This is a genomic window from Pseudarthrobacter sp. alpha12b, from assembly GCF_054130495.1.
Genome location: NZ_CP196746.1, coordinates 4,147,784 through 4,258,661 on the forward strand (window position 1 = coordinate 4,147,784; position 110,878 = coordinate 4,258,661).

General features: G+C 66.4%; 106 protein-coding genes, 1 tRNA gene, 1 other RNA gene, 2 pseudogenes and 1 riboswitch (2 of these 111 cut by a window edge). Of the genes and pseudogenes, 55 read left to right on the forward strand and 55 right to left on the reverse strand.

Translation table 11 applies throughout. The features are described from left to right. From ACTAQI_RS19195 to ACTAQI_RS19220, 6 genes are all read left to right on the forward strand, one after another. Positions 1–1,085 carry the 3' portion of a glycoside hydrolase family 68 protein gene (locus ACTAQI_RS19195; RefSeq protein ID WP_457948000.1) on the forward strand. 505 nt of this gene lie to the left of the window's left edge, so 1,085 of the gene's 1,590 nt are visible here — the last part of the coding sequence; its start codon lies off the left edge, out of view; the stop codon is at positions 1,083–1,085. A 223-nt stretch (positions 1,086–1,308) separates the two neighbouring features. Continuing rightward, complete coding sequence (locus tag ACTAQI_RS19200) at positions 1,309–1,758, forward strand: Asp23/Gls24 family envelope stress response protein (protein ID WP_457948001.1); 450 nt, start codon at positions 1,309–1,311, stop codon at positions 1,756–1,758. After that, the gene (locus ACTAQI_RS19205) at positions 1,755–1,946 is read left to right on the forward strand and encodes a hypothetical protein (protein WP_457948002.1); all 192 of its coding nucleotides are present in this window, start codon (positions 1,755–1,757) and stop codon (positions 1,944–1,946) included. Before ACTAQI_RS19200 ends, ACTAQI_RS19205 begins: the two co-directional genes overlap by 4 nt. Next, positions 1,943–2,323 (forward strand): hypothetical protein, encoded by a 381-nt coding sequence (locus ACTAQI_RS19210; RefSeq protein ID WP_457948003.1) that lies wholly within the window; start codon positions 1,943–1,945, stop codon positions 2,321–2,323. Before ACTAQI_RS19205 ends, ACTAQI_RS19210 begins: the two co-directional genes overlap by 4 nt. Next, positions 2,320–2,958: a hypothetical protein gene (locus ACTAQI_RS19215; protein ID WP_457948004.1), complete on the forward strand. Its 639-nt coding sequence runs from the start codon at positions 2,320–2,322 to the stop codon at positions 2,956–2,958. Before ACTAQI_RS19210 ends, ACTAQI_RS19215 begins: the two co-directional genes overlap by 4 nt. Further along, complete coding sequence (locus tag ACTAQI_RS19220) at positions 2,955–3,566, forward strand: hypothetical protein (protein WP_457948005.1); 612 nt, start codon at positions 2,955–2,957, stop codon at positions 3,564–3,566. Before ACTAQI_RS19215 ends, ACTAQI_RS19220 begins: the two co-directional genes overlap by 4 nt. 65 nt (positions 3,567–3,631) lie before the next feature. Here the strand turns inward: ACTAQI_RS19220 and ACTAQI_RS19225 are convergent, their stop codons facing one another. Then, complete coding sequence (locus tag ACTAQI_RS19225) at positions 3,632–5,446, reverse strand: glycoside hydrolase family 13 protein (protein ID WP_457948006.1); 1,815 nt, start codon at positions 5,444–5,446, stop codon at positions 3,632–3,634. 140 nt (positions 5,447–5,586) lie between these two features. On the opposite strand from ACTAQI_RS19225, the gene ACTAQI_RS19230 reads away from it, so the two are divergent. The 5 genes from ACTAQI_RS19230 (at position 5,587) to ACTAQI_RS19250 (ending at position 10,253) form a co-directional block, all read left to right on the forward strand. Beyond that, complete coding sequence (locus ACTAQI_RS19230) at positions 5,587–6,876, forward strand: ABC transporter substrate-binding protein (RefSeq protein ID WP_457948007.1); 1,290 nt, start codon at positions 5,587–5,589, stop codon at positions 6,874–6,876. A 7-nt stretch (positions 6,877–6,883) separates the two neighbouring features. Then, entirely contained in the window at positions 6,884–7,921 is a 1,038-nt protein-coding gene (locus tag ACTAQI_RS19235; RefSeq protein ID WP_457948008.1) for a carbohydrate ABC transporter permease, read from the forward strand. Further along, positions 7,918–8,817, forward strand: coding sequence for a carbohydrate ABC transporter permease (locus ACTAQI_RS19240; protein ID WP_457948009.1), 900 nt, complete (start codon positions 7,918–7,920; stop codon positions 8,815–8,817). The genes ACTAQI_RS19235 and ACTAQI_RS19240 overlap by 4 nt, the downstream gene beginning before the upstream one ends. Further along, a complete protein-coding gene (locus tag ACTAQI_RS19245) occupies positions 8,814–9,062 on the forward strand; it encodes a hypothetical protein (RefSeq protein ID WP_457948010.1) in 249 nt (82 codons plus the stop codon). The genes ACTAQI_RS19240 and ACTAQI_RS19245 overlap by 4 nt, the downstream gene beginning before the upstream one ends. Positions 9,063–9,200: 138 nt before the next feature. Then, positions 9,201–10,253 (forward strand): LacI family DNA-binding transcriptional regulator, encoded by a 1,053-nt coding sequence (locus tag ACTAQI_RS19250; RefSeq protein ID WP_457948011.1) that lies wholly within the window; start codon positions 9,201–9,203, stop codon positions 10,251–10,253. Positions 10,254–10,271: 18 nt separating this feature from the next. Here ACTAQI_RS19250 and ACTAQI_RS19255 read toward each other — a convergent pair whose 3' ends face one another. After that, entirely contained in the window at positions 10,272–11,162 is an 891-nt protein-coding gene (locus ACTAQI_RS19255; protein ID WP_457948012.1) for a hypothetical protein, read from the reverse strand. A gap of 34 nt (positions 11,163–11,196) precedes the next feature. Next, positions 11,197–12,003 carry an exodeoxyribonuclease III gene (locus ACTAQI_RS19260; protein ID WP_457948013.1) on the reverse strand — a complete coding sequence of 269 codons (807 nt, stop codon included), beginning with the start codon at positions 12,001–12,003 and terminating at the stop codon, positions 11,197–11,199. Positions 12,004–12,163: 160 nt separating this feature from the next. Here ACTAQI_RS19260 and ACTAQI_RS19265 point away from each other — a divergent pair, with 160 nt between their 5' ends. The 5 genes and pseudogenes from ACTAQI_RS19265 (at position 12,164) to ACTAQI_RS19285 (ending at position 17,510) form a co-directional block, all read left to right on the forward strand. Further along, a complete protein-coding gene (locus tag ACTAQI_RS19265; RefSeq protein WP_457948014.1) occupies positions 12,164–13,288 on the forward strand; it encodes an enoyl-CoA hydratase/isomerase family protein in 1,125 nt (374 codons plus the stop codon). Continuing rightward, complete coding sequence (mmsB, locus tag ACTAQI_RS19270; protein WP_457948015.1) at positions 13,281–14,306, forward strand: 3-hydroxyisobutyrate dehydrogenase; 1,026 nt, start codon at positions 13,281–13,283, stop codon at positions 14,304–14,306. Before ACTAQI_RS19265 ends, mmsB begins: the two co-directional genes overlap by 8 nt. After that, positions 14,303–15,079 carry an enoyl-CoA hydratase gene (locus ACTAQI_RS19275; protein WP_457948016.1) on the forward strand — a complete coding sequence of 259 codons (777 nt, stop codon included), beginning with the start codon at positions 14,303–14,305 and terminating at the stop codon, positions 15,077–15,079. Before mmsB ends, ACTAQI_RS19275 begins: the two co-directional genes overlap by 4 nt. Positions 15,080–15,197: 118 nt before the next feature. After that, positions 15,198–15,851, forward strand: a complete 654-nt coding sequence (locus ACTAQI_RS19280) for a DedA family protein (RefSeq protein ID WP_457948017.1) — start codon at positions 15,198–15,200, stop codon at positions 15,849–15,851. A 100-nt stretch (positions 15,852–15,951) separates the two neighbouring features. Further along, positions 15,952–17,510: pseudogene (locus ACTAQI_RS19285) on the forward strand (IS1182 family transposase). Positions 17,511–17,697: 187 nt separating this feature from the next. Here ACTAQI_RS19285 and ACTAQI_RS19290 read toward each other — a convergent pair. From ACTAQI_RS19290 to ACTAQI_RS19310, 5 genes are all read right to left on the reverse strand, one after another. Then, positions 17,698–18,483: a MerR family transcriptional regulator gene (locus tag ACTAQI_RS19290; protein ID WP_457948018.1), complete on the reverse strand. Its 786-nt coding sequence runs from the start codon at positions 18,481–18,483 to the stop codon at positions 17,698–17,700. Between the two features lie 56 nt (positions 18,484–18,539). Further along, complete coding sequence (locus ACTAQI_RS19295; protein ID WP_457948019.1) at positions 18,540–18,875, reverse strand: hypothetical protein; 336 nt, start codon at positions 18,873–18,875, stop codon at positions 18,540–18,542. A 150-nt stretch (positions 18,876–19,025) separates the two neighbouring features. Continuing rightward, positions 19,026–19,229, reverse strand: coding sequence for a cold-shock protein (locus ACTAQI_RS19300; protein ID WP_013599688.1), 204 nt, complete (start codon positions 19,227–19,229; stop codon positions 19,026–19,028). A gap of 131 nt (positions 19,230–19,360) precedes the next feature. Further along, the gene (locus ACTAQI_RS19305) at positions 19,361–19,987 is read right to left on the reverse strand and encodes a response regulator (protein ID WP_457948020.1); all 627 of its coding nucleotides are present in this window, start codon (positions 19,985–19,987) and stop codon (positions 19,361–19,363) included. After that, complete coding sequence (locus tag ACTAQI_RS19310) at positions 19,984–21,216, reverse strand: sensor histidine kinase (RefSeq protein WP_457948021.1); 1,233 nt, start codon at positions 21,214–21,216, stop codon at positions 19,984–19,986. The genes ACTAQI_RS19305 and ACTAQI_RS19310 overlap by 4 nt, the downstream gene beginning before the upstream one ends. Before the next feature lie 196 nt (positions 21,217–21,412). Here ACTAQI_RS19310 and ACTAQI_RS19315 point away from each other — a divergent pair, with 196 nt between their 5' ends. Together ACTAQI_RS19315 and ACTAQI_RS19320 are read left to right on the forward strand one after the other, a co-directional pair. Beyond that, on the forward strand, positions 21,413–21,991 hold the full coding sequence (locus tag ACTAQI_RS19315; RefSeq protein WP_457948022.1) for a GlcG/HbpS family heme-binding protein: 579 nt from the start codon (positions 21,413–21,415) through the stop codon (positions 21,989–21,991). 23 nt (positions 21,992–22,014) lie between these two features. Beyond that, the gene (locus tag ACTAQI_RS19320) at positions 22,015–22,749 is read left to right on the forward strand and encodes an ankyrin repeat domain-containing protein (protein WP_457948023.1); all 735 of its coding nucleotides are present in this window, start codon (positions 22,015–22,017) and stop codon (positions 22,747–22,749) included. A gap of 122 nt (positions 22,750–22,871) precedes the next feature. Here ACTAQI_RS19320 and ACTAQI_RS19325 read toward each other — a convergent pair whose 3' ends face one another. Genes ACTAQI_RS19325 through ACTAQI_RS19340 form a run of 4 tightly spaced genes read right to left on the reverse strand, consistent with a single transcriptional unit; the run spans position 22,872 to position 26,977 of the window. Then, complete coding sequence (locus ACTAQI_RS19325) at positions 22,872–24,056, reverse strand: acetyl-CoA acetyltransferase (protein WP_457948024.1); 1,185 nt, start codon at positions 24,054–24,056, stop codon at positions 22,872–22,874. Beyond that, a complete protein-coding gene (locus tag ACTAQI_RS19330; protein ID WP_457948025.1) occupies positions 24,053–24,742 on the reverse strand; it encodes a CoA transferase subunit B in 690 nt (229 codons plus the stop codon). Before ACTAQI_RS19330 ends, ACTAQI_RS19325 begins: the two co-directional genes overlap by 4 nt. Before the next feature lie 29 nt (positions 24,743–24,771). Next, positions 24,772–26,229, reverse strand: coding sequence for a short-chain fatty acid transporter (locus tag ACTAQI_RS19335; protein ID WP_457948026.1), 1,458 nt, complete (start codon positions 26,227–26,229; stop codon positions 24,772–24,774). Between the two features lie 31 nt (positions 26,230–26,260). Next, entirely contained in the window at positions 26,261–26,977 is a 717-nt protein-coding gene (locus ACTAQI_RS19340) for a CoA transferase subunit A (protein WP_457948027.1), read from the reverse strand. 165 nt (positions 26,978–27,142) lie between these two features. On the opposite strand from ACTAQI_RS19340, the gene ACTAQI_RS19345 reads away from it, so the two are divergent. After that, positions 27,143–27,934 carry an IclR family transcriptional regulator gene (locus ACTAQI_RS19345; protein WP_457948028.1) on the forward strand — a complete coding sequence of 264 codons (792 nt, stop codon included), beginning with the start codon at positions 27,143–27,145 and terminating at the stop codon, positions 27,932–27,934. Positions 27,935–28,039: 105 nt separating this feature from the next. Here the strand turns inward: ACTAQI_RS19345 and nadE are convergent, their stop codons facing one another. Then, the gene (nadE, locus tag ACTAQI_RS19350) at positions 28,040–28,894 is read right to left on the reverse strand and encodes an ammonia-dependent NAD(+) synthetase (RefSeq protein WP_457948029.1); all 855 of its coding nucleotides are present in this window, start codon (positions 28,892–28,894) and stop codon (positions 28,040–28,042) included. 75 nt (positions 28,895–28,969) lie between these two features. On the opposite strand from nadE, the gene pyrE reads away from it, so the two are divergent. The 4 genes from pyrE to ACTAQI_RS19370 all read left to right on the forward strand — a co-directional run bounded on the left by pyrE (position 28,970) and on the right by ACTAQI_RS19370 (position 33,562). Beyond that, the gene (gene pyrE, locus ACTAQI_RS19355; protein ID WP_457948030.1) at positions 28,970–30,862 is read left to right on the forward strand and encodes an orotate phosphoribosyltransferase; all 1,893 of its coding nucleotides are present in this window, start codon (positions 28,970–28,972) and stop codon (positions 30,860–30,862) included. Positions 30,863–31,005: 143 nt separating this feature from the next. After that, positions 31,006–31,752 carry a GAF and ANTAR domain-containing protein gene (locus ACTAQI_RS19360; protein WP_457948031.1) on the forward strand — a complete coding sequence of 249 codons (747 nt, stop codon included), beginning with the start codon at positions 31,006–31,008 and terminating at the stop codon, positions 31,750–31,752. Positions 31,753–31,831: 79 nt separating this feature from the next. Beyond that, positions 31,832–32,452: a hypothetical protein gene (locus ACTAQI_RS19365; protein ID WP_457948032.1), complete on the forward strand. Its 621-nt coding sequence runs from the start codon at positions 31,832–31,834 to the stop codon at positions 32,450–32,452. A gap of 69 nt (positions 32,453–32,521) precedes the next feature. Further along, positions 32,522–33,562: an alpha/beta hydrolase gene (locus ACTAQI_RS19370; RefSeq protein ID WP_457948033.1), complete on the forward strand. Its 1,041-nt coding sequence runs from the start codon at positions 32,522–32,524 to the stop codon at positions 33,560–33,562. On the opposite strand, the gene ACTAQI_RS19375 is transcribed toward ACTAQI_RS19370, so the two are convergent. Further along, positions 33,559–34,389 carry an HAD-IIA family hydrolase gene (locus tag ACTAQI_RS19375; RefSeq protein ID WP_457948034.1) on the reverse strand — a complete coding sequence of 277 codons (831 nt, stop codon included), beginning with the start codon at positions 34,387–34,389 and terminating at the stop codon, positions 33,559–33,561. The genes ACTAQI_RS19370 and ACTAQI_RS19375 overlap by 4 nt on opposite strands. 70 nt (positions 34,390–34,459) lie before the next feature. Here ACTAQI_RS19375 and ACTAQI_RS19380 point away from each other — a divergent pair, with 70 nt between their 5' ends. From ACTAQI_RS19380 to ACTAQI_RS19390, 3 genes are all read left to right on the forward strand, one after another. Then, positions 34,460–35,116 (forward strand): TrmH family RNA methyltransferase, encoded by a 657-nt coding sequence (locus ACTAQI_RS19380; protein ID WP_457948035.1) that lies wholly within the window; start codon positions 34,460–34,462, stop codon positions 35,114–35,116. Between the two features lie 122 nt (positions 35,117–35,238). Beyond that, positions 35,239–36,258 carry a class II fructose-bisphosphate aldolase gene (gene fbaA / locus ACTAQI_RS19385; protein ID WP_457948036.1) on the forward strand — a complete coding sequence of 340 codons (1,020 nt, stop codon included), beginning with the start codon at positions 35,239–35,241 and terminating at the stop codon, positions 36,256–36,258. Next, positions 36,259–36,681 (forward strand): DUF3151 domain-containing protein, encoded by a 423-nt coding sequence (locus ACTAQI_RS19390; protein ID WP_457948037.1) that lies wholly within the window; start codon positions 36,259–36,261, stop codon positions 36,679–36,681. 85 nt (positions 36,682–36,766) lie between these two features. On the opposite strand, the gene ACTAQI_RS19395 is transcribed toward ACTAQI_RS19390, so the two are convergent. Continuing rightward, positions 36,767–37,396, reverse strand: a complete 630-nt coding sequence (locus tag ACTAQI_RS19395; RefSeq protein ID WP_457948038.1) for a uracil-DNA glycosylase — start codon at positions 37,394–37,396, stop codon at positions 36,767–36,769. Between the two features lie 204 nt (positions 37,397–37,600). Further along, positions 37,601–38,809, reverse strand: coding sequence for a cobalamin-independent methionine synthase II family protein (locus ACTAQI_RS19400; protein ID WP_457948039.1), 1,209 nt, complete (start codon positions 38,807–38,809; stop codon positions 37,601–37,603). A 13-nt stretch (positions 38,810–38,822) separates the two neighbouring features. Further along, a riboswitch (SAM riboswitch) is annotated at positions 38,823–38,927 on the reverse strand. Positions 38,928–39,118: 191 nt separating this feature from the next. Between ACTAQI_RS19400 and ACTAQI_RS19405 the strand changes: the two are divergent. The 5 genes and pseudogenes from ACTAQI_RS19405 (at position 39,119) to ACTAQI_RS19425 (ending at position 44,147) form a co-directional block, all read left to right on the forward strand. Beyond that, a pseudogene (locus ACTAQI_RS19405) lies at positions 39,119–40,208 on the forward strand (M14 family zinc carboxypeptidase). A gap of 235 nt (positions 40,209–40,443) precedes the next feature. Further along, on the forward strand, positions 40,444–41,733 hold the full coding sequence (locus ACTAQI_RS19410; RefSeq protein WP_056392225.1) for an adenylosuccinate synthase: 1,290 nt from the start codon (positions 40,444–40,446) through the stop codon (positions 41,731–41,733). Between the two features lie 255 nt (positions 41,734–41,988). Then, entirely contained in the window at positions 41,989–42,360 is a 372-nt protein-coding gene (locus tag ACTAQI_RS19415; RefSeq protein ID WP_457948040.1) for a YegP family protein, read from the forward strand. 294 nt (positions 42,361–42,654) lie between these two features. Then, positions 42,655–43,206, forward strand: coding sequence for an RNA polymerase sigma factor (locus ACTAQI_RS19420; RefSeq protein WP_457948041.1), 552 nt, complete (start codon positions 42,655–42,657; stop codon positions 43,204–43,206). Continuing rightward, positions 43,203–44,147, forward strand: a complete 945-nt coding sequence (locus tag ACTAQI_RS19425) for a hypothetical protein (RefSeq protein WP_457948042.1) — start codon at positions 43,203–43,205, stop codon at positions 44,145–44,147. Before ACTAQI_RS19420 ends, ACTAQI_RS19425 begins: the two co-directional genes overlap by 4 nt. 61 nt (positions 44,148–44,208) lie before the next feature. Here the strand turns inward: ACTAQI_RS19425 and ACTAQI_RS19430 are convergent, their stop codons facing one another. The 7 genes from ACTAQI_RS19430 to ACTAQI_RS19460 all read right to left on the reverse strand — a co-directional run bounded on the left by ACTAQI_RS19430 (position 44,209) and on the right by ACTAQI_RS19460 (position 52,079). Next, complete coding sequence (locus ACTAQI_RS19430) at positions 44,209–44,703, reverse strand: CoA-binding protein (protein WP_457948043.1); 495 nt, start codon at positions 44,701–44,703, stop codon at positions 44,209–44,211. Continuing rightward, on the reverse strand, positions 44,700–46,052 hold the full coding sequence (locus tag ACTAQI_RS19435; RefSeq protein ID WP_457948044.1) for an O-acetylhomoserine aminocarboxypropyltransferase/cysteine synthase family protein: 1,353 nt from the start codon (positions 46,050–46,052) through the stop codon (positions 44,700–44,702). The genes ACTAQI_RS19430 and ACTAQI_RS19435 overlap by 4 nt, the downstream gene beginning before the upstream one ends. Further along, positions 46,052–47,242, reverse strand: a complete 1,191-nt coding sequence (gene sfnG, locus ACTAQI_RS19440) for a dimethylsulfone monooxygenase SfnG (protein WP_457948045.1) — start codon at positions 47,240–47,242, stop codon at positions 46,052–46,054. Before sfnG ends, ACTAQI_RS19435 begins: the two co-directional genes overlap by 1 nt. After that, positions 47,239–49,191, reverse strand: a complete 1,953-nt coding sequence (acs, locus tag ACTAQI_RS19445; RefSeq protein ID WP_457948046.1) for an acetate--CoA ligase — start codon at positions 49,189–49,191, stop codon at positions 47,239–47,241. The genes sfnG and acs overlap by 4 nt, the downstream gene beginning before the upstream one ends. Next, positions 49,182–50,084, reverse strand: a complete 903-nt coding sequence (locus ACTAQI_RS19450; protein ID WP_457948048.1) for an ABC transporter permease — start codon at positions 50,082–50,084, stop codon at positions 49,182–49,184. Before ACTAQI_RS19450 ends, acs begins: the two co-directional genes overlap by 10 nt. After that, a complete protein-coding gene (locus ACTAQI_RS19455) occupies positions 50,084–51,133 on the reverse strand; it encodes an aliphatic sulfonate ABC transporter substrate-binding protein (protein ID WP_457948050.1) in 1,050 nt (349 codons plus the stop codon). Before ACTAQI_RS19455 ends, ACTAQI_RS19450 begins: the two co-directional genes overlap by 1 nt. Positions 51,134–51,263: 130 nt before the next feature. Further along, complete coding sequence (locus tag ACTAQI_RS19460; protein ID WP_457948051.1) at positions 51,264–52,079, reverse strand: ABC transporter ATP-binding protein; 816 nt, start codon at positions 52,077–52,079, stop codon at positions 51,264–51,266. Positions 52,080–52,396: 317 nt separating this feature from the next. Between ACTAQI_RS19460 and ACTAQI_RS19465 the strand changes: the two genes are divergently transcribed. After that, the gene (locus tag ACTAQI_RS19465; RefSeq protein WP_457948053.1) at positions 52,397–52,822 is read left to right on the forward strand and encodes a CoA-binding protein; all 426 of its coding nucleotides are present in this window, start codon (positions 52,397–52,399) and stop codon (positions 52,820–52,822) included. Positions 52,823–52,829: 7 nt separating this feature from the next. Here ACTAQI_RS19465 and ACTAQI_RS19470 read toward each other — a convergent pair whose 3' ends face one another. Further along, positions 52,830–53,870: an isopenicillin N synthase family dioxygenase gene (locus ACTAQI_RS19470; protein WP_457948055.1), complete on the reverse strand. Its 1,041-nt coding sequence runs from the start codon at positions 53,868–53,870 to the stop codon at positions 52,830–52,832. A gap of 45 nt (positions 53,871–53,915) precedes the next feature. Between ACTAQI_RS19470 and ACTAQI_RS19475 the strand changes: the two genes are divergently transcribed. The 5 genes from ACTAQI_RS19475 to ACTAQI_RS19495 all read left to right on the forward strand — a co-directional run bounded on the left by ACTAQI_RS19475 (position 53,916) and on the right by ACTAQI_RS19495 (position 56,664). Further along, entirely contained in the window at positions 53,916–54,332 is a 417-nt protein-coding gene (locus ACTAQI_RS19475) for an MmcQ/YjbR family DNA-binding protein (RefSeq protein ID WP_457948057.1), read from the forward strand. Then, positions 54,322–54,870 carry a DUF1990 family protein gene (locus ACTAQI_RS19480; protein ID WP_457948059.1) on the forward strand — a complete coding sequence of 183 codons (549 nt, stop codon included), beginning with the start codon at positions 54,322–54,324 and terminating at the stop codon, positions 54,868–54,870. The genes ACTAQI_RS19475 and ACTAQI_RS19480 overlap by 11 nt, the downstream gene beginning before the upstream one ends. Further along, the gene (locus tag ACTAQI_RS19485) at positions 54,867–55,184 is read left to right on the forward strand and encodes a putative quinol monooxygenase (RefSeq protein WP_457948061.1); all 318 of its coding nucleotides are present in this window, start codon (positions 54,867–54,869) and stop codon (positions 55,182–55,184) included. Before ACTAQI_RS19480 ends, ACTAQI_RS19485 begins: the two co-directional genes overlap by 4 nt. Positions 55,185–55,258: 74 nt before the next feature. Next, positions 55,259–55,552: a DUF503 domain-containing protein gene (locus tag ACTAQI_RS19490; RefSeq protein WP_457948062.1), complete on the forward strand. Its 294-nt coding sequence runs from the start codon at positions 55,259–55,261 to the stop codon at positions 55,550–55,552. A gap of 170 nt (positions 55,553–55,722) precedes the next feature. Next, positions 55,723–56,664, forward strand: coding sequence for a hypothetical protein (locus ACTAQI_RS19495; protein WP_457948064.1), 942 nt, complete (start codon positions 55,723–55,725; stop codon positions 56,662–56,664). Between the two features lie 87 nt (positions 56,665–56,751). On the opposite strand, the gene purL is transcribed toward ACTAQI_RS19495, so the two are convergent. From purL to purS, 3 genes are read right to left on the reverse strand one after another with little or no spacing between them, the layout of a single operon-like run. Then, the gene (gene purL / locus ACTAQI_RS19500) at positions 56,752–59,061 is read right to left on the reverse strand and encodes a phosphoribosylformylglycinamidine synthase subunit PurL (protein WP_457948065.1); all 2,310 of its coding nucleotides are present in this window, start codon (positions 59,059–59,061) and stop codon (positions 56,752–56,754) included. After that, a complete protein-coding gene (gene purQ, locus ACTAQI_RS19505; RefSeq protein WP_457948067.1) occupies positions 59,058–59,831 on the reverse strand; it encodes a phosphoribosylformylglycinamidine synthase subunit PurQ in 774 nt (257 codons plus the stop codon). The genes purL and purQ overlap by 4 nt, the downstream gene beginning before the upstream one ends. A 1-nt stretch (position 59,832) precedes the next feature. Then, positions 59,833–60,084, reverse strand: coding sequence for a phosphoribosylformylglycinamidine synthase subunit PurS (gene purS / locus ACTAQI_RS19510; RefSeq protein WP_045730009.1), 252 nt, complete (start codon positions 60,082–60,084; stop codon positions 59,833–59,835). Between the two features lie 269 nt (positions 60,085–60,353). Between purS and ACTAQI_RS19515 the strand changes: the two genes are divergently transcribed. Together ACTAQI_RS19515 and ACTAQI_RS19520 are read left to right on the forward strand one after the other, a co-directional pair. Next, positions 60,354–60,539, forward strand: coding sequence for a hypothetical protein (locus ACTAQI_RS19515; RefSeq protein WP_159633506.1), 186 nt, complete (start codon positions 60,354–60,356; stop codon positions 60,537–60,539). Between the two features lie 268 nt (positions 60,540–60,807). Then, positions 60,808–63,912 (forward strand): S8 family serine peptidase, encoded by a 3,105-nt coding sequence (locus tag ACTAQI_RS19520; RefSeq protein ID WP_457951112.1) that lies wholly within the window; start codon positions 60,808–60,810, stop codon positions 63,910–63,912. Positions 63,913–64,026: 114 nt separating this feature from the next. Here ACTAQI_RS19520 and ACTAQI_RS19525 read toward each other — a convergent pair whose 3' ends face one another. From ACTAQI_RS19525 to ACTAQI_RS19540, 4 genes are all read right to left on the reverse strand, one after another. Further along, the gene (locus ACTAQI_RS19525; protein WP_457948069.1) at positions 64,027–64,359 is read right to left on the reverse strand and encodes a serine protease inhibitor; all 333 of its coding nucleotides are present in this window, start codon (positions 64,357–64,359) and stop codon (positions 64,027–64,029) included. Further along, positions 64,356–65,279 carry a 3-methyladenine DNA glycosylase gene (locus ACTAQI_RS19530; protein ID WP_457948071.1) on the reverse strand — a complete coding sequence of 308 codons (924 nt, stop codon included), beginning with the start codon at positions 65,277–65,279 and terminating at the stop codon, positions 64,356–64,358. Before ACTAQI_RS19530 ends, ACTAQI_RS19525 begins: the two co-directional genes overlap by 4 nt. Continuing rightward, a complete protein-coding gene (locus ACTAQI_RS19535) occupies positions 65,266–65,838 on the reverse strand; it encodes an SSI family serine proteinase inhibitor (RefSeq protein WP_457948072.1) in 573 nt (190 codons plus the stop codon). The genes ACTAQI_RS19530 and ACTAQI_RS19535 overlap by 14 nt, the downstream gene beginning before the upstream one ends. A gap of 87 nt (positions 65,839–65,925) precedes the next feature. After that, on the reverse strand, positions 65,926–66,399 hold the full coding sequence (locus ACTAQI_RS19540) for a MarR family winged helix-turn-helix transcriptional regulator (RefSeq protein ID WP_457948074.1): 474 nt from the start codon (positions 66,397–66,399) through the stop codon (positions 65,926–65,928). Between the two features lie 77 nt (positions 66,400–66,476). On the opposite strand from ACTAQI_RS19540, the gene ACTAQI_RS19545 reads away from it, so the two are divergent. Both ACTAQI_RS19545 and ACTAQI_RS19550 read left to right on the forward strand, forming a co-directional pair. Next, positions 66,477–66,719 carry a hypothetical protein gene (locus ACTAQI_RS19545; RefSeq protein ID WP_457948075.1) on the forward strand — a complete coding sequence of 81 codons (243 nt, stop codon included), beginning with the start codon at positions 66,477–66,479 and terminating at the stop codon, positions 66,717–66,719. A 115-nt stretch (positions 66,720–66,834) separates the two neighbouring features. Further along, positions 66,835–67,050, forward strand: coding sequence for a hypothetical protein (locus ACTAQI_RS19550; RefSeq protein WP_457948077.1), 216 nt, complete (start codon positions 66,835–66,837; stop codon positions 67,048–67,050). Between the two features lie 83 nt (positions 67,051–67,133). Here the strand turns inward: ACTAQI_RS19550 and ACTAQI_RS19555 are convergent, their stop codons facing one another. The 4 genes from ACTAQI_RS19555 to ffs form a co-directional block, all read right to left on the reverse strand. Further along, positions 67,134–68,492 (reverse strand): aspartate kinase, encoded by a 1,359-nt coding sequence (locus ACTAQI_RS19555; RefSeq protein WP_457948079.1) that lies wholly within the window; start codon positions 68,490–68,492, stop codon positions 67,134–67,136. Between the two features lie 208 nt (positions 68,493–68,700). Next, positions 68,701–69,300 carry a recombination mediator RecR gene (recR, locus tag ACTAQI_RS19560; protein ID WP_141158226.1) on the reverse strand — a complete coding sequence of 200 codons (600 nt, stop codon included), beginning with the start codon at positions 69,298–69,300 and terminating at the stop codon, positions 68,701–68,703. Between the two features lie 77 nt (positions 69,301–69,377). Beyond that, positions 69,378–72,908 carry a DNA polymerase III subunit gamma and tau gene (locus tag ACTAQI_RS19565; protein ID WP_457948081.1) on the reverse strand — a complete coding sequence of 1,177 codons (3,531 nt, stop codon included), beginning with the start codon at positions 72,906–72,908 and terminating at the stop codon, positions 69,378–69,380. A 51-nt stretch (positions 72,909–72,959) separates the two neighbouring features. After that, positions 72,960–73,056, reverse strand: an RNA gene (gene ffs, locus ACTAQI_RS19570) — signal recognition particle sRNA small type. Between the two features lie 395 nt (positions 73,057–73,451). Here ffs and ACTAQI_RS19575 point away from each other — a divergent pair. Further along, positions 73,452–73,536 (forward strand) — tRNA-Ser (locus ACTAQI_RS19575). Between the two features lie 76 nt (positions 73,537–73,612). Here the strand turns inward: ACTAQI_RS19575 and ACTAQI_RS19580 are convergent. Then, positions 73,613–74,548: an oxygenase MpaB family protein gene (locus tag ACTAQI_RS19580; protein WP_457948082.1), complete on the reverse strand. Its 936-nt coding sequence runs from the start codon at positions 74,546–74,548 to the stop codon at positions 73,613–73,615. 185 nt (positions 74,549–74,733) lie between these two features. On the opposite strand from ACTAQI_RS19580, the gene ACTAQI_RS19585 reads away from it, so the two are divergent. The 3 genes from ACTAQI_RS19585 (at position 74,734) to ACTAQI_RS19595 (ending at position 78,052) form a co-directional block, all read left to right on the forward strand. After that, entirely contained in the window at positions 74,734–76,398 is a 1,665-nt protein-coding gene (locus ACTAQI_RS19585; RefSeq protein WP_457948084.1) for a M23 family metallopeptidase, read from the forward strand. Between the two features lie 52 nt (positions 76,399–76,450). Then, positions 76,451–76,963, forward strand: a complete 513-nt coding sequence (locus ACTAQI_RS19590; RefSeq protein ID WP_457948086.1) for a glutathione peroxidase — start codon at positions 76,451–76,453, stop codon at positions 76,961–76,963. A gap of 159 nt (positions 76,964–77,122) precedes the next feature. Continuing rightward, the gene (locus tag ACTAQI_RS19595) at positions 77,123–78,052 is read left to right on the forward strand and encodes a phosphodiesterase (protein WP_457948088.1); all 930 of its coding nucleotides are present in this window, start codon (positions 77,123–77,125) and stop codon (positions 78,050–78,052) included. Between the two features lie 91 nt (positions 78,053–78,143). Here ACTAQI_RS19595 and ACTAQI_RS19600 read toward each other — a convergent pair whose 3' ends face one another. Both ACTAQI_RS19600 and ACTAQI_RS19605 read right to left on the reverse strand, forming a co-directional pair. Then, the gene (locus tag ACTAQI_RS19600; protein ID WP_457948090.1) at positions 78,144–79,781 is read right to left on the reverse strand and encodes a stealth family protein; all 1,638 of its coding nucleotides are present in this window, start codon (positions 79,779–79,781) and stop codon (positions 78,144–78,146) included. Positions 79,782–79,863: 82 nt separating this feature from the next. Next, the gene (locus tag ACTAQI_RS19605) at positions 79,864–80,793 is read right to left on the reverse strand and encodes a hypothetical protein (RefSeq protein ID WP_457948091.1); all 930 of its coding nucleotides are present in this window, start codon (positions 80,791–80,793) and stop codon (positions 79,864–79,866) included. 146 nt (positions 80,794–80,939) lie between these two features. Between ACTAQI_RS19605 and ACTAQI_RS19610 the strand changes: the two genes are divergently transcribed. Further along, on the forward strand, positions 80,940–81,239 hold the full coding sequence (locus ACTAQI_RS19610; protein WP_026264985.1) for a type II toxin-antitoxin system VapB family antitoxin: 300 nt from the start codon (positions 80,940–80,942) through the stop codon (positions 81,237–81,239). Continuing rightward, complete coding sequence (locus ACTAQI_RS19615; protein ID WP_457948092.1) at positions 81,232–81,906, forward strand: LytR C-terminal domain-containing protein; 675 nt, start codon at positions 81,232–81,234, stop codon at positions 81,904–81,906. Before ACTAQI_RS19610 ends, ACTAQI_RS19615 begins: the two co-directional genes overlap by 8 nt. 16 nt (positions 81,907–81,922) lie before the next feature. Here the strand turns inward: ACTAQI_RS19615 and ACTAQI_RS19620 are convergent, their stop codons facing one another. Together ACTAQI_RS19620 and ACTAQI_RS19625 are read right to left on the reverse strand one after the other, a co-directional pair. Then, positions 81,923–82,573 (reverse strand): TetR/AcrR family transcriptional regulator, encoded by a 651-nt coding sequence (locus ACTAQI_RS19620; protein WP_457948093.1) that lies wholly within the window; start codon positions 82,571–82,573, stop codon positions 81,923–81,925. 35 nt (positions 82,574–82,608) lie between these two features. Then, the gene (locus ACTAQI_RS19625; protein ID WP_457948094.1) at positions 82,609–83,313 is read right to left on the reverse strand and encodes a DsbA family oxidoreductase; all 705 of its coding nucleotides are present in this window, start codon (positions 83,311–83,313) and stop codon (positions 82,609–82,611) included. Positions 83,314–83,533: 220 nt separating this feature from the next. Between ACTAQI_RS19625 and ACTAQI_RS19630 the strand changes: the two genes are divergently transcribed. Continuing rightward, positions 83,534–84,595 (forward strand): glycosyltransferase family 4 protein, encoded by a 1,062-nt coding sequence (locus ACTAQI_RS19630; protein ID WP_457948095.1) that lies wholly within the window; start codon positions 83,534–83,536, stop codon positions 84,593–84,595. Positions 84,596–84,657: 62 nt separating this feature from the next. Continuing rightward, positions 84,658–86,826: an amylo-alpha-1,6-glucosidase gene (locus tag ACTAQI_RS19635; RefSeq protein WP_457948096.1), complete on the forward strand. Its 2,169-nt coding sequence runs from the start codon at positions 84,658–84,660 to the stop codon at positions 86,824–86,826. Positions 86,827–86,869: 43 nt separating this feature from the next. Here the strand turns inward: ACTAQI_RS19635 and ACTAQI_RS19640 are convergent, their stop codons facing one another. Continuing rightward, positions 86,870–87,403 carry an N-acetyltransferase family protein gene (locus ACTAQI_RS19640; protein ID WP_457948098.1) on the reverse strand — a complete coding sequence of 178 codons (534 nt, stop codon included), beginning with the start codon at positions 87,401–87,403 and terminating at the stop codon, positions 86,870–86,872. Between the two features lie 15 nt (positions 87,404–87,418). Next, complete coding sequence (locus tag ACTAQI_RS19645) at positions 87,419–88,378, reverse strand: D-2-hydroxyacid dehydrogenase family protein (RefSeq protein WP_457948099.1); 960 nt, start codon at positions 88,376–88,378, stop codon at positions 87,419–87,421. Positions 88,379–88,521: 143 nt separating this feature from the next. Here ACTAQI_RS19645 and ACTAQI_RS19650 point away from each other — a divergent pair, with 143 nt between their 5' ends. Continuing rightward, positions 88,522–89,718: an MFS transporter gene (locus ACTAQI_RS19650; protein ID WP_457948101.1), complete on the forward strand. Its 1,197-nt coding sequence runs from the start codon at positions 88,522–88,524 to the stop codon at positions 89,716–89,718. Positions 89,719–89,892: 174 nt separating this feature from the next. On the opposite strand, the gene aceB is transcribed toward ACTAQI_RS19650, so the two are convergent. Together aceB and aceA are read right to left on the reverse strand one after the other, a co-directional pair. Beyond that, entirely contained in the window at positions 89,893–91,545 is a 1,653-nt protein-coding gene (gene aceB / locus ACTAQI_RS19655; protein WP_457948102.1) for a malate synthase A, read from the reverse strand. A 225-nt stretch (positions 91,546–91,770) separates the two neighbouring features. Next, positions 91,771–93,087 carry an isocitrate lyase gene (gene aceA / locus ACTAQI_RS19660; protein WP_457948104.1) on the reverse strand — a complete coding sequence of 439 codons (1,317 nt, stop codon included), beginning with the start codon at positions 93,085–93,087 and terminating at the stop codon, positions 91,771–91,773. Positions 93,088–93,237: 150 nt separating this feature from the next. Here aceA and ACTAQI_RS19665 point away from each other — a divergent pair, with 150 nt between their 5' ends. After that, positions 93,238–94,749 carry a helix-turn-helix domain-containing protein gene (locus ACTAQI_RS19665; protein ID WP_457948106.1) on the forward strand — a complete coding sequence of 504 codons (1,512 nt, stop codon included), beginning with the start codon at positions 93,238–93,240 and terminating at the stop codon, positions 94,747–94,749. 268 nt (positions 94,750–95,017) lie between these two features. Here the strand turns inward: ACTAQI_RS19665 and ACTAQI_RS19670 are convergent, their stop codons facing one another. Genes ACTAQI_RS19670 through ACTAQI_RS19680 form a run of 3 tightly spaced genes read right to left on the reverse strand, consistent with a single transcriptional unit; the run spans position 95,018 to position 98,128 of the window. Next, positions 95,018–96,019 (reverse strand): TAXI family TRAP transporter solute-binding subunit, encoded by a 1,002-nt coding sequence (locus ACTAQI_RS19670; RefSeq protein WP_457948108.1) that lies wholly within the window; start codon positions 96,017–96,019, stop codon positions 95,018–95,020. After that, positions 96,012–97,460, reverse strand: coding sequence for a sensor histidine kinase (locus ACTAQI_RS19675; protein WP_457948109.1), 1,449 nt, complete (start codon positions 97,458–97,460; stop codon positions 96,012–96,014). The genes ACTAQI_RS19670 and ACTAQI_RS19675 overlap by 8 nt, the downstream gene beginning before the upstream one ends. Next, complete coding sequence (locus ACTAQI_RS19680) at positions 97,457–98,128, reverse strand: response regulator transcription factor (protein WP_457948110.1); 672 nt, start codon at positions 98,126–98,128, stop codon at positions 97,457–97,459. Before ACTAQI_RS19680 ends, ACTAQI_RS19675 begins: the two co-directional genes overlap by 4 nt. A gap of 231 nt (positions 98,129–98,359) precedes the next feature. Between ACTAQI_RS19680 and ACTAQI_RS19685 the strand changes: the two genes are divergently transcribed. The 3 genes from ACTAQI_RS19685 (at position 98,360) to ACTAQI_RS19695 (ending at position 102,952) form a co-directional block, all read left to right on the forward strand. Beyond that, a complete protein-coding gene (locus ACTAQI_RS19685) occupies positions 98,360–99,751 on the forward strand; it encodes an MFS transporter (protein ID WP_457948112.1) in 1,392 nt (463 codons plus the stop codon). 164 nt (positions 99,752–99,915) lie between these two features. Then, complete coding sequence (locus ACTAQI_RS19690) at positions 99,916–101,664, forward strand: pyruvate dehydrogenase (protein ID WP_457948113.1); 1,749 nt, start codon at positions 99,916–99,918, stop codon at positions 101,662–101,664. A 91-nt stretch (positions 101,665–101,755) separates the two neighbouring features. Beyond that, complete coding sequence (locus ACTAQI_RS19695; RefSeq protein ID WP_457947022.1) at positions 101,756–102,952, forward strand: IS30 family transposase; 1,197 nt, start codon at positions 101,756–101,758, stop codon at positions 102,950–102,952. A gap of 102 nt (positions 102,953–103,054) precedes the next feature. Here ACTAQI_RS19695 and ACTAQI_RS19700 read toward each other — a convergent pair whose 3' ends face one another. From ACTAQI_RS19700 to ACTAQI_RS19735, 8 genes are all read right to left on the reverse strand, one after another. Next, positions 103,055–103,912 (reverse strand): hydroxymethylpyrimidine/phosphomethylpyrimidine kinase, encoded by an 858-nt coding sequence (locus tag ACTAQI_RS19700; RefSeq protein ID WP_457948114.1) that lies wholly within the window; start codon positions 103,910–103,912, stop codon positions 103,055–103,057. Positions 103,913–104,026: 114 nt separating this feature from the next. Further along, positions 104,027–104,878 carry a type IV toxin-antitoxin system AbiEi family antitoxin domain-containing protein gene (locus tag ACTAQI_RS19705; RefSeq protein ID WP_457948115.1) on the reverse strand — a complete coding sequence of 284 codons (852 nt, stop codon included), beginning with the start codon at positions 104,876–104,878 and terminating at the stop codon, positions 104,027–104,029. Between the two features lie 167 nt (positions 104,879–105,045). Continuing rightward, positions 105,046–105,795: a dienelactone hydrolase family protein gene (locus tag ACTAQI_RS19710; protein WP_457948116.1), complete on the reverse strand. Its 750-nt coding sequence runs from the start codon at positions 105,793–105,795 to the stop codon at positions 105,046–105,048. Between the two features lie 34 nt (positions 105,796–105,829). Further along, positions 105,830–107,116 (reverse strand): tRNA guanosine(34) transglycosylase Tgt, encoded by a 1,287-nt coding sequence (gene tgt, locus ACTAQI_RS19715; RefSeq protein ID WP_457948118.1) that lies wholly within the window; start codon positions 107,114–107,116, stop codon positions 105,830–105,832. Between the two features lie 68 nt (positions 107,117–107,184). After that, positions 107,185–107,913 (reverse strand): SRPBCC family protein, encoded by a 729-nt coding sequence (locus ACTAQI_RS19720; RefSeq protein ID WP_457948120.1) that lies wholly within the window; start codon positions 107,911–107,913, stop codon positions 107,185–107,187. A gap of 72 nt (positions 107,914–107,985) precedes the next feature. After that, complete coding sequence (locus tag ACTAQI_RS19725) at positions 107,986–109,017, reverse strand: DUF6707 family protein (protein ID WP_457948121.1); 1,032 nt, start codon at positions 109,015–109,017, stop codon at positions 107,986–107,988. Between the two features lie 88 nt (positions 109,018–109,105). Continuing rightward, positions 109,106–109,645 (reverse strand): NUDIX hydrolase family protein, encoded by a 540-nt coding sequence (locus tag ACTAQI_RS19730; protein ID WP_457948123.1) that lies wholly within the window; start codon positions 109,643–109,645, stop codon positions 109,106–109,108. 9 nt (positions 109,646–109,654) lie between these two features. Further along, entirely contained in the window at positions 109,655–110,428 is a 774-nt protein-coding gene (locus ACTAQI_RS19735; RefSeq protein WP_457951113.1) for a VOC family protein, read from the reverse strand. A gap of 111 nt (positions 110,429–110,539) precedes the next feature. On the opposite strand from ACTAQI_RS19735, the gene ACTAQI_RS19740 reads away from it, so the two are divergent. After that, on the forward strand, positions 110,540–110,878 hold the 5' portion of the coding sequence (locus ACTAQI_RS19740; RefSeq protein WP_457948125.1) for a YdeI/OmpD-associated family protein. 264 nt of this gene lie beyond the right edge of the window; only the first 339 of its 603 coding nucleotides appear in the window; it begins with the start codon at positions 110,540–110,542; the stop codon falls past the right edge of the window.

Genomic DNA, 110,878 nt, shown 5'->3' on the forward strand with positions numbered 1-110,878 from the left:
GCAAGACCAACGCGGATCCGGCCAAGGACAAGTGGAACTACGGCGGGCATCTGTTCCTGGACAACACCTCCATCGGCAACACCGAGTGGTCCGGTTCCACCCGCCTGATGCAGGGCAACCACGTCAACGTCTTCTACACGGCCACCACCTTCTACGATGTGGCCGAGCGGAACGCCGGCGGCGGCGGCATCGCCCCGGACGCGGTCATCGCCAAGGCGCTGGGAAACATCCACGCCGACCAGAACGGCGTCACGTTCGACGGGTTCCAGCACACCAAGCTGCTCGAACCGGACGGAAAGATGTACCAGAACAAGGCACAGAACGCCGGCTTTGCGTTCCGCGACCCCTACACTTTCGTGGACCCGGCACACCCCGGGAAGACATACATGGTGTTCGAAGGCAACACCGCCGGAAACCGCGGTGACTACCAGTGCAAGGGCGAGGACATGGGCTACCGGCCGGGCGATCCCCACGCAGAGAGCGTCGCAGACGTCCAAAACAGCGGCGCCTACTACCAAACAGCTAACGTGGGGCTGGCGGTGGCGGACAACAAGGACCTGACCAAGTGGTCCTTCCTCCCGCCCATCCTTTCCGGGAACTGCGTGAATGACCAGACGGAGCGCCCGCAGATCTTCATCCAGAATGAAAATGGCAAGAACAAGTACTACCTGTTCACCATCAGCCACCAGTTCACCTACGCGGCCGGCATGCGCGGTCCCGACGGCGTCTACGGCTTCGTGGGCGACGGCATCCGTTCGGACTACCAGCCAATGAACAACAGCGGCCTGGCCCTGGGTTCGCCCACGGACCTGAATCTTCCGTCCGAGTCCCCGGAGGCGCCCACGCCGAACCAGAACGGCCGGCAGTTCCAGGCGTATTCGCACTACGTGCAGCCCGGCGGGCTGGTTCAGTCCTTTATCGACAACGTCAATGGAGTCCGTGGCGGCTCCCTGTCGCCGACGGTAAAGATCAACTTCCGCAACGGCGTCTCCCAGGTGGACAGGAACTTTGGCCGGAACGGCCTGGGCCCGTTCGGCTACCTGCCCACCAATGTAAGGGTTGGCGGCGAGGGCCTCTACAAGTAGGCCGCTGCACGTCGGGCGCTGCACGTAAACCGCTGCACGTAGGCCGCAGTGCCGCTGCGGCTTCGAGGGCACGTGATCCAGGCGGGGAGTCCTTCGGGGCTTCCCGCCTGATTCCTTTTAACCTGGCCCGAACCCCTCTTTCTTTGCGGGCGGCCCGCAGAGTTTCCAGCGCATGTGTCGCAGGCTGGGGATAGGGTGGAACCAACAGAAGGGGGAGTGCCTGATGGAATACCAGAACCCACAACCCGTGGTGCCAAGCCGTCCTGCCGCAAGCCCGGCTCCCGGTCCGGGCCGGACAGTAATCTCCGAGACCGCCGTGGCGAAGGTGGCGGGAATCGCCGCGCGGTCGGTTCCCGGCGTCTACTCTTTGGGGTCGGGCCCGTCGCGCGCCCTGGGCGCCATCCGCGACGCCGTGGGAAGTTCCGACCATGCCGCCGGCGTCCACGCAGAAGTGGGCGAAACACAGGTAGCCGTGGACATCACCCTGGTGGCCAGCTACGGAACACCCCTGCATGCGCTGGCCAACGATGTCCGCGCTGCCGTTTACCACGCGGTTGAGGAACTGGTGGGGCTGCAGGTTATCGAGGTAAACGTCGAGATCACGGACGTCTACGTGCCGCCACCGGTCAAGACAACCGCGCCGGTTGCTCCCGAACGGGAGGCGCTGCTGTGAACCTCACCGTGGCAGGCACGGCCATGGGCGCCTTCGTGGCCTTCATGTCACTGCAGTTCGGCCTTTGGGGCTTCCTCATCGCACTTCTTTTCATGGCCATCGGAGCTCTCCTGGGCCGTGCCGCCGAAGGGAAACTGGACCTGCGCGGCGTTTTCGATGCCATCACCGGCCGGCGCTCTTCCTCATGAGCTCACCCGCGCCCGTTGTGCGTGGGCAGGCGCTCAGCGGCCATAACCGGATCAGCACCCAGGCCTTGACCAGCCTCGCCAAGGCAGCTGCTGCGCAGGCGCTGGGCGTCGACGCCCAGGACGTTCGGGCGGACTGGGCGGACGACGACGGCCTGCTGGCTTTGTCTCTCGTCGCTCCTATCAGCATTCCGCCTTTACAGTCCGTGGTCCTCGATCCTGCAAGAGTCGACACCGCCGGCGGATCCATCTGGGACCGCACCGTGCGGGCCAAGGAAAGCATCCTGGCAAGGGTCTCGGAACTGAGCGGTTCGCAGTTGAGCCGGGTGGACATCCGTGTTAGCGGGGCAAGGATCAGTACAGGAGGGCGGGTGCGGTGAGCAGCAGCGTGGAAAGCCGCCAGGCCAACAGCGGATCCAGGAGAAGCAACGGCCCGGACATGCGCAGGGTGGTGTACCGCGAGACCCATTCCCCGCGGGCCGTGGTGTCGGTTGCGGCCGCCACCCTGGTCCTGGTGCTGGCCGGCTACGGCGTCCTCGAATCGGGGGTGCACGCCGTGGGGCAGCCGGCGTGGCTGATTGAGCCGCAGGTTGCTGCCCAGCGGATCGTGGACCTTCCCGCCGGCATCCCCTCGCTGCTGCTGGCGGCGATCGGCGCCGTGCTGGCCATGCTGGGACTGGTCTTCCTCCTTAACGGGATCCTCCCGGGAAAGCGTGCGCGCCATCTGCTGGCCGGCGCACCCGGAGAGGGGCTGCCGGCTGTGGTGGTGGATGACGAGGTGATCGCCTCCTCGCTCGCACGCCGCGCGCGGTTGGCCGCTAACGTCACGCCCGATCAAGTCATGGTGGTCGTCTCCCAGCGGCAGGTGCTGGTGACTGTCCGTCCCACCTCCGGGGTGCCCGTGGACCCGGACAGGGTCCTGGAGGCCGTGCGGGATGAGCTGGACCAGATGCTGCTGGAGCCGGCGCCTGCTCCCCGCGTCAATGTGACACCGTCAGGGGTGATCGGAGCATGAACAGCACTCCGGCGCTGCTCAACCGCATCCTGCTCACGGTGCTGGGCCTGATCCTGCTCGGGGCCGGGATCCTGTTGGTGCTGCTGGCAACCGTTCCTCCAGTGGGCTCCTGGTGGCATTCCTGGTCCGCCTGGGCCTGGGGCGGCATCAACCAGGTGTTCGACTCCACGCGGTTCCCTGGCCGGCCGGAAAGCTGGTTGTGGATCGTGGTGGCTCTGGCGCTGCTGGCCCTGATGGGGCTCATGGTTGCCTGGATTGCCCAGCAGGGCAAGGGCCGGTCAAACCTGCTGGCCGCCGAATATGATCCCGGCGAAATCCCCGGTGACGTCCGGATCGGCGGCGGGGTAGCAGAGCAGGCGCTCCGGCAGGCCCTCGAGGGACGGCCGGACCTCGCCGGTGCCGCGGTCACCACCTATGACGTCAAAGGATCGCCGGCGCTGAAGGTCCGGCTCCTGCCGCGCCAAGGGGTGGCTCCGCACCTGCTCGCAGCTGAGGTTTCCGGACTTCTGGATGCCCTGGTATCCGTTGTGGGCAAGGAGATTCCCGTCCTCATCCACATTGGGGCCGGGGCGCGGACGCGCTTTGGCCGGGCCGAGCGCGTCCGCTGACCTGCCTTCCGCGCCGGCATCCCGGGCCCTGCCGTTACTGGCCGCTGTCAGGGCGACGGCCGCTGCTACGGTGTCAGGCCGCGCATAAGGTACACCGTGCTGTCCACGGGAACCTCCCGCATGCTGGTCCACTCATCGGCTGGTTCGGGACCGCTGGACAGCACCACGGCATAGCCGTCCGGCACGGGGGCGGAGGCGAAGCCCATGTTGGCCAGGACCACCACATCTCCGTTCCGGAAGGCCAGCAGTCCGCTGTCCGGCGCGTGTTCGTCAGTCCATTCCACGCTGCCGCTGCCCAGTTGCTGTGCCGACCTGAGGGCCAGCGCGGCCCGGTAAAGCTCAAGGGTGGAGCCCTCATCACCGTCCTGCTGGTCCGCGGCCAAGGGGCCGAAGCTTTCCGGCTGGGGGAGCCATGGGCCGGTTGCCTGGGCGGCCAGTGCTCCGGAGAACCCGAACCCGGGCTGGTCCGCCGCCCATGGCAGCGGGACCCGGCAGCCGTCACGGCCGATTTCGGCACCATGGGTCCGGAAAAATGTAGGGTCCTGCCTGGCTGAGTCAGGAAGTGTGGTGTGTTCCGGAAGGCCCAGTTCCTCGCCCTGGTAGAGGTAGGCGGAGCCAGGGAGCGCCAGCGCAACCAGCGTGGCGGCACGGGCGCGCGCAAGGCCCAGTGCCGCGTCTGGCTGTTCGTCGCCGGAGCCAATGCCCTTGGGGAACGTGGTTGGATCTTTGAGCCCAAAGCGGGTGGCATGCCGAACGGTGTCGTGGTTGCTGAGCACCCAGGTACACGGAGCCCGCACTGATGCTGCCGCTGCCAGGGATGCGTCGATGGCGTCAGCCATGCGTTCGGCATCCCACCCCGCCAGCAGGAAATCAAAGTTGAAGGCCTGCTGCATTTCATCCGGCCGGACATAGCGGGCCAAACGCTCGGCCGGTTCCACCCAGGCCTCAGCCACCATCATCCGGTCCCCGCCATATTCGGCCAGGAGCCGGTTCCAGTCACGGTAGATGGCGTGAACCCCGTCCTGGTCGAAGAAGGGCGACGGCGGATACATGGGGGACACTGCCCGGTGCGGTTCCTCGGCATCGGTGTGGGCGTGCGGAGCATCGCCCGGCAGGTGGCTCTCCCGGCGCGGAACTGAAGTTCCTTCCACCATCGCAGCCACGCCCTCCCAGTCCGGAAGTCCTGCCTCCTTCACCAGGCCGTGGGCAACATCCACCCGGAAGCCGTCCGCGCCGCGGTCCAGCCAGAAGCGCAACACAGAACGCATTTCCTCCTGGACTTCCGGGTTGTCCCAGTTCAGGTCCGGCTGCTTGGTGTCGAACAGGTGCAGGTACCACTGGCCGGGCGACCCGTCGGCCTCGGTCACGCGGCTCCAGGCCGGGCCGCCGAACACGGATTTCCAGTTGTTGGGAGCCCGCCGTCCGTCGCCGGAGCCCGGCACCTCGTCCTTGCCTTCCCTGAACATGTAGCGGTCCCGTTCCGGGCTTCCCGGGCCTGCCGCCAGCGCCTCCCGGAACCACACGTGTTCGTCCGAGGTGTGGTTGGGCACCAGGTCCACGATGACCTTCAGGCCGCGGCGGTGAGCTTCCTGCAACATTGCATCGAAGTCCGCCAGGGAACCGAAGAGGGGGTCCACCTGGCGGTAGTCCGCCACGTCATAGCCGCCGTCGGCCTGCGGCGACTTATAGAACGGTGACAGCCAGATGGCGTCCACTCCAAGCCGCTCAAGGTAGGGAAGCCGGCCGGTGACGCCGTGCAGATCGCCCATCCCGTCACCGTTGCCGTCAGCAAAGGACCGGGGGTAGATCTGGTAGACCACGGCGTCAGCCCACCATGCAGAGGGGGTTGGACGCGGCACGGGAACGGATGGATCGGGCATTTGGTTCCCCTCTGATAACTTTTTGATGTAAACGCTTGCATTGCAGACAGCAACCTTACTAGTGTGATGGTCACCACATCAACCTCACCTAGCAAGCGCACTGCCGACTTACTTGTCACTCAGCGAGGAGCTTCAAGCTAATGAAAACCCCGAGATTCCTGCTTCCGGCTGCCACTGCCGGCATTCTGGCCCTTACGTTGTCCGCCTGCGGCGGCGGAGGTGGAGGGGGCACCACCGGCGGGGGAGGCAGCGACGCTGACGCCAACCTCGATGCCCGCGGCCCCATCACTTTCGTGCAGGGCAAGGACAACAACAATGTCATCCGGCCCCTCATCGAAAAGTGGAATGCCACTCACAAGGATGAGCAGGTCACGTTCAAAGAACAGACCGACCAGGCAGACCAGCAGCACGACGACCTTGTCCAGCACTTCCAGGCCAAGCAGTCTGACTACGATGTGGCTGACGTGGACGTTGTCTGGACCGCGGAGTTCGCCGCCAAGGGCTGGCTGCAGCCGCTGAAGGACAAGATGGCGATCGACACCAGCGCCATGCTGCCGGCCACGGTGAACAGCGCCACCTACAAAGGCACCCTTTATGCTGCCCCGCGGACCTCGGACGGCGGCATCCTGTGGTACCGCAAGGACCTGGTCCCCAGCCCGCCCAAGACCTGGGACGAGATGATGGGCATGTGCTCCATCGCCAAGGCGAACAACATCGGCTGCTACGCAGGGCAGTTCAGTAAGTACGAAGGCCTTACCGTTAACGCCTCCGAAGCCATCAACTCGGCCGGAGGTTCCGTCCTCAACAAGGACGGTAAGCCCAGCCTGAACACCGCGGAAGCCAAGGCAGGCCTGGAGAACCTTGCCAAGGCCTACGCCGATGGCAACATTCCGAAGGAAGCCATCACCTACAAGGAAGAGGACAGCCGCCAGGCGTTCCAGAGCGGCAAGCTCCTGTTCCTGCGGAACTGGCCCTACATTTACAACCTGATGAGCACGGAAGGTTCCTCCGCCGTCAAGGACAAGTTCGGCATGGCCGCGCTGCCCGGTAAGAGCGGCCCCGGTGCATCGTCGCTGGGCGGCCACAACACGGCCGTCAGCGTCTACTCCAAGCACAAAGCCACCGCGCTGGATTTCGTGAAATTCCTGACTTCTCCGGAGACCGAGAAGTTCTACGCGACCCAGGGTTCCCTGGCCCCGGTGCTTGGTTCGCTGTACACGGACCAGGAACTGGTTGCCAAGCTGCCCTACCTGCCGGTCCTGAAGACGTCCATCGAAAACGCCGTGCCGCGTCCGGTAACGCCTTTCTACCCGGCTGTCACCAAGGCAATCCAGGAGAACGCCTACTCCGCCATCAAGGGAGAAAAGACCGTGGAAACCGCACTTTCTGACATGCAGAAGTCCATCGAATCCGCCGGTGCGGGATCGTAGTTCTGCCATGGCAACCGAACTAGGCCCGACGCCGGTCAAGTCACCGGCGTCGGGCGGTACCCCCGTCCATCACGCGCCCAAGGGCGTGGGGGAGGACAATAGGATAGCCAGCCAGGGACGCTGGGCATCCTGGCTCCTCGCCCCCACCATCATCGCCCTGGGCGTGGTGATCGTTTACCCGATCATCAGCGCCATCGTCATGTCGTTCCAGAAGGATGCCGGCCTGGATCCCGCCACCGGCCTCTTCACTGCAGGCGGCTCGGCTGGAATCCAAAACTACGTCGACTGGCTGGCGCAGCAGTGTTCGTCGCCGGACGGCGGAACCGTCGCCTGCCCGCCGGGCACGCTGGGTGGCCAGTTCTGGACCGCCACCGCCACCACGTTTTTCTTCACGATCGTGACTGTAACGCTGGAGACAGTCCTGGGCTTCTGGATGGCCATGATCATGGCGCGCACGTTCCGGGGCCGCAGCCTGGTCCGCGCCGCCGTGCTGGTGCCCTGGGCCATCCCCACTGCCGTAACGGCCAAGCTGTGGTTCTTCATCTTCGCCTTCGAGGGCATCGCCAACAAGCTGTTCAACACCACCATCCTGTGGACAGGCAGTGAGTGGCCGGCCAAGTGGGCAGTGATCATTGCGGACGTTTGGAAGACCACACCGTTCATGGCTTTGCTGATCCTCGCCGGCCTGCAAATGATTCCGGCGGAAGTCTACGAAGCCGCAAAGGTGGACGGCACCACTGCCTGGCAGCGGTTCCGCCTGATCACCCTGCCGCTTGTCAAGCCGGCGCTCATGGTGGCCATCCTCTTCCGCACCCTGGACGCACTGCGCATGTTCGACCTGCCGTACATCCTGACCGGCGGTGCGAACAACACCACCACCTTGTCCATCCTGGTGATCAACCAGATCAGGCAAGGCTTCAACTCGGCGGCCGCACTGTCCACCATCACGTTCATCATCATCTTCCTCGTCGCCTTCATCTTTGTCCGCTTCCTTGGGGCAAATGTGGTTGAACAGAGCGGCGCCTCAGGGAAGGGGAAGAAATGACAACGGCAACAGCAGACGCCACAGCCCTCCGGGCACGCCAGGACAAGGGCCGCAAAGCTGCCCAGAACCGGGAAAAGTGGGCCCAGGGCAGGACCTACATCAGTGCAGTCATCGTACTGATCTGGTGCCTGGCGCCGGCGTACTGGATGGTGGTCACCGCGTTCCGCGAGGTCGGGTTCACCTACGACACGTCCATCCTTCCCACCCACGTAACCCTGGACAACTTCAAGACAGCGTTCGACACGTCGTTCGGCAACAGGTTCGGCCAGGCCCTGCTCAACAGTGTGTTCATCGGCGGCGTGGTCACCGCCGTCTCGCTGCTGATCGGCGTGTTCGCCGCCTACGCCCTTGCCCGGCTGACCTTCAAAGGCAAGTTCCTGGTGCTCGGCTTCATCCTGGGAGCTTCCATGTTCCCCGGCGTTGCACTGATCACCCCGCTCTTCCAGCTGTTCACCAACATCGGCTGGATGGGCAGCTACCAGGCGCTGATCATCCCGAACATCTCCTTCGTGCTCCCGCTGACGGTCTACACCATGACGTCGTTCTTCCGGGAGATGCCGTGGGAGCTCGAGGAATCAGCCCGCGTGGACGGCTGCACCCAGGGACAGGCCTTCCGCAAGGTCATCATGCCCCTGGCTGCACCGGCGATCTTCACCACGGCCATCCTGGCCTTCATTTCCTCGTGGAATGAGTTCCTGATCGCCAGCCAGCTGTCCAGCGACGCAACCCAGCCGGTGACGGTGGCCATCGCCAACTTCGCCGGTGCCCAGCCCAACCAGATCCCGTACACGGCCATCATGGCCGCGGGCACCATCGTCACCATCCCGCTGGTGATCCTGGTGCTGGTGTTCCAGCGCAAGATTGTCGCAGGCCTCACGGCTGGTGCAGTCAAGTGACACACAACGGTTCCCGCCCCCGGACACCGGGGGCGGGAAACCGCAGCCGGCTGGTCCGGTCGGGCGAGGACTTCGACATCATCATCGGCTTCCTCGCATTTTGGGCCCTGGTCCTCCTGGTAGTCACCGTGTGGATGGAAGTCACGGCCCAACCGGCCCTTGGCTGGGCGCTGGGCCTGCTGGCAACACTGCTGGCGCTGTATGGAATGGTTCGCCTGCGCCGAAAGCTGCCGGCCCGCAGGTAGGCGCGCGGAGGGCGGCGGCGCCGCTGTCATCTTTGCGCGGGTTATCGCTGCCTGTCCGCGGAGTGGGAAAATACATGGCCGGGGGTAAACGCAGGGCTATTCGGCCCTACGCCGAAAAGGAGTCAAAGAGGGGACGCGGTGGCACGGACAACGGAAAGGTCCCAGCGGGGCGGCCATAACGGCGTCAGCATCGAGGACGTGGCGGCCGCCGCCGGAGTTTCAACAGCCACCGTCTCCCGCGCCGTGCGGGGACTGCCACGGGTTTCGCCGGCCACCCGGGAAAAGATCCTGGAGGTGGCCGGGAACCTGGGCTACGTCGCTTCCTCCTCCGCCTCCGGCCTGGCCACGGGCCGGACCAAGACCATCGGCGTCCTGGCCCCGTTCGTGAGCCGCTGGTTCTTCTCCAAGGCCATCGAGGGTGCCGACCGCGAGCTGCACGCCCGGCACTACAACCTCTCCCTCTTCAACCTCGGCGGCCACGGCAGCAACCGTGAACGGCTCTTCAGCAAGACCATGGTCTACAAGCAGATCGACGCCTTGCTGGTCCTGTGTATGGCGCTCAGCCACGAAGAGATCGAACACCTGCAGAAGATCGACATCCCGCTGGTTGTGGTGGGGGGCCACGTGGAGGAATGCCCGTACATCGGCATCGACGATTACGCCGCCGCCTCAACCGCGGTCCGGCACCTGATTGACCTGGGCCACCGGGACATCGCCCTGCTGCATGGCGATGATGAAACCGACCTGAACTTCGACGTCCCCCGGGTACGCATCCTGGCGTTCAAGGATGTCATGGCCGCCGCCGGCCTGCCCACCCGGCCGGAATGGGACGAATGGGGGGACTTTACGGTCCGCAGCGGCCAGGAGGCCTTCCGCCGCCTGTGGTCCAGGCCCGGGCAGAAGCCCACAGCCATCTTTTGCGCCTCGGATGAAATGGCCATGGGCGTCATCTTCGAAGCCAACCGCGTGGGCGTCAGCGTTCCCGGCGAACTGTCCGTGGTGGGCATCGACAACCACGACTTTGCCGATGCCATGGGGCTCACCACGGTGGGGCAGCGCCCTGACGAGCAGGCCGAAATGGCCACCAAGATGCTGCTGGATGAACTGGACGGCGAGGCCGGATCGGTCCGCTCCGCCGTTGCGCCCCACGAACTGATCATCCGGCGCACCACCGCCCCACCCAAGAGCTGAAACCGCCCCAGGACGGGCTCAGGACGCGCGGGCCAGCTGACGGATGGGAATCCAGCGCGAGGCAAGCCGGCGGTAGGCCGCGGCGGCACCGGTCATGTCACCTTCCGCCAGGCACTCGATGCCCAGCCTGATGTCCATAGGCGATTCGTCCGGGTACACCTTGTCCGCCACCGCGCCGTAGTCCAGTTCCACCATGGAGTCCACGTGGAACAGCTCAAGCCACTCCGTCAGCTGCGCCAGATCATCGAGCATGTCCAGGTCCGGGGCGGCGAGTGCCAGATTGGCCACGGCGTACCTGGCCCGCTCCAGGGCCTCGGTGATGGGCGTCCAAACGCGCACGGTGAGGATCCGGCCGGCGGCTTCCACCACGTCCTTGCGGTCGGACTCCATGAACAGCGAGAACCAGCTGAACGGGATGCCCCAGGTGGATGCACGGGTGTGGACGCGGATGGATCCGTCCCGCGCTTTCACCAGGTCGATCCGTTCCTGGTGCCGGTCCCGTTGCTCCTCCGGGATCAGCAGCTCTGCCAGCGGGCCATGGATTCCCTCCATCAGGGCGTTGGCGGCCAGCCCGGCGCGCAGGACAAGCTGGCTGGGGCAGTACAGGAGGACCGGCTCGGCGCCGGCGCCAGCACCGTCGTCGGCCGTTCCGCCTTCCGGCACCGGCACCGCGGTGACGCGCACCAGGTCGGTGCGTCCGGTGGGGAACGGGTCACCGCCGGAGCGGGTGATCCGTCCCAGCGAGGCCAGCAGTTCAGCGTTTTCGACGGCGGCACGCGAGACAGCCCGTGCGCCTGCCGCCTGGATGGCCGGGCGTTGTTCCTCCGGAAAGGCCTCCAGGGGTTCGTAGACGCGCAGGGTGGAGGAAAAAGGCAGGCCGGCCTGGCCCCGGTAGAGGTTGCCCGTCATTACGGTCTCCTTGAATGGGTCCAGGGTGCAGTCATCAGTCCGCCAGTTCCACCAGCACGGGAGCGTGGTCCGAGGCGCCCTTGCCCTTGCGTTCCTCGCGGTCGATCGCGGCGCCGGTGACGCGCGCGGCCAGGGCGGGGGAGGCCAGGACGAAGTCGATCCGCATGCCTTCCTTCTTGGGGAAGCGCAGCTGGGTGTAGTCCCAGTAGGTGTAAACGCCGGGGCCGGGGGTGTAGGGGCGCACCACATCGGTGTAGCCGGCCGCCTCGAACGCGTGGAACGCCTCCCGCTCCGGCGGGCTGACGTGCGTGGACCGGTTGGCGATGAACAGGTCGATGTCCCAAACGTCGTCGTCGAAAGGCGCGATGTTCCAGTCGCCCATCAATGCCACCTGCGCCTGCGGGTTGTCCGTGACCAGGGCCTGGGCGTGCGTTTTGAGGCTTTCCAGCCACTTGAGCTTGTAGGGCATGTGTTCGTCGTCCAGGGAGCGGCCGTTGGGGACGTAAAGGCTCCAGACGCGGACGCCGCCGCAGGTGGCAGCCATGGCCCGGGCTTCCTGGACGGGATCCTTGCCGGCCTTGCCGAACGAGGGCTGGTCCAGGAACGTCCGTTCCACGTCCTCAAGTCCTACCCGGGAGGCGATGGCCACGCCGTTCCACTGGTTTACCCCGAAGTGGGCCACCTCGTAGCCCATCCGTTCAAAGAGTTCCCACGGAAAGTTCTCGTCCTTGCACTTGGTCTCCTGGATGGCCAGGACGTCGCAGTCGCTGCGCTGGAGCCAGGCTTCAACGCGGTCGGCGCGGGCACGGAGCGAATTCACATTCCAGGTAGCTATCTTCACGGTTCCTAACTTACCTTGGCAGCCGCGCGGCAGGTAAAGCCCTCCAGGGCTCCCTGCCCGCCGGTGGGCACGGTTGGTCCCGGGCCTCAGGCGGCGGGTATATTCGCACCAGAATGACCTGGATCACACGTCCGGCCACCATGCGAAGGAGCACCAGGCGATGACCGCAGCTACGGGCAACACAACGGACAGCACGGCAGGGGGCGGAGCCGCGGAAGTACTTTTTGAGCGCCGCGGCAGGCTAGGCGTCATCACCCTCAACCGGCCCCGGGCGGTCAACGCGCTCACCGCGGGCATGGTGGACCTGCTCCTGCGCCAGCTCACCGCGTGGGCAGGGGACGACGCCGTAGCCACCGTCCTGGTGCAGGGCGCCGGGGAGCGGGGCCTGTGCGCGGGCGGAGACATCGTGGCCATCTACCGGGACATGCTGCATGGCGGCAGCCGGACCGCCGATTTCTGGCAGACCGAGTACCGCGTGAACTCGCTCATCGCGCGGTACCCCAAGCCGTATGTTGCCCTTATGGACGGCCTGGTCCTTGGCGGCGGGGTGGGCATCTCGGCGCACGGGAGTGTCCGCGTGGTCACCGAGCGGACCCGGATGGGCATGCCGGAGACCACCATTGGCTTTGCGCCGGACGTCGGCGGGACCTTCCTGCTTTCGCATGCACCAGGCGAAACGGGAACCCATGCGGCCCTGACAGGAGCACACTTGGGAGCGGGGGATGCCCTGTTCCTGGGCCTTGCCGACTATTACGTCCCGTCGCACTCATTGCCCGGCCTCGTGGCCGCGCTGGAGGACGAAAGCCCGGAAGACGCCGTCGCCCGTCATGCCGGGCAGCCACCGGAGTCGGTCCTGGCCGGGCAACGGGACTGGATTGATGCCTGCTACGCCATGGCCGACGCCGGGGAAATCGTCACCCGGCTCCGGGCCTGGACCGGTCCCGGGCAGGAAGATTCCCGTGAGGCCGCCGGCACGATCGAAGCCAAATCGCCCACCTCGGTCAAGGTCACCCTGGCGGCCCTGCGCCGTGCCGCCAGCCTGACCCTTGATGAAACGCTGGCCCAGGAGTACCGGGCAGGACTCCGCTTCCTGGCCGGACCTGATTTCCGCGAAGGAATCCGCGCCCAGGTGGTGGACAAGGACAGGAACCCGCAGTGGAAACCGGCCACCCTGGCCGAGGTGCTGCCAGGGCAGGTGGACAGGTTCTTTCAGCCGCTGGACGGCGGGGAACTGGACCTGCAGCCACGGCAGGACCTGGAAATGACGGAGGCGGACCATGCCTGAAAAGGGCAGGGTGGCCTTCCTGGGCCTCGGACATATGGGCGGTCCCATGGCCCTGAACCTGGTGCGTGCCGGTTATGAGGTGGCCGGGTTCGACGTGGTGCCCGAAGCCCTGGAAGCGGCCCGGGCACAGGGCGTGCCGGCGGCGGCCAGCGCGGTGGATGCCGTGACCGGCGCCGACGTCGTTCTGACCATGTTCCCCAGCGGCCGGCACGTCCTGGACGCCTACCGGGGTGCTGAAGATCTACGGCCTGGGGAACCCGGGCTGCTGGCTGCGGCGCCGCCCGGGACCGTGTTCCTGGACTGCTCCACCATCAACGTCGACGAGGCCCGGGAAGCCGCCCGACTGGCCATCGAAGCAGGCCACCGCTCCGTTGACGCCCCCGTTTCCGGCGGCGTTGTGGGGGCCGAGGCCGGCACCTTGACCTTCATGGCAGGCGGTGACGTGGCGGACTTCCAGGCCGTGCGGCCGCTCCTCGAGGTCATGGGCAAGCGCGTGGTGCACTGTGGCGGCCACGGAGCCGGGCAGGCCGCCAAAATCTGCAACAACCTTATCCTTGGCGTCTCCATGATTGCGGTCAGCGAGGCTTTCGTCCTTGGCGAAAAGCTGGGCCTGACGGACCAGGCCCTGTTCGACGTCGCGTCCGCCGCCTCAGGGCAGTGCTGGGCGCTGACCACCAACTGCCCGGTGCCCGGTCCGGTTCCCAGCAGCCCCGCCAACAGGGACTACCAACCGGGTTTTTCCTCCGCCCTCATGGCCAAGGACCTCAACCTGGCCCTCAACGCGCTCCACAGCACCGGGGTGGCGGGACAGATGGGGGCGCTCGCCGCCCGGATCTACGATAGGTTTGCCGCGGAGGGCGGGGCGGGCCGCGACTTCTCGGCCATCATCACGGATATCCGCGGCGCATCGGAGCATCACGCCGGGGACGGGGACAGGCCCGCAGGGGAGGCCGCCGGCACGGAGTTGCCGGGCCGGCGCCGGACCACAACAGCACACGACGACGGGAGTCCCGAATGACCGAGTACGCCAACATCCTGGTGGAGCAGCAGGGCAGGGTAGGGGTGGTGACCCTCAACAGGCCCTCTGCGCTGAACGCGCTCAACAGGGCCACCATGGAAGAGCTGGTGGCCGCCGTGACCGCCATGGACTCCGATCCCGGCGTAGGCGCGGTGGTGATCACAGGCTCCGGCAAGGCGTTCGCGGCGGGAGCCGACATCAAGGAGATGGCTGACCAAGGCTACATGGACATGTACGCGGCGGACTGGTTCCGGGGCTGGGAGGACCTCACCCGCCTGCGGATCCCCACCATTGCCGCGGTATCCGGTTTTGCCCTGGGTGGCGGCTGCGAACTGGCCATGATGTGCGACCTGATCATCGCAGGGGACAATGCCAAGTTCGGGCAACCGGAAATCAACCTTGCCGTGCTCCCGGGCATGGGCGGCTCGCAGCGCCTCACCCGGGCTGTGGGCAAGGCCAAGGCCATGGACATGATCCTCACCGGCAGGTTCATCGACGCGGAGGAAGCGGACAGGTGCGGGCTGGTGTCCCGGGTGGTTCCGGCAGCCGATGTTGTGTCCGAGGCACTCAAGGTGGCGGCGTTGATCGCGGCCAAGTCAAAGCCTGCGGCGATGGCGGCGAAGGAAGCCGTGAACGCTGCTTTCGAAACCGGGCTGGCCCAGGGGGTGGTGTTCGAACGGCGGCTGTTCCACTCCCTGTTCGCCACCGAGGACCAGAAGGAAGGCATGGCGGCGTTCACCGAGAAGCGCCAGCCGGAATTCAAGCACCGGTAGCCCGGGCATACGCGGCCCTGCCCGGTGCAGCCTGCACGGCGTGCATCCGGCCGCCCCCGTAAGGTAGACAGCACGGGCCGGCACGCGGCCATGGCATGCAGCGGAACGGGACAGGCGTATGTGGACATTCATGGCCGGTGCAGCCGCCCCCACTGAGGGACTTACGGGAATAGTGGGCTTTGCGGCGAGGGCCATCGACACCCTCGGCGAGTGGGGCGTAGGCGGCTTCACGCTTGCCGAAACGGTGGTGCCTCCCATCCCCAGCGAGGTGATCCTGCCCTTGGCGGGCTACCTCGCCAAACAGGGCTCCCTGAACCTCTTCCTCGTCTTCGCCACCAGTACCCTGGGCGCATACCTGGGGGCACTGCTGCTCTATTCGCTGGGTGCAAAACTGGGGCTGGAACGGTCCATCCGGTGGTTGTCCAAACTGCCCTTGGTTGACCGCGAAGACTTCGAACACGCGGCAGGCTGGTTCCGCCGTCACGGCAGGTCATCCATCTTCTTTGGCCGCCTCTTGCCCGGCGTCCGCAGCCTCATTTCGCTTCCGGCCGGGGCAGCGGCCATGCCTCTGGCCACCTTCAGCCTCTTCACGCTTGCCGGGAGCGGGCTGTGGAATGGCGCCCTCATCGGCCTGGGTTACCTCCTGGGCACCCAGTACCGGCTCATCGAGGAGTACTCCCGGTTCCTGAACTACGCTGTGTACGGTGCGCTGGCTGTTGCCGTGGTGCTGTTGGTTATCCGGCGGACCAAACGAGCCAAGGCCAAGCGCTGAGACCAGCCCGCAGTCTTATGCCCTAGGAGACTGCTGAACTAATCGGCGGATGTGGGGCGCGTCGACTGGACTGGTGGGTCTGGTGGTTAAGACTGGTCTTATGCAGGGACGCGAGGACGCGCAACGCGGGTATTTGGATGTGGAGGCGCTGGCCGGTGAGTTGTTGGCTCCGGGCAGTGTTTTCGCTTTTCTGGCCAAACATCGGGGGCGCCTGTTCCCGGATTCGATGATGGAGGACCTCTTCCCGTCGCGGCGGGGACGTCCTTCGGTTCCGGCGCCGGTCATCGGCTCGGTCCTGGTGCTGCAGGCATTGCAGGGGTTATCGGACAGGGAAACCGCCGAGGCGCTGACCTTCGATCTGAGGTGGAAGGCAGCGTGCGGGTACGGGCTGACCGATACCGCGTTCCATCCGAGCACGCTGACGTACTGGCGAAGGCGGCTGGCCGCCTCGTCGGATCCGCACCGGATCATGGAAGCCATCGCAAAGTCGTCGCGGAAACCGGGGCTTTGACGGGTAAGCGCCGGCGGGCGGTGGATTCAACGGTCCTGGACGACGCGGTCGCCAGGCAGGACACGATCACGCAGCTGATCGCCGCGGTCCGCCGTTTCGGCCGGGACATCCCGGGCGGACAAGAACTCGTGACCGCCCGCGCGACGGGGTATGACTACATCCGCACGGGTAAGCCGGACATCGCCTGGGATGACCAGGACGCCAAGGACGGGCTGATCTCCGCGCTGGTCACGGACGCCCTGGCGTTGCTGGCCGCGGTCGATCCCGAAACGCTGGACGGTAAGGCTGCTGATGCGTATGCGCTGCTGGCCCTGGTCGCCGGGCAGGACGTGGAACCGGCCGAGGATTCGGACGGGACCGACGGGCGGTGGCGGATCGCCCGGAAGGTCGCCCCGGACCGGATGATCTCCACCGTTGACCCGGACGCCCGGCACGCGCACAAGACCCAGTCCAGGCAGCAGGACGGATACAAGGCCCACATCGTGATCGAACCCGACACCGGGCTGATCACCGCCGCGGAACTGACCAAGGCCTCCGGCCCGGAAAACAGCGACGGGGCCGTCGGGGCCCGGCTGATCGGCATGGATTCCACGATCGCCGGCACCAGCGTGGACGTCCTGGCCGACTCGGCCTACGGCACGGGGGACATGCTCGCCGCTCTGGCCGGCACCGGCCACACCCCGGTGATCAAACCATGGCCACTGCGCCCTGCGATTGAGGGCGGGTTCACCCTTGATGATTTCACCGTCGATGAAGCAGCGGGCACCATGACCTGCCCGCACGGTCTCACCCGCAAGATCACCACCAAACGACGGGTCACGTTCGGCGCCGCCTGCACAGGCTGCCCCCTCCGGCACCGATGCACCGCCTCACCGCGAGGACGCAAAATCGTTCTCCACGAACATGACGCGCTGCAACGGCAACACCGGCAACGCGCCAAGAACCCGGCCTTCCAGGACGACTACCGCACCCACCGGCCCATGGTCGAGCGGTCCATCGCCTGGCTCACCCGCGGCAACCGACGCGTTCCCCATCGCGGCATCAACCGGAACAACGCCTGGCTCCAGCTACGGATCGCCGGACTGAACCTCCGCCGCCTCCTGAAGCTCGGACTCACCAGCGAACAGGGGTCCTGGGCCATCGCTTGAACCGGAAACCAGGACCAGGCCTTTCACAGCCAGCCAAAACAACACCCACTATCCGGCCACAGGCACCAAAAGCCCGGAACCACCCCAAAACACTTCAACCCCAGAAACCCCAACCCACAAAAGGAAGGGCTGGCCCGACAGCGAACGCCACGGACCAGCCCTACAAAGCACTTAGTTCAGCAGTCTCCTAGAGGTACGTCTCCGCGAAACGGTGCAGCGCGGCCCGGACGAAGCGCGCCCCCTCCACCCCGCCGTAATTGGCGGCAAAGCGTGGGTCTTCCACGTACATGTCTGCCAGGCCTGTGACGTAGTCCCGGATATCCCCGCCGCCTTCGGCTGCCGGTGTTCCGGGGATGGACTTCAGCCACGCCACGTGCCGGCCTGCCAGCTCCTTGGCTTCCGGCCCGTCTGCAGCAACTCCGGAGCGGGCCGCAGCCATCCAGTCCTTGCCAAGGTTTCCCATCCTGGACTTCCATTCCCGCTTTTCGCCCGCATCCATGCCGCGCCACCACGCGTCTGACTTTGCGTAGGCGTCCTTGCCCCAGCGGTCCACAACCTCGTCCCTGTACTGGGTGTGGTCGAAGCCCTCGAACATGTTCTCTGCCATCAGCTGGCCTCCTGCCTTCACTGTTTCGATTGTTTGGCGCACGGACTCGGCCTGCAGGGCCAGTCGTCGCTGCTCCTGGCCGAGCCATTCGAGATGTCGGTTGAGCGCCGCGACGGGATCCACGTGCCGGTGGAAGACCTCCGCGATGGCCGGCAGTCCCAGGCCCAGTTCCCGCAGCAAAAGGATGCGCTGCAGCTGGAGGAGGGCGGCGCCGTCGTAATAGCGGTAACCGTTCTGGCCCACCCGGCTGGGCTTCAGCAGGCCGATGCCGTCGTAGTGCCGGAGCGTGCGGCTGGTGGTGCCGGCGATCCTGGCGACGTCCTGGATGGACCAGTCCCGGCTGCAGGTCTTGAGGAAATCTTCCATGTTCCGAGCCTAGGGTTTGACGTTGCGTCAAGGTCAACGTGAAGGGTGCGGGAATGTCACCCGGGCCGCCGGTCCCGGGGCTCCCGGTGCCTGGCCTGCGCCACCAGCCGCGTGAACGCGAAAACAAAGATGGCCTCGATGAGCAGCATGAGGCCCAGCAGCAGCCACTGCTGCCGGCTGATGAAGACGATGCATCCGGTCAGGGCCAGGATGGTTCCCAACGCCAGTGCGTAGACTGCGAAACCGACGGCGACCCGGGCGCTGCGTACCCCGGTGCGGAAGCCGAAGCCGTGCGGCTCCCCGCCGGGTTGGCCCGGCACGCGGTCCGGCGCCGCGGGTCCGAGGGCGTCAAACTCGTCCCAAGGATCCCTGTCCTGGTCCTGTCCGGTCATGGATCAATTATCCCAAAAGGAGAACTGAGGTGCGCTGACCCATCAAATCAGCGGCCCCCAAAGCGGCTGCGCACGAAACAGCGGCCCCTCCACCTGGGGTGGAGGGGCCGCTGGATGGGGTCCCGGCAGTTGCCGGAGGCCGCCGAAGACTTAGAGCGGGCGGATGTTCTCTGCCTGCGGACCCTTGGGGCCCTGGGTCACATCGAATTCGACCTTCTGGTTCTCGTCCAGGGAGCGGTATCCGCTGGAGGCGATTGCCGAGTAGTGGGCGAAAACGTCAGCGGACCCGTCATCGGGGGCAATGAAGCCAAAACCCTTTTCGGCGTTGAACCATTTAACTGTGCCTGTTGCCATGGCTGCATTCCTTCATGTGACTCTGATTCTCTCTCCGGGGATCATCCCGGAGTGTGCGGAGAACGTCCCCCGCAGTCCCCAACGTACGGGGCGCAGGGCCATGGTGCAAGGGTATTGGCCATAAAGGGCAGTTACCGCATCCCCTCGCGCCGGATTGCGGTGGCAATCGCGGCCGCCCGGGTGTCCACTCCGAGCTTGGCGTAGATGTGCGCCAGGTGGGTTTTGACGGTGGCCTCGGAGATGAAGAGCCGCCGCCCGAGTTCGCGGTTACTCAGGCCCTCGGTGAGCAGACTGAGCAGTTCGGCCTCCCGTGGCGTGAGCACCTCGTCCGGGTTGCGCAACTGCTGGAACAACCGCGAGGCCACCGGCGGGCTCATCACGCTCCTGCCCTGCACCGCGCCCCGGATGGCCGCAAAAATTTCCTCCGGGGCGGCATCCTTCAAGAGGTAGCCCATGGCCCCGGAGTCCACTGCCCGGACAATATCGGCATCCGAGTCGTAGGTAGTGAAAACCAGGATCGCCTGACTGCTGTTGAGGTCCCGGATCCGCCTGATGGCTTCGATTACATCCATGCCCGGGCCCATGGCAAGGTCCATCACCACCACCGCCGGGGAGTGCGCGCGCACCAGCTCCAACGCCTCGCTGCCCGATGATGCCTCGGCTACGACATCCATGTCAGGCTGGGTTCCCAGCAATGCGCGCAGGCCGCTCCGAACCACCAGGTGGTCGTCCACCAGCAGGACCGTAATGCTGCTCATTTACCGCCCTCCAACGGCAGTTGCGCGGCAACGATGGTTCCTTCACCGGGAGCGCTTTGCACCGAGAAAGCGCCACCCAGCTGCTCCACCCGCTGCCGCATTGCCCGCAGGCCGTACCCTCCGGCGCTCGACGGCGGAGCTGCCGCCGCAGGGTCAAAACCGGCGCCGTCGTCGTAAATGTCCAAGATGACGGCATCGGGCAGGAAGCCCACCGTCAGGGCGGCAACTGTTGCTGAAGCATGCAGCGCGATGTTGGAGGCTGCGCTCTGCACCACCCGCAGCAGGGCGTGCCGGACGTCCGGCGGGACCCGCCCCGGCCTGCCCGTCACCGTGAGGGTGGCTCCCGGCACGTACTGCCGGGCGGCAAGCAGCAGCGCCTCCGGCAACGGGGTCGATTCCAGTCCGGGGGAGGCAAGCTCGTGGACCAGGCTCCGGGTTTCCGCCAGGTTGGTGCGCAGCAGGCTGGTGGCCTGGTGAAGATCCTCCTGCGCTGCCGCGCCTGGCCATGCACGGGCCGCGGCTTCCAGCAGGAGCAGGCTGCTGGCGAGCCCCTGGGTGACGGTGTCGTGGATTTCACGGGATACCCGCTCCCGTTCGGCGATGGTGCCGGCACGGCGTTCACTCGCCGCCAGCTGGCCCTGGGCGAGCGAAACCTCCGCGTGCAGGCGGCGCTGCTCCTCGGCGTCGTGCTGTATCCGGTCGTAGATAAGCGTCAGCATCACGCCTACTGCCACAGGTCCCAGCAGCATGGCTACGTCTGTGCCGTTGCCCAGCCGAAACAGTCCGGCCGCGGTTGCCAGGGTGATGGCACCCGCCAGGACGTAGGACGCGGCACCGCGCAGCACACTCCTGCACAGGAAGAAAAGGGCGAAGGAACACCACGCGAAGCTCGGTGCTGCCACCACCAGGACCGCCCAGACTGCCACCAGCGCAACCATCCACGGGGCAGGGTGCCGGTCCGGCAGCGGGAGCAGGGCCACGACGGCGTAGACCAGGCAGGCGGCGGCGGCGAGTCCCAGGACCACAAGGTTGTCCGCCGGGGAGTGCCTCATGACGTACCGCACCACCGATGCCACCAGGAGCACTGCGAAGCCGAGATGGACTGCGGCCTCGATGCTGCCCAGGCGTTCCTTGGACGTGGGCGGCGCCGGACGGAACCCGGTGGTGTCGCCGTCGGTGGCAACGGCGGCCGCGGGGCCCGTGGTTGGGGTGGTATCTCTGCCAGGCATGCGGGGTCCGGATCTCATGGTGGGATTCACTGCCTTCCATGCTAGGGCTCCAGGGCCGTCCGGTCCCTCAGCCTTTTGGCTGATACGGCTGGCCTTTCGGGCCAGCCAGGGACAGACAAACGCCCGATGCCGCGCCAACCGCGGCCCTGAAGGATGGAAACCGGCAACAAAGACCACCCAACGCAAGGAATGCATCATGAAGAAGTCCCACAAAGTACTCGCCGCCGCAGCAGCCGGAGCAATCCTGGTGACGGCCGGAGCCACCGCAGCCGCCAACGCCGGTACTGGCCGTGTCAGCGGCCCTGAAACACCCGCCGTCGTCCCTGCCGTTGATGTCCAGCCGGCGCCGGAGACGGTGGTGCAGCAGAACCGCATCTCTGCCACAGCCTCCGCCCAGGCTGTCTCAGCGGCGCTGGCCAAGTGCCAGGCGGACAAACTGCCGTTCGTCACCGTTGCACTCGTTGACCGCTTTGGCACTGTCCAGGCACTGCTGCGGGGAGACAACGCCGCTGCCCACACCATTGAGGCCGCCAAGCAAAAGGCCTACACGGCCGCGGCTTTCGGCACCCCCACCAGCGAGCTGGCCAAGCGCGTCAATGGCAACGGCCCCTCGATCGCGGACCTGCCGGGCACCCTGTTCCTGGCGGGCGGTGTCCCGCTGAAGGTCAACGGCGTTTCCGTGGCCGGCATCGGTGTGGGCGGGGCACCCGATGGCGCCTTGGATGAAGCCTGCGCCACCGCCGGTGCCGAGGCCATTGCGGGCACTGGGAAATAATCGCGGGGAAATAGGCTTTGGGAATGAAGCACAGCCGCACCGCAGCGTCGGCCAGAGCGCTGGCCACTGCAGCTCTGGTCATCGCCACGGGAATGCTCCTGGCTGCGTGCCAGGCCAGCCCGGGGGATCCGCAGCAGGTGGAGGGTGGAGCGCCTGTTCCGTCGCTTAGCCAGGGAACGGGCCCGGGAGGGGAGACTTCACGCCAGCCTCTGCCCTCCCCATCAAGCTCCGCAATCCCGCCGCCGGCACCGTCACGCGAGGCGCAGGCGCAGCTCGACCAGGACTTGATTGCGGCCGCGAAAGCCAACAATGCGCCCTTGGTGGCCCAACTCATCAGCCGCGGAGGGGACGTCAACGCCAAGGACTCCATCCAGGATTCGGCGTTCCTGTTCGCGGGCGCCGAGGGCTTCAATGAGGTGCTGCAGCTGACACTCGCGGCCGGGGCGGACGTGGCCGCAACCAACCGCTACGGCGGCACCGCCCTGATCCCCGCCAGCGAGCACGGGCACGTGGAGACGGTAAGGATGCTCATTGCAGCCGGTGTCCCCATCAACCACGTGAACAACCTGGGGTGGACCGCCATGCAGGAGGCGGTGCTGCTCAACAACGGCGGCCCCCGTCAACAGGAGGTGGTGCGGCTCCTCCTGGCCGCCGGTGCGGACCCGGCCATCCGCGATCCTGCAGGGCGGACGGCCCTGCAGAACGCGGAGCGGCTCGGTTTCAAGGAGCTCGCGGCCCTGATCCGCGGCGCTGCTTAACCTATCCGGGCACCATCGGCCGTCGTGGGGCACTTTGGCACGGACACGCCGTCGTTATTGCCCAGAAGGGCCGCTGGCGGCGTCAAAGTGCCCCAGGACGGCGGCCCCCGGCGGGCGGGCACTCAGACGGCTTCGAGCACGCTGACATAGTTCGCGATGCCCACGCCGCCCATGTTCTGCACAGCCGCACGGCGGGCGCCGGCGAGCTGCATGTCCCCGGCAGTGCCTGTGAGCTGCATTGCGGCGATGACGTGCTGCGACACCCCGGTGGCCCCCACCGGGTGGCCCTTGGCTTTGAGGCCGCCCGAGATGTTGATGGGAAGCTTGCCGTCCTTGAAGACCCAGCCTTCCTTCACCGCGCGGGCGCCCTGGCCCGGTTCGGTCAGCCCGATCGCTTCGTACATGAGCAGCTCGGCGATGGTGAAGCAGTCATGCACCTCGGCGAAGTCCAGGTCCTCCAGTCCGACGCCGGCCATCGCCATGGCGCGCTGCCAGGAGGCGCGGGTTGCGGCGAAAGCGGTGGGGTCCCGGCGCTCGGTGGGGAAGAAATCGTTGGCCTGGCCGAAGCCTGCGAGCCGGACCGGGGCCGTGGCGCCGCCGGTGGGGGCGACGCTGAGCACCACCGCGGCTGCACCGTCGGACACGGGGGAGCAGTCGGTGCGGCGAAGCGGGTCTGCCACCATGGGGTTCTTGTCCGAGACGGTCTGGCAGAACTCCTCGCCGAGGTCCTTCCGGAGCTGGGCGTACGGGTTGTCGACGCCGTTGCGGTGGTTCTTGGCTGCGATGGTGCCCAGCACGTCGGAGACCGGACCGTAGCGCTTCTCGTAGTGCTTGGCGACCTCGGCGAAGAGGCCCGTGAAGCCGGTGGTGGAGGGCTTGCCGGCCATGTCGTAGTCCGCGCCGAGCAGTGCCGCGCCCACGACGTCTGCGCCGGCGTGGGTCATTTTCTCGGCACCGATGACCAGGACCGTCTTGGCGGTGCCGGCCAGCAGCGACTTGGTGCCCTGCTGGAACGCGGCCGAACCGGACGCGCACGCGTTCTCAACGCGGGTGGAGGGCACGTTGGCGAGCTGTTCGGAAACCTGGAGCGCCAGTGATGACGGGAAGGCCAGCGGCATCATGCCCGAGTTGAACTGGCCTACGTATATTTCATCGATCTGTCCGGGCTCTATCCCGGCATTGCCGATCGCCTCGGTAGCCACCTTGACGATCAGGGACTCGAGGGTCTCCTCCGTCAGCTTGCCGAACCGGCTGTGGCCCCAGCCGGTGAGCAGGACGTCCTTGCCAAACTGGTCTTTGAGGCTCATGCCGTGGCTCCTTCGAGTGTGGTGGTTGTTGCCAGGGAGGGAGCGGCGTCGAACTCCGCTTCCGTTTTCTCCCGGATGTCCTCTTCGGTGACCCCCGGCGCCAGCCGGGTGAGCGTAAGCCGCCGCCCGCCGTCGTCCGTCTTGTAAAGGTCAAAGACAGCCAGGTCACTGATGATCCTGTCCACGCAGCCCAGGCCCGTGAGCGGCAGGGTGCACTCGCGGACGATCTTGGCGGCGCCGTCCTTGGCGTTGTGCTCGGTGAGGACCACAACGCGCGGCGTTCCGGCCACGAGGTCCATGGCGCCGCCCATGCCCTTGACCATCTTGCCCGGGATGGTCCAGTTGGCCAGGTCGCCCTTGCCGGAGACCTGCATGGCGCCGAGGATGGCCACCTTGACGTGTCCGCCGCGGATCATGCCGAAAGAGGTGGCCGAGTCGAAGATGCTGCCGCCGGGCAGCACCGTGACGGTCTGCTTGCCGGCGTTGATCAGGTCCGCGTCCTCCTCGCCCTCGTAGGGGAACGGGCCCATGCCCAGCAGGCCGTTCTCGCTCTGCAGGACCACCCGCACGCCCTCGGGCAGGTTGTTGGCCACCAGCGTGGGGATGCCGATCCCCAGGTTCACGTAGTCGCCGTCGTTCAATTCCTCGGCCGCGATCGCAGCCATTTCATCCCTGGTCCATCCCATGGGTTTTCTCCTTGATCTTTCAGCTGTACTCAGTTGGGTATCACCGGCGGCACGAACTCGAACGTCATTCCCAGCAGCCACGCGAGCAGCAGGACCACCGGCAGGTGGAACAGGAACTGCTGGAACGTGAAGCCCACCAGGTCCCGGGCACGCAGTCCCAGCACCGCCAGCAGCGGGAGCATGAAGAACGGGTTGACGAGGTTGGGCAGGGCCTCGGCCATGTTGTAGATCTGCACGGTCCAGCCAAGGTTCATGTTCACGTCCGTGGCGGACTGCATGACGTAGGGTGCCTCGACCAGCCACTTTCCACCGCCGGAGGGAACGAACATGCCCAGGATGGCCGTGTAGACGGCGATGATCACCGCGAAGGCTCCGTTGCCGCCGATGCTGGTGAAGAAGTGTGCAAGGTGTTCTGACACCGAGAGGCCCCCGGCGCCTGTGGCCTTGGTCAGGATGGCGGCCATCGCGGCATACAGCGGAAACTGCACCAGGATTCCTGCCGTGGCGGGCACGGCCTTGGTGACTGATTGAAGGAACTTACGGGGCGTCCCGTGCAGCACCAGCCCCAGCATCAGGAAGACCAGCAGGTACCCGTTAAGCGAGCTCACAACGCTCAGGATGGGCAGCGTCAGCAGCTGGGACACCAACCAGCCCAACGTCAGTACCCCAGCCAGGATGGGGAGGACCCTGCTGTATTCGAGCCACTCGCCCGGCCGGGACTTTTCGGCCGGCGGTTCGGGCTGGTCGTCAAGGTCGACGCCGAGATCGGCTGCGGTTTTGACGGCGCCGCCGGTGGGGGCGGAGAAGTGCGCGATGACGGTGGTCAGCAGCATGAGGATGAGCAGGGTCAGCAGCGACTGCCAGGTGAAGATGGTGGTCCCGAAATCCAGGACGCCGGTGATCTTCAGCAGCGCCGGCGGAATGGAGGCTTTGGTGGCCTGCAGCTGGGCAGCGGAGGAGGACATCCCCAACGCCCAGACTGCCCCCAGTCCCATGAAGGCGGCTGCGCCGAGGGCCCGGTAGTCGACGTGCAGGTCCGTCCGGCGGGCCACGGCCCGTGCCAGGAGTCCGCCAAAGATCAGGCTCAAGCCCCAATTCACGAATGACACCGACATGGACAGGACAGCCACGAAGCTGACGGCAGCGCGCGCGGAGTTCGGCACCTGGGCCAGCCGGTCGATCAGCCGGGCCACTGGGGGTGAGGTTGCCACAACGTAGCCGGTCAGCACCACCATGGCCATCTGCAGCGTGAAGGCTGTGAGGTCCCAGAAGCCGTTGCCGAAGGAATCGACCACAGCCTTGGGTGAGGCGCCGATGGCCAGCGCCGCGACGGCCACCAGCAGCACGCCCGCCAGGGCAAAGATGTAGGCGTCCGGGAACCACTTCTGCGTCCAGCCGGCCAGCTTTTCAGCCATCAGGGCAAGACCCTTCTGGCGGACGTCCTGGTGGTTGAACTGCGTGGTGGTCATGACGTTGTTTCTCTCCATTGAGTGATGTTCTTCCGGTGTTGGCCGGCGGTCAGGCCGGGACGAGGCCGGTGCGCTGCCGGACGGTGCGCTGTTCGATGTCCTTGACCCGGTCCGTTGCCTGCACCAGCCGCTGGACAAAGACGCCGGGGGTGACAATGTGGTTGGGGTCCAGGTGCCCGGGCTCCACGATGACTTCCGCCTCGGCGACGGTCAGGATCCCTGCTGTGGCCACCACGGGGTTGAAGTTCCGGGCCGTGTAGCGGTAGATGAGGTTGCCGTCCGTGTCTCCGGTGTGGGCGTGGACCAGTGCGACGTCGGCCCGGATGGCACGTTCCTGGACGTACGTTTCGCCGTCGAACACCTCGTGCGGCTTGCCTTCGGCAACCAGGGTGCCCACGCCGGTCTTGGTGTAAAAGGCCGGGATGCCGGCGCCGCCGGCGCGGAGCCGCTCCGCCAGGGTGCCCTGCGGGGTGAACTCCACCTCCAGCCTGCCGGCGAGGTACTGTTCCGCGAACAGCTTGTTTTCGCCCACGTAGGAGGCGATCACCTTGCGGACCTGGCCCGCCTCGATCAGGATGCCCAGCCCTTTGCCGTCCACGCCCATGTTGTTGGAGACCACGGTGAGGTCCCGCACGCCGGAATCGCGGACGGCTTCGATCAGGTCGGCTGGGATGCCGCTTAAGCCAAACCCGCCAACGGCAAGGGTGATGCCGTCCTGCAGGACCCCTTCCAGGGCCGTGGCGGCAGAAGCCTGGAGTTTCTTCATGACGTCTCCTCGTTGAGCGCGGCGGTGGTCCACTTAGTGGACACCTGGGATCTGACTTTGGAGACTACGGGCGCCCGCGGAAACGTGTCAAGAATCACCCCTGAGTGCCCTACAGTATGGACAGTAGGGTGCAAAGCATCCATATTGTGGACAAAAGGGGAAGTTATGGCATCGACGCCGGTGCAGGGCGCCCAGGTGGTGGCACGGATCGCCGGGCTGCTGCGGCTGGTGGGCCGCAGCGCAGAGGGCATGCCGCTCGCGGTCCTGGTCCGGGAATCGGGCCTCACCCGTCCCACGGCCCACCGGCTCCTGACATCGCTTGCCGCGGAAGGCTTGCTGGACCACGACCCCGTTACGGGCAACTGGGTCCTGGGCCCTGAGATCCTGCTGATGGGATCGGTCGCCTCGGCCCGGTTCCCCATGGAGGACATCGCCCGGCCCAGCCTTCGCCGGTTGGCCCAGGCCACGGGGGAGAGCGCCTTCTTCTCCATCCGCCGCGGCGCCGAGACGGTCTGCCTGCTGCGTGAGGAGGGGAGCTTCCCCGTCCGGTCCTTTGTCCTGCACGAGGGCGTCCGGTTCCCGCTGGGCGTCGCGTCAGCCGGGACAGCCATCCTGGCCTTCCTGCCAAAAAGCGAGCAGGACGAATTACTCAGCCACTGGAGCGGACATGCGGGCGCCTTCGCCGCGAACCACACTCCTGACCGGGTGCGGGAGAACCTGGCCCGCACCCGGTTGGCTGGCTACTCGGTGAACCCCGGACTGGTCCTGGAGGGGAGCTGGGGGATGGGCGCTGCCGTGTTCGACCGTTCAGGAAGGCCCGCCTGGGCGTTGTCGCTGACCGGCATCGAGCCGCGTTTCAAGCCCGAACGGCAGGAGGAGCTGGGCGGTCTGCTGATGGCGGAGGCCCACCGCATCACGCAGCAGCTGGGGGGCGGCGGCGGGCGGCGGACCCGCTGAGTCTCCACTGCTTTGGCCGCCACCAACGACGGCGGGCCGCCCGTTTCGGGTGCGGGCCGCCGTCGTGCACCCCAAAGGTGGGGAAATCCAGCGCCGGGAGCCCGGCTACAGTCCCGCGCGGGGTTCCTCCGGGCCCTCGTGCTTCCACCAGGTGTCAAAGATGGTCACCGGCACGGTGCGCTTGTGGCGGGTCCGGAGGTACTTCTGCTCGATCGATTCGGCAACGGCATCCGGAACGTCGCGGCCTTCAAGGTAGTCGTCGATCTGGTCGTAGCTGAGGCCGAGTTCGTCCTCATCAGTGCGGCCCGGCCGGTCATCCAGGAGGTCGGCGGTGGGCACTTTCTCCCAGACCCGCGCGGGTGCTCCAAGCTCAGCCAGCAGGGCTCGGTTCTGCCGCTTGTTGAGGCCGAACAGGGGCAGGATGTCCGCCCCGCCGTCGCCGTACTTGGTGAAGAACCCGGTCACGGACTCGGCGCCGTGGTCCGTGCCGACCACCAGGTAGTTGTGTTCACCGGCTAGCGCATACTGGGCGATCATACGGGTGCGTGCCTTGGTGTTTCCCTTGTGGAAGTCGGAGATCTCCGAGCCCACGGTCTTTTCGAACTCGTCTTCAAAACCGTCCACCGCAGCCGAGATGTTGAACGTCCACTCCGTTTTGGCCTTGATGAAGTCCAGCGCCGCCTGGGCGTCTTCCTCATCATGCTGCACGCCGTACGGGAGGCGGACAGCCACAAAGTTGGCCTCCACGCCCTCGGCCTCGAGCTCATCCACTGCCAGCTGGGCAAGCTTTCCGGCGAGGGAGGAATCCAGGCCGCCGGAAATGCCCAGGACAAAGCCCTTGGTATGGGTTGCCTTCAGGTATTCCTTGAGGAAAGTGACACGTTTGCGCACCTCCCCTGCGGGATCGATCCGGGGCTGAACGCCCATTTCTTCAATGATCTTGGCCTGGAGTTCGCGCATGTGGTCCAGCCTAGCCAGCGCAGTCAACAACCCTCAACTGTTCCAGGCGGGCCCTGCGCGGCGTAGCTTGATTGCATGGAGCAGACGGGATGTGCCGTGGTGGGCGGGGGCCCGGCGGGAATCATGCTGGGCCTGCTGCTGGCCCGGGCCGGAGTGCACGTGGCGGTCCTGGAGAAGCACCGTGACTTCCTGCGGGACTTCCGCGGCGACACCGTGCATGCCTCCACCATCCGGCTGATCGACGAACTCGGTTTGGGAGCCGGATTCCGCCGCCTGCCGCAAAGCCGGCTGGACAATGTCGCCGTCCCGGTCCCCGGCGCCGGGCTGGTCACCCTGGCGGCTTTCAACTCCCTGAAGCCCCCGTACAACTACGTGGCGATGATGCCCCAGTGGGATTTCCTTGATTTCCTCGCCTCGGCTGCCGCCGCGGAACCGACGTTCACCCTGCTCATGGAGAGTGAAGCCACCGGCTTGGAGTTCGACGGCGGACGCGTCACGGGTGTGCGCTACCGGGCCACCGGGAACGGCGCTGCGGGCGCTGAACAGGTGCTGCACGCCGACGTTGTGGTGGCTGCCGACGGCAGGAATTCGGTGCTGCGACAGGCAGCCGGAATGCGGGCCAGGGAGTACCCGGTGCCGTTCGACACCTGGTGGTTCAAACTCCCGCGCCGCGCCTCCGAGAAGGGCGAGGTTGCCGGCGTAGTACCGGCGCTGGGGGACCGGGATGCCATGATTGCCCTCAATCGCACCGACTACTACCAGATGGGGTATCTCGCTGCAAAGGGCTCGGATGCCAGGATCCGCGAAAACGGCGTGGAACAGTTCCGGCAACGGGTGGCCGCCCTCCGCCCGGACCTCGCTGACCGCGTTGATTCCATCCGCAGCCTGGCGGACCTGCACTGGCTGGACGTCAGGCTGAACCGCCTGCAGCGCTGGTACGTTGACGGCTTCTTGTGCATTGGGGATGCCGCGCACGCCATGTCACCCGCCGGCGGGGTGGGGATCAACCTTGCCATCCAGGATGCAGTGGCCGCTGCGGAACGCCTGGCACCTGACCTGCGCCAGGGAGATGTACGGACCCGGACCCTCGCAGCAATCCAGCGCCGCCGCGTCATGCCCACGGTGGTGGTCCAAACCGTGCAGCGCATCATGCACCGGGTTGTCTTCGTTCCACTCTTCGCGGGGACATTGTCAGGCGACATGCTCGCCCGGAAGGGCGCCCGCGGCCGGTTCTCCATCCAGCGCGTGCTCTTCTTCATCCTCCGCCACAACCCCGTGGTAAAGCGTGTCCTTCCCCGGGTCGTCGCAATCGGACCGCGTCCCGAGCACGCGCCGGGCTTCGCCCGCCCGCTCACAGTCCGCCCACCCACTAAACTTGGGGCCATGACTTCGCCCACTGACACTGCGGTAGACACCGCGGCTGCCCGCGCCCGCCTGCTCGAACTGATCAAGGAACTCGCCGTGGTCCGCGGCAAGGTGATCCTCTCCAGCGGAGCGGAGGCCGATTACTACATCGACCTGCGCCGCATCACCCTGCACCATGAGGCGTCCAAGCTGGTGGGCCAGGTCATGCTGGCACTGGCGGACGACGCCGGCATCGACTTTGAGTGCGCCGGCGGCCTCACCATGGGTGCAGACCCGGTTGGCACCGCGGTGATGCACGCTGCCGTGGACGCCGGCCGGACGGTTGACGCGTTCGTGGTCCGCAAGGCCCAGAAGTCCTATGGCATGGGCCGGCAGGTGGAGGGCCCGTCCGTTGAGGGCCGCAAGGTGCTGGTCCTGGAGGACACGTCCACTACGGGTGGATCCGCGCTGACCGCGGTGGAAGGCGTCCGGAAAGCCGGCGGCAACGTCTTGGCGGTGGCCGTGATCGTGGACCGCGACACCGGTGCCAAGGAAAAGATCGAAGCTGAAACCGGCGTTCCCTACCTGTTCGCGTTCGGCAAGGACGAACTGGGTCTGGACTAGCCCACTGGAGCCGGCCCCCGTGGCCGGCTCCGGTGACGCATGGGGCCTGGCTGTTGGCCCGCCGTTCAAGGCTGACATATCATATGCCTTAACACTTTTCAGTTGCTTGGAGACCCTGCATTTTGCTCCCCCCACAACAGCCTTTGAGCGCAACCGACCAAATCCAGAACCTCATCCTGGAAAGCGCTGATTTCGAGCACTTCCTCAATGAGTTGGCGCGCTTCTCCGCGCACCAGATGGCCGGCGACGGTGACGACGCCCTGTGCGGTATCACGCTGCTCCGCGACCGCAAGGCGGCCACCATTGGCTGGAGCAGCGAGACGGCCCGGGAAGTGGATGAAATCCAGTACTCCCTTGCCCAGGGTCCATGCCTTTCTGCGGCAAAGGACGAACGCGAAGTCTATGTCCCGGACCTTTTGCAGGAGGACCGGTGGGGTCCGGACTACGCTTCTGCGGTTGCCTCCCACGGTTTGCGGTCGGTGCTTTCCCTCCCGTTCAACCTGCAGGGGGAGGCCAAGGCGGCACTGAACCTCTATTCCGACGCCCCGCATAAGTTTGACGGGCGGGCTGCGGGCAGGGCGCGGGAGTTCACCCGGGAAATTTCCGAAGCACTGCGGCTGGCTGTCCGGTTTTCGCTGCACGCAGACAGCGCGTCGAACCTCCGGGCCACGCTGGAGTCGCGGACCATCATCGACATCGCCATCGGCATCGTCATGGCGCAGAACCGGTGCAGCCAGGAAGCCGCCGTCGAAATCCTTACCGAGGCATCCAGCAACAGCAACACCAAGCTGCGCGACATTGCGAAGTCCCTGGTGGATTCGGTGGGCGGAGCCGGTGCACGCACCCACTTCCAGGAGCCGGGGAAGGTAAGTCCGGGCCGCAGGGCTTGAAGTGGCTTGTGCCGGACTTCCGCGCAGGTTACGCTTGCGGAGGTTGAGCCGTCGGCCATAGACCTCTTTTGGAGTACCTATGGACCGCACTTTAGACGCACTCGTCAACTTCGATGTCCCAGCAGACATCATCCGGATCGAAGTCCGGGGGGCCCTTCACCGCGACTCCCGTGGTGAACTGGTCCACATCATCCGCCGTGTCCGCAGAATGGGCATCCGCTCCCGTATCTGCGTGGATCTTTCGCAGGCCGGCCTCGTTGAGTCAGCCGCGCTGGCCGGACTGCGGAATGACCTGAACGCGCTGGACGCCAACTCATTGCCGGGCGTTCCGTCCGCCGGAGTGTCCCTTCAGCTCGCGCCCGCTGCACACGACTGGGCAACAGCGGACGCTTCCAGCCGCCAACCGCTCCTCATGGACGACGACGTCAGGGAGCTTTTCCCCGGCGGCCGGTTTGCTGGGGAGTACCCGCACCTGCCCGTCATGTGGATCGAAGAGTTCTACGGCCGGCCACTCACGGAGTATTCGAACGAAGAGCTGTTTGCGGCCAGTGATGCCCTGTTCGCCTTGCTGGACGATTCGCAAGCCCAGGACAGCGCGGACCTGCTGGGCCGCTACAACGACATCGGCCTGGAAATCCATCGCCGCCAGCAGGAACCGCAGGCACCCTTCCCGGCCACGGAAGGTCAGGCCGCCAGCTGACCCCCGCGTCACCGAACGGTTACACCCGCACATTGCGGCGGCACGTTTGGCTGGGCTTACGGTAGGACTGTGCCGTATGAGGGGGAGGTCAGTCCGCAGAGCCGGCGGGGGGTGTCCGATGCCCGGCTGCTGGCGGAAGCGGCTGCCTTAAAACGCTTCTCGCGCCGCACCTTCCTGGCCGCTGCCGGGGCTTCCGGACTGCTGGCTGCGGACATGTTGATGACCCGTGAAGTGCAGTCACAGCGCCGGACCACCAGGATCCTGGCCGTCGCGGATGACTTCGCCGACGCCTACTACCCGGACGCCAGCTGGTTCCTCTTCCCCGGGTACAAAACCAGCTGGGAAGAGGCACAGTGGATCCTCAACACCATGCGTGGGGCGCTGAACAAGCGCGCCCGGCTCGCCGCCGTCGGATATTCCAACCTGGGCTTGAACATCACCGAGGTGGTCAATGCGATCGCCGACTACGTCGCCGCTGAAAAGATCACCAAACTCTTCTTCTACGGGCACAGTTTCGGCGGCATGCTGGCCACCCAGGTAGCCGCCCGGCTCCTGGCCCTGCAGGGCATCCAGGTGCAGTTCATCCTTCTGGACTCCAGCCCCTACAGCGCCCACGACGTCCTGGACCAGAGCTGGTTCGACGGCGTGGTGTTCCTCTACGAAAGCGGCGTCAGGTTCCCCTCCACGCTGCGCGGCGGGTACGAGCTGGGGGAGCGGATCATCCACAAGGACGAACGGAGCTGGCGCCAGATTCTGGACCAGACGCTGCAGCAGCTGTCCCCGATTGCTCCATCGAACGTCTTGGTCCAGACGGAGTCCGCCTACATCTACCACTTCGAGGGAAGCCAGTTCGCCGGGAAGCTCGGCACAGCCAAGATGGCCTACATCGGCAACCCAAAAGACGGGACTGTGGACTACGAGACCGCGGCCGAAACCTGGGCCGTCGTCTTCAAGGACAACATGGTCTCAAGCAACCTGCAGACCACAGGAGCGGCGCCCGCCCACGCCAGCCCCGGCTGGAATCCGCAGATCTACCGGCCCCTGGTCGCCGAGCTGCTGGACGAGTACTTCCCCCTGCCCCGGGGCGGTACCCGGGTCAGCATCTTCTAGATCTGGTTCTTCAGGTCCGCCACCGAGTTCATCACCTGGTTGGGCCGGAACGGGTACGCTGCGATGTCGTCCCTGTGCGTGATGCCGCTGAGGACCAGGACCGTGTGCAGGCCTGCCTCCATGCCGGCAATGATGTCAGTGTCCATCCGGTCGCCGATCATGGCGGTGGTCTCGGAGTGTGCGTCGATCTGGTTCATCGCCGAACGGAACATCATGGGGTTGGGCTTGCCCACAATGTACGGTTCACGGCCGGTGGCCTTGGTAATCAGGGCCGCGATGGCGCCGGTGGCGGGCATGGGGCCGTCCTTGGAGGGGCCGGTGGCGTCCGGGTTGGTGGCGATGAACCGGGCACCGGCGAGGATCAGGCGGATGGCCGTGGTGATTGCCTCGAACGAGTAGGTGCGCGTCTCGCCGAGCACCACGAAGTCCGGGTTCTGGTCGGTGAGGATGAAGCCTGCCTCGTGCAGCGCCGTCGTAAGCCCTGCCTCGCCGATGGTATAGGCGCGGTTTCCGGACTCCGAGCCACTCACCTGGTCCTTCAGGAACTGGGCCGTGGCCAGCGCCGAGGTCCAGATGTTCTCCTCCGGAATCTCCAGGCCCGAGGAACGCAGGCGGGCGGCGAGGTCGCGCGGGGTGAAGATGGAGTTGTTGGTCAGCACCAGGAAGCGCTTGGACGTGTCCACCCACCGCTGGATCAGTTCCGCCGCGCCGGGGATGGGCTGGTTCTCGTGGACCAGGACGCCGTCCATGTCCGTCAGCCAGCACTCAATCTCCTGGCCGCTGCGGTATACCGCCGGTGACCCCGTGACCTTGTCCTCTTCTGCCATGCCTGCCTCCGCCTGTGATGGTTGCCCGAAGAGTCCAGTCTAGTGTTGAAGGGTGAACCAAACGCCCGGCATGACAGACGAACCCGACCACCAGCACGGGGAGGCCGAACCCGCAAAGGCAGAGGTCGGCGTCGGGCCTTGGGAAGGGGAACTGCCCGAAGGCGACCACTGGGACCCGGACCTGCTGGCCGACGGCGACCGGCGCAACGTCCTGGACAAATACCGCTACTGGAAACACGAGGCGATCGTGGCAGAGCTGGATTCGCGGCGGCACAACTTCCACGTGGCCATCGAAAACTGGCAGCACGACCTGAACATCGGCACCGTGGTGCGCACCGCCAACGCCTTCCTCGCCAAAGAGGTGCACATCATCGGACGACGCCGGTGGAACCGCCGCGGAGCCATGGTCACCGACCGCTACCAGCACGTCCGCCACCACCCCACCGTTGAGGACTTCGTCCAGTGGGCGCAGGGGGAGGGGCTGGCGATTATCGGGATCGACATCTTCCCGGACTCGGTGCCCCTGGAGACGTACGAGCTGCCACGCGACTGCGTGCTGGTTTTCGGGCAGGAGGGGCCGGGCCTGACCCCGGAAGTCCACCAGGCCGCCGTCGCCACCCTGTCCATCGAGCAATTCGGCTCCACCCGGTCCATCAACGCCGCCTCCGCCGCCGCCATCGCGATGCACGCCTGGATCCGCCGGCACGTCTTCAACCAGCACGTCTGAGTGTTACTGAGCGGTGACCCGAAACACTGTCCAAGCCCGGGAATGGCTAGGATGGTGCCAAGCCGTAAGCGGTCTACTTGAGGGTCTTCCACCCACAGACGAAACTCAGCAGAGGAGCCAGCATGCCCATTGCAACCCCAGAGATCTACTCCGAGATGATCGACCGTGCGAAGGCGGGCGGCTTCGCGTTCCCGGCCGTGAACGTCACGTCCTCGCAGACGCTGAACGCAGCCCTCCGCGGTTTCGCTGAGGCGGAGTCCGACGGCATCGTGCAGGTTTCCACCGGCGGCGCAGCCTACTGGTCCGGCGCCTCCACCAAGGACATGGTTGCCGGTTCCCTGGGCTTCGCGGCCTTTGCCCGCGAAGTTGCCAAGAACTACGGCGTGAACATCGCCCTGCACACGGACCACTGCCCCAAGGACAAGCTGGACGGCTTTGTCCTGCCCCTGCTGGCTGCCTCCGAAGCTGAGGTCAAGGCCGGCCGCAACCCGCTGTTCAACTCGCACATGTGGGACGGCTCCGCCGAGACCCTGCAGGAGAACCTGCGCATCGCCCGCGATCTGCTGCAGCGCACCGCTGCCGCCAAGATGATCCTCGAGGTGGAGATCGGCACCGTCGGCGGTGAGGAAGATGGCGTTGAGAACGCCATCAACGACAAGCTCTACACCACGGTGGAGGACGCGCTGGCCACCATCGACGCCCTCGGCGCCGGTGAAAACGGCCGCTACATCACCGCCCTGACCTTCGGCAACGTCCACGGCGTCTACAAGCCCGGCGGCGTCAAGCTCCGCCCGGAGATCCTCAAGGACATCCAGGCACAGGTGGGCGCCAAGATCGGCAAGGACAACCCGTTCGACCTGGTGTTCCACGGCGGCTCCGGCTCCTCCGACCAGGAAATCGCGGACGCCGTCTCCTACGGCGTGATCAAGATGAACATCGACACCGACACCCAGTACGCCTACACGCGTCCGGTGGCGGACCACATGTTCAAGAACTACGACGGCGTCCTGAAGGTGGACGGCGAAGTGGGCAACAAGAAGACCTACGACCCCCGCGTCTGGGGCGCCTCCGCCGAAGCCGGCCTCGCAGCCCGCGTGGTGGAAGCCACCAAGCAGCTCGGTTCGGCCGGAAAGACCTTCTAGATGTCGGACGAGTTCCGCAGGAACCTGATGGGTCCGGAGCCCACGCTCCTGCCTGCCGAAACCGAGGTGTACGGGCAGCTGGAGGCCGGCCACGAGGCCCTGGACCTGGTGGAAAAGCACCCCACGTCCTCGCTGCTCTGGGCCATCCTGGCCGAGGAAGCGTGGATCGAGGGCCGCACCATCGACTCCTACGCCTACGCCCGCGTGGGCTACCACCGCGGACTGGACTCGCTGCGCCGCAACGGCTGGCGCGGCGTGGGCCCGATCCCGTGGGAGCACGAGCCAAACCGCGGGTTCCTGCGGGCCCTCTACTCCCTGGGCAGGGCCTCGTCAGCCATCGGCGAGGCCGACGAGCCGGAGCGGATCGAGAAGTTCCTCAACGATTCCGATCCCACGGCGAAGGCAGCCATCGAGGCCAAATAGGGTCCCCACCGCCTCCCTACGACGACGGCGGGTGGTCACCTTTCCTGAAAGGTGGCCACCCGCCGTCGGGCGTTAAAGTCCTTGCTTAAGCTTTGGCGATACCCGTGCGCGCCATGGCATCGGCGTACGCCGCGCGCATGTCCTCCAGGTATTCCTCCTGGCGCGCCGGGGAACCGGCGAAAGCGCGGCCGCTCAGGGAGCGGACCTTGTAGGTCTTCAGGCCGCGGCGCCACAGGAGGGGCACTTCGGTCTTCAGCAGGAGGTTGGCCAGGCGGTTGGCTTCAGTGCCGTGCGCCACGATCACCGAGGCGCGGGGGACCAGGGCCAGGAACTTCAGCAGGGGCTTCAGGCCTGACTGGATCTGGTCCGGAGTGAACTTGCCGTTGACTTCGCCTGGAACGTGCCAGGGGTGGACGTTCCACGGCATGACGAACTCGGGGCGCAGGCCCAGCTTCCACTGGATCCCCAGCATGCGGGTAGCGGCATCCTGGTCTCCAGCCGTGATGAACCCGGACGGATCCATCTCACCGATGTTGGAGTACAGGCTGATGATGCGGGTTTCCTCCACATCGTGCATGGGGTCCACGTAGGGCACCACGGTTCCGGGCTTGGCCTCCTGCAGGGAATCGCACAGTTCGTTGACGGCGGCAACGCTGGGTTCGTAGCGGCGGCTCATGAGCTGTTCGTGGAATGTTTCGGGTGCCAGGGCTGTCATGAAGTGCTGGTTCTCCTGCGGGGATTGATATTGCTTCCACCGGTGAAAACGGGCGCACGGCGGCGCGGATCATCAACGGCGGTTAGTTGGGGTGGGCCGATTCCTGGTCGGCCTTTGCCAGTTTACCAAGCCCGAGGAAACGAAACGCCGGCCGTCCCTTCCGGTGATGGAAGGCACAGCCGGCGCAGCGGTAGGGAAGCAGGCTTACCAGAGGCGCGCTGTGGCGCGGCGGGCGCCCTCGCCCAGGGCCTCCAGTTTGGCGAACGCGATCTGGGGGTGGACGCGCCCGCCCAGGCCGCAGTCGGTGGAGGCGATGACGTTGTCGCGGCCCACGACCTCGGCAAAGCGGACAATTCGGTCTGCCACCAGGTCAGGGTGCTCCACCACGTTGGTGGCATGCGACACGACGCCCGGAATGATCACCTTGCCCTCGGGGAGCTTGGTGTCTTCCCATACCCGCCATTCGTGTTCGTGGCGGACGTTGGCCGCCTCGAAGGAGTACGCGCCCGCGTTGACCTGCAGTACCGAGCCGATGATGTCGGCGAAGGGGATGTCCGTGGTGTGCGGGCCGTGCCAGGAACCCCAGCAGACGTGCAGCCGGATCTGTTCCTGCGGCAGGTCCCGCAGCGCCCAGTTGGTGGCCTCGACGCGCAGCTGGATGAACTTCAGGTAGTCCTCCAGGGACGGTTCGGGATTGATCTGGTCCCAGCTTTCGGCCAGGGACGGATCGTCGAGCTGCACGGTGAGGCCGGCGTCGATGATCGCCTTGTACTCTTCCCGCATGGCATCGGCGCAGGCGTAGACCAGTTCCTCATCCGATGTGTAATACTCGTTGGCCACGCGGGCGCACGATCCGGGGGAGAGGGACGCTATGAAGCCGTCCGAGAGCCCTGCGGCGGCGAGGCCGGTTTTCAGGTTCCTGATGTCCGATGCCACCAGGTCCTGGCCCGTATAGGTCAGGGGCCCGGCGATCTTGGGCTGGGTGACGCTCTTGCGGTGGGCCAGGATGCCCGAGGAGGGATCGTTGTAGGCCTCGTTGAACGCCTGCCTGTCCCGCCGGTCGGGGAAGGAGGTCAGGACTACGTTGCCGGGGGACGAGCGGCGCACCTGCGCATCGGCCCAGCGGTCCACATTGGTTGGCTCCAGGCCACCCAGCCGCGCGAAGGAGTAGTTCCACCAGGCGCCGTAATCCACGGAGCTGGACATCGTGTGCCCGTATTCGCCGTCGTTGGGGATGTCGATGCCGAGGTCCTTCTGGCGCTGGACCACCTCCACCACGGAGGACTCAAGGAGTTCCAAAAATTCCGGGGTGACGCCGTCAGTTTCCTTGGCAGCGTTGGCTGCGATGAGGTCGGGGGTGCGGGGCAACGATCCCGCGTGGGTGACGCGGATATGGTCGGTGTTCAGGGACATGCTGGAATCTTCCTTTCCATCGGTCCTGGCAGTAGCACCTTCGGCCGGCAGGAATCCTGCTGGACCGTGGTTGCTGCGGCGTCATCGAGCCAGGTCTCTCGGCCGCTCCGGATGGTTCACTCTCACATAAATCGACATTCCCGCCTTCGGGCAAGTCTGCGCCGCTTTATGTCGCGGCGGCCGCCTCATGATGGCTTCTAAGCCCCGGGCATACTTACAGCATTTGTTCAGGTTATTGACAGGTTTCGTTAAGCTTGGTTGGCTGAGGTCACATGCTGCCGCCGCGACGGAGCTGGCTGGTGGCACCCAATGCACTCGAAAGAGGTAACGCACTGTGATGAAATCCCTGGCAACTTTCAGGACCATTGCCGCCACCGGCGCACTGGCGCTCGCCGTCGTGGCGGGACCGGCCCCCCTGGCACACGCGGTGGGCGAAGGTCCCAACTACGACGGCAACGGCCAGATCACCACGTCAAAGCTCGCCACCTACGAGCAGATGGTCTCCTTCCTGAAGGACCAGGACGCCCGCCAGCCGGCCATGGAGCTGGAGGTCATCGGGTAGACCGTAAAGGGCCGCGACATCCACTTGGTGAAGTACATCTCGGACCCGGCCAAGCCCACCATCCTGTACCTGACCCAGCAGCACGGCAATGAACAGCTCACCACCGAGGGCGCCATGGAGTTCATTAAGCACCTCGGGACGGGCAAATCGGCGGGCATCCTGGACGGTGTGAACATCCTGGTGGTTCCCATGCTCAACGCGGACGGTGCCATGGGCGACGTGAACTTTTCCCTGGATAACTATCTCGCCAAGGGGGACCGCCACCTCACCCGCTACAACGCCGAGGGCGTGGACCTGAACCGCGACCACGTTGCCAAGATCCAGCCGGAGACCCAGGCGCTGCACAACAACGTCATGCGCAAGTACCGGATCGACTACATGATCGACCTGCACCACCAGGGCACGCGGGCCGAGTGTGACGGCAAGCTGGTGTCCGGTTCCATCCTGTACCCCACCACACCCAACGCCGACCCCGCCGTGGTCGAAAAGTCCAAGCAGCTCGGAGCTGTGGTCTTCAACAATGTCGACTCCACCGGATGGGGCCACCTGGGCAAGTACCAGGGCGGCAGCGCCGAGACCATCAGCCGCAACGGCATCTCCGTGGAGTACGGCATCGCCACCCTGCTCTTCGAGATGCGCGGCATGTCGGACCACTATCTGGACGGCTATGCGCTGGGGCAGCGCAGCAACGGCTACCTGATCAAGCAGACAGTCACCACGCTGACCTCCACGGCCGCAGCCATTGCGGATGGGTCCATTGCCGACGCCGACACCTCCTTCTGGAACACCCTCGCCGAACAGACGTCCCGGCCCGCCGGGGAGGCCGAGGACGAGTAACCGGCCCGGCGCCGCCGCGGTCCTTTTGCAGGAAGGGCCGTGGCGGGCCACAACAGTGGACAAAGTGCCCTATCGGCTAAACTTGGGTGGTAAGAGCCCCGGAACTCTTGCTTCGCTGCGCCGTGCTGCGGCTGGCGAAGGCCGGTATGTTCGGGGCATTCTCATGAACGGCGCTGCACGGGCCTGCCACCTGGTGGCCGGACGCGGGCAGCCCGAACGAATGGGGGAGGATCCCATGCCAGCAATTGTGATCGTAGGAGCCCAGTGGGGCGACGAAGGAAAAGGCAAGGCCACCGACCTGTTGGGCGGCCGTGTTGACTACGTCGTCAAGCCCAACGGCGGCAACAACGCCGGGCACACCGTCGTCGTAGGCGGTGAAAAGTACGAACTCAAACTGCTGCCGGCAGGCATTCTCAGCCCCAACGCTGTTCCCATCATCGGCAATGGCTGCGTGGTGAACCTCGAGGCCCTCTTCCAGGAAATCGACGGGCTCCAGGCCCGCGGCGCCGACACCTCGAAACTGCGGGTCTCCGCCAACGCCCACCTGGTGGCCCCGTACCACCAGGTACTGGACAAGGTAACCGAACGCTTCCTGGGCAGCCGCGCCATCGGCACCACCGGCCGCGGCATTGGCCCTGCCTACATGGACAAGGTGGCCCGCCTGGGCATCCGCGTCCAGGACGTCTTTGACGAATCCATCCTCCGCCAGAAGGTGGAAGGCTCGCTGCGCCAGAAGAACGAACTCCTGGTCAAGGTCTACAACCGCCGCAGCGTTGTGGTGGACGAGATCGTGGAGTACTTCCTGTCCTTCGCCGAGCGGCTCCGCCCGCTGGTGATCGACAGCACCCTGGTCCTGAACACCGCCCTGGACGAGGGCAAGGTGGTGCTGATGGAAGGCGGCCAGGCAACGTTCCTGGACGTGGACCACGGGACCTACCCGTTCGTGACCTCCTCCAACCCCACTGCCGGCGGCGCGTCCGTGGGCTCCGGCATTGGACCCACCCGCATTTCCCGCTCCATTGGCATCATCAAGGCCTACACCACCCGCGTTGGTGCCGGCCCGTTCCCCACCGAGCTCTTCGACGAGATGGGCATGTACCTGCAGAAGACGGGCGGGGAATTCGGCGTCAACACCGGCCGGCCGCGCCGCTGCGGCTGGTACGACGCCGTGCTGGCCCGCCACGCTTCCCGCGTGAACGGCTTCACGGACTACTTCGTCACCAAACTGGACGTCCTCACCGGCATCGAGCAGATCCCGGTCTGCGTTGCCTACGACGTGGACGGTGTCCGGCACGATGAAATGCCCATGACGCAGACAGAGTTCCACCACGCCAAGCCCATCTTCGAGTACTTCGACGGCTGGACCGAGGACATCACCGGCGCCCGCACGCTGGCGGACCTTCCGGAGAACGCCCGCAACTACGTGCTGGCACTGGAGAAGCTCTCCGGAACGCGCTTCTCCGCCATCGGCGTGGGCCCCGACCGGGACCAGACCATCGTGGTGAACGACCTCATCAACGACTAAAAGGTGAGCCCACGCCTGGGCCCATGCCCGAGCTTGCGAGGGCGGGGAGCCAGCGTGGCCTTGCGAGGCCAGGGAACGGGTGGGGATTACGACGGCGGCAGGCCACCTCAGCAGGTGGCCTGCCGTTTGTGCGTCACGGGCCGTGCCCGCGGGGTGGAAAGCAATTTACACAGGCTTAACGCGCACGGTCTTGTGTGGCTGCAACCGCACCGGTGAGACTCGTTAGTACCCCCTGGTGCCCAAGGAAGGATCGTCATGGCCGGAAAATTCGAAGCATTCATCGACGCTGACTCGTTCTTCCGGTTCAGGCTCCTGGCTCCGGACGGGGCCGTAATCGCCGTCTCCGGCCCGTTCGAGGACAAGGCCGCGGTGGTGGCCGGGATCGCCGCGGTGCGCGAATGTGCCGGGACCGGCCTGGTCACCGACCTTTGCCCCGCCGGGACTGTGTCCCGTCCCGTGGCTGTACCGGCTGTGGCTGCCGCCGCTCTTCCGGTGGAGCTGCCCAGCGCCGTCGTTCCCGTTTGCAGCGAGGAGCGCACGCCCTCCACGCTGCACGCTTTCGCGCTGGCAAAGGCGCCGCGCCGGTATGCCACGGCGCCCCGGTGGACACGGGCAGCCACCCGCTGAAAGGCGGGAAACGGTCCTTTGAAAGTTTTTTTGAAAACGCGTAACCCTCCGGGGGACCGGAGCGATTACCCCTATGAAGTGCCGGTCTGGAACCTGTCCCCCATCACGTTCCAGGCCGGCCCTTTTGTCTTTCCGCATGGGCGGCTGCACAGGCCTGGCCCGCCACTGTCCCGTCCCCGGGGCTCCGTGGCGCTTCCGGCTGAGCGGTTACTGGAGGGTAAAGTGGGAGCAGCGTTCCGGATGTACTGAGCGCTTGCCTTGCCACCACCCTCCTTGACGGAAAGCACCACGTCAGTGACCGATGCCCAGACAGATAAGGCCCGGGACCAGCCGGTTTCCGGGGCTGCTGCCTTCAGCCTCGTCTACAAGACATACGCATCACAGGTTCTGGGCTATCTCACGGCCCGGGGAGTCGAGGATCCGGAGGCCGCCATGCAGGAAGTGTTCCTTTCCGTGCTGCCCCGGCTCGATACCGTGCACGGCGGTGAGGCCGGACTGCGGACCTTCATTTTCTCCGTCGCTCACGCACGCATGGTGGACGACCACCGCCGCCAAAGCCGCAGCCCCGTGAAGCTTCCGTTCGAGGCCGGGCTCGACCGGCGCGAAGACACCTCGGCGGAGAAGGAAGCCCTGCAGCGCATCTCGCCCCGGGAAGTCCTCAAGCTGCTGGACGGGCTGCCGCAGGACCAGCGGGAAGTGCTGTCACTGCGGCTGGTGGGAGGCCTCACGGTTGAACAGACGGCGGAGACCATGGAAAAGAGCGCCGGTTCGGTGAAACAGCTTCAGCGGCGCGCGTTGCTGAAACTCCGGGAACTCGCCGCAGTGAAGGAGTATCTCGCGCCATGACATCCGCCTCGGATAACCTCGCCCGCCTTGTTGATGACATGCTCCAGGACGCCGGCTCCGCCCAGGACGCGGAACTTCGTGGCGCCCTGTTCTCGCTCGGCGCCCTGGCATCCCTGCCCGCACCGGCGCCCACCGGCGAGCTTGCCGCGCTGCTCACGGCAGGCGTGCCGTCACCTGTGGAGGACACTGTTCCGACCGGACAGCCTGGTGACCACACAACTGAACAGCTTGAGGAAAAACGCGGTGAACAGCCGGCTGATGAGCTGGCGCGCCGCCGCCGGCGGCACCGACCCACCGCGCTGGGCCTGGTCCTGGTGGCCGGGATGGGGCTGGGTGTCGGCGGAGTAGCCGCCAGTTCCACCCCTTCCGGAAGCAGCGCCGTGGAGCACCTGATGGAAGATTGGGCGCCCTGGAGCGGACCGGCCGGCGAACCGTCGGCCGCCGGCCACGGCTACCGCGCCCCCAAGGTGGCCTCCGACGGAGAACTTACCGCTGCCGGCTCACCTTCCGCGCCCGGTGGGTCCACTGATGCCGCATACCTTGCTTCCCGCCTCCTGCCGGATCCGGCCGGCTCATCCCGCCACACAGGACATGGGCACACCGGTGTCCCGGCGTGTGCCGGTCCGGTCAAACACGATCCCGCTAATGATGCGGGGAAGTGCACGCCCGCGGCCGGGGCTGCATCGCAGGGCGGACGGGTCGGCAACGGCAAAGAGGACGTCGGAGCCGGGGCGGAGGGAACACCGGCAGGGTCCGGGGCAGCCGGTACGGCGAAGGCTGGGCTGCCGGCATCGGACACTCTGCCGGCAGCCGCGGATGCGGCAGGGGCGGCACAGAAGGCTGCAGGCACTGCGGCCGGTGCGGTGCCTGCACCTGTCCAGGGCCCGTCGCAGGGAACTGGCCAGGGAAGCGGCCCAAAGCCCACGGCTCCGGCGAGATAGCCGGCATACGGCAACAGCGGGCCCGGTGGACGGACCCGCTGTTGCCTTATCAAGGCGCCGGTCAGGCCATGACCTGGCGCTTGGAGGAAATCACGCCGGTATCGAAACCAGCCAGGTGGAGTCCGCCGTGGAAGCGCGCGTGCTCGATCTTCACGCAGCGGTCCATCACCACGTTGAGCCCGGCGGCCTCCGCCCCCGCAGCGACGCCTTCGTGCCAGGATCCCAGCTGCAGCCAGAGCGTCTTGGCGCCGGCGGCTACAGCCTCGTCAAGGACGCCCGGAAGGTCGTCGTGCTTGCGGAACACGTCAACAATGTCCGGGCTTTCCGGCAAGTCGGCCAGGGACGGATAGGTGGGCTGGCCCAGGATCTCCTTGACCACTGGGTTGACGAAGTACACCTTGTAGCGGGTGGAGGACAGCAGGTAGGTGGCCACAAAGTAACTGGCCCGCGACGGCTTGTCCGAGGCCCCCACAATGGCAATGGATTTCGCCTGCCGGAGCAGGGCCAGCCGCTCCGGTGCTGACGGACCGGACCAGGTACGTTCCGCGGTGCTCATGCGTTTGCTCCGATCGTGCAGGCGTCTGCAGGTTCTTCAATAACGGCTTCGGCTCCCGCGGCCGCCTGGGACGCCTCGGTGAGTGCCTGGTCCAGGTCCCACAGGATGTCCTCGATGTCCTCGAGGCCTACCGAGATGCGGACCAGATCCTCGGGCACGCCAGCCGATTCGAGCTGGGCAGGGCTCAGCTGCTGGTGCGTGGTGGAGCCCGGGTGGATCACCAGGGTCCGCGAGTCACCCACGTTGGCCAGGTGCGAGGCCAGCTGCAGCGACTCAATGAACTTCCGGCCCGCGGCCCGTCCGCCCTTCACCCCGAAGGAGAAGACCGATCCCGGGCCCAGCGGCAGGTACTTCCGTGCCCGCTCGAAGTGCGGGTGTGAGGGCAGCCCGGAGTAGTTCACGTACGCCACCCGGTCGTCATTCCCCAGCCATTCGGCCACGGCCTGCGCGTTCTTCAGGTGCTCGTCAAGCCGCTGGGGCAGCGTTTCCACACCCTGGAGGAGCTGGAACGCCGACTGCGGGGACAGTGCCGGGCCAATGTCACGCAGCTGCTCGCTGCGGAGCTTGGTCAGGAAGCCGTACTCGCCGAAGTTGCCCCACCAGGAGACGTTGCCGTAGGAAGCCACCGGCTCGGTCATGGTGGGGAACTTGCCGTTGCCCCAGTTGAACCGGCCGCTTTCCACCACCACACCGCCCAGGGTGGTGCCATGGCCGCCCAGGAATTTCGTGGCGGAGTGGATCACGATGTCGGCGCCGTGCTCAATGGGGCGCACGAGGTACGGCGTGCTCAAGGTGGCGTCCACCACCAGGGGGATCCCGGCGTCGTGCGCCACCTTCGCCAGCCCCGCCAGGTCCTGGACCTCCGACGACGGGTTGGCCACCACCTCCACGAAGATCGCCTTGGTGTTCTCCCGGACCGCCGCGGCATAGTCAGCGGGGTCGGTGCCGGGGACGAACGTGGTGTCCACGCCAAAGCGGCGCAGGGTCACGTCCAGCTGGGTCACCGTGCCGCCGTACAGCTGGGAGGCTGCCACGATGTGGTCTCCCGCCTGGGTCAGTGCCGCGAAAGTGATGAACTCGGCAGCCATGCCCGACGAGGTTGCCACCGCTCCGATGCCGCCCTCAAGGGATGCGATGCGCTCCTCGAACGCCGCGACAGTGGGGTTGCCGATGCGGGAGTAGATGTTGCCGTACTTCTGCAGGGCAAACAGGTTGGCGGCGTCGTCAGTGTCTTTGAAGACAAAGGACGTGGTCTGGTAAATGGGGACGGCGCGGGCGCCGTGTTCGGCGTCGGGAGTGCCGCCGGCGTGCAGGGCGCGGGTCCGGAAACCGAAAGTGCGGTCAGCCATCAGACAGCCACCGCCTGCGCAACGGGAGTGGAGGAAAGGTCCAGTTCGGTGCCGTTCCTGCGGGCCAGGTCCGCCTCCAGTTCGCGCACGATCGGCAGGATGTCCTGTCCGAAGGCCGCCACCTCCTCCTGGAAGTGCAGGTATCCGGTGAGGAACAGGTTGACGCCGATCTTCTTGTACTCGACGATCCGCTCGGCGATCTGCTCCGGGGTGCCGATCAGCTGGGTCTTGAAGCCGTCGTTGTACTGCACCAGGTCCTCAAACGTGGAGTCCGCCCACATGCCCTTGCCGTCCTTGGTGGAGGGCCCGGCTTCCTGCACGGCGTCCCGGAAGCCCTGGACAGCAGGCTTGTGCGCCTTCTCGACAATCTCGCGCAGGGTGTCCCGCGCCTCCTTCTCCGAATCGCGGGCAATGACGAAGCCGTTCAGGCCAAACTTCGGCGCTGCCAGCCGTCCCTCGGTGCCGCGGCTGGTTTCGCCGGCGGCGGCCACCACGCCTGCGATGTTGTCCTTGAAACCCTCAAGGTCCTTGCCGTTGGAGAAATACCAGTCGGCCACCCGGCCCGCGGTGGCCTGGGCCGCCGTGGAGTTGCCGCCGAAGAAGATCTCCGGGTGGGCGCGGCCGGGTACCTCAACCGGGGCGGGGTTAAGCGTGAAGTCGGTGATGTTGTAGTACTTGCCGGACTGGGTGTACTCCTTTTCGGTCCACAGGCCCCGCAGGACGTTGATGAATTCCTCGGTGCGGACGTAGCGCTCGTCGTGCTCCAGCCACTCGAGGCCGAAGTTGGTGAACTCGCTCTTCAGCCAGCCGGAGACGATGTTCACGGCGGCGCGGCCGTTGGAGATGTGGTCCGCGGTGATGATGTACTTCGCCAGCACGCCGGGGTGCCACATGCCGGGGTGGACCGCGGAGATCACCTTGAGACGCTCGGTGGCCGCCAGCAGGGCAAGGCTGAAGGAGGTTGCCTCGTGCTGCTTGTCCGCGCCGTAGGATGCGGCGTAGCGGGTCTGGGTCAGGGCGTACTCGAAGCCCGAGTCCTCGGCGATCCGGGCGAGCTTCTTGTTGTAGTCGAAGTCCCAGCCGGTGCGCTGTTCGATGGTGGATACCACCAGGCCGCCGGAGACGTTGGGCACCCAGTACGCGAACTTGAGGGGTTCAGAGAGTCGGGCGACGTTGCTGATCTCGGTCATGAATTTTCCTTTGCTAGGGTCCGCTGGTGCAGGACGTGCTGGATTCCGGCGATCGCCGGCTCGTTCTGGAGTGAGGTGGTATCGCCCAGCGCGGTACCTTCGGACAGTTGGGTGAGCAGCCGGCGCATGATCTTGCCGCTGCGCGTCTTGGGAACATCAGGGACCACGACGACGTCGCGCGGCTTGGCGATGGGGCCGATCTCCCTGGCCACGTGGTTCCGGAGCTCGTGGGCCACATCGCCGGTGATGCCAGCCTTCAGCACCACAAACGCGACCACCGCGTGTCCGGTCTTCGGGTCCGCCACCGGGCAGACTCCGGCCTCCACCACGGCCGGGTGGGACACCAGGGCGGATTCGATCTCAATGGTGGAGAGCAGGTGGCCGGACACGTTGAGCGTGTCGTCCACACGGCCCAGGATCCAGATGTCGCCGTCGGCATCGTATTTCGCGCCGTCGCCGGCCAGGAACCAGCCCTGGTCTGCGTACTTGCTCCAGTACGGATCGAAGTAGCGGCGCGGGTTGCCCCAGACGGTGCGCGCGATGGCGGGCCCGGGGGAATCAACCACGATGTATCCCTGGACGCCCGGCGCAACGGTCTTGCCGCCGTCGTCCACGATCCTGGTGCTGACTCCCGGCAGCGGGCGCGCGGCACAACCGGGTTTGAAGCTGGTGTCCGTGGGCGCGGGGGACAGGATGGTTGCCCCGGTCTCGGACTGCCACCACGTGTCCACCACGGGTGCGGTTCCGGCGCCCACGTTCTCCCGCAGCCAGCGCCAGGCTTCCGGGTTGACCGCTTCCCCCACGGTCCCCAGCAGGCGGATGGAGGACAGGTCATAGGTGTCCGGAACGCCGTCCGGGAACCAGCCCATGAGGGAACGGACCAGCGTGGGTGACGTGTAGTACTGCGTCACGCCGTAGCGTTCAATGATTTCGAAGTGCCGGCCCGGATGCGGGGTGTTGGGGGTGCCCTCGAAGATCACCTGGGTCACGCCGTTGGAGAGCGGGCCGTAGATCTCGTAGGTGTGCGCCGTAACCCAGGCGAGGTCCGCGGTGCACCAGTGCACGTCCTGGTCGCGCAGAGCCGGATCCGGGTTGCTGAACAGGTGCTCGAAACTCCACGAGGCCTGCGTCAGGTAGCCGCCGGAGGTATGCACCAGCCCCTTGGGCTTCCCGGTGGTCCCGGACGTGTACATGATGAACAGCGGCGTCTCGGCGTCAAACGCCTCCGGCTCGTGGACGTCTGAGGCATTCGCGACGACGTCATGCCACCACACGTCGCGGCCTGCGGTCATGGGGACGGCAGCCAGGTTATTGGCAGGGGTGGTGCGGTTGACCACCAGGACGTGCTCGATGGCATTGTCCCCGGCGACGGCGGCGTCCGCGTTGTCCTTCACGGGCACCGCCACGCCGCGGCGGAACTGGCCGTCGGTGGTGACCAGGAGCTTGGCGCCCGTGTCCTCCACCCGGAACTTCAGCGCCTCGGCGGAGAACCCGCCGAACACCAGGGAGTGGATGGCGCCGATGCGTGCCACGGCGAGCGTGATGATGATCGTTTCGGGGATGACCGGGAGGTAAATGACCACGCGGTCGCCTTTGGTGATGCCCAGGGCAAGCAGCGCGTTGGCCGCCTTGGCCACGTCCCGCTGGAGTTCGGCGTAGGTGATGGACCTGCGGTCGCCCGGCTCGCCCTCGAAGTGGAGGGCCACCTTGGCGCCCCGGCCGGCCGCAACGTGGCGGTCAACGCAGTTGGCGGCCACGTTGAGCTTCCCGCCTTCGAACCACGTAATGCCCGGGCCGCGGCCGGCTTCCGGGTCCGCCGGGATCCAGCCGTGCGCGGTGTGCCAGAGGGTTTCCCAGTCCAGGCGCAGCGCCTGCTGCTCCCAGAAGGCAACGTTGTCCGGATGCACCCCCGCGTTCAGGTCAAGGGTTTCGGTGGTGCTCAAGCCCATCGTTTCACCGCCCATTTTTCGGCCAGGCCCAGCAGGGCGTCGGTAATTTTTCCAATCACGGCCAGCATCACAATGGCCAGGAGCAGCCGGTCCGTGCGGCCGTTGTTCTGCGAGTCGATCAACAGGAAGCCCAGGCCCATGGAGGAGGCGATCAGTTCGGCCGCCACCAGGAACAGCCACGCCTGGGCAAGCGCCAGGCGCAGCCCGGAGAACACCGCGGGAACCACGGCGGGCAGCTGCACGGTGGTCAGCAGCCGCACCCCCTTCAGCCCGAACGCGCGGGCGGCTTCCACCAGGTTCCGGTCCACGTGGCGCAGCGCCAGGGACACGGTGGTGAACACGGGGAAGAATGCGCCGATGATGATGAGCGTGACCTTGGAGTCCTCGCCGATCTTCATCCACAGGATCAGCAGCGGCACCCAAGCCAGTGACGGCACGGCGCGCAGTGCGCCGATGGTGGGTGCCAGCAGGGCGTCGGCGAGTTTGGACAGGCCGACGGTTGCGCCCAGGACCAGGCCCAGGACCGCTCCCACCAGGAATCCGATCAGGACCCGCTGGGTGGAAATGGCGATGTGGGTTGCCAGCTCGCCGCGTTCCACGAGCTCGCCCGCAGCGGCCAGCACCATGGCCGGTGGGGGCAGCTGGACCACTGTAAACATCCCGCTGGAGGATGCCACCTGCCAGGCCGCCAGCAGGGCAGCCGGGATAATCAGGCCAAGGGGCAGACGCGCCCAGTTCCTGGAACGGACTCCGGCGGGAGACCATCCCGGTGCCGGAGCGGATGCCGCAGCGGCACCCGTCTGGGCGGCGTCTGCCGTTGTTGCGGTGGCGGCTGCAGCACGCCCGTCCGCAACACTGCTGCCGGTGGTTTGTTGCTCTCCTGGATAGCTCATCAGGAGGCCTTGACGGCTGACGGATCAGCCTTCTTCACCAGCGAGTCGTCGAGAAGGGAGCCCACGGCGTCGTCAATCTGCTTCTGCGTCTTCACGTCACCGGTTTCCACGAAGGTGGGCCCGATCTTCTCCAATACTTTGCGCTGCGCCTCTCCGGGCGCCGGGTCGACATTCAGGTTGCTGCGCTCCAGCACCACGGTCTTGGCCACAGCCAGGTCCAGCCCTGCGACGTCCGCCAGGATCTGGGCGGTCTGGTCCGGGTTCTGAGCTGTCCAGGCGCGGGCCTTTTCGTAAGCATTCACCACGGCCTGGGCCAGTTCGGGCTTGTTTTTGAGGAATGATTCCGTGGCGTTCAGGAAGCCGTACGTGTTGAAGTCCAGGTTGCGGTAGAAGAGCTTGGCGCCCTTCTGCTCAGCCCCTGCCATAATCGGGTCCAGCCCGGACCAGGCCTGGACCGAGCCGTTTTCCAGGGCGGTGCGGCCGTCGGCGTGCTGCAGGTTCTGGACGGTCACGTCGCCGGGCTTCAGCCCGGCCTGTTCGAGTGCCTGCAGCAGGAAGAAGTAGGGGTCGGTGCCCTTGGTGGCGGCCACGGATTTGCCCTTGAGGTCTGCCACGGAGGTGATGTCCGAGCCCGCGGGGGCTACCAGGGCTGCCCACTCGGGCTGGGAGAAGATGTCGATGGTCTTGATTTCCGACCCGTTGGCCCGGGCCAGGAGCGCGGCGGAGCCGGCGGTGGAGCCCACGTCGATGGCGCCGGAGCGCAGGGCTTCGTTGGCTTTGTTGGACCCTGCGGACTGGACCCAGTTCACGGTGACGCCCTGGTCCTTGAGGCTGGCCTCGAGCCACCCCTGCTTCTTGATGACCAGGCTCAGCGGGTTGTACGTGGCGAAGTCGATGTTGAGGGTGCCCCCCTTACTGCTGCCTGCCGCCGCCGCGCTGCCGGAGGAGCCTTCCCCTGCAACGCAGCCGGTGAGTGCCAGGACCGCGGAAGCGGCAAGGGCTGCTGCGCCAAGGACTGAACGGCGGGTGATGGGCAATGCGTGCGGCATGGGTTTCCTTTGGAAGCGGGGATGGAACGGTGTGTAACAGGGGCGGGCCGGTGCCGGCCAGGGGTGTGAATTTCGACGGCGGCGCGGGGCGCCCGGGGGCCGGTGACGGTCCCGGAGGTGTAAGGGACGCCTAGCGCCCGTTGACGCCGAGCGTTTCCAGCAGTGAACTGCGCATGAGGGCGAGTTCGGCGGAGGCGCGCTCGCGCGGCCGGCTGCCGGGCACCTCGATGGTCCTGACGATGGTGGCACCCTGGCCCGCGGCCGCAGGACCCAGGACGATGATGCGGTCTGCGAGCTGGAGGGCTTCGTCCACGTCATGCGTGACCAGCAAGACGGTGGTGGGCTCTGCCCGGTGGATGTCCAGGAGCAGGTCCTGCATCTTGATGCGGGTGAGGGCATCCAGGGCGCCGAAGGGCTCATCGAGCAGCAGGACGCCGGGGTTCCGGGCCAGGGCCCTTGCCAATGACGCGCGCTGCGCCATGCCGCCGGACACCTCACGGGGGCGGTGCTTGGCGAAGTCCTGGAGCCCCACGAGTTCCAGGAGCCGCGCCACCTTGGCTTTGCCCTCTTTCGCACTGGACCCGGCAGGCAGCCCGATGGCGACATTGGCCTGCAGTGTGTGCCAGGGAAGCAGCCGGGGTTCCTGGAAGGCGAAGGCGCACCGCGGATCGATGCCGAGCACGGGCGTGTCCTCAATGACCACGGACCCGGCACTTGGGTAGTCCAGGCCGGCTGTTGCGCGCAGGAGGGTGGACTTTCCGCAGCCGGAGGGGCCCAGAATGGCGAGCACCTCACCGGCCGCCACATCGAAGGTGACGTCCCGCAGGACGGTATGCGCGGCGGAACCGGTGCCGAATGTGCGGCGGAGGCCCCGGAACGACACCGGAAGGGCAGGGGCGTGGGCGGAGCCTGCCCCGGCAGGAAGGGGCGACAAAACTGCGGTCATAGGATCACTCCATCGGGCCTGGCAGTAGCACCCTACGGAGGCAGCCTCCCGGAGTGGTCAGTTCCGGGTACCCGCGGCTGCGGTCCTTGCTATCGCCGGGGCGTTGGGGAGCGTCCGGCGACCAGGGTTGCTGCGGCGTCATCGATCCAGGTCTCTCGGCCGCTCGGGATGGTCAAAGACCACTACACTCCAATGAATCCGCGAGAGCAAACTCTCGCGTTCGCCGCGTAATATTCGTTCACAACGCTTCCTGTCCCTCATGGTCGGTCATTTATTCGGCACTCCACGAGTCCTGGCGTGGAGCGTAGGCTGATCCCATGGGCCACACGAACGATCCTGCCGTTATTGAACGCCTTCTGCGAACCAAGGGCCGGTGGGCAATCGTCGGCCTCACCACCAATGAGTGGCGCTCCGCCTACGACGTGTCGCTGATGATCCGCGACAGGCTGGGCATGGAGATCATCCCCGTCAACCTTCCAGGCGACCCTGTCCACGGCGAAGCCGGGTACCGCACCCTGGCCGACATCCCGGCGGACAAGCAGCCCATCGACGTCGTCGATTGCTTTGTTAATTCGCAGAAAGTGGGCAGCGTGGTTGACCAGGCCATCGCCGTGGGTGCCAAAGCGGTGTGGCTTCAGCTGGGCGTCATCGATGAGGCGGCAGCGGCACGCGCCGAGGCGGCCGGGCTCGATGTAGTGATGAACGCCTGCCCTGCCCAGCTTGCCTGGAAGTACAACCTCTAGGTCTTCATCAGCTCCGGCGGCCCATCAACTGCGGGTAGTGCCTTTCGGTGACGTCCGGATGCGCGCGCATGCGGCCCTTGAGCATGTTCAGGCCGAAGGACGCCAGGAGCGGGTTGGCGGGATCGTCGGTGATGCCCCGGGCGGCTGCCTTCAGCTCAGGTGCCAGCGGGACGGGCTCGATGACTGCGTCGAGCCGGGGCGACCAGAAGAACGGGACCGAGTAGCGGTCGACGCCGGGCGGCGGCGCCTGGACGCGGTGGATGGTAGCCGCGAGGTATCCCTCGGTGGCCACTTCCAGCATCTCGCCGAGGTTCACTACCAGCGCTCCGGGAAGCGGCTCCACGGGGAGCCACTGGCTGGTTCCGGGCGGCAGCACTTCAAGGCCGCCGACGTCGTCCTGCAGCAGGAGGGTCACGAACCCGTAATCGGCATGGGAACCGACGCCCTGGTCACCGGCCGCCTCAACCACGCCGCCCACGTAGTGAACCAGCTTGCCCATCCACGCCGGGGTGTCCCGGAAGGGCTCGTCGAAGTAGTCTTCCGGCAGCTGCAGCTGCAGCGAAACCGCGATGGCCCGCAGCAGCTCCATCCCAACCTCGGACATGAGTTCCGCCCACTCCATGGCGGCGGGTTTGAGTTCGGGGAACGCTTCGTCTGGCCAGAGGTTGGGGCCCTGCAGCAGCCAGTAGGCCTGGTCTTCCGGATAGTCCCTGACCGGTGCGCGCTCCGGGGAGTAGTCGATCTGCTCGCGTGCGTCTGCCCGGCCCTGGGTCACCTCGGTGCCCATACGGGTGTAGCCGCGGAAGTGCGGAGACAGCCGGTTGTCCAGCTTCATCCGCTCCCCAAGCGGCAGGTTGAAGAAGCGCCGGAGAATGTCCAGCAGCTCTTCTGCCTGCCCCGGCCGGCCGCCGTAGCCCGTAATTTGGAAGAACCCGACATCATGAGTGGCATGCCGCAGCTGCTCAATGAACTCGGGGCTGAATGACCCGTAGGGCTGCCGTGCGGAACTCAGATCCAGAACAGGTATGGCTCCCTGGTCGCGTGACATCCTCGCAGACTAGCACCGCGCAGGCCCGCTTTATAGGCTTCCCTCATGGACCCAAACGCGCTGCGGAAAATCTGCCTTTCGTTTCCGGGAGCCTACGAGGATTTTCCGTTTGGACCGGAGACCTCCGTCTTCAAGGTGCGGGCCCACATTGCCGGCGGCACCCGCCGTGAGGCCAAGCTGTTTGCCTTGTCGTCCATGGACGAGCATGACTTCTACGTGAACCTGAAGTGCGAACCGGCGCTCGCGGTGCAGTTGCGGGCGGTGCACCCGGCGATTACCGGCGCGTGGCATATGAACAAGACCCATTGGAACGGTGTCCGCCTTGACGGCTCGCTGCCGGACGGGATGGTCCGGGACCTGGTGGAGGACTCATATGACCTTGTGGTGTCAGGCTTGAGCCGGAAGCAGCAGGAACAGCTGGGGTGGGCACGCCTCGGGAAGGCAGGCAGCAATGGCGGATAAGGCGGCGGGCAGGCTCGGCTACCCGGGCGTGGGAGGCACGGAGCATGGCAGTGCCCCCGAAGGATACGACCGTGTCCTGGAGGAGGCGCGCCTGGGCAGCGGGCTGGACGTCTACCGGCGGGTGGCGGACGGGATCCTTGCCTGGGAGCTGCAGCGGCGGGCAGGGCTTCGCGTCCGCGCCGATTCGCCGAAGGCGGTCCCCGGCGCACACGTGGTGAGCGGATTCGGCGTCGGGCCCTTCCGCCTGCCGGCCCCCTGCCAGGTGGTCTGGGTCCATGAGCCGGCGCCTGACGGTGTTCCCCAATCCGCCGGGTTCGGCTACGGGACCTTGCCGGGCCATCCCGCCCGCGGCGAGGAATCCTTCGAAGTGGAGATCAACAGCCACGGGGAGGTCTGGCTGCGGATCCGGGCGTTCAGCAAACCGGCCAACTGGTTCTACGCCGCCGGGGGCCTGGTCACCCGCGCGGCGCAGCGCTACGTTACTTCCCGGTACATTGAAGGGGCACGCACTCTCGCCGCGGAAGGAACATCCCAGTGATCTTTATCGTCGTCAAGTTCAAGGTCAAGCCCGAATGGTCGGAGCGCTGGCCGGACCTCGTGGCGGACTTCACCGAAGCCACCCGGAAGGAACCGGGCAACCTGTGGTTCGACTGGTCCCGCAGCCTGGACGACCCCAACGAATACGTCCTGGTGGAAGCCTTCAAGGACGACGCCGCCGGCGACCACGTCAACAGTGACCACTTCCAGAAGGCCATGGCGGACATGCCGCAGGCCCTCGTCGAGACTCCCAAAATCATCAGCCGCCAGCTCGACGGCGACGGCTGGGACCTGATGGGCGAGCTCACCATCTGACCCCATCGATTGCTCCGTACCTGTCGTTCCGGTCCTCCTAAACGGCAGCTACGGAGCACTCGATAGCATGAAGCATGTGGATCGGCTGGATCGAGTTCGACATCCTGCTTGGCGACGTGCACAGCCTGAAGGAGAAACGCTCTGTTGTGAGGCCCCTCCTGGCTGAGCTCAAGCGCCGGTTCGAGGTTTCGGTCGCCGAGGTGGGGGACCACAGCCAGTACCGGCGCGCGAAGCTTGGCGTTGGCCTTGTGGCTGCGGACCGTCCCCACCTTGTGGAGGTGCTCGCCGCCGTCGAACGCTTCGTGGCGGGCAGGCCGGAGATCGAACTGCTCAGCGCCCGCCAGCGCGAGCTGCACAGCGAGGACTAGCCCCGCCACCCCCTCGTCCCGCAAGCTCGACCTGGGGACCCGGACGGCGTAGGCTCCATCGATTGCTCCGCACCGGTCGTTTTCGCGTACCAAAACGACGTCTGCTCGGCAATCGATGAGGGGTGTGGATAACTTCTGCGGACTTTGCCTGATTTTGGTCTTATGGACCGATGAAGACGCCACGCTTGCTCCCCGAGGAACTCAGAGGCCGTCCGTTCACCCTCGTCGACGCCTCGCTCGCCGGAGTATCCCCGCGCCGTTGGCGGCACGGTTCGATGGAGCGTTTGGGCCGGGGGATCCGGGTGGAAGGCGCGACGGCGGGACTCCCCTTAAGCGTTCGCGTCCGGCCTTTCATTGAGGTCAACGGGCGATGTGCCGCATCGCACGTCACCGCCGCGGAGCTCATTGGTCTGCCGCAGCGGCGGCAGACTGAAGGCCTTGAGGTCTATCACCTCATCCGGCCCGAAGGCGCAGCGCATCTTGCGCGCCCGTACGTTATCGTCCACCGGATGAAGCTCTTCGAGGACGAGGTGATGTTGGTGGAAGGACTGCCCGTCACTACCCCCGAGCGCACCTGGCTGGACATGGCGGAAATACTGTCCGTGGATGAGCTCGTGGCGATGGGGGACAGGTGTGTCCGCGTGCCCAGGCTGGAGCTCGAGGGCAGCGACCAGCCGCTCTGCTCCATGGCTGATCTTCAGCGGGTGATCGAGCGGCACAAAGGCAAGCGGGGACTCCTCAAGGCCAAAGAGGCCATAGAGCTCGTCCGGGTGGGAGCCGACTCGCCCCAGGAAACCCTGCTTCGGCTGGCATTGGTCCGGGCAGGTATGCCTGAACCTGAGCTCAACGTCGCCATCACCGACGATGCCGGCATCCCACACCATGAGCCTGATTTGAGTTACCGCAAGCACCGGATCGGCATCGAATACGAGGGCGAACATCACGGTGACGGCGGACAGATCGTGCGGGACATAGCCCGATCGGAGCGCTATGCCGCATTGGGCTGGATTGAAGTCCGAATCTCCAAGCGCCACATGCTCAACGACGCCAGGCCTGCCGTCCTGAAGGTGCGCAGTGCACTGGTCCAGGCCGGCTGGCGGCGCGACGCGTAAAAAACGATTGCTCCGCAGTTGTCGTTCTGAGGGTTCAAAACGACAACTGCGGAGCAATCGATAATGGTACCGGATACGCCTTGGAAACTAGCCGAAGTACTTCGGCAGGGTCCCCTCGTGGGCTTCGCGGAGAGCGTCCAGGGACAGGCCCTCCACGCCGTTGATTTCCAGCTTGCCGCTGGCCGCGTCCACCACGCCGATGCGGGTGTGCGCGAAGCCGCGGGCGGTGCACATGTCCGTGAAGCGGACTTCCTCGGAGCGCGGGACGCCCACGACGGCGCGGCCCTGCGACTCGGAGAAGAGCGCCGTGAACAGGTCCACGCCGTCCCGGTCCATGACATCCTGCAGCGCGATGCGGGCACCGACCCCGTAGCGCAGCGAGGACTCCACCAAGGCAGCCGCGAGGCCGCCTTCGGAGAGGTCGTGCGCGGAGTCGATCATGCCGTCGCGGGACGCGTTGATCAGGATCTCGCCCAGTGCGCGTTCGGCCTCAAGGTCGACCTTCGGCGGCTGCCCGCCCAGGTGGCCGCGCATGTTGGCCCACTCGGAACCGTCCAGCTCGGCGCCCGTGATGCCCAGCAGGTAGATGGCCTGGCCGTCCTCACGCCAGCCCGACGGCGTGCGGCGGGCAACGTCGTCGAGCTTGCCCAGGACCGCCACCACGGGGGAGGGGTGGATGGGCGTAGTGCCCGTCTGGTTGTACAGCGAGACGTTGCCGCCGGTGACCGGGATGCCCAGCACCATGCAGGCGTCGGACAGGCCGCGGATGGCCTCGGCGAGCTGCCACATGACATCCGGATCTTCGGGGGAGCCGAAGTTCAGGCAGTCGCTGACGGCCATGGGGATGGCGCCTGCGGTGGCAACGTTGCGGTAGGCCTCGGCCAGCGCCAGCTGGGCGCCGTGGTACGGATCGAGGTAGGTGTAGCGGCCGTTGGCGTCGGTGGCAAGGGCAACGCCCAGGCCGGATTCCTCGTCCACGCGGACCACGCCGGCGTCGTCGGGGAACGCCATGGAGGTGTTGCCGCCAACGTACCGGTCGTACTGGTTGGTGATCCAGGACTTGGAGCACATGTTCGGCGATGCCACGAGTTCGGTCACGGCGGCAGCGAGCTCAGCGGGAGCGGCCGGGCGGCCTGCATCCTGCACCGAGCCGGTGAAGGTGTCGGCCTGGACGGAATCCTGCCACTCGGGACGGGCAAACGGGCGGTCGTAGACCGGGCCGTCGTGCGCCACGGTGCGGGGATCGACGTCGACAATTACGTCGCCTTCCCAGGTGATGATCAGGCGGCCCGTGTCAGTGACCTCTCCCAGCCAGGAGTACTCCACGGCCCACTTGTCCATGACGGCCTCGAACGCTTCCACGTTCTCGGGGGTGACCACGGCCATCATGCGTTCCTGGGATTCGGACATGAGGATCTCACCCGGGGTCAGGGTGGGGTCGCGGAGCAGGACGGAGGTCAGCTCAACCTGCATGCCGCCGTCGCCGTTGGAGGCCAGCTCCGACGTGGCACAGGAAATACCGGCGGCGCCCAGGTCCTGGATGCCTTCCACCAGGGAGCCCTTGAAGAGCTCAAGGCAGCACTCGATGAGGACCTTCTCGGCGAAGGGGTCGCCCACCTGGACGGCGGGGCGCTTGGACGGCTTGGTGTCGTCGAAGGATTCGGAGGCCAGCACCGAGGCGCCGCCGATGCCGTCACCGCCGGTGCGCGCACCGAACAGGACCACCTTGTTGCCCTTGCCGGAGGCGTTGGCCAGGCGGATGTCCTCGTGGCGCATGACGCCCACTGCCAGGGCGTTGACCAGCGGGTTGCCCTGGTAAACGGAGTCGAACACCATCTCGCCGCCGATGTTCGGCAGGCCCAGGGAGTTGCCGTACCCGCCGATGCCGGCCACGGCACCATGCATGACGCGGGCGGTGTCCGGGTGGTCGATGGCGCCGAACCGCAGCGGGTCCATGACGGCAACGGGGCGGGCGCCCATGGAGATGATGTCGCGGACAATGCCGCCGATGCCGGTTGCGGCACCCTGGTAGGGCTCAACGAACGACGGCGAGTTGTGCGATTCGATCTTGAAGGTCACGGCCCAGCCGTCCCCAAGGTTGGTCACGCCGGCGTTCTCGCCGATGCCCACCAGCATGTCCTTCTTCATTTCCTCGGTGACCTTCTGGCCGAACTGGCGCAGGTGGTTCTTGGAGGACTTGTAGGAGCAGTGCTCACTCCACATAACGGAGTACATGGCCAGCTCGGCGCCGGTGGGGCGGCGGCCCAGGACCTTGACGATCTCGTCGAACTCGTTCTGCTTCAGGCCCAGCTCGGCCCAGGGCAGCTCCGTGTCAGGGGTCTTCGCGGCATTCTCGACGGTGTCGATGTTGAACTTCTTGGTGGTTTCGGTGGTCACTTGTCGCCTCCCACAATCTTGTTAAGTACGGAGGTGAAGAATCCGAGGCCGTCGGTGTCGGACCCGCCAATGCCGTCCAGCGATTCCGGACCAAAGCCCGGCTCCACAGCGTGCTCGGGGTGCGGCATGAGGCCCACTACGTTGCCGGCGGCGTTGGAGATGCCGGCAATGTCGCGGCGTGAGCCGTTCGGGTTGAAGCCCACATAGCGGAACACCACGCGGCCCTCGGCCTCAAGGGCGTTCAGTGTCTTCTCGTCGGCGATGTACTGGCCGTCCTGGTTCTTCAGCGGGATGGTGATTTCCTGGCCCGCCTGATAGTCCAGCGTCCACGCGGTGTTGGCGTTCTCGACGCGCAGCACCTGGTCGCGGCAGAGGAACTTCAGGTGGTCATTCTTGATCATGGAACCGGGCAGCAGGTGTGACTCGGTGAGGATCTGGAAGCCGTTGCAGATGCCGAGGACAGGCAGCTTGGCGTCGCTGTTGGCGGCGTCAATGATCTTGGACATCAGCGGGGCGAAGCGCGCGATGGCGCCGGCACGAAGGTAGTCGCCGTAGGAGAAACCACCGGGGATGACGACGGCGTCCACGTCGCCGAGTTCGCTGTCACCGTGCCAGAGTTCGACGGCGGTGCCGCCGGCCAGGCGCACGGCACGGGCTGCGTCCCGGTCGTCAAGGGTGCCGGGGAAGGTAACGACGCCGATGCGGGCGCCGGCGAGGCGTGGCTCCGCCGCGACTGCGACGGCTTCGCCGATCAGGGGGAGTTCAGTCATGTCAGGCCTCGACGACCTCGACGTTGACGACGTCTTCGATGACGGGGTTGGACAGGAGGGTTTCAGCGGCATTGCGGGCCTGGGCCAGGATCTCCTCCGTCACCTCGCCGTCGACCGTCAGTTCGAAACGCTTGCCCTGGCGGACAGAGCTGAAGCTGGTGAAGCCCAGCCGGGGGAGAGCGCCAACGATTGCCTTCCCCTGCGGGTCCAGAATCTCGGGCTTGGGCATGACGTCAACAACGATCCGGGGCATCCGGCAACTCCTGTGCGTGAGCTTGGGTAAGGGCGCAGCGGAGTGGTGCCGTCTCACGCCGTACCGGGGTTTGGGGGACTGTTGGTCACCTGCGTTGGTTCACCATGAGGTCGGGCGCTCCGCGAGCTTGCCCTATCATTCTACCGGCCCGGGCGCACCCCTCTGCATTCGGCTTCTTTGTGCGGCGGAGCCGAACGAAACGTCCAGTCTGCGGGGCCGTTGCGGTTGTGTGTCTGGAGTTGTCGGTAGCCCTTCACTAGGATTGCTGGATGGCTGAGAATTCGAAGTCCGTGCTGTTGCCGGTGGTGGCCGCTGCCGTGTTCGCCGGCCTGGGCCGGATGGTGTTCCAGAAGGTGAAAGCGGACCGATTGGCCCGTGAAACCCGGGTTGCGGGCCCGGTGGATGAAAAGACCAGGCAATGGATCAGCGATGTGGTGCGAACGCCCCGGCAATAGCGCCGGCAGCCATCGTCCGCTCGTGAGAGGGCGTCCTTCGGGGCGCCTTTTTCTGTGCCCGGATCCCCTGGCCGCTCCGATATGACAAGCAGAAATTTCCGAAATGTGCTCTATGTCATATCCCGCTATCAGTCTGTACTCTGTGAACAGTCTGGTCTCAGCAAATTACAAAACCTGTAATTTCCTCTGAAGTTCCAGCCGGGCGCCCACCAAGACTGGGCGGTACATCGTGAAAGGGTTGCACGTGAAATCAACTGGAAAGAGCCCCTTGCGGGCTGGGGGACTCCGGAAAGCGGCCGCCCTGGCCGTCGGGTTACCCCTTCTCCTTAGCTCGCTGGCAGTAGGTCCCGCTTCGGCGGCACCCGGGGGCCGGGGCGGGAACGCCGCCTCCACCGCAAAGGACAGCCAATTCAAGGACGGCCGGTACATCGTGGTACTGGCCGGCCCGGCTGCCGCGGCGTACGACGGCGGAGTTGCGGGGCTGGGCGCAACCAAGCCGCAGCTTGGCAGGAAGCTCGATGCCGGCAGTCCCAACTACAAGGCTTACGACGCCCACCTGCGCCAGCAGCAGCGCGACGTCGCAGCGGCCCAGGGCGTCAGCCCTGCCAAGCAGTACACCGCGGCCCTCAATGGGTTCACGGCGGAACTGACCGCCGCGCAGGCAGGAGCCCTGTCGAAGGACAAGCGTGTCCTGGTGGTGGCACCGGACGTCGAAAACAAGCCCGACTACACCACCAACGACTTCCTCAAGCTCACCGGTCCCGACGGCGCCTGGGCCAAGCAGTTCGGTGGAGAAGCCAACGCCGGCAAGGGCGTGGTGGTAGGCGTCATCGACTCCGGCTACGCGCCGGACAACCCCTTCCTGCAGGGGGAACCGGTGAAGCCGCTTCAGGGTGACGCGCAGGTTGGCGTCCCTTACCGCACCGGTGACGGCAAGATCGCCATGCTGAAGGCGGACGGGACCACCTTCCAGGGGGAATGCCAAAAAGGCCAGGGAACCGGGGCGGCCTTTGACGGCTCCCTTTGCAACTCGAAGGTGATCGGCGCCCGCTACTTCGCCGACTCCTTCCTCCAGTATGTGGCACCTGGAAACCGGGCACCCCAGGAGCAGATCTCCCCGGTGGACGTCGGCAGCCACGGCACCCACACCGCCACCACGGCAGCGGGCAACGCCAATGTTGAACAGGTGATCGACGGAGCCAGCTTCGGAAAGAGCTCAGGCGTGGCCCCTGCCGCCAAGGTCTCGGTCTACAAGATCTGCTGGGAGGACACCAACCCGGACACCGGCGGCTGCTATTCCTCCGCTTCGGTGGAGGCCGTTGATGCAGCCATCAAGGACGGCGTCGATGTCCTGAACTACTCTATTTCGGGCAACAACGACAGCACCACAGACCCTGTGGCGCTGGCCTTCTTGAATGCCGCAGCGGCCGGCATCTTCGTCTCGGCGTCGGCGGGTAACTCCGGCCCCACGGCCTCCACCGTGAACCACGCTTCGCCGTGGCTGACCACGGTGGCCGCTTCCACGTTCCCCAGCGACCTGCTGGGAACGGTTAAGGTTTCCGACGGATCGCTGTACCGCGGCGCGTCCATCATGAAGTCGGAAGTGGCGGACAAGCCCGTGGTCGTCGCGGCTGCCGCGGCCGCTCCCGGGGCTGCAAACCCCAACCTTTGCGGCCCGGGAACCCTGGACGCGGCAAAAGTGGGCGGCAAGGTTGTGGTCTGCGACCGCGGTGTGGTGGACCGGACCGCGAAGAGCCAGGAAGTCCTGGACAAGGGCGGCGTAGGCATGATCCTGGTGAACCTCACCAGCAGCTCCGAGGATGCTGACAACCACGTCATCCCCACCGTCCACGTCAACGCACCCAAGAGCCTGGAACTGAAGTCCAAGCTGGAAGCCAATCCAAAGCTGACGGTGAGCCTGGTTAAGGGCGACCTGACCGGCCTGCCCCCGGCCCCGGTGCCACAGATCGCAGGCTTCTCCTCCCGGGGTCCCACCCTTGCCTCCGGCGGTGACCTGCTCAAGCCGGACATTTCCGCCCCTGGCGTCAATGTCCTTGCCGGCGTCTCCACTATCGGCAACCACGGCGCCCAGTTCGGGTTCATGTCCGGCACCTCCATGGCCGCACCGCACATTGCCGGTTTCGGCGCCCTGGTGCTGGGAAAGCAGCCCAAGTGGACCCCCGCGATGGTGAAATCCGCCATGATGACCACCGCCTACCCCTTGGTTAACGCCGACGGTTCACCCAATACCGACCCGTTCCAGGGCGGCGCCGGCCACATCGATTCCACCCGCGTCCTCGATCCCGGACTGGTCTACGACTCCGGTATCCAGGACTGGCTCGGCTTCCTGAACGGACAGGGTGTGGAAACCGGAGCGCCGCAGGCAGGCACCATCGCTGCCCGCGACCTCAACCTGCCATCCATCGCCCTGGGCAGCCTGGTGGGGGAGGTCCAGGTGAAGCGCAAGCTGACCGCCCTGGTGCCGGGCATGTACCGTCCCGAGGTTAACATGCCGGGCTTCAGCGTCAACGTGGAACCCAAGGCCCTGAACTTCGCCAAGGCCGGCCAGACCCGCGAAGTGACCGTGACCATCCGAAACGTCAGCGCGCCGGTGGGTAAGTTCAGCACCGGAAGCCTCACCTGGAAGGGCCCCCGGACGGTGACGTCGCCCATCGCCGTCCGCCCTGTTGACGCCCAGATCGCCCCGTCGTTCTCCTTCAGTTCGGCCACGGGTAGCGGCAGCGGCACCATGGAGCTTGTGTCCGGCTCGGACAGCCCCATCGCCGTCGGCGTGGAGGGCCTGGCGCCGCTGAGCCAGACCGCCATCACCAAGACCCCTGGTGCGTACGCGCCCGCGAACGATGCGCACAACGCACTGCTTCAGGTGAAGGTGCCCGCGGGCACCTCCTTTGCCCGGATGGGCGTCCAGGCGCAGTCGAACGACGTCGACTGGGACATGGTGGTTTACGCGCCGAACGGCTCGGGCGGGCTGACTCCCATCCAGGTAGCAACGGCATCTGCCAGCGAGTTCCTGGACCTGGAATCACCCCGCGACGGGACCTACTACGTGGTGGCCAACCTGTATGCCACGCCGGGCAATGGGCCGGCCACCGCATCCGTGCAGGCAGTGACCTTTGCCGGTGATGCGGGCAACCTCACGGTGAACCCGAATCCCATCGTGGCGCCGAACGGAACTGCTACGTCGGCAACGCTGAACTGGGCCGGCCTTTCTGAGGGGTCCTACCTCTCACGGCTGAGCCTTGGCAGCAACGGCATCAAAACCTGGGTGAACGTGCAGGTGGGACAGGGCTCGGCCCCTGCCCCGGCCGGCGCTCCCCAGCTTGGCCTGGCGCAGGCGGTACCCGCCACCTGACCGGGCAGGCGGTACCCGCCACCTGACCGGGAAGACATGGGGGGAGGTCCCGGGTGGTCGTCAGGCCGCCCGGGACTTTTTCTGCTCTGCCGCTTCCGTTCCTGCCGCGGAAAGCTAAGTGGCGGTCCCGCCCAGCAAGGGGCCCATGGCCTTCCAGCGTGCGATTTCACAGCCGTCGGTGCGGGTAAAGGTCGAGTGGACGGCGCGTCCACGGAATGTTCCGGTGACCACGGCGACCTGTGGGCCGCCGTACTGCTGGGTGCACAGCTTGGGTGGCCCGGGTTTGGGGAAAAAGATGTCCTCGCCGAACCGCTCCACGGCGGCCAGGGCGGCCACCGGCTCCGGCAGGGTGGTCCCGGCAACCGGGTGCCCGTCCTTCGATACCAGCCGGAACACGTATTGGGGAGCGTCGGGATGGTCACGGATGCTGACGGTCAGGTCGATCACTGTGGCGCTCCTTCCGCGATGGCCCCGAGCTCCTCGGCAAGCCTTTCCCGCAGGACGCCGGCTTCCGCGGCGAACGTGCGCTGCTGGTCAACATAGACAGCCTTGCCGCGGGGCGTCTCGATGGGAATGGCGGGGTAGCCCCAGTCGGCCAGGTCGTAAGGGGATGCCTGCATGTCCATGGCCCTGATCCGCCAGGACAGTTCAAAGCAGTCCATGACGAGTTCGCTGGACAGCGCCGGCAGCAACTTGTACGCCCACTTGTAGAGGTCCATGTTGGCATGCAGGCATCCCGGCTGCTCCATATGCCGCTGCGATTCCCGGCTGGGGGAATGCTCGTTGAGCGGGATGGCGTCCGGGGTGTAGAACCTGAACGCGTCGAAGTGGGTGCAGCGGATCCTGTTGTCCTCCACCACTTTGTCAGTACCGGACGCCCCCAGCCGCAGCTGCAGGTACTCATGCCGGAGATCGAACTTGTCCTGACGGTAGACCATGGCCCACTCGTGGAGGCCGAAGCAGCCGAACTGGGCCGGCCTGGCCGCGGTGCCGTGGAGGATGATGCCGGCGAAGGCCACTGCATCCTTGCGGTCGGCCAGGAAGGCGCGCCGATCGAAGGTGGCCGCGATGCTTCCCGCAGCCAGCCCCAGGGAGGCGAGCTCGCCGTCGTCGAGCATCCGGTAATGCTTCCAGCCCAGCCGCTCGGCTGCCGGACCACCGGTGAGGACTGCTCCGGCGCCGGGGTGCCACCGCTTCAGCTGGCCGGGCTTCTGGGTGTAGTAGGTGAAGAGGAAATCCTCCACCGGGTGCTTCTGGCCCGCCGACCGCCGGGCCAGGTAGGGGTCGGCGTAGCGGCTGACGCGCCGCAGGTGGGCCTCTTCCCTTATCTGCGCACTGTCCTCCGCCAGGAGCTTAAGAGGCTCCACCGGATGAACCCAACACGTCCTTGGCAGCGTCCCACGCGCTGATCTCGCATCCGTTGGTCCGTGCAAAGGATGAGTCCACGGCAACACCGTCCACCACGCCGGTGACAGTCGCTTTTTGGGGGCCGCCGTACTGCTGCGTGCAGGGCTGCGCGGTACCCGGCGCGGCAGGAGCCGCGATGCCGGGGTTGCCCTTCAGCGCTGCGCAGGCGGCAGCGGCATTGGGGTGGCTGCTTTCCGCGGCCGGCGTGCCTGAGGAACAGACCAGGGTGTAGTTCACTTCCGGTGCGCCCGGGGACGGAACCACGGTGATGGCGAGTTCAGCGTTCCCCTGTCCCGGACCATTGCTTGGCCGTGACGTGGCGGGGGCGGGAGCCGGCAGGGAGGTTTCGGTGTCGGGGGACGGGGCGGCGGAGCTTCCGGGGGAAGAAGAGGAAGGGCCGGCCGATGCCGCGGAAGGGGCTGTTGACGCGGACGTGCCGCTGTCAGGAGTGCCGCTGCAGCCGGAGATCAGCCCCACGCCAACCGCCAGGAACGCTGCGAGCATCCGAACTCTGCGCATCAGGCCACCTCTCCTTCGTCCAGTAATTCTAGTCGCTTGGCCCAGGGGCGGCAGGCTTCTGTCCTGCCGCGATCACGCTGCGATCACTCATTGGGAGGTGGCTGCGATCAGCCCCATCATGGATGCGTGCAGTTCCGTGACCTGCCCCCGCGTCAGCCCCAGCCGCTCCATCATGGTTCCCGGCACCTGAAGCGCCTGCTGCCGCAGTGCGGCGCCTTTGGGGGTCAACTCGACGGCGAGTGCGCGCTCGTTGCCGTCTGCCCGGCGTCGGGTAATCAGTTCCGCTGCTTCCAGCCGGCGCAGAAGCGGGGAGATGGTGGCCGGTTCCTGGGCGAGGGCCTCACTGATGTTCCGCACCGTGCGGGGGCTGTCTTCCCACAGGCAGAGCATCACCAGGTACTGCGGATGGGTGAGGTTGAGTTTCTCCAGTACGGGCTTGTAGGCGCCCACTACACTGCGGGCAGCCACCGTAAGCGCAAAGCAAAGCTGGTGTTCCAGCAGCAGGTCTTCCTCCTGCACGCCGGCTGCCTCTTTCGCGTCCGTTGCCGTTGTGGCGGTCATGTGTCCTCCCATTGTTAGTGCACTAATCATTAGTGTACGTTTGTTGTAGGTAAACGGTGAGTGGAAGGAAACTCCTCATGGGCAGGGACAGGTCCGCAGGCAAGGGCAACGCCTCCCAGCGCTTCATGCGCGCCACAGGAAAGCTGCGGGCAGTTTTCGGTCCAGCCAGCCGCACGGCGCTGGCGCACGATATGACCGAAGAAAACCGCAGGCTGCTGGCCCAGCGCCAGGCGGAAACCCAGCAGTGGGAAACCATCACCAGGCCGGACGGCAGCACCTACGTGGTGCCCAGGAACCCTGAAGACCGTTCCCTGCGGTAATTCCTTTTCCCCTGGCACCAGCGCCTTTTTCCTGTCGCGGGCATAAAATAAGGGCACTGGCTCCTTCCGGAGCCGGGTGCGTTTTCGCCCAAGATACGGGAAGGGGGTGGAAACAGTGGCACATGTCCTTAACAGTTTCATGGGCCTGACTGACAGGCTCCGCTTCGTTTTTGGTCCCGCCACCCGACTGGACGCTGATACGCCCGTGATGCATAAACACGACGAGTTCGAGCAGGCCTCCGAAGAGGACCTTTCTCATTTCGTGGTGGAAACCGATTCAACCGGCCACCACTACGCGGTGCGGCGGGAAGACCTGGAGCGCGAAAGCTGACCATTCCAGATGCCCTAAGAGACTAAAAAGGCCGGGCTGCCCTTCCTCCAAGGAAGGGCAGCCCGGCCTTTTTCATGACGAGCCTAGCGGCCGGTCCCGCCGTAGACAGTCGCTTCGCTTTCGGTGTCGAGCCCAAAGGCCTTGTGGATGACGCGCACTGCCTCGTCCAGCAGGTCGGCGTGGGTGACCACCGAAATGCGGATTTCCGAGGTGGAGATCATGTTGATGTTGATGCCGGCATCTGACAGCGCCTTGAAGAATGTGGCGGAAACGCCGGGGTGGGAACGCATGCCGGCGCCGATCAGGGACAGCTTGCCGATCTGCTCGTTGTATTCGATGGTTTCGAAGCCGATCTGGTCCTGCGCGGCGTGAAGGGCGGCCAGGGCGTCGGCGCCTTCCACGATGGGCAGCGTGAAGGAGATGTCCGTCTTGCCCCTGCCGGCTGTGGACACGTTCTGGACGATCATGTCGATGTTCGAGTGCGCATCGGCGATGACCTGGAAGATCGCGGCGGCCTTGCCGGGGATGTCGGGGACGCCGACCACGGTGACCTTCGCTTCGGAACGGTCATGCGCAACGCCGGAGATGATTGGCTGCTCCAAGGCAACTCCCTCTTGAGTGGTGATCTTGTCGTCGGCGCTGGGGATGACCCAGGTGCCTTCGTGCTGGCTGAATGAGGAACGGACGTGCAGCGGGACGCCGAACCGGCGGGCGTATTCCACGCAGCGCAGGTGGAGGATCTTGGCGCCCGAGGCAGCGAGTTCCAGCATCTCTTCGCTGGAGATCGTGTCGATCTTCTGGGCTGACGGGACAACGCGCGGATCGGCGGTGAAGATGCCGTCAACGTCGGTGTAGATCTCGCAGACGTCCGCTTCGAGTGCTGCCGCCAGCGCCACGGCCGTGGTGTCGGAACCCCCGCGGCCCAGCGTGGTGATTTCGTTGGTGGCCCGGCTCATGCCCTGGAAGCCTGCCACGATGGCAATGTTGCCCTTGTCCAGGGCGGTGCGGATGCGGTGCGGGTCGACGTCGATGATCCGGGCCTTGCCGTGGATGCCGTCGGTAATCATGCCCGCCTGCGACCCGGTAAAGGACTGGGCGGAGGCGCCGAGCTTGTTGATGGCCATGGCCAGCAGTGCCATGGAAATGCGCTCGCCGGCAGAGAGGAGCATGTCCATTTCGCGGGCGGGGGCGGAGTCGGTCACTTGTGCCGCGAGGTCCAGGAGTTCGTCTGTGGTGTCGCCCATTGCCGAGACCACCACCACTACCTCGTTGCCGGCTTCCTGTGCGTCCACGACGCGCTTTGCCACGCGCTTGATGCCGTCAGCGTCCGCAACGGAGGAGCCGCCGAACTTCTGCACGATGAGTTGTTTGGTCACCGCGCCGGAGGCGGGCGCCGCCTGCAGCTGTGTTGCGTTGTGCACTTCGGTGGTGGGCGTACTCATGCGCGTACCTTCATTGGATCAATTGGAGTTCTGGAGGCCAGGCAGCCTGACGCCGGACGGCGCGACTTTCCTCCGACAGTTTATCGCCGTGCCCGGAGGGACGTTGAATTGTGACCACATTCCGGCCCTGGGACGCCGTGGTGCCGCGGACAGGGCTGGGGCAGGCCCAGCCGGGTTGACGTACGACGGCGGGAGGCCGCCAGGTGCCTCAGCCGAGGGCGTTGCGGCGGCCCTCGAAGGCGCGGCCCAGGGTGACCTCGTCGGCGTACTCCAGGTCACCGCCCACGGGGAGGCCCGAGGCAAGGCGGGTCACGGCAATGCCGATCGTCTTGAGCATGCGGGCCAGGTAGGTGGCCGTTGCCTCGCCCTCCAGGTTGGGGTCGGTGGCGATGATGACTTCCTGGATCTCGCCGTCGTTCAGCCGGGTAAGCAGTTCGCGGATCCGCAGCTGTTCCGGTCCCACCCCGGCGATGGGATTGATGGCCCCGCCCAGCACGTGGTACCGGCCGCGGAACGAACGGGTGCGCTCCACCGCCAGGACGTCTTTGGACTCCTCCACGACGCAGATGACGGCGGGATCGCGGCGCGGGTCGCGGCAGATGTTGCACAGCTCCTGCTCCGTGACGTTGCCGCAGACGGTGCAGAACTTCACCCGTTCCTTGACGGTGGTGATGGCTTCAACCAGCCGCTTCATGTCCTGGGGGTCGGCTTCAAGAATGTGGAACGCCAACCGCTGTGCGGACTTGGGCCCCACTCCCGGAAGGCGTCCGAGCTCATCTATCAGCTCCTGGACAGCACCTTCGTACACGTTTCCCTCTTTAGCTTGGTGTGAATAGCGGGTGGATCATTCAGGTGGCCATGCCCCGGCGGCAGCCTTGCCGGCCGTCAATAACGCGGCGTGACCGGGCTTCCGTCCAGGGTCCGCTCCTCGATCAGTTTTCCGCCCAGGATGCGCTCCACGGCGGCCCGGCCGAACACGCCCGATTCCTCGATGGTTTCATCGTCGGCGCTTGGGATGTCCTGGACATATGCGCTCGGAGCAGCGGCGGCCCTGGCCGGTGCCTTGGCGCGTCCGGCCTCGGCTTCAGGACTGTTGGACAGCCGCTGGTAAAGGCTTTGCCGCGTTTCCGTTCGTCCGGGCGCGGGCGCGGCAGCCGTCGGCTGGTGGCGGGAGGGTGCAACCGTGGTCTGACCAACCGTGGCCTGCGTGACAGAGGCCGGGGCAACCGCTGCGGGTGCGGCAGCCGCCATGGCGAATTCGGGGACCGGAGTGCGGTCGGGGGACGGTGCCTGGTAGCTTCCCGCAGCCGCCTCCCCTTGGCCGGAGCCGGAAACTGCACCCGGAGTCCAGTCTGGCCCTGCTGCCGCCGTGCCAGCAGCCGCTGTGGCAGGGGCCGCCGGGATGGAGGGCGGCACCTGGGCAGTTGCGGGCGCGTAGTGGGGGACGGAGGCCGATGCCCCAATGTTGTCAGTCACTGAAGCAGGTGCGGGCTTGGCGCCCACGTTGCTCTTGTCTCCGACCACCCAAATGCCCGGTGCCTGTTCGACGGCCCGGGTCCAGGGGTCGTGGGCGGCACCCGCAGGCTGGGCGGCAGTTTGGGCAGCGGTGCCGGTGGGCATGCCGTTGGCAGCAGTCGCCCGGGGGTGTGCAGCAGGCTCAGGGGAGCTTCCGCCTGCCGGCTGGCGGCTGGCAGGGGCCGACGATGATGGCGCCGTCCGGTTGCCGGGGCGAGCAGAGGGCTCCCAGTCCATGGGGGGCTCCTCATCCAGCGGGGGAGCGTCCTCATCCCGCGGCGGCCCCCAGTCGTCGTCGGAGTAGGAGTAGTCGCCTCCCGCTGACGGGTACGTGGACTGGGCGCGGTCCGTGCCGGATGAGTTGGCAGCGGTTTCCGCGCCGTTGGCTGTGGCGCGGACAGGCTCCGTGCCTTGGTTGCCCCGGGTGTTGGCGTCAACCACGGGAGCTGCTTCCGGAGAGGGGGCAGCCGCAGGAGTGACCGTGGCTGCTGCCGACGGGCTTGCGGCAACAGCAGAACTCCCGGAACTGCGGGCAGGGGCGGAGCTTCCCGCGACGCCGGAGCTGCCGGCACCCGCGGAGCTATTAACCGCCGCGGTGCGCCCGGCGCTCCCGCCCGGCGGTGACCCAGGGGCTGCCGCGGCTTCGCGCGCCGGCGACGGTGGGGCTGCTTGAGCAGGCGCGGGAGCCAGCCCCCACGCAACGTCAGCTGAGGTGGCCGGAACCACCGGGCTGGCGGGCACTTTTGGGTTTGGCTCAGAGCTCGCCTGGCTGGCGCCGCCGGCAACCGCATGGATCTGGCAGTCAATGCCGACGGTCTTGTGGATGGCCTGGCGCAGATTGTCCGAGTGGTCCGCCCTGCCGAAGGCGCCGGCAAGCCCGGACGTGGTGAAGGACAGGGTCAGGACACTGCCGTCGAAGGCGCTGACCTGTGCATTCGGCTCAACGAGTGCCCAGGTGCTGCGCTTGATTTTGGACAGGGCCTGCAGGACGTCCGGCCAGGCCCTGCGGAGAACTTCCACGTCGCCCATGGCCGGAGGAGCGGCCGGGACGGACCCGCCGGGCGCTTCGTGGTGCGCCGCCGGTGCCTGGTGGGCAGGTGGCTGCGGAACTGATGCCTGGTTGCCGGGTGCCTGGTGGTTTGGCGTCTGGTTACCAGCGGCCTGCGGGCTGTCCTGTGCCTGCGGCGCGGCTCCGTGGCCGGGCGCCTGGCGGTCTTCCTGTGCCTGCGGCGCAGCATTCGTTTGCGGCCCCGCAGTGGGCGCGGCCGAATTGGTTTGCTGGGCCGCGTTGTCGGCGCCCGCAGCGGCGGTGCCCTGTGGTGGCCGGGCCCGGGCCGGTTCCTCGACGGGCCAGTCGCTGGTGCTGACCCGCGGCGGCGTGAGGGGGCTGCTGGGGCCGTCAGCGGCGGAGGCAACCTGCCCGACGCCGAAGGCGGGTGCGGCGGAAACAGCCGGGGCGGTCGGAGTGGTGTTTCCGGCCATGCCCGGGGCAGAAGACGGCGCGGCAGAGTTGCCGGCACCGGACTGAACCGGCGTGGGCGTGGCCGATGCGGGCTGAGCAGCTGCGGGCTGAGCACCGGCGGATTGGGCAGGCGGCTCTTGGGCGGCCGAATCCTGCGCGCGGGGGGAGGGGGCGGCAGGAGTGGCAGTGCCAGCGGTTGCCGGGACTGCCGCCGCTGGCACCGCCGCGGCTGCCGGCGCTGCCGTTGCGGGAGCACCGACGTCGTTCCCTGCGTAGTTCAGCCGCCGCTCCACCCGGTCGATCCGCGCCGCCATGCCGCGCTCGTTCTGTTCGGAGCTCGGCAGCAGGATCCGGGCGCACAGCAGTTCCAGGTGCAGCCGGGGGGATGTGGCCCCGGTCATTTCGGTCAGGGCGGTATTGGTGACATCCGCTGCCCGGGAAAGTTCCGCCGCTCCAAGGTTGTGGGCCTGGTTCTGGAGGCGGGCGATTTGGTCCGCCGGCATCCCGCGGAGGATGGCGTGGGCGCTTTCGGGCATGGCCTGGACAATGATCAGGTCGCGGAAACGCTCCAGCAGGTCCTCAACGAACCGGCGCGGATCGTGGCCCGTCTGGATGACACGGTCAACGGCACGGAAAACGGTGGCGGCGTCGGAAGCAGCCACGGCCTCCACGACGTCGTCCAGCAGCGAGGCATGGGTGTAGCCAAGCAGCGCCACGGCGAGCTCGTAGTCCAGCCCGTTGGGTCCGGCGCCTGCCATGAGCTGGTCCAGGACCGAGAGCGAGTCACGGACGGAGCCGCCGCCGGCCCGGATGACCAGGGACAGGACCCCCGGGGCGACGGGAACGTTTTCCTGGCGGCAGAGGAGCTCCAGGTAGGCCATCAGGGGCTCGGGCGGCACCAGCCGGAACGGGTAGTGGTGGGTCCGGGAGCGGATGGTTCCAATGACCTTGTCCGGCTCCGTGGTGGCGAAGATGAACTTGATGTGTTCCGGCGGCTCTTCCACGATCTTCAGCAGGGCGTTGAACCCGGCGGAGGTGACCATGTGGGCTTCGTCGATGATGAAGATCTTGTAGCGGTCCCGCACCGGGGCGTAGGTGGCGCGCTCGCGGAGGTCCCGGGCGTCGTCGACACCGCCATGGCTCGCGGCGTCAATCTCGATGACATCAAGGGAGCCTGAACCGCCGCGGGCCAGCTCAACGCAGCTGGGGCAGGTTCCGCAGGGGGTGTCCGTGGGGCCCTGGGCGCAGTTGAGGCAGCGGGCCAGAATACGGGCGGAGGTGGTCTTGCCGCAGCCCCTGGGGCCGGAAAAAAGGTAGGCATGGTTGACGCGGTTTTTCCGCAAAGCCGTCATCAGCGGCTCGGTGACATGCTCCTGCCCGATAACGTCAGCGAACGAGTCGGGACGGTATCTGCGGTACAGGGCGGTAGTAACTGTCACAGAGAAAACCCTACCAATCCGGGCCGACATCATGCCGCCCTGTGGGGGAATAGTAAAGACCCCCCATGCACCCGCCAGAGCCCGTCTACCCTTGCTACCTTCCGGTCCTGGGGGAGTTCAACAGGATGACGCCACATGAGGGGCCGTCAGATACTTTACCCGAACATCCGGCGCGACTCGAATCGGCTCCCGGCCCCGGCGCTGGACGCTCCGGGATGCCCCCGGTGCAGTGCCGGAAGGCGCCCGGAGCTCGGATTTCCATTGCTTATCTCTGCCCCAGCCGGGATCATGGGTATGTACACCGATTGGGGCAATCTCAAGGTTGTGAGCTGCGTGGCCTGGCTTAACGGGCCGGACCCGGCAGTTCAACGGTGCAACAGGGAATGGGCGCATTGGGGGCGTCCATTTTCACGCTCCTGCGTAAGATTCACCGCCCCTTCAGAGAGCGGACGTGGACGCCGCAAAACCGGTGCCGGATGGGCCAATTGGGCGATGCGGAAAACTTCAGGTAATCTAGTACCTGCTTTTGATTCAGAAGCAGTTGGAGAATTCGCCTAGCGGCCTATGGCGCACGCCTGGAACGCGTGTTGGGTTAACGCCCTCGGGGGTTCAAATCCCCCATTCTCCGCCGGTCAAGAACCCGGCCCCGGTAACCCAGGGGCCGGGTTCTTGCTTTTCCACCGTCGCAGCCTTGTTTTTGAGGGTCAGGCCACGCCTGCAAAGGGTTCACCAAGCCGCCTCAGCCGCTGCCGCGCTGCTGTCTCGCTGGGGCCCATCCGTCTCCGGGGACCGCCCAACGCGAGATGGACGACGCCGAGCACCACCTTTGTTGCCAGCCTCACCGGCAGGGGAAAGGGGCCCAGCCGTGGAACAGAAAGTCCCAGCATCTGCCGGTACTGCGGCTCCAGGCTGTAGACCGCAGCGGCAAACAGGATCCGGTAGCCAGGCTTCAGCAGGGGATGCAGCGGCGCGTTGCGGATAAACTCTACGGTCTCCTTCACCCGGCCATCCGCCCGAAGGTCGCCCTGCGCGTACCACTGGTCCAGTTGGCTGCGCATCTGTGTTTCCGTCAGCGGCGGCTCTTCCACCCCCATCATGCGCCCGGCCTGGGCCCATTCCCGGACGTATGCGTCCGCGCCGCCGGGGATGGGCCCGCCCCAAATCCTGTGCGCTGCGAGGAAACCATCCGTGAAGGCTATGTGGATCCAGTTGGCCAGCTCCGGATCGTTGGCGCTGTAGGCGCGTACTCCGCCGTCGTTGTCCTCATAGTTGCCCTGGACAGGCTCGTGGAGGCGGCGGACACGCCTTGTTGCCTCTTCCGCGGCTGCCGTGGACCCATAGGTCACCGTGAAGATCCAGCGGATGGTGTTGGCCAATCGGCGCAGGGGATCTTCGCGGAAATTGGAGTGCTCGTGCACCCCTGCCAGTGCGCCCGGATGAAGCGACTGCATGAGCAGCGTGCGGATTCCTCCCACGATGGGCGTCATGGAACCGTGTACTGCCCACACCGCTGAACCGGGCAGGTGGTACCCGGGGTCGTCGCCTTCGGCCAGCTTCAGCGTCCAGTCAGGCGGGGCATCAGCCCTGCCTGAGAAGGTCTTCTTGACTTCGTCCTGCCATGTACGAAGGACATTGCGCATGAGACATTGTTGCCCATTTCCAGGCCGGCAGCTGGATCCAGCGGAGATGCGCGGACCCGATCCCCTAACGGTCCACAAAAAACCCGCATTGTCCCGCTCTGGGGTTTCCCCGACTGCCCTCCTGTGGTCCCATGGGACATACCGTCGAGACAACGTGCGGCAGGCCACGTCGTGGAGTCACTGAAGTGGGCAAAAATTCCGTGCCCGGCCACAGCAAGCCGGACCCGCGTACCTTTTCTGCCGCTGCCCGCGCCGTCGCTGCTGCCGGGGTGCTTGCGGCATCCGTGTGCGCCGTCAACCTTTCCACCGGCTCCGCAGAGCCGCCACAGTTGGCGCGGTCAGTTACCGCTGCGGGGACCACCCCGGGCGTTCCTGCCCTGTCCGGAACTTCCGGAACGGTCAACGGGCAGGAAACGCCACGCGAACCAGCTTCGACGCCGGTGGACCAGATCAACGCGCGCACCCTTCCGCCCGCCATCCTGTCCAATCCGCAGGTCAACCTGGCCTTCCCGCACACGGCAATTGGCGGCGTCGGCCAGGGGACCGGAGCCGCCCTGACAGTTGGCCCGGCGGGTGCGGGCAGGCCCTTGGCCGGCTTCCTGATGGCACCTCTTCAGCTTCTGGACCCGAGCTCGCCGTTCGGTTTCCGGGTCAGTCCAATCAGCGGGTCAGCGGGCGACTTCCACCTGGGCCAGGATTATGCAGCGCCCTGCGGGACACCCGTCTATGCCGCTGATTCCGGTGTGGTGCGGGCAGCCGGCTGGCACCCCTGGGGCGGCGGCAACCGGGTGGAGATTGACCACGGCGACGGGCTCATCACCACCTACAACCACCTGGAATCCATCGGCGTGCGCACCGGTGACAAGGTGCAGGTGGGCCAGGTCATCGCACGCGTGGGCACCACCGGGTGGTCCACGGGCTGCCACCTGCATTTCGAGTCCATCCTGAACGGCCGCTACACCAACCCCTTGAGATGGAGTTTCCTCCAGCTCCGCGCTCTGAACCAGGCCCTTCCAGCCGGGATGGTTTCATACGTGCCCGGCCAGGGGCTGTCCAGCGGCAGGATCAGCTGGACCATCCCGCTCCAGGTCGACCCGGGGGACGGATTCCCGGCAGCCGGGCTCCAGGTGTCGCCCTTCCCGCCGCTCCTGGTACCGGGTCCGGGCCCAACGCCCGCCCGGGCAACGGGCGTTGTGCTCCCCCCACCCGACGTGCAATTGACGACGACGACGTCCCCGCCACCCGCTGAACCGTCGGGAAGTGCCGCGCCGCTTTCGCCCAGCCCGGCACCCAGCGATCCGTCGGCTGAGCCGGCAAGCCCGACGCCGTCTCCATCCCCGACAGGACCGTCACCGTCGCCCACTTCGCCGAGTCCGTCGCCGTCTGACCGTGCAAGCCCCACGCCCTCGCCATCGCCAAGCCCCACGCCCTCGCCAAGTCCGTCGCCGACGTCGCCAGGTCCGACGCCGTCGCCGACACCCATTCAGCCCACGCCCTCGCCGTCGCCAAGTCCGACGCCGTCGCCGACACCCATTCAGCCCACGCCCAGCGAACCGGCTCCGGCGCCAACGCCGGTTGAGCCGGCGCCCGCACCAGCACCGGTTGAACCCGCGCCCGCACCAGCACCGGTTGAACCCGCGCCCGCACCTGTACCTGCTCCGGCACCAACGCCGGTTGAACCGGCCCCTGCTCCAGCGCCAGCACCTGTCGAACCTGCCCCTGCACCGGCACCCACCACTGTCGCGCCGGCACCAGCCCCGACCCTGCCGCCCGCGGAGCCCGCACCAACGCCGACGCCCACGCCTACTCCCACGTTGACCGAACCAGTACCAACGGCGCCCCCGGCCTAGGGAATTTCCACCTGGGACCCGTACGGTGGGGCGCCGGCACCGAATTCCCTGTATGAGCAACTTTCAGCTGACACGCCGCCCGCGACCCCTCTGTCCGATCCCGCTGATCCTCAACGACGGCACCAGGACGAACTTCGGCCAGTTCGAGGGAAGAGTGGTGATGGTGGTCAACGTGGCCTCCAACTGTGGCTTAACGCGGCAGTACGCCGGACTGGAGGCCCTCTACGGTAAGTTCCGCGACCGGGGGTTCGAGGTCCTGGGTGTCCCGTGCAACCAATTCGCAGGCCAGGAACCGGGTACGGACAGCGACATCGCGGGCTTCTGCGAACGGAATTTCGGTGTCACGTTCACGTTGACGGCCAAGGCAGAGGTCCGCGGCAGGAACCAGCACCTGCTCTATTCCGAGCTCACCAAGTTCAAGACCGGACTGCTGCCGGGGCTGGTGAAGTGGAACTTCGAGAAGTTCCTGGTCAACCGCGAGGGGGATGTCGTGGCCCGGTTTGCCCCAACGGTGGAACCGGATTCGCCTGAGGTCATCGACGCGATTGAAGAAGCACTCGGGTAAACGCCTTCTCGGCGAATCAGCTCTGCAAAAGCGCAGTTCTCATAACTTTATCCACATCAGCTACGGCGATTTACCCCATGTTTGCCAAATGTCTGATTGGATAAATATTACTGAAGGGTACAAGGGAAGAACGGCTTCCCACCGACCATAGAGGTAGCAATGGAGCACATCGAGGCCGAACATCCCCGGCCACGCCACTTCCTACTCCACCTGAGCGATCCCCACCTGTTGGGAGGTCCGGACCCCCTCTACGGATCAGTCGACAGCGAAGCCAGGCTCATCCAGCTCTTCGACGAAGTCAAGGCGTCCGGGGCCAGGCCTGAAGCGGTGATCTTCACCGGCGACCTGGCTGACAAGGGTGATCCGCAAGCCTATGTGAAGCTCCGGGCCATCGTGGATCCTGCCTGCAAGGAACTAGGCGCCCAGGTTATCTGGGCCATGGGAAACCATGACGACCGCGCGAACTTCCGCAAGGGCCTGCTCGACCAGCCCGGCACCGACGAACCCGTGGATAACAGCTACTTCATCAACGGGCTGCGCGTGATCACCCTGGACACCAGCGTCCCGGGGTTCCACCACGGCGAACTAAGCGCAGCGCAACTGGAGTGGCTGGCCCGCCAGCTGGAGACCCCTGCCCCGGACGGCACCATCCTGGCCCTCCACCACCCGCCGGTCCCGTCCGTGCTGGACCTTTCGGTGCTGGTGGAACTGCGCGACCAGGCATCCCTGGCGGCGGTGGTCCGCAACTCGGACGTCCGCACCATCCTGGCCGGCCACCTGCACTACTCCACCACGGCGAGCTTCGCCGGCGTTCCCGTTTCGGTCGCCTCCGCCTCCTGCTACACCCAGGACCTCAACGTCCCTGCGGGCGGAACCCGCGGGCAGGACGGCGGCCAGGCCTTCAACCTTGTGCACGTGTATGAACACACCATCGTGCACTCTGTGGTGCCGATGGGCAGTGCGCCCACAGTGGGCGAGTACGTGTCCCCCGAAGAGACGGCCCGGCGGCTGGCGGCTGCCGGGATCCGGATCCCGGAGACCACCAAACAGCGCGGCAGCGCCAAGCTCGGCGCGCCCACCCGGCGCTAGGACCTGCTCCACGGAGGCGCGGCCCTGCATCCGGCTGCTCCAACGCCTGGCCGGCCACACAGCGCGTGGTCAGACCCAGCGCGTGGCCGGCTTACTTCTCCCAGGGTGCCTTGATGGGGAAGTACCTTTCCAGGAAGTCCGTCACCACTTCGGCTCGCTCGTCCGCGCTGACCTCAGGGAAGCTGCCGTCGTTAAGGCAGAAGAAGTCCATGTTCCGCTTGGCGAGCAGCTTGGGCAGGTACTTGAGGCCGGAGCGCATGGTGGTGTCCACGTAGCGCACCTTGGCCGCTGTCTGCGTGACGGCGCGGCCGGTGAGCAGGGCGTAGTAGTGGTAGAACGAGTTGGTGACGGAGATGTTGTCCGCTGCACGGAACCGGCTGGCCGCCGTCTTGCGGAACTCCTCCGGGAACTCCTCCTCCATCTGGTTCACCACGCTGCGCCGCAGGGGCGCGGCGGTGTGTTCCAGGTGCCGGGTGGTGATGCGGCCGAACCGGTTCCACAGGAGCTTGCGGTTCACGCGGGCCGCATTTTCAAACCCGCTGCGCTCGGCGTCGTTCTCGCCCAGGCCAATCCTGGTTTCCGCCTCGATGAACTTGGTGATGCCCCCGGGGGTGAAGAACATGTCCGGGCCCACCGGGCGGCCAAAGAACATGTCGTCGTTGGAGTAGAGGAAGTGCTCGGACAGCCCTTCGATGTGCTGCAGCTGGCACTCCACGGCCTGGGAGTTGTGCGTGGGCAGCACCGAGGGGTCGGAAAAGAACTCCTCGCTCCGCACGATGGTGACGGACGGATGCTCTGCCAGCCAGGCAGGAGCGGGGGAGTCAGTGGCAATGAAGATCCGCCGGATCCAGGGCGCGAACATGTACACAGACCGCAGCGCGTACTTGAGTTCGTTGATCTGCCGGAACCGGGCCTCATGGTCGTCGCCTTCGCCCAGGACATGGCCCTTTTGCTGTGCCCGGCGGGCCGCGATGTATTCGGGGGAGCTGCCGTCCACCCAGGAGAAGACGATGTCCACGTCGAAGCTGATGTCGCTCGCGTGGTCCGCGAACATGTTCTCGATGGTGGGCCACGTGTGGCCGTAGCGTTCTACGGTGCCCCGGACCGCATCCTGGCGCAGCATGGTCCTGCGGGTCAGGGAGTTTTCGATGGGGAGGATGAGCTGCTCGCCCTCGAAGGACCAGAGCTCGATCTGGACGCCGGCGGAAGCGCCGAACTCAAAGCCGCCCACCGGCTCCACCCGCGGCCGGTACAGGCGGAAAATGCGTCCCTGCCGGTTGGGGGACAGCTCACCGTCAGCCACCAGGACGGAGGTTTTCTTCTTGGCGTCCACGGTCATGGAATAGAACGGTTCGTCCCGGCACGCCTCCACCAGGGCAACCCGGAGCTTCTTCCGGTCCTTCCAGTCCAGGGCCACCACAGGCCGGTCGTTGTTGCCGCGGACCAGGAGGTAGGCAAGGCCCGCGTTGGCCAGGACATTGCGCAGGAACAGCAGGTCTTCCACCATGGCCTGGTACGGGGTCCTGGTGTCATTGATCAGGGCATAGCGGCCCTTGTGCCGGATGACGTCAGGGCGGTGCTTGAGCCGTTGCTCCGCCGCCGCCGACGTGATCTCGGCGTGAAATTGTTCCTCCACGGACGCCTGGCCGCCGTAGTAGACCTCGTCCTGGACCGGTGCTTCTGTAATGGTTGTCTCCGTGCTGGTGGAAGTGGGCATTCTTACCTGCATGATAGTCCTGCCAAAGTAACGGCAGGTTTCGCGGGCACCGTTTGGGTCCGCTTCGAACGGCCGACGGCGGCCCGGCAGCGGCTCAGGCGTCCAGCGCGTCCCGCCAGGCGCGCAGGAAGGCGCCCCCGGCGTCGTCGTGGATCACTGTTGCCTCCAGCCCCAGGTCCGCTGCCGTCAGCACCGGGTAGGGCTTGGCAGGCACGCCGTCCGCCGGCCGCACGTCAACGTGCTTCACGGGGTGGTCGTTGTGGTGCAGCCAGTCCGCCATCGCGTAATCGGTGCGGGAATCGCCCACGGTCCGCCACGCCTGCGGCGTGATGCCCTGGGCCGCAAGGAGCTCCACCGCGCGGCTGGCGCCCAGGTCCTTCCCCAGCCGCACCGACTCGATGTCAGTGGAGATGATGGTGGGATCCACGCGGTAGTCCACCTCGTCGTCGGAATTGGGGGCGTGGTGGTCAAGCCGCACGACGCCCAGCCCATGGCGTGCCATGAGCTCCATGGCCTCGGCGTCGAACAGCTTCTGCTCTGCCAGGTAGTCGGCGCTGGGCACGCTGATGTGCTGCTCCACGGACACCATGGCGCGCTTGGTCTCGTCAAAGAACATGTGGGCGGCATAGTCCTCCGCCACGAGCCGGCGGATGTCGTCGCCGTAGGCCGCAGGAACGGCAAGCTCCCGGTCTACGTGGATGGGGCCGGGGCCCGCGGAGGTGTAGCTGAACCACACGGCGCCCTTTTCGCAGATGGCGTGGATGACGGTCCCTGCCGGAATGCCGGCCGCGATCATCGGCTCCATAACCTGCTCGCGGATGAAGGCGTCCGAACGGCCGGTATTGAAGATGACGGGAATGCCGGCCGCCGCGAGCGCCACCAGGTCCGCGATGATCTCCGGTTTGACGTCCCGGGTGACCGGGCTGGCCACCGGTCCGTCCACGTCCAGCAGGAGTGCCAGCGGCGGTGCGGACGGCAGGCGGATTCCGGGCGCGGACACGGCAGGGGACTCGGATACTGTCATGGGTCCATTCTGTCAGCAGGACCGGCGCCGTCCCGTGCGGAGCCTGCGGACCGGGCCGTGTGGCGGATGGTCACTGTTTGGCTACAACCTGGCGCGGGTCAGCCCTGCTACTTTCGCTGAGGCACCACGGTGCCTACTGTGGCATGGTGATATTCAAAGCTGTGGGCGAGGGCCGCCCTTACCCCGACCATGGATACAGCACTCCCAAGCAGTGGGCATCGCTGCCGCCGCGACCGGTCCGGCTGGACGAACTGGTAACCACAAAGCGGACCCTGGACCTGGAAGCGCTGCTCGCGGAAGACTCCACATTTTTCGGTGACCTGTTCCCGCACGTGGTGCAGTACCAGGGGACCCTCTACCTGGAGGACGGCCTCCACCGTGCGGTGCGGACCGCCCTGCACCAGCGCACTGCGATCCATGCCCGGGTCCTGGTGCTCGATGGCTAGCAAGCGGCCAAAGGACCCTGGCGTCCTTCATGGCCACCACGTTGTTTCCGGTCCTGAGCTGCGCGCCGCCATGGAAGCGGCCAACGACGCCGACGAGACCGCCCGGGTTCGCCGCCGCGTGCTGCACGGGGTGGTGCTGGTCCTGCTGATCGGCGTGATCGGCGCAGGCATTCTCCTTGCCGTGGCCATCATCAATGGCCGGCTGAAGATTCCGTCCGCCGAGCCGGCCCCGACGCCCGTGTCGTCATGCCCGGCGTCGATGTTCGACTTCACGCCCAGCGACAAGATCAACCTCAACGTCTACAACTCCACAAGCCGGCCCGGGCTGGCCCGCTCCGTGGCGGATGAGTTCCTGGCACGCAAGTTCGTGGTGGGGAACGTATCGAATATCAATGCCGGCTACCGTGGCGTGGCTGCCGTGGTGTCAGGTGTTGCAGGCCAGGCTGCGGCGTTCACGGTGCAGCGCAACGTGCCTGGCTCGGACTATTTCCAGGACGGCAGGACCGATGCCAGCGTGGACGTCGTCCTGGCGCAGGACTACAAGGCGCTCGTCCCGCCGGAGTTGGTGGACCAGACGCCCGGCAAACTCAGCTGCCCGCGGGAAAGCCGCCGCACGGCGGATACCGACAAGCTGCCCGTCATGCCGGCCGCTGCCCCGACGCCCTGACCGCCACTTGCCGGACTCAGCCGGCCACTGCCGGAAGCTGGGCCACCCGGACAGGCCGCCCGTCGCCGTCGAACCTTGCACCTGCGCCCAACTGGATGAAGCGCACCGTCCTGGCCACCCGCGCCTCCAGCTCGGCCGGCTCGTCGCTGCCCCTCGCCGCGCTTGAGGACAAGGTGCCCAGGATCAGCTGGGACTGCTGGCCCACGTCCGCCACCGGCAGGTAGCCCTGCTCCATGCCGTCACGCAGGATGCCCTGCAGCAGCACGCTCAGCTCGCCCACATGGTCGGAGAGCTTGGCAAAGGACGACGGCGACAGCACCGCCCCCATGGCAGGTCCCGGCGGGAGGTGGCGCCGGCTGAGGTCAACCACCTGGGCGCGGACGTACAGGGCCAGTCGCTCCACCGGGTTCTCCAGCCGGTTCAGCGAATCGCGCAGGTCGGAGAGGAACTTCTCGGTCTCGTCCAGGGCGTAGGAGATCAAGAGTTCTTCGATGTCCGCGTAGTAGTTGTACACCGCGGTGCGGCCCACTCCTGCGTGCCGGGCCACGTCCGTCATGGTCAACCCGGGAAGGCCGTGGGTGAAAAGGAGCTCGCCGAAAGCGGTGAGGATACGGCGCTGGGTGTCCGCACGTTGTTCGGCATTGCTGGCCGCTGAAATCCTGGGCATACAGACACTTTACCGCTATGTGTCAGTAAAAGGCGCTAGACCGCGCAGCCGTCGGGGCCGCAAGCCCCGGCATCGGCCTCGGATGAATGGACCAGGACCAACGGATTGACGTCCTGCCACGCCTGGTTGAGGGCGGCGGTGAACGTCTCCACAGGTTGGGCGCCGGAGAGCCCGAATTTGCGGTCGATCACGAAGAACGGGACGCCGCTTATCCCGAGGCCCTGGGCTTCCTGGAAGTCCAGCCTGACCTCGGCCGAGTACCTGTCCGTGGTGAAGAGTTCCTCCAGCTCGTTGGCAGGAAGGCCCAGGTCGCCGCCCAGGGAGGTCAGGTAGTCCCGGCTGCCGATGTCCTTGCCGTGCTCGAAGTGGTCGCTGAGCAGGCGCTCCTTCGCCGCATCCTGCCTGCCATGAGCCGCCGCGAGGTGGATCAGGCGGTGGGCAGTGAAACTGTTGGCCACCACTACTTTGTCGAACCGGTAGTCCAGGCCTTCGCCCTTGGCCTGCTGGGCCACATGGTCGAACATCTGCGAAACCTGGGGGGCCGGCATGCCCTTGCGGCTGCTCAGGTACTCCAGTTCGGTCCCGTCGTAGTGGTCCGGCAGCGTTGGGTCCAGCTGGTAGCTCCGCCACACCACGTCGACGGCGTCACGGTGCGGAAAGGCTGCCAGCGCAGCCTCGAACCGGCGCTTGCCGATGAAACACCACGGGCATGCAACATCTGACCAGATCTCAATCTTCATGCCCTGCACAACCTGCGGGCTGCGGCGGCCATTCCGGGCCACCACTATGAGATGCCGCACATGCACTCTTGTGGCTGGAGCCTTCCTGCGGAATAGTCAGATCAGAGGTCAAGCAGCAGGCCCCTTCGAAGCTCAAAACACCGCGCTGAACCAACCACGCCCGGTGGAGTAGTGCCCGGCCAGCTGGGGAGCCCGGCCTGTATCACCTGGGAGGCCAGGAATGCGGATTGGACTTGTAACGGGGCCGTGGATTCCGGTTCCACCCGCAACATACGGGGGAACGGAAAGAGTGGTGGACACGCTGGCCAGGGGCTTCGCCGCGGCCGGGCATGAGGTGCTGTTGGCCGCGCCGGCGGACAGCACCTGTCCGGTGCAGATCGCTCCAGGGATGCGCGCCGCCGGGTACGAAGGGATGGGCACCACCATCAGCGAGCTCAGCCATATCGTCAGGGCATACGAGGGGCTGCAGGACGTGGATATCATCCACGACCACACCATGGCCGGCCCGCTCTACCTGCACCGGCCGGACGGCGTGCCGGTGGCCACCACCATCCACGGGCCAATCCACGCCCAGGCGGCGGACATCTATCGCGCCATTGCCCGGCGCGCTGCCGTTATTGCCATCTCCAGGGACCAGGCCTCGCACGCTCCCGATGTTCCCGTCACCCGGGTCATACACCACGGAATGGATCTCTCAGCCGTGCCCGTGGGGACCGGCAGCGGCGGCTATCTGTGCTTCGTTGGCCGTTCGTGTCCGGACAAGGGACTGCTTGAGGCCATCACCATCGCCAGGAAGGCGGGCATGCACCTTAAGATCGCCGTAAAGATGCGCGACCCGGATGAGGTCCGCTTTTTCCGGGAGGTAATTGAACCGATCCTCGGCACCAACGAGGATTTCGTGGGGGAAGTGGACGATGCCGCCAAGTACCAGTTGATGGGTGGGGCCATGGCGTTCCTGAACCCCATCCAGTGGTCAGAGCCCTTCGGCCTGGTGATGATCGAGGCACTGGCCACTGGCACCCCGGTGATCGGCACGCTCATCGGCGCGGCCCCGGAAATTGTTGATCACGGCCGGACGGGCTTCCTGGGGAGGACCGACGAACTGGCCGGCTTTGTACCCGCAGCGGCAGCGCTGGACAGGTCCGTTTGCCGCAAAGATGTGGAGGACAGGTTCAGCGCCGAGCGGATGGTTGCAGAGCACCTTGAACTCTACGGCGACCTCATTGCAGGGAGGATGCTTCCGGGGGTTCCAGATGCTTCCCCAGTGGACCAGAATCGATAGGAACAGTGCTGCTTACCCCGATCCCCCCACGGCAGCACCCCGCCTGAAAAGGGAGTCCTTCCATGACCGCCTGGAATGAAGACAACGAAGCCTCAGGATCCGATGTGGGCGCCGTTACCGTCCTCGAAGGATCGTCGTTCTGTATCTCCTCGGGCCTTGGCGACATCAACCCTGACGCCGGCACCAACGGCGTCTTCTTCCAGGACACGCGCATCATCTCGCGCTGGATGCTGCGCATCAATGGCTCGCTGCGCGAACCGCTGTCCGCGCAGCGTCCGCAACCGTTCGAGGCCACATTCGTGGGCCGGGCCAAATGGCCCGGCGGGAGGTTCGACAGCCCGCTGGTGGTCCGCCAGGTCCGCCACATAGGCCCAGGGCTGCAGGACGACATTTCCCTGGAAAACTATGCAGCCGAACCGGTGGAGTGTGACATCGAGCTTCTCGTGGACGCTGACCAAGCGGACCTCTTCGAGGTCAAGGGCGGCCGTACCAGCGGCCTGGACGACACCACCCGGGTGGTCTCCGACGGCCGGCTCATCATCGAAGCATCACGGCATGGCCAGCAACGGGGTTCCGCCGTCGGCGCGCGGGGAGCAGATGTCAGTATGGACGGACTGCGTTTCCACGTCACAGTTCCGGCCAGGGGCAAATGGGCCACGAGCGTCATCGTGGTGCCGCTGGTCAATGGGGAAGCGCCCGAAAAGCCCTTCAAGGAAGGCCAGCTGCCGCATCATCGCGAGGGCGTCCGGCGGCACCTGGCCTGGGAAGAGAACGTTCCGCGGATCAGCATCGAGGACTCCAGCTTCCAGAACGTGCTCAACCGAAGCCAGAGTGATCTTGGTGCCCTCCGGATCTTCGATGCCCACCACCCCGACCGCGCTGCGGTGGCGGCAGGGGCGCCGTGGTTCATGGCGTTGTTCGGGCGGGATTCGCTGCTGACGTCCTACATGAGCCTGATGGTCAACCCCAATCTCGCCCTGGGCACGCTGCAAACCCTGGCGGGGATCCAGGGAAAGAAAGTGGACCTGGATTCCGAGGAGGAACCCGGCCGCATCCCGCACGAAGTCAGGCTTGGTGTTACTGCCGGTCTGTCCCTGGGAGGTACGGCGTACTACGGAACAGCTGACGCAACCCCTCTTTTCGTGTCCACTTTGGGCGAGCTGAGCCGGTGGGGGCTGTCCAGGGATGCGATCCAGCCGCTGCTGGCCCACGCGGACCGGGCGCTGGAGTGGATCGAAAAATACGGCGACCGCGACGGCGACGGCTTCGTGGAGTACCTTCGGCCCAACGACCATGGCCTGGTGAACCAGGGCTGGAAGGACTCCTGGGACGGGATCAATTTCGCGGACGGGACCATCGCTGAAGCACCGATCGCCCTCTGCGAGGTCCAGGCTTACGTCTACGCTGCCTACCTGGGCAGGTCATTGCTGGCCCACTGGAGCAACGATTCCGCCCTGGAACAGCATTGGGCCCAAAAGGCGGCGGCCTTCAAGGAGGAGTTCAACAAGAAGTTCTGGCTGCCGGACAAGGGCTATTTCGCGGTGGCGCTGGACAAGGACAAGCGCCAGGTTGATGCGTTGACCTCCAACATTGGCCATTGCCTCTGGACCGGCATCGTGGACGAAGACAAAGCGGCGTCCGTCATGGAGAACCTGATGTCCCCGCAGATGTTCACGGGTTGGGGCATCCGCACGCTGGCTTCCGACATGGGCGCCTACAACCCGGTCAGCTACCACAACGGCTCGGTGTGGCCACATGATACGGCGCTGGTGGCCACCGGGCTGATGCGGTACGGGTTCGTGGACGAGGCCAAGAGGGTAGCCTTGGGCATCCTCGATGCTGCCCGGCATTTTGACGGCCGGCTGCCGGAGCTGTTTTGCGGGTTCGACCGTGGCGAGTACCCCGGCCCGGTTCCATATCCCACAGCATGTTCGCCGCAGGCCTGGGCCGCGGCGGCGCCAGTGCAGCTCGCAAGGATCCTGCTGCGGTTCGACCCCGTCTTCACCCGCGGGGTGGTGCACCTGGCCCCCATCCTGCCGGAAACCGTGGGCAGATTCCGGGCGGAAAACGTCCTGCTGGATTCGAGCCGGGTGACCATCACGGCTGACGGATCGACCGGCACCATCGAGGGTCTGCCGCCGGGGCTGAAGCTCCTGGACGAACCGCGGCCGCCGTTGGCCTACCCGGTGGAACGGGTGCCGGCCGGCGGGGACGTCCGCAGGCTGCACTGACGGCGGCGCCAGAGGAACCACGGGCCCCGAGGACCCTGAACCGCTACGGCAGGGCACGCTCCAGCACGAAGTCGTGTTCCACCGTGCTGCCCAGCCGGAAGGACTTGGTGCCCACCTTCCGGAATCCCGACTTTTCGTAGAAGCGGATGGCGCGGGCATTCTGGCTGTTGACCCCCAGCCAGGCCCCGGCGCCGCCGGACGCTGCAGCCGCCGCCAGGCTGGCGTGCATGAGTTCAGCAGCCGCGCCCAGCCCGTGATAGTCGGGGTGGACATAGCACTTGCTGATTTCCACGGATGGCAGCAGCGTCAGGACGGATGCCACGTCCGGGTCCGCGGCAGGCCGGTCCACCAGCAGGCTGTAGCCGGTGAGCTGTCCGTCGGCATCGATGACCAGGATGGTGGTATCCGGGTCCGCGAGGTAGCCCTTGAAGTGTTCCTCGCTGAGTGTGTTGGCCAGGTGCGCGGCAATGTCGCCAGGTGAGGACGACGGCGGGCAGGCCAGCGGAAACGTGACGGCCGCCAGCGCGGCGAGCGGGCCGGCGTCGTCCGCTGTTGCCCTGCGGATGGTGTGGGTCACGTGGTTCCTCCCAGGTCAGGCGGTGATGGTGCGGATGGGGGAGCCGCCGAGCCACGCGGTGATGTCCTCCAGGGCGCCGCCGTAGAACTGCCGGTAGCTTTCCTGGGTGACGTAGCCCAGGTGGGGGGAAAGCACCGTGTTTGGCGCGGCCAGGAGCGGATGCCCGGCGTGCAGGGGCTCCTGGTCGAAGACGTCAAGGGCGGCTCCGCGGATCCAGCCCTGGTTCAGTGCCTTGATCAGTGCCTCCTGGTCAACCAGCGGTCCGCGGGCGGTGTTCACCAGGATGCCTTCAGGCCCCAGCAGCCGCAGTTCTGCCTCGCCCACGGTGTTCTCCGACCTCGGCGAGAGCCTTAAGTGGAGGGTGGCGACGTCGGCGACCGTGAACAGCTCCTCTTTGGACACCAGCCGGGCCCCGGTTGCCGCCGCTGCCTCGGCCGTGAGGTTTTGGCTCCAGGCCACCACGTCCATGCCGAAGGCGCGGCCGTAGGCGGCCATCCGTTGGCCGATTTTTCCCAGCCCCACGATTCCCAGGGTCTTCCCGGCCAACTCGAAACCCACCGTTGACTGCCATGTACCGGCGCGGAGCGAGTGTTCCTCCGCGGGAAGGTGCCGCGCGATGGCCAGCAGCAGGGCCCAGGTCAGTTCAGGCGCGGCCGTGGGTGAACCGGGGGTGCCGCACACCGTCACCCCGTGCTCGGCTGCCGCAGCCACGTCGATGGCGGCATTCGCCATTCCGGTGGTGACCAGCAGCTCAAGCGCCGGCAGCTTCTCGAACACTTCACGGGGGAACGCCGTCCGCTCCCGCATGGCGATCACCATGGTGGTGTCCGCCAGCGCCGAAACCAGGGCGTCCCGGGACGCGAAAGGTTCGCGGTAAGACGTCACGGTGACACCCGCCGCCTCCAAGGCCGTGAAGTCGGCGAAGCCGTGGGCCACGTCCTGGTAGTCATCGAGGATGGCAAGGCGGTGCGTCATCGGTGTCCTTCGTAGCGTCCTACGTCCTTGGGTCACGTTTATCGTATGGCAGGGCCGCCGGGCAGGGTGCCTGAAACTCCAGCAACGCGGAGCGTGATAGCAATGGGAGTGATGAAATCACCATTCTTTCCCGGCCGGTCTTCGTGAGCGGCCGCCAACTGGCCCGTCTTCCCAGCAGTTGGATCCTTCTTGCCTGCATAGGGCTTTTGGCGCTGAACCTGCGTGGCCCGTTCGTGGCGGTAGCCCCCGTGGTTGGCCTGATGCAGGGGGACCTGGGCTTTTCGCCCGTGATGCTGGGACTGCTCACCAGTATTCCAGTGCTCTGTTTTTCGCTCGCGGCTCCGCTGGCATCTTTGGCTGCCAGGAAGTTCGGGGCAGAGTTCGCGGTGACCCTGACCATCCTGGGGGTGCTGGCCGGGGTGCTGGTTCGTTCCGCGGGTGGTCCCGGGTTGGTGGTGATCGGCACGGTGGTGATTGGGCTGGCCATCACCGTGGGTAACATCGCGGTTCCTCTCATCATCCGGCGCGACTTTTCACCCCGGCGGCAAGGCGCGGCCATGGGTATTTATACGGCTGCCCTGAACATTGGATCCTTTGTGACCTCGGTGGTCACTGCACCGCTGGCCGAGGCCGTTGGCTGGCGGACCGCGCTGGCGGCGACGGGTGTGCTCGCGGGGGCGGCCATTGTTGTCTGGATCCTGGCGGTTGGGCCGCGCACCGCGTTCGTCCCGGAGCCCGACGGAGACGACGGTGAAGTCCCGCAGGCCCCGGTCCATGGTTCGGCGGGGATTACCGCCGGGCTTACCGCCGGATTCGCCGGGCAGGCGTTCTCCTATTACGCGGTAACGGCGTGGCTGCCGAGCTACCTCAACGATGAGCTGGCCATGTCAGCTTCCGCGGCCGGTGCCGGTTCCTCGCTCTTCCAGATCCTCGCCATTGTGGGCGGACTGGGTGTGCCGTTGGTTGCCCGCTCCATGAGTACGACGGCGGTGGCGGTCACCTTGGGCGTGCTGTGGACAACCGTTCCGGCAGGCCTGCTCTTTGCCCCTGGATTGTGGTGGCTGTGGTCGGCCTTTGGTGGCGTCGCCCAAGGGGGCGGGATCACCCTGATCTTCATCGCGATCATCAAGCTTGCCCGCGACCAGGCGTCAGCGGGGCGCATGTCCGCCACCGTTCAGGGGGTGGGATACTGCTTCGCCGCCGTGGCGCCCCCGCTGGTGGGCTTCGTCCACGACGCTTCAGGGTCCTGGACCGCGCCCTTGCTGGTGGTCCTGGTTTCGGTGCTCACCTTCTTCGCCGCCACAACCTTGTCCGTGCGGAAGGTGCCGAAAGGGCGCTAAGCCGGCGTCCCGCCGTCGAACGTTCACGCCAGGGCATCCCAAACGCCCGCTCACTTTCCTGGCGAAAGTGAGCGGGCGTGTGATGTGGTGCTCCGTCGCCGGGCCGGCGCCCCGGATTTCGGGGGGCCTGTTGCGGAGGGCGTGCCGGCCCGGCAGACGGAAATCTATTGCAGGTCAGGCCGCGGCCAGCTCCTCAACGGTGGCCTTCTCACGGGCCTCGGTCAGGTAGCGGGCGTAGGCGGGGAGGGTGAGGAAGGACGGGAACTCACGGCTGAGCGTGACCTCCTCGAAGATGTCCCGGGCGTCCTCGAACCGGTCGCCGTCGAAACGCTCCAGCCGGGCGAATTCCTCATCCAGGAGTTCCTCGACCCACTCGTGGCTGATGATTTCACCGTGGTCCGTGATGGCGCGGGCGTAGATCCACTGCCACAGCTGGGAGCGGGAGATCTCGGCGGTGGCGGCGTCCTCCATCAGGTTGTGGATGGCCACTGCGCCGTTGCCCCGGAGCCAGGACTCGATGTAGCGGATGCCCACCTCGATGTTGTTCCGGATGCCCTGCTCGGTGATGGTGCCGGTGGTGGCGGCCACGTCGATCAGGGCGCGGTCATCGGGGATGACGTCCTCGCGCAACCGGTCCAGCTGGTTGGGCCTGCTGCCCAGGGCGCCGTCGAACACCTCGCGGCAGACGGGCACCAGGTCCGGGTGGGCCACCCAGGAACCGTCGAAGCCGTCGTTGGCCTCGCGGGTCTTGTCAGCGCGCACCTTTTCGAGCGCATTGGCGTTGGCTTCCGGGTCCTTGCGGTTGGGGACTGCTGCAGCCATGCCGCCGATGGCCATGGCGCCGCGCTTGTGGCAGGCCCGGACCAGCTGTTCGGTGTAGGCGCGCATGAACGGCTGCGTCATGGTCACCTGGCCGCGGTCCGGCAGGACGAAGCGGGGTCCGCGGGTGCGGAAGTTCTTGATCAGGGAGAAGATGTAGTCCCAGCGGCCGGCGTTCAGGCCCGCGGCGTGGTCCCGCAGTTCGTAGAGGATCTCCTCCATTTCGAAGGCCGCGGTGATGGTTTCGATCAGCACGGTGGCGCGGATGGTGCCCTGCGGGATGCCGAGCAGGTCCTGGGCCAGGATGAAAATGTCGTTCCACAGCCGGGCTTCGAGGTGGTTCTCGATCTTGGGCAGGTAGAAGTACGGGCCCTTGCCCTGCGCCAAAAGGCGGCGGGCGTTGTGGAAGAAGAACAGGCCGAAGTCCACGATGCCGCCCGCGATGGGCTGCCCGTCGATGAGCATGTGCTTCTCCGGCAGGTGCCAGCCGCGCGGACGCACCACGATGGTGGGCAGTTCCCCGGCCGGCTTCAGCTTGTACTCCTTGCCTTCCTCACTGGTGAAGTCGATCCGGCGCTCCAGGGCGTCGGTGAGGTTCAACTGGCCCTTGATGACGTTGCGCCACGTGGGGGTGGAGGAGTCTTCCATGTCCGCGAGCCATACCTTGGCGCCGGAGTTCAGGGCGTTGATGGTCATCTTCTTGTCCACCGGACCGGTGATTTCAACGCGGCGGTCCTCCAGGCCGGGGGCCGGGGGAGCGACGCGCCAGGACGGGTCGTTGCGGATCTCCTCGGTTTCCCGCAGGAAACGGGGGTCCGCGCCGGCGGCGATGTCAGCCCGCCGTGTCCGCCGTGCCTGCAGCAGTTCCTGCCGACGTTCAGCGGTAGCCCGGTGCAGCTTGGCAATGAACGAGAGGGCATCCGGAGTCAGCACCTCGTCCTGCCGGCAAATCGGCTGGGCGGTCAGGGTTATGCCATTGATCGTGAAGCTGTCAGTAAAGCTGTTCATTTCAGTCTCCTTAAAGACGAAAGGGAAGTTCGACGGCGGTGTGCTGCACCAAGGGCGAGGAACGCGCAAAGCCGAAGGAGCGGTGATGCGGCAGCCTGCGTAAAAGGGGCCCTGTGCCCGCCCCCGACCGAGTTCTACGAGGTCATGGGGCGGGCACAGGGATAGCAGGCAGAGCATTGCCGCTCCGAAGGCGAAGGTGACCGATTCGCCGTCGAACGCTAAGTGCTAGTGGAATTGGCCCTCTTCGGTCGATCCGACCAGTGCGAGGGTGGAGGCGTTGGGGTTGAGCGCCGTGGAGATGGTGTCGAAGTAGCCGGTGCCGACTTCGCGCTGGTGCTTGGTTGCGGTGTAGCCGCGGGACTCGGAGGCGAATTCCTTTTCCTGGAGCTCGACGTAGGCGCTCATGCCTTCACGGGCGTAACCGTGGGCGAGGTCGAACATCGAGTAGTTCAGGGCGTGGAAGCCGGCCAGGGTGATGAACTGGAACGTGAAGCCCATGGCGCCGAGTTCGCGCTGGAACTTGGCGATGGTGGCGTCGTCCAGGTGCTTGCGCCAGTTGAACGACGGCGAGCAGTTGTAGGACAGCATCTGGTCCGGGAACTCGGCCTTGACGGATTCGGCGAATTTGCGGGCCAGTTCCAGGTCCGGGGTTCCGGTCTCCATCCAGATGAGGTCGGAGTACGGGGCGTAGGCCTTGGCTCGGGCGATGCAGGGTTCAATGCCGTTGCGGACCTTGTAGAAGCCTTCGGCGGTGCGCTCGCCGGTGATGAATTCCTGGTCGCGCTCGTCCACGTCCGAGGTGATCAGGGTGGCTGCCTCGGCGTCCGTGCGGGCAATGACAACGGTGGGGGTGCCGGCGACGTCGGCTGCCAGGCGGGCGGCGTTGAGGGTGCGGACGTGCTGCTGGGTGGGGATGAGCACCTTGCCGCCGAGGTGGCCGCACTTCTTTTCCGAGGCGAGCTGGTCCTCCCAGTGAACGCCCGCGGCGCCAGCCTGGATCATGGATTTCATGAGCTCGTAGGCGTTCAGCGGGCCGCCAAAGCCAGCTTCGGCGTCGGCGACGATCGGGACCAGCCAGTCCTCGACCGTCTGGATGCCCTCGGAGAATTCGATCTGGTCTGCGCGGAGCAGGGCGTTGTTGATGCGGCGGACCACGGTGGGGACGGAGTTGGCCGGGTAAAGCGACTGGTCCGGGTAGGTGTGGCCGGAGTTGTTGGCGTCCGCGGCCACCTGCCAGCCGGAAAGGTAGATGGCGCGGAGGCCGGCTTTGACCTGCTGCACGGCCTGGTTGCCGGTGAGGGCACCCAAGGCGTTGGTGTAGCCGCCGGTCTTGTGCTCTTCGGTGAGCTGCTTCCACAGCTTCTCCGAGCCGCGGCGGGCCAGGGTGTGTTCTTCGGAGACGCGGCCGCGGAGGCGGACGACGTCGGAAGCTGAGTAGTCCCGGGTCACACCTTCCCAGCGGGGGTTGGCGGCCCACTCGAGCTCCAGGGCGGCGGCCTGCTGTTCGGGCGTCTGCTGGGTGGGCTCAAATGCTGCAGTCATCGTTGATCTCCTTGATTGAGCTCCGGATGGAGTAGGTGGGAACCGCGTCGTTGAGGTTCCCACCGGCCTTTTCCGGTGCGGTGTTTCTTTCCGTAGCCACTACTTTTCAGCACTTTCAACCCCCTTTCTAGAGAAAACCTATGGAAAGAAATGCACTTCTTCGCGTATTCTTCAGAAATGCCACCTTCAAGCTGGAACAGGGACGTTTCCCAGCCGCCGTCCACCGCCGCACCGGAACTGGACGTCATAGCGCTCGGCCGCCGCGTCCGCCATCTGCGCAAACAAGCCGGACTGACGCTCGATGACCTGAGTGCCGCCGTCGGCACCGCTCCCAGCCAGCTGAGCCTGATTGAAAACGGCAAACGTGAACCGAAACTGACCCTGCTCCAGCACCTCGCGGGGGCCTTGAATGTCAGCATCGACCAGCTGCTCGGGGCCGAGCCGCCCAGCCGCCGTGCCGCCCTGGAAATCGAGCTGGAGCGGTACCAGCGCGGCCCGCTCTACGAGTCCCTGGACCTGCCCAAAATCCGCATCAGTTCACGGCTGCCGATTGATGTGCTTGAGGCCCAGGTGGGGCTGCTGCATGAGCTCGAACGGAAGATGAACGAGCAGGTGGCAACCCCCGAGGAAGCCCGCCGCGCCAACGGTGAATTGCGGGCCATGATGCGGGAACGGGGGAACTACTTTCCGGAGTACGAGGCCGAGGCCCAGAAGGTCCTCAAGGAGGTGGGCTACACCACCGGTCCGCTGAGCCAGCACGTCATTGCGGACATCGCCGCGCACCTTGGTTTCACCCTGCACCATGTGGGGGATTTGCCGCATTCGACCCGTTCCGTGACGGATTTGAAGAACCGCAAAATTTACCTGACGCAGAGCCAGCGGCAGGACCACGATCCCCGCTCCGTGCTGCTGCAGGCCCTGGGCCACTACGTCCTGGGCCACGAAACGCCCAAGAACTATGGCGACTTCCTGGCCCAGCGCGTGGCCACCAACTATTTCGCCGCCGCCCTGCTCCTTCCGGAGCAGGCCACCGTGGAATTCTTGCAGAAAGCCAAAGCCGCCAAGGAAATCGCGGTGGAGGACATCCGGGACGCCTTCGCCGTTTCCTACGAGACCGCCGCGCACCGCTTCACCAACCTCGCCACCAAACACCTGGGCATCACCACGCACTTCCAGAAAACGCACCAGAGCGGGATCATCTACAAGGCCTACGAGAACGACGGCGTGAACTTTCCGCAGGACCACACCGGCGCCATTGAGGGCCAGCCGTCGTGCAAGGCCTGGACATCCCGCGCCGTGTTTGACGTTCCGGACAAGTTCAGCGCGTACAGCCAGTACACGGATACGCCGTCGGGCACGTACTGGTGCACCGCCCGCACGGAACGGTCTGCCAGCGGCGAGTTCTCCCTCAGTATCGGGGTGCCGTACCAGCACGTGAAGTGGTTCCGTGGGAGGGAAACCACAGCCCGGGCCACCTCCAACTGCCCGGATCCGAACTGCTGCAAGCGGCCACCTGCTGAGCTGACCAACCAGTGGGCCGGCAACGCCTGGCCCTCAGCCAGGGCGCACTCGCACCTGCTGGCCGCCATGCCCCCGGGCGCCTTCCCGGGCGTGGACGAAACCGAGGTGTACAGCTTCCTGCAGGCCCACTCGGGGAGCTAACGCACGCCCCATCACATCCTGCTGGTTTCTGCCTGACGCCCCATCACATCCTGTTGGTTTCTGCCTGACGCCCCATCACTTTCTCGGCGAAAGTGATGGGGCGTGGGGAAATGTGGGCCAGGAGGTGATGGGGCGTGTGCCCGATTGTTGCAGGAGGTGATGGGGCGTTTGTGTTTGAGGGGAAGGAGGTGATGGGGCGTTGGGTCATGTGGGGCAGGAGGTGATGGGGCGTGGGGAAATGTGGGGCAGGAGGTGATGGGGCGTTGGGTCAGCCGTGCAGTGCCCGGTACGCGGCCGCTGCCGCCGGGTGCAGGGGGACGCCGGCGGTGTTGATGAGGCTTTCCGCGCTGAGGAACTGCACGCCCAGGCTGGACTGCGGTATCAGTTCGCCGGCGTTGTGGACCAGCAGTTGCACCGTCCGTTCCACGGTGGCGTTGTCCAGGTCCCTGCGGCACAGGAGCAGGTTGGGCGCGCCCACCGTCCACACCGCCGGCACCCCGGGATAGCTTCCCTCGGGGATGAGGACGCGGTCGTAAATCCCGCCGTACCGCCGGCGCAGTTCCGGCAGCAGGCCGGACAGGTCCAGAAGGGCCAGTGCGACGTCCTGCTGTGCCGCGGCGATGGCAGCGGTCGGAACGCCGCCGGACCAGAACAGGGCGTCCACCGTTCCTGACTTGAGGGCCGCGATGCCATCGTTCAGGCCAAGATTTTCGACGGCGGCGGTTCCGCCCGGGGGCGCAACTGCACCTGCTGAGGTGGCCAGTCCCGCCGCCTCGAACAGCCGCGGAGTGGTCAGGGAGGTGCCCGAACCGGGCTGGCCCACGGCAACCCGTCGCCCGGCCAGCCCGGCAATGTCCCGGATGCCGCTGTCCTTCCGCACCACGCAATGGACGTAGTTTTCATATACCTTCCCGATGGCGGCGATCTCCGCAGGGTCCCCTCCCGGCTGGCTGGCGGCATCAGCCAGGGCCACCGCAAATGCGGCCTGTCCCGCCCGCAGCTCGGCGATGTTGTCCAGGCTGCCACCGGTGGCCACTGCCCGCGCGTGGTTGGCAACGCCATGGCGTTCCAGCGCGGCTGCCAGCAGGGTTGAGAACTCGAGATAGAAGCCGCCCGGTTCACCGCCGGCCACCGTCAGGTTCTCCGGCCGGTCGCCCCCGGTGCACGCACTGAGGGCAGGCGGCAGACAGGCTGCGAGTCCGACGGCGACGGCTGATTTGAGCACTGAGCGGCGGGAAGGCGCTGGTGAGGGCACGTGATCGTCACGCATACTTCGCACCGCCGTTGGGGTCTGATGGAACCTGTGCCCCGTACACGGGAAACTCGACCCGGGCAGACAGCCCATGCGGGGCCGCTTCGGCCAGCACCAGGCGGCCCCCGTTCGCCGCGGCGAGCTCACCCACGATGGTCATGCCCAGTCCGGTCCCCGGAACAGAGGAGTGCTGAGGGGACCGCCAAAACCTGGTGGCAGCCAAGGCGCGCTCGGAATCGGAAAGCCCCGGACCGTCGTCGGAAATTTCCACAACCACCGCGTCCCCTTCCAACCGGACGGCGGCCGTCACAGTGGCGCCGGGGGCGTACTTGATAGCGTTGTTGAGGAGTTCGCCCGCCATCTGGGCCAGTTCCGCCGGACGGCAGCCAATCAATGCCGGCGGCCGGGGCGGCTCGGCAAGGACTAGGCGGCAGCCGGCCTGTTCCGCCAACGGTGCTGCCCGTTCGATCTCCCCCTGGAGCACGGGGAAAGGGTCCACCGGATGTGCCGGCGCAGGCTCCATGGGACTGCCGGCAGCCCGCAGGTAACCTTCTGACGCCCGGTGCTCGGCGGCCGCCAGCTTCAGTACTCCATCCAGGATCTCCTCCACCCGCTCCAGCTCTGCCAGTGCCCGCTCGGCCGCATCGTGTTCACGGGCCGTCTTCAGTTCAAGCTGAAGCAGGTCCAGCCGAAGCCGGAGCGCCCCGACCGGGTTGCGCAGCTGGTGGGACGCGTCCGCGATCAGCTGCCGCTGCGCTGCCATGCTGGCGCTCACGGTCCGGGCCATCACCGTGAAGGACCGGCTCAGTTCCCGCAGCTCCGGGGGGCCGTCCTCCGGAAGGCGTCCCGCGCGGCCGGTCGATTCCAGTTCATGCACCGCCGAGTTCAGCCGCTGGACGGGCCGGAGGACCCATCCGGTGACCCGGGCCGCCCCCAGCAGGAGCACCGCCGCAAGGGCAAGCGCCGCCACCCCCACAGCGAGCCACCGTTCCCGGAGCTTCTGCTGGGCGGTGCCGGCATCAACGTCCAGCACCACGGCGCCCAGGACCTGGCTGGCGCTGCCGAAGGGACGGAAGATGACGTGGGAGCCGGAACTGAACGGCTCCAGTGGTTCCAGGGATGTGTTGCTCACGTTCAGCCGGGCAAGGGACAGGGCTTCCTGCACATCGGGCCGGCCCGCATCAAGACCCCCGGAATGCAGGGTGGCCTGCTGCACCCGGACCACAATGCCCTCGCCGTAGAGCCCCGAGTAGGTGTCCATCTCGCGCTGCAGCCTTGCGGTGTCGCCGTCACCGGACGCATCGAACGCCACCTGCGCCAAACGGTTCAGGGATGCCGCCCGGTTGATCTGCAGCTCCTGGGTCAGCTCGCGGGAGGCGGAGGTGAGGATGGTGCCCGAAATCAGGAAGACCACCATCAGGCAGAGCACGCTGAGGACGCCCAGCACCCGCAGCCTCATGCGCCGGCCGCCTCCACGCGGTAGCCCACCCCGCGGACATTGATGATGAAGCCGGGCTTTTGCAGTTTCGCCCGCAGCCCGGTCAGGTGGACGTCCAGGGACCGGGAAGAAGCCAGGAAGGCGTCACCCCACAGGGCGTCGAGGATCTGTTCCCGGGTGACCACCGAGCCTGCATGCCGTGCCAGCAGTGCGAGGAGTTCGAACTCCGTGGCGGTCAGGGGAAGCGTCCGCGCGGCTTTGGAGGCGGTGCGCCGGTTAAGGTCGATCGCCAGGTCATCCAGCACGATGATGTCCTCCTGCGGGACGCCGCCCGCGCGTCCCGCCCGCCGGGTCACCGCTTCAATCCGGGCCAGCAGTTCCACCAGCTTGACGGGCTTGACCAGGTAGTCGTCCGCGCCGGACCGCAGCCCGAGCACCACGCTGCGTTCGTCGTCGCGGGCGGTCAGGATCAGAATGGGGACGTCGGTGACCTGGCGGAGCTTGCGCAGCACCTCCAGCCCGTCCATGTCCGGAAGCCCCAGATCCAGCAGGATCACCTGGAAGTTCCGGTGCGAGAGCAGGGCGTCAGCGCCCCGGGACAATCGCTGCGGGTGGTGCCCGGCGCTTTCGACGGCGGCGGCCAGGGCGCCGGCCATGGCGTCGTCATCCTCGACGATCAGCACGTCCATGGCCATCTTCCTTGCTGTTGTGCGGTGTCCTGTTCACCCCCGCTTGGTGAGACTACCCCGTGCAGGCCCAATTTGCCCGGCCCCAGCAGGCAGAACCAGCGGGCCCGGCACCGAAACCTAAGGAAGTGTTAGGAAGTGCCCCGCCACGTTGGTTGTGCGGTGGATCACCCATACCGTGGATGTGGCCCTCCGGCGTCGGAGGCCGCTGTCACCACAAGGAGGAACTCACCGATGAGCACCCAACAAACCGCGCCCCTGTCGGAGGCTGCCCAGACCCGCCGGGCGGTGGGCAACATCCTGAAGGGCTCCGCCGGCAACCTTGTGGAGTGGTACGACCTCTACGTCTACACCGTCTTCGCCGCCTACTTCCAGGCTCACTTCTTCAACTCCAAGGATGAGCTCCAGGCGGGCCTCGAAGCGATGGCCGTCTTCTCGACGTCGTTCCTCATGCGGCCCATCGGCGCCTGGTTCTTCGGCCGGTACGCTGACCGGAAGGGCCGCAAGGCGGCGCTGACGCTTAGCGTGACCATGATGTCCGCCGGCTCCTTCGCCATCGCCGTGCTGCCCACGCAGGACGTGATCGGCCTGTGGGCCATGATCCTGCTGGTGCTGGTCCGCGTGATCCAGGGCTTCTCCGTGGGCGGCGAGTACGGCACCAGCGCCACCTACATGTCCGAGGCTGCCACCTCCAAGCGCCGCGGCTTCTTCTCCAGCTTCCAGTACGTCACCCTGATCGGCGGCCAAATGCTGGCCCTGCTGGTTTTGGTGGTCCTGCAGAACGTCATGCCCAAGGGCGACCTGGGCGAGTGGGGCTGGCGCATTCCGTTCGCCATCGGCGGCGTGGCGGCCCTGGTGGTCCTGTGGCTGCGCCGCTCCATGGAGGAGACCGTCTCGGCCGAACAGATCGAGGCGGCCAAGACCCCCACAGCGGCAGGCCAGGCCCAGCCGGGCACGATGAAGCTGCTGTTCACCAGTTACTGGAAGCCGCTGCTGGTCTGCATCGGCATCACCCTGGGCGGCACCGTGGCGTTCTACACCTACACCAACTTCATCCTGAAGTTCATGAATGACACCTCGGGCATCGCCAAGACCGACACCTCCGTGATCAACTTCTGGGCCCTGTTCATCTTCATGCTGCTGCAGCCCGTCTACGGCATCATCTCGGACAAGGTGGGCCGTAAGCCGCTGCTGCTCTGGTTCGGCATCACCGGTGTGCTTTTCACCTGGCCGCTGCTGTCCACCCTGGCCGGCACCAAGGATCCGTTCACCGCGTTCCTGCTGATGATGGGCGGCCTGCTGATCGTTGGCGGCTACACCTCCATCAACGCGCTGGTTAAGGCCGAGCTCTTCCCGGCGTCCATCCGCGCCCTGGGCGTGGGCCTGGGCTACGCGATCGCCAACTCTCTCTTCGGTGGCACCGTGCCGCTGATCGGTGCCGCGTTCCAGAAGGCGGAGCGGGAAGACCTGTTCTTCACCTACGTCACCATCGCCATCGCCATTTCGCTGGTGGTCTACATCTTCGCCCTGAAGAACAAGAAGGCCACGCACCTGGACGCTGAACAGGGCCACGCCTGGGCATCCAACGCGGCCGACGGCGAAGAGCGGGTGGGTGCCGGACGCTAGCCTTTAGCGGCACCAAGGTGCCAGCTCCCCAAGGAGGCGTACGACGGCGGCTGCCAGGCCGCCGTCGTACGCCTCCTTCTGTATGTCCGTCAGGTGCCAGCACGGGCAGCCGGACTATATTGGGCCATGTCAGCACACCACCACAAACGCGGGAGTCTGCACCCATGGCCAAGGAACTTGCCACCCAGCTCATCGAACAACTCCAGGCTGCCGGCGTGCAGCGGATCTACGGGATTGTCGGTGACAGCCTCAACCCGATCGTGGACGCCGTCCGCCAGACGGGAGGCTCTGCGAAGGGCGGCATCGACTGGATCCACGTCCGCCATGAGGAAGCCGCCGCCTTTGCCGCGGCCGCCGAAGCCCAGCTCACCGGCAAGCTCGCGGTCTGCGCCGGATCCTGCGGCCCCGGCAACCTGCACCTGATCAACGGCCTGTACGACGCCAATCGCAGCGGCGCTCCGGTCCTGGCCATCGCCTCGCACATCCCCAGCAAACAGATCGGCAGCAGCTTCTTCCAGGAGACCCACCCGGACCGGCTCTTCAACGAGTGCTCGGTGTATTCGGAACTGGTCAGCACCGCGGAGCAGGCGCCCCGGGTGATGCACAGCGCCATCCAGCACGCGCTCGGGCTCGGGGGAGTGGCCGTGGTGACGCTTCCCGGTGACATCGCCGGGCTGGAGGCCGTAGGCCCCACGCCGCTGCCGGCCACGTTCCGGCCCGCCAGCCTGGTCCCGGACCCGGCCAGCGTCCAGGCGCTCGCGGACGCCATCAATGACGCCGGCAAGGTGGCCATCTTCGCCGGCGCCGGCGTGGAAGGGGCCCACAGTGAGCTGATGGCGCTCGCCGAGCTGGCCAAGGCGCCGGTGGGGCACTCGCTGCGCGGCAAGGATTTTGTCCAGTACAACAACCCTTTCGATATCGGCATGACCGGCCTGCTGGGCTACGGGGCCGCGGCCGAGGGCATCGAGGACGCCGACCTGCTGATCCTGCTGGGCACGGACTTCCCGTACGACCAGTTCCTGCCGGACACCAGGACAGCCCAAGTGGACCGGGCGGCGCAGCGGCTGGGCCGCCGGACCGACGTCGACATCGCCGTCCACGGTGACGTCCTCCCCACCCTGCGGGCGCTGCTGCCGCTGGTGAAGGCCAAGAAGAGCCGCCGGTTCCTGGACCAGATGCTCAAGAAGCACGACCGGCTGATGAACAAGGCCGTGGGTGCCTACACCCGCAAGGTGGAGAAGAAGCAGCCCATCCACCCGGAGTACGCGGCCTCGCTGCTGGACCAGGTGGCCGCCGAGAATGCGATCTTCACCGCCGATACCGGCATGTGCAATGTCTGGACCGCGCGCTACATCAACCCGCTGGGCACACGCCGGCTGATCGGGTCCTTCCTGCACGGTTCCATGGCCAACGCCCTCCCGCACGCCATCGGTGCGCAGCTGGCCAACCCGGGGCGCCAGGTCATCTCGGTCTCCGGGGACGGCGGGCTGTCCATGCTGCTGGGCGAGCTCATCACGCTGGCCGCGTACAAGCTGCCGGTCAACGTGGTGGTGTTCAACAACTCCACCCTGGGCATGGTGAAGCTCGAGATGCTCGTGGACGGCCTGCCGGACTTCGGTGTGGACGTGCCGGACGCGAACTACGCCCAGGTGGCCGAGGCGCTGGGCTTCCACGCCGTCCGGGTCACCGACCCGGCCCAGATCGAGGCGGCCTACCGCGAAGCGTTCGCGCACCCCGGCCCATCCCTGGTGGAGCTGATCACCGATCCCAAGGCGCTGTCCATCCCGCCCAAGATCTCCGGCTCCCAGGTGATCGGCTTCGCCACTGCCATGTCCAAGGTGGTCCTCAACCGTGGAGCGGGCGAGGCTGTGAGCATGGCCCGCAGCAACCTGCGGAACATCCCGCGGCGCTAGGCCCGGCCAGGACCCGCCATCAAACCAGGACGCGCCATCAGATATTGCCCCTAAATCCAGGGCGGATTCAAGGGGTCGTCGCAACACCTGAGTGATTGGTGGTGTTGTGGGACGTTTTGGTCGGCCTGAGGTTTTCCGTGAGGTGATTCGGGTGTTCTGGGAGGTGAGGTCTTCTGGAGCATCTGATGAGTTAGCGGCGGAGGCTGCCGGTCTTTCCCTGTCAGCGGCCCGGGTAATCGTCCGTCAGCATGGTGGGGTGAATCCTGCAATGAGGCCTGCCTGCCGACGGTTCTTGTCCTTCCATGAACGCGAGCTGATTGCGGTCTGGCGCGCGGCCGGATGCGGGATACGTGAGATTAGCCGGCGTTTGGGCCGGAGCCCCTCCACGATCAGCAGGGAACTGGGCCGCAACGTCCGGAACGGGGGCCAACGCCCTTATCTGGCGTCCTCGGCGCAGAACCGGGCGCAGAAGCTGGCACGCAGGCCCAAGACCCGGAAACTGGCTTCCCATGAAGCCTTGGCACTCTACGTCGCCGGGATGCTGACGGCACGGGAGCGGTTGTCGCCGGAACAGATCAGCGCCCGGCTGCGGATTGATTTCCCCGATGATGAAAGCATGCGCATCAGCCCGGAGACGATCTATCAGTGCATCTATATCCAGGGCCGCGGCGGGCTCAGATCCGAGCTCACCGCAGCCCTGCGCACCGGCCGGGCCGTGCGGCAGCCAAACCGGCGGGCCGGGAACCGAAAGCCCCGGGTCCCGAAAGAGTTGCTGATCAGCGAACGGTCCGCGGAGGCCGATGACCGGGCCGTTCCCGGACACTGGGAAGGTGACCTCATCATCGGTACCCCCGGCACCGGGGCGATCGGAACACTCGTGGAACGCAGCAGCCGCTTCGTGATGCTCCTGCATCTGCCCAACGGACACAGCGGCGAGCAAGTGCTGGCCGCCATCCAGGAAACCCTGCCCTTGCTCCCGGCCCAGCTGCGCCGGTCCCTGACCTGGGACCAGGGCGCGGAGATGGTCGGCATTCACGACCGCGTCAAGATCGCCACCGGAGCGGACGTTTACTTCTGCGACCCCCACTCACCCTGGCAACGCGGCACGAACGAGAACACCAACGGACTCCTGCGCCAGTACTTCCCCAAAGGCATGGACCTCACCAAAGTCACCCCCGAGGACCTCGACTACGCCGCCGCGGGACTCAACGGCCGCCTACGCAAAACCCTCGGCTGGAAAACCCCCGCACAAGCCCTCCAACAAATACTGGAAGAATCAGCAGCATAGAACGTGTTGCGACGACCCCTTGAATCCGCCCAGAACGCGTCTGCATAAAGTGCAGGCGCGTTCCGGTTTTTCGTGCGACAAGTGATGGGGCGTTGGGCCCGGCTAGCGGGCACCGCCCTGCCACAGGGCATCAAAGGGGGCGCCGGAGGCAACGCGATTGCGGATGCCCGCGGTGACGAACTCCTTGGCGGTCCGTGCAGCCTCCAGCGGGCTGGCACCCTTGGCCAGTTCCGCCGTCACGGCGGCCGCGAGGGAGCAGCCGGCACCGGATACGGCAACCTCGCCCACCTTCGGGGCGCTCAGGACTTCGAGGGTCTCGCCATCGTAGAAGACATCGACGGCGTCCGGGCCTTCCAGCCGCACCCCGCCCTTGGCCAGGACTGCTGCACCACTGAGTTCGTGGATGCGGACGGCGGCGGCCTTAAGGGACTCGACGTCCGTGATCTCAAGGCCGGACAACGACTCCGCCTCGAAGTGGTTGGGCGTGACGAAGGTGGCCAGCGGCAGGATCTGCGACTTCAGGGCCTGGTCCGTGTCCAGCGCGTGGCCCGGCTCCTGGCCCTTGCAGATCAGCACCGGGTCCAGGACAACGTTGGTGAAGCTGTTCTCCTGCAGGGCCGATGCCACCGTGCTGATGGTGGCCGGGCTGCCCAGCATGCCGATCTTCACCGTGTCCAGCGCCGACGGTGCGCCCGACGCCGGACCGTAGGCCGCCGTCGTCGCCTCCAACTGGTGGGCAATCACCTGCTGGTCCATGGGTACAAAGCGGTGGTTCCAGCTGTCCTTGGGGTCGAAGGAGACGATGCAGGTGAGGTTGGCGATGCCGAAGACGCCGAGTTCCTGGAAGGTCTTCAGGTCGGCCTGGGCGCCGGCGCCGCCGGTGGCTTCGGAGCCTGCGATGGTGAGGACGACGGCGGGACCGTTGGCGGACAGCGTTGCGTCAGGGGAAGCGGAAGTCATGTCCCCATCCTGCCATCCGGCGTCGGACGCTTTCCATGTGGTGGGGTACAGCGGAGGGTGCGGGAAAGTGTTCAGGGCCACAAGGGGTGGGAGCGGAGCATGCCCGCCACTTGGCTATCGCTGGAGCGCGGCAAGGACACGGGCTTTGAACTCATGTTCGCGGAAAAGGTCGGGCCATGTCACACGCATAAAGGTCCAACCATTCTCGGTGAGGGCCTTCTCACGCTGCCGCTCCTGAAACAGCACCTCGGCCGTCGGCCTGTAGTCGAAGTACTTCGTCTTCCCATCGAATTCGAGTGCCACCTTCTCTTCCTTCCAGGCGAAATCCAGCCGGTACCGGCCAGCACGCGTAGCTACCGCAACCTGGGGCTCCGGCAGGGGAAGCTTCAGCCGTGTCAGGAGTTCGCGGGTGAGTGTCTCACCGGCTGACTCCGACCGTGGATCTGCGTTGGCGAGCGCCAGCCGGAGGGTCCGGATCCCGCGCCGTCCCTGCAGTCCCTCAGCCATACTTTCCACGAGGGCTTTGTCAGCACCGAGCCGGAGGCCGCCGAGAGTCACCACCTCCGGCGCAGTCCACGCTCGGGTATGGCCCCGGACGTCCTTGCCGAGCCGCTCGCTTGAAGGGTTCCCCGGCAGTAGAAGGTGGATCAGGTCATCAACATCCCATAGATACAACCCGTGCAGCCGGGCCGCCGAGGTGTGGCTGTAAACGTAGCCGCCGGCCGAAGTGGTCAGCGTCCCGTGCGCATGGGCGCGAATCAGCTGCCTGCTGCGCACGGGGCGTGTCTGCTTCTCCCACAGCTTGGCGCGGATGTAGCAGCCGTGGCGGAGGCGGACCAGCTTCCCGTGGAGGACCAAGGCCTTGATGGCCCGGGAATTGAGTCCCCTCTCGTGCAATTGCTCCGTTCGCCACAGGTTGCCGGTGCTGGGAAGAGAGGGGAGACTGACTGGCGGCTGTGGTGTCATCCCGCCAGGATCCTGCCGCTGCGCCAGCTCCGAAAGGCGCCGCCGTCGTCATGTGGAAAACCCGCCAAAACCGGCCTGCCTCCCGGGATCGCCGAATCCCGGCCGGATCGCCGAAACGTTCCGGCGATCCGGCCGCTTTCCGGCGAGTTCGACGGCGGAGCGCCGGCTTAGGCCTTCAGCGTCCCGTCCAGCAAGGCCCGCAGCTCCTGGAAGTGCCGCTCGGTGGCTTCGGGGTGGAAGGCCGAGGTGTCCGCCATGGTGTAGCCGTGCGGCGCCCCTTCGTAGATTTCGTTGGATGCCTCAAGTCCCGCGTCCTTGAGCGCTTCGCCCAGGCGGGCCACGGCGTCGGGAGCCATGCTCCGGTCGTGGTCGGCGTGGCCAAAGACGAACCGTGCCCGCGCCTTCCCCAGCCCCAGATGAGGGCTGTCCGGCTCGTCCGTGGCCAGGCCGCCGCCGTGGAAGCCGCCGCACGCTGCCACCACGTCCGGGTGCGAGGTGGCGGTGCGGACAGCGAGCCGGGCGCCCATGCAGTAACCGGTGGTGCCGATGGGACCCAGCGCCACACCGTCAAGCGCTGCCAGGGCGGAAACCCACGCATCGATATCCGGAAGGGCCTTGTCCGGTGTCAGCCTGCCAACGCGCGGGAAGGCGGCCTTTCCGGCGGCTTCCCTGCCTTCCTGGGTGGACATGTCACCTGCCGGGGCAAGCTCGGCGGCCGTTCCTTCACGGTAGAAAACGTTCGGCGCCAGCACCACGTAGCCCCAGTCGGCGATGCGCTGGGCCATCTCCTGGATGCGGGGGCGCAGGCCGAACGCGTCCATGTAGAGGATGACGCCGGGGAACGGACCGGTTCCGGTGGACGGGCGGGCCACCAGGGCCTCTGCGGTGCCTTCTGCGGCAGTGATCTCGATGGGCATGGGGCCACCCTACCGGAGCACCCTGATGGCAGGCCTAGGAGTAGTACCGGCCCAGGGTTTCGGCCTTGAAATCGAAGAAGGTGCCGGACTCGATGGCCAGCCGGGCATCGTCCACCATCTTCACCACGAACCGCTCGTTGTGGATGGAGATCAGGGTGGCGGACACCATCTCCTTGGCCTTGAACAGGTGGTGGATGTACGCCCGCGAGTAGTTGGCGCAGGCGTAGCAGTCGCAGCCTTCCTGCAGGGGCCCGAAATCGCGTTTGTACTTGGCGCCGGAAAGGTTGAACCGGCCGTAGGGGGTGTAGAAGGCCGAGTTCCGGGCCACGCGGGTGGGGGAGACACAGTCGAACGTGTCGGCTCCGTTCTCGATGGCCGTGAAGATGTCGTCCGGCTCGGAGATGCCCAGCAGGTGCCGCGGCTTGTCCTCCGGCAGTTCCTCGTTGCACCAGCGGACAATGGTGCCCAGGTTCTCTTTCTCCAGCGCCCCGCCAATGCCGAACCCGTCGAACGGCATGGCGCCGAGGTCGCGGCAGGCCTTCCGGCGCAGGTCCTCGTACTGGGCGCCCTGGATCACGCCGAACAGCGCCTGGTACGGCTTGCCCGCCCGTTCCTCCGTCAGGCGGAAATGCTCCTCAAGACACCGCTCCGCCCACAGCCGGGTGCGTTCCAGGGACTCCTCCTGGTAGCGCCGGGAGTTCTGCAGCGTGGTGAGCTCGTCGAAGGCGAACATGATGTCCGCGCCGATCTGGTGCTGGACCCGCATGGAGATCTCCGGGGAGAAGCGGTGGCGGTCCCCGTTCAGGTGGGACTTGAACCAGACGCCGTCGTCGTCGATGTGCGCCAGGCGCTCCTTGCCGGGGGCCACGGCGTCATCCGGGCCCGACGCGTCCACCGACTTCATGTCGATGACCTTCTTGAACCCCGAGCCCAGGCTCATCACCTGGAATCCGCCGGAGTCCGTAAAGGTGGGGCCGGACCAGTTCATGAAGGCACCCAGCCCGCCTGCCTCGTCCAGGATGTCCGGGCCTGGCTGCAGGTACAGGTGGTAGGCGTTGGCCAGAAGTGCCTGCGCGCCCAGGTCCGCCATGGATTCCGGAAGCACGGCCTTCACAGTGGCCTTGGTTCCGACGGCGATGAAGGCCGGCGTCTGGATCTCACCGTGCGGGGTGGCGATGGTGCCGGTGCGGCCCAGGAATTCCCCGTCGTTTTCCGCTACCTGCGCTGCCGGCGGCGGGCAGGATTCCGTCAGGCGGGTGCCTACCGTGAAGGAGAACTGTGATCGGGTTTCAGGCAGGGCGAAGGCGGGGTTGGCTGACACCGTACCAGTGTGCCAGCAATTGGCACTGCCTCAACAAACCAGCAGCGCGGTCAGAACAAGCCAGGGCGTCAGCTGACGGGTTCGGACTCCGGGTAGTTCGCGGACCGCCAGGAATCCCAGGACGAGCGGATGGCGCCGAGCTTGCCGGCGCCCAGATCGTAGGTTGAAGCGATGACCAGCGAACCTTCACCCTCCGCCCGGACGTCCTTGATGGCGGGATGGTCGGCCACCACCAGCATTCCCTCGCCGTGTTCCGCGTAGCCGTGCACCGTGAGCCCCACCTGGTGGCTGGTCCGGTACCAGACCTTGCCGCTGACCTCCTCACCGGTGTCCAGTGTCACCTGGTACGGCTCGCCAGGGGCAGGGAGGTCAGAGAGCCCCAGCTTCTCGATCGCGGAGCCCTTGCCCTCTGTCAGGTGCAGGAACAGGGTGTGCCGCTTGCCGTGCGGGTGGCGTTCCAGGGCGAAGCGGAGCTGCTGCAGGAAGGTCAGCCAGCCCTGCGTGATGTCCTCGTCCCAGGCAGCCCACTCGGAGTCGTGGTCCACCGCCCCGCGGGTGACGCTGACCCGGGTTCCGCCGGCCTCAGGGTGGAGCTCAAACGTATCCCCGCCGTGCACCGTGAGGCTGGTGTGGTCAGGGGCTTCCTGCACATCGCTGGAGAAATAGATCTCCTTGATCTCGGACTCCAGGTCCTCGGCCTGCCAGCCATGCCACTGGGCCACCCTGGACGGTTCACGCAGCATGGTCCAGACCTGCGGCGCGTCGGCGTTGATCACTACGCTGAGATTGTTGGTCATAGCCCCGAATGTACAACTCCGGCTACGCCCCGGGTAGGGGTAATTTCCCCCGCCCCGGCGCCGCTCCAATGCTCAGGCGCGGACCGCCTCCAGCTCGTTGCTGATGCGCCGTTCCAGTTCAGACGTCCCGATGGTTTCCGAGCCGCCGTGCGCCCGCAGGAACAGCAGGGATTCCAGCCGCAGCAGCCGCCATTCACGCTCGGCGTCGTGGTTGGAGTTGTCGATGGAGCGGAAAATTTCCTTGTCGTACAGGTTGGGCTCGTTGAGCGAGCGCTGCCGCACCTTGGCCGCCATGCGCGCCTTGAACGGGTCCGTTTCCTGGTTTTCCGGGGTGCGGATCAGTTTCTCGTAGACCTCGGCGCGTTCGCCCTGCCCGTCCTGCCGGCAGATGTAGCTGGCCAGCGCCAGGGAGGCCTCCACCGAGGTCCACCGGCCCGGGTTTCCGTCGTAGGGCAGCACTGTGATCAGGTCCGCCACCGACAACGCGCCGTCGGCGTCCTTGAGGGTGATGAACAGTTCGTGCGCCAGGTCGCTGAGGTCCTTCAGGCAGCTGCCGGATTTGAAGTTGACGCCCTTGGAGAGCCTGTCGGCCAGGAGCAGGACGCCCTCCGCATCCGGGTGCGCCTCCGCGGCGGCCTCCACCACTGATTCGGGGGTGCCGGCCGGCGCCGGGATGAGGGCCAGTTCCTCCTCGCTGGGCCCTGTCGCTGCAGGCGGCGCCGGCGGGAGGGGAGGGACGACGACGGCGGGCGCCACGTTGAGGGGACCGGTCCCGGCGCCGGGCTGCTCCTGCGCGCCGGGCTGGGGCGTCAGGGTTGCCGCCGGTGGTGCGGCCTCTGGAAGGTCCGCCGGCAGCGGAAGCTGGGTGACGTCGTCGTGCGCTCCGTCCACCACCGTGACCATGGTGCCGATGGCCACCCGCAGTGTTCCGCCGCCGGAGAGGCTGGCCAGTACCAGTGCGGGGGAGCCGAAGTCGTCGTGCTCAAGCTCCACCTGGTCGATTTCGGCAGTGCGCCGGCCGTCGGGGAGGAGGATGTGGCTGCCGGTGGTCAGAGATCCAGCCTGCTGTTCACGGTGGTGCCTGGCGGCTGGTGATTCGGTCATGGGAGTCCTTAAGTTCTCTTGCGGTCCGCCCTACAGTCTACAAAGGCGGGTGCCTAAAACCGGGGACCCCCACGTCCCGGCGGGGTTGTCAGAAGCCCACACCTGCGAACGCCAGGGCCTGCCGGATGAGGCCGCCGCGGCCGCCCGCGAACTCCATCTGGACGCCCGGGCTGAGGACTTCCTCCGGGGTCATCCATGTCAGTTCCAGGGCGTCCTGGCGGGGTTCGCATTCGCCCGTGACCGGGATGACGTAGGCCAGGGCCACGGCGTGTTGCCGCTCGTCGGTGAACCCCGTCTGGGACGGTGCCGGGAAGTATTCGGCCACCGTGAATGGCACGGGGCTGAGCGGCAGCTGCGGAAAGGCCAGGGGACCCAGGTCCTTTTCCATGTGCCGCAGCAGGGCGGCGCGGATGGTTTCGCGGTAGATGACCCGGCCGGAAACGAGGGAGCGCACCATGGTCCCGTCCGCGTCCGCCTGCAGCAGTGTTCCCACCTCGTTGACGTAGCCCAGCGGATCCAGCCTGACCGGCACTGCCTCGACGTACACCATGGGCAGCCGCCCCCGCGCCTCAAAAAGGTCTTCTTCAGAGAGCCAGCCGGGATTCGGGTCAGGTGTGCGCACGTTCATGGTTAAGTTCTACCCCATGGGGCGCCGCTGGGAGATCCACACCGTGGCGGGCGCGTTGGGGCTGCCGGCGTCAGGATTGGCCACGTGCAGGGTGCTCCCAAAGGCCTCCTCAGTCAGGCTGGCGGCGAAGCCGGCGGCGGTGAGGCGCTCCTGCAGCGGTTCCAGGCCGCCGCCGTATTCGAAGCCCAGGCCTGAGCGCGACGGCCCCGAAGCAGGGCGCACCAGGAGGACGCCCCCGTTTTTGGCCGTGAAGTCTGCGGTTTCGTCGTTGTCCGGCACGGGACGCGGGCGCGCGCCCACATGCTGCAGGGTGCGGATGGCCGCCTCCGGGTCCGCCGAGTACCAGACGGCGGCGACGGTGAGGGCGGGGTCGGCGTCCGCGCACTGCGCGGTGTGGGAAGCCTTGTCCGCCAGGAAGCTGAACCCGTCGGGGGCAGTGATCCGGCAGGCCTCGCCGTGGTCCGCCGTGACAAGTTCGGCGGGCTGCGCTCCTTCCGGCGGCTGCCCGTCCGCCTGAATCCCGTCCTCCTGTGTCCCTTCCCCCCGGGCTGACAGGTTGGTTCTGCGGGCGAACTCCGCCACGTCACCCACCTCAACGGCAAACACGGTGCGGCCGTCCTGGCCGGAGCCAGCCTCCGTGCCGTGCAGCGCCAGGCGGCCGGACGCGGAGTCGAAGACCTGCCACCCGCCGTCGTCCTCTGTTTGCACCATCCCCAGGGCGGTGAGGAGCTGCTTCCAGGACTCGGTGCGGGACGTGAAGTGGACGGGGCGGACTCGGAGCATGGCATTGTCCTTGGTCATGGATGGTGTGTGCTGCTGTATGGCCATGATGCCACCGGAAGCGCCGGCGCACACGGGGTTTGTGGCGCGGCCTTCCACAGGCAGAATTAGGCCATGGCGGATGACCTCGAGGAACTGCTGTTGCCGGACGCTGCTGCCTGGCGTGCATGGCTGGAAGAGAACCACGGGACCAGCCCGGGCGTGTGGCTGGTCCTGCATAAAAAGGGCGGCAACGTCACCGGCCTGGATTACCCTGCGGCGCTGGACGAGGCCCTGTGCTTTGGCTGGATCGACGGCCAGCTCCGGCGCCGGGACGACCAAAGCACCTTCCAGCGGATGACGCCGCGGCGTCCCCGCAGCATCTGGTCCGCCCGGAATGTGGGGCACATCGCGCGGCTGGAAGAAGAAGGAAAGATGGCCGACGCCGGCAGGGCGGCAGTGGAGGCTGCCAAG

Excerpts from the sequence above, each read along its gene's own strand:
- ACTAQI_RS19200 (WP_457948001.1), top strand. The coding sequence starts at position 1,309 with ATGGAATACCAGAACCCACAACCCGTGGTGCCAAGCCGTCCTGCCGCA.
- ACTAQI_RS19210 (WP_457948003.1), top strand. The coding sequence starts at position 1,943 with ATGAGCTCACCCGCGCCCGTTGTGCGTGGGCAGGCGCTCAGCGGCCAT.
- ACTAQI_RS19220 (WP_457948005.1), top strand. The coding sequence starts at position 2,955 with ATGAACAGCACTCCGGCGCTGCTCAACCGCATCCTGCTCACGGTGCTG.
- ACTAQI_RS19225 (WP_457948006.1), bottom strand. The coding sequence starts at position 5,446 with ATGCCCGATCCATCCGTTCCCGTGCCGCGTCCAACCCCCTCTGCATGG.
- ACTAQI_RS19230 (WP_457948007.1), top strand. The coding sequence starts at position 5,587 with ATGAAAACCCCGAGATTCCTGCTTCCGGCTGCCACTGCCGGCATTCTG.
- ACTAQI_RS19235 (WP_457948008.1), top strand. The coding sequence starts at position 6,884 with ATGGCAACCGAACTAGGCCCGACGCCGGTCAAGTCACCGGCGTCGGGC.
- ACTAQI_RS19240 (WP_457948009.1), top strand. The coding sequence starts at position 7,918 with ATGACAACGGCAACAGCAGACGCCACAGCCCTCCGGGCACGCCAGGAC.
- ACTAQI_RS19255 (WP_457948012.1), bottom strand. The coding sequence starts at position 11,162 with ATGACGGGCAACCTCTACCGGGGCCAGGCCGGCCTGCCTTTTTCCTCC.
- ACTAQI_RS19265 (WP_457948014.1), top strand. The coding sequence starts at position 12,164 with ATGACCGCAGCTACGGGCAACACAACGGACAGCACGGCAGGGGGCGGA.
- mmsB (WP_457948015.1), top strand. The coding sequence starts at position 13,281 with ATGCCTGAAAAGGGCAGGGTGGCCTTCCTGGGCCTCGGACATATGGGC.
- ACTAQI_RS19275 (WP_457948016.1), top strand. The coding sequence starts at position 14,303 with ATGACCGAGTACGCCAACATCCTGGTGGAGCAGCAGGGCAGGGTAGGG.
- ACTAQI_RS19280 (WP_457948017.1), top strand. The coding sequence starts at position 15,198 with ATGTGGACATTCATGGCCGGTGCAGCCGCCCCCACTGAGGGACTTACG.
- ACTAQI_RS19290 (WP_457948018.1), bottom strand. The coding sequence starts at position 18,483 with ATGGAAGATTTCCTCAAGACCTGCAGCCGGGACTGGTCCATCCAGGAC.
- ACTAQI_RS19295 (WP_457948019.1), bottom strand. The coding sequence starts at position 18,875 with ATGACCGGACAGGACCAGGACAGGGATCCTTGGGACGAGTTTGACGCC.
- ACTAQI_RS19300 (WP_013599688.1), bottom strand. The coding sequence starts at position 19,229 with ATGGCAACAGGCACAGTTAAATGGTTCAACGCCGAAAAGGGTTTTGGC.
- ACTAQI_RS19305 (WP_457948020.1), bottom strand. The coding sequence starts at position 19,987 with ATGAGCAGCATTACGGTCCTGCTGGTGGACGACCACCTGGTGGTTCGG.
- ACTAQI_RS19310 (WP_457948021.1), bottom strand. The coding sequence starts at position 21,216 with ATGCCTGGCAGAGATACCACCCCAACCACGGGCCCCGCGGCCGCCGTT.
- ACTAQI_RS19315 (WP_457948022.1), top strand. The coding sequence starts at position 21,413 with ATGAAGAAGTCCCACAAAGTACTCGCCGCCGCAGCAGCCGGAGCAATC.
- ACTAQI_RS19320 (WP_457948023.1), top strand. The coding sequence starts at position 22,015 with ATGAAGCACAGCCGCACCGCAGCGTCGGCCAGAGCGCTGGCCACTGCA.
- ACTAQI_RS19325 (WP_457948024.1), bottom strand. The coding sequence starts at position 24,056 with ATGAGCCTCAAAGACCAGTTTGGCAAGGACGTCCTGCTCACCGGCTGG.
- ACTAQI_RS19330 (WP_457948025.1), bottom strand. The coding sequence starts at position 24,742 with ATGGGATGGACCAGGGATGAAATGGCTGCGATCGCGGCCGAGGAATTG.
- ACTAQI_RS19335 (WP_457948026.1), bottom strand. The coding sequence starts at position 26,229 with ATGGAGAGAAACAACGTCATGACCACCACGCAGTTCAACCACCAGGAC.
- ACTAQI_RS19340 (WP_457948027.1), bottom strand. The coding sequence starts at position 26,977 with ATGAAGAAACTCCAGGCTTCTGCCGCCACGGCCCTGGAAGGGGTCCTG.
- ACTAQI_RS19345 (WP_457948028.1), top strand. The coding sequence starts at position 27,143 with ATGGCATCGACGCCGGTGCAGGGCGCCCAGGTGGTGGCACGGATCGCC.
- nadE (WP_457948029.1), bottom strand. The coding sequence starts at position 28,894 with ATGCGCGAACTCCAGGCCAAGATCATTGAAGAAATGGGCGTTCAGCCC.
- pyrE (WP_457948030.1), top strand. The coding sequence starts at position 28,970 with ATGGAGCAGACGGGATGTGCCGTGGTGGGCGGGGGCCCGGCGGGAATC.
- ACTAQI_RS19365 (WP_457948032.1), top strand. The coding sequence starts at position 31,832 with ATGGACCGCACTTTAGACGCACTCGTCAACTTCGATGTCCCAGCAGAC.
- ACTAQI_RS19375 (WP_457948034.1), bottom strand. The coding sequence starts at position 34,389 with ATGGCAGAAGAGGACAAGGTCACGGGGTCACCGGCGGTATACCGCAGC.
- ACTAQI_RS19380 (WP_457948035.1), top strand. The coding sequence starts at position 34,460 with ATGACAGACGAACCCGACCACCAGCACGGGGAGGCCGAACCCGCAAAG.
- fbaA (WP_457948036.1), top strand. The coding sequence starts at position 35,239 with ATGCCCATTGCAACCCCAGAGATCTACTCCGAGATGATCGACCGTGCG.
- ACTAQI_RS19390 (WP_457948037.1), top strand. The coding sequence starts at position 36,259 with ATGTCGGACGAGTTCCGCAGGAACCTGATGGGTCCGGAGCCCACGCTC.
- ACTAQI_RS19395 (WP_457948038.1), bottom strand. The coding sequence starts at position 37,396 with ATGACAGCCCTGGCACCCGAAACATTCCACGAACAGCTCATGAGCCGC.
- ACTAQI_RS19400 (WP_457948039.1), bottom strand. The coding sequence starts at position 38,809 with ATGTCCCTGAACACCGACCATATCCGCGTCACCCACGCGGGATCGTTG.
- ACTAQI_RS19410 (WP_056392225.1), top strand. The coding sequence starts at position 40,444 with ATGCCAGCAATTGTGATCGTAGGAGCCCAGTGGGGCGACGAAGGAAAA.
- ACTAQI_RS19415 (WP_457948040.1), top strand. The coding sequence starts at position 41,989 with ATGGCCGGAAAATTCGAAGCATTCATCGACGCTGACTCGTTCTTCCGG.
- ACTAQI_RS19425 (WP_457948042.1), top strand. The coding sequence starts at position 43,203 with ATGACATCCGCCTCGGATAACCTCGCCCGCCTTGTTGATGACATGCTC.
- ACTAQI_RS19430 (WP_457948043.1), bottom strand. The coding sequence starts at position 44,703 with ATGAGCACCGCGGAACGTACCTGGTCCGGTCCGTCAGCACCGGAGCGG.
- ACTAQI_RS19435 (WP_457948044.1), bottom strand. The coding sequence starts at position 46,052 with ATGGCTGACCGCACTTTCGGTTTCCGGACCCGCGCCCTGCACGCCGGC.
- sfnG (WP_457948045.1), bottom strand. The coding sequence starts at position 47,242 with ATGACCGAGATCAGCAACGTCGCCCGACTCTCTGAACCCCTCAAGTTC.
- acs (WP_457948046.1), bottom strand. The coding sequence starts at position 49,191 with ATGGGCTTGAGCACCACCGAAACCCTTGACCTGAACGCGGGGGTGCAT.
- ACTAQI_RS19450 (WP_457948048.1), bottom strand. The coding sequence starts at position 50,084 with ATGAGCTATCCAGGAGAGCAACAAACCACCGGCAGCAGTGTTGCGGAC.
- ACTAQI_RS19455 (WP_457948050.1), bottom strand. The coding sequence starts at position 51,133 with ATGCCGCACGCATTGCCCATCACCCGCCGTTCAGTCCTTGGCGCAGCA.
- ACTAQI_RS19460 (WP_457948051.1), bottom strand. The coding sequence starts at position 52,079 with ATGACCGCAGTTTTGTCGCCCCTTCCTGCCGGGGCAGGCTCCGCCCAC.
- ACTAQI_RS19465 (WP_457948053.1), top strand. The coding sequence starts at position 52,397 with ATGGGCCACACGAACGATCCTGCCGTTATTGAACGCCTTCTGCGAACC.
- ACTAQI_RS19470 (WP_457948055.1), bottom strand. The coding sequence starts at position 53,870 with ATGTCACGCGACCAGGGAGCCATACCTGTTCTGGATCTGAGTTCCGCA.
- ACTAQI_RS19475 (WP_457948057.1), top strand. The coding sequence starts at position 53,916 with ATGGACCCAAACGCGCTGCGGAAAATCTGCCTTTCGTTTCCGGGAGCC.
- ACTAQI_RS19480 (WP_457948059.1), top strand. The coding sequence starts at position 54,322 with ATGGCGGATAAGGCGGCGGGCAGGCTCGGCTACCCGGGCGTGGGAGGC.
- ACTAQI_RS19490 (WP_457948062.1), top strand. The coding sequence starts at position 55,259 with ATGTGGATCGGCTGGATCGAGTTCGACATCCTGCTTGGCGACGTGCAC.
- ACTAQI_RS19495 (WP_457948064.1), top strand. The coding sequence starts at position 55,723 with ATGAAGACGCCACGCTTGCTCCCCGAGGAACTCAGAGGCCGTCCGTTC.
- purQ (WP_457948067.1), bottom strand. The coding sequence starts at position 59,831 with ATGACTGAACTCCCCCTGATCGGCGAAGCCGTCGCAGTCGCGGCGGAG.
- purS (WP_045730009.1), bottom strand. The coding sequence starts at position 60,084 with ATGCCCCGGATCGTTGTTGACGTCATGCCCAAGCCCGAGATTCTGGAC.
- ACTAQI_RS19515 (WP_159633506.1), top strand. The coding sequence starts at position 60,354 with ATGGCTGAGAATTCGAAGTCCGTGCTGTTGCCGGTGGTGGCCGCTGCC.
- ACTAQI_RS19535 (WP_457948072.1), bottom strand. The coding sequence starts at position 65,838 with ATGCGCAGAGTTCGGATGCTCGCAGCGTTCCTGGCGGTTGGCGTGGGG.
- ACTAQI_RS19540 (WP_457948074.1), bottom strand. The coding sequence starts at position 66,399 with ATGACCGCCACAACGGCAACGGACGCGAAAGAGGCAGCCGGCGTGCAG.
- ACTAQI_RS19545 (WP_457948075.1), top strand. The coding sequence starts at position 66,477 with ATGGGCAGGGACAGGTCCGCAGGCAAGGGCAACGCCTCCCAGCGCTTC.
- ACTAQI_RS19555 (WP_457948079.1), bottom strand. The coding sequence starts at position 68,492 with ATGAGTACGCCCACCACCGAAGTGCACAACGCAACACAGCTGCAGGCG.
- ACTAQI_RS19580 (WP_457948082.1), bottom strand. The coding sequence starts at position 74,548 with ATGCGCAATGTCCTTCGTACATGGCAGGACGAAGTCAAGAAGACCTTC.
- ACTAQI_RS19590 (WP_457948086.1), top strand. The coding sequence starts at position 76,451 with ATGAGCAACTTTCAGCTGACACGCCGCCCGCGACCCCTCTGTCCGATC.
- ACTAQI_RS19595 (WP_457948088.1), top strand. The coding sequence starts at position 77,123 with ATGGAGCACATCGAGGCCGAACATCCCCGGCCACGCCACTTCCTACTC.
- ACTAQI_RS19600 (WP_457948090.1), bottom strand. The coding sequence starts at position 79,781 with ATGCAGGTAAGAATGCCCACTTCCACCAGCACGGAGACAACCATTACA.
- ACTAQI_RS19605 (WP_457948091.1), bottom strand. The coding sequence starts at position 80,793 with ATGACAGTATCCGAGTCCCCTGCCGTGTCCGCGCCCGGAATCCGCCTG.
- ACTAQI_RS19615 (WP_457948092.1), top strand. The coding sequence starts at position 81,232 with ATGGCTAGCAAGCGGCCAAAGGACCCTGGCGTCCTTCATGGCCACCAC.
- ACTAQI_RS19620 (WP_457948093.1), bottom strand. The coding sequence starts at position 82,573 with ATGCCCAGGATTTCAGCGGCCAGCAATGCCGAACAACGTGCGGACACC.
- ACTAQI_RS19625 (WP_457948094.1), bottom strand. The coding sequence starts at position 83,313 with ATGAAGATTGAGATCTGGTCAGATGTTGCATGCCCGTGGTGTTTCATC.
- ACTAQI_RS19630 (WP_457948095.1), top strand. The coding sequence starts at position 83,534 with ATGCGGATTGGACTTGTAACGGGGCCGTGGATTCCGGTTCCACCCGCA.
- ACTAQI_RS19635 (WP_457948096.1), top strand. The coding sequence starts at position 84,658 with ATGACCGCCTGGAATGAAGACAACGAAGCCTCAGGATCCGATGTGGGC.
- ACTAQI_RS19645 (WP_457948099.1), bottom strand. The coding sequence starts at position 88,378 with ATGACGCACCGCCTTGCCATCCTCGATGACTACCAGGACGTGGCCCAC.
- aceB (WP_457948102.1), bottom strand. The coding sequence starts at position 91,545 with ATGAACAGCTTTACTGACAGCTTCACGATCAATGGCATAACCCTGACC.
- aceA (WP_457948104.1), bottom strand. The coding sequence starts at position 93,087 with ATGACTGCAGCATTTGAGCCCACCCAGCAGACGCCCGAACAGCAGGCC.
- ACTAQI_RS19665 (WP_457948106.1), top strand. The coding sequence starts at position 93,238 with ATGCACTTCTTCGCGTATTCTTCAGAAATGCCACCTTCAAGCTGGAAC.
- ACTAQI_RS19670 (WP_457948108.1), bottom strand. The coding sequence starts at position 96,019 with ATGCGTGACGATCACGTGCCCTCACCAGCGCCTTCCCGCCGCTCAGTG.
- ACTAQI_RS19675 (WP_457948109.1), bottom strand. The coding sequence starts at position 97,460 with ATGAGGCTGCGGGTGCTGGGCGTCCTCAGCGTGCTCTGCCTGATGGTG.
- ACTAQI_RS19680 (WP_457948110.1), bottom strand. The coding sequence starts at position 98,128 with ATGGACGTGCTGATCGTCGAGGATGACGACGCCATGGCCGGCGCCCTG.
- ACTAQI_RS19685 (WP_457948112.1), top strand. The coding sequence starts at position 98,360 with ATGAGCACCCAACAAACCGCGCCCCTGTCGGAGGCTGCCCAGACCCGC.
- ACTAQI_RS19690 (WP_457948113.1), top strand. The coding sequence starts at position 99,916 with ATGGCCAAGGAACTTGCCACCCAGCTCATCGAACAACTCCAGGCTGCC.
- ACTAQI_RS19700 (WP_457948114.1), bottom strand. The coding sequence starts at position 103,912 with ATGACTTCCGCTTCCCCTGACGCAACGCTGTCCGCCAACGGTCCCGCC.
- ACTAQI_RS19705 (WP_457948115.1), bottom strand. The coding sequence starts at position 104,878 with ATGACACCACAGCCGCCAGTCAGTCTCCCCTCTCTTCCCAGCACCGGC.
- ACTAQI_RS19710 (WP_457948116.1), bottom strand. The coding sequence starts at position 105,795 with ATGCCCATCGAGATCACTGCCGCAGAAGGCACCGCAGAGGCCCTGGTG.
- ACTAQI_RS19720 (WP_457948120.1), bottom strand. The coding sequence starts at position 107,913 with ATGACCAACAATCTCAGCGTAGTGATCAACGCCGACGCGCCGCAGGTC.
- ACTAQI_RS19725 (WP_457948121.1), bottom strand. The coding sequence starts at position 109,017 with ATGACCGAATCACCAGCCGCCAGGCACCACCGTGAACAGCAGGCTGGA.
- ACTAQI_RS19730 (WP_457948123.1), bottom strand. The coding sequence starts at position 109,645 with ATGAACGTGCGCACACCTGACCCGAATCCCGGCTGGCTCTCTGAAGAA.
- ACTAQI_RS19735 (WP_457951113.1), bottom strand. The coding sequence starts at position 110,428 with ATGCTCCGAGTCCGCCCCGTCCACTTCACGTCCCGCACCGAGTCCTGG.